At 40.7% G+C, this 115,343-nt stretch carries 109 protein-coding genes (1 of these 109 running past the window's edge); 36 read left to right on the top strand and 73 right to left on the bottom strand.

All coding sequences use genetic code 11. From position 1 onward, the window contains the following. Positions 1–247: 247 nt before the first annotated feature. The 10 genes from EGM47_RS10905 to EGM47_RS10950 form a co-directional block, all read right to left on the bottom strand. The gene (locus tag EGM47_RS10905; protein WP_124980859.1) at positions 248–1,594 is read right to left on the bottom strand and encodes an MATE family efflux transporter; all 1,347 of its coding nucleotides are present in this window, start codon (positions 1,592–1,594) and stop codon (positions 248–250) included. A gap of 48 nt (positions 1,595–1,642) precedes the next feature. Then, entirely contained in the window at positions 1,643–3,043 is a 1,401-nt protein-coding gene (locus EGM47_RS10910; RefSeq protein WP_124980860.1) for a M20/M25/M40 family metallo-hydrolase, read from the bottom strand. Then, positions 3,036–3,917 carry a PPK2 family polyphosphate kinase gene (locus tag EGM47_RS10915; RefSeq protein ID WP_124980861.1) on the bottom strand — a complete coding sequence of 294 codons (882 nt, stop codon included), beginning with the start codon at positions 3,915–3,917 and terminating at the stop codon, positions 3,036–3,038. Before EGM47_RS10915 ends, EGM47_RS10910 begins: the two co-directional genes overlap by 8 nt. Next, the gene (locus EGM47_RS10920) at positions 3,917–5,080 is read right to left on the bottom strand and encodes a sigma-54-dependent transcriptional regulator (protein ID WP_124980862.1); all 1,164 of its coding nucleotides are present in this window, start codon (positions 5,078–5,080) and stop codon (positions 3,917–3,919) included. Before EGM47_RS10920 ends, EGM47_RS10915 begins: the two co-directional genes overlap by 1 nt. Beyond that, a complete protein-coding gene (locus tag EGM47_RS10925) occupies positions 5,080–5,961 on the bottom strand; it encodes a DUF6268 family outer membrane beta-barrel protein (protein ID WP_124980863.1) in 882 nt (293 codons plus the stop codon). The genes EGM47_RS10920 and EGM47_RS10925 overlap by 1 nt, the downstream gene beginning before the upstream one ends. Positions 5,962–5,964: 3 nt before the next feature. Then, on the bottom strand, positions 5,965–6,897 hold the full coding sequence (locus EGM47_RS10930; protein WP_124980864.1) for a mechanosensitive ion channel family protein: 933 nt from the start codon (positions 6,895–6,897) through the stop codon (positions 5,965–5,967). After that, positions 6,897–8,192, bottom strand: coding sequence for an ABC transporter permease (locus tag EGM47_RS10935; RefSeq protein ID WP_164510860.1), 1,296 nt, complete (start codon positions 8,190–8,192; stop codon positions 6,897–6,899). Before EGM47_RS10935 ends, EGM47_RS10930 begins: the two co-directional genes overlap by 1 nt. Then, the gene (locus EGM47_RS10940; protein WP_124980865.1) at positions 8,185–9,114 is read right to left on the bottom strand and encodes an ABC transporter ATP-binding protein; all 930 of its coding nucleotides are present in this window, start codon (positions 9,112–9,114) and stop codon (positions 8,185–8,187) included. Before EGM47_RS10940 ends, EGM47_RS10935 begins: the two co-directional genes overlap by 8 nt. A 258-nt stretch (positions 9,115–9,372) precedes the next feature. Beyond that, entirely contained in the window at positions 9,373–10,491 is a 1,119-nt protein-coding gene (gene dnaJ, locus EGM47_RS10945) for a molecular chaperone DnaJ (RefSeq protein WP_124980866.1), read from the bottom strand. Position 10,492: 1 nt separating this feature from the next. Next, positions 10,493–11,077: a nucleotide exchange factor GrpE gene (locus EGM47_RS10950; RefSeq protein WP_124980867.1), complete on the bottom strand. Its 585-nt coding sequence runs from the start codon at positions 11,075–11,077 to the stop codon at positions 10,493–10,495. Between the two features lie 280 nt (positions 11,078–11,357). Between EGM47_RS10950 and EGM47_RS10955 the strand changes: the two genes are divergently transcribed. Next, positions 11,358–12,023 carry a YceI family protein gene (locus EGM47_RS10955; protein ID WP_124980868.1) on the top strand — a complete coding sequence of 222 codons (666 nt, stop codon included), beginning with the start codon at positions 11,358–11,360 and terminating at the stop codon, positions 12,021–12,023. Between the two features lie 99 nt (positions 12,024–12,122). Beyond that, positions 12,123–12,914, top strand: coding sequence for a hypothetical protein (locus EGM47_RS10960; protein ID WP_124980869.1), 792 nt, complete (start codon positions 12,123–12,125; stop codon positions 12,912–12,914). On the opposite strand, the gene EGM47_RS10965 is transcribed toward EGM47_RS10960, so the two are convergent. After that, positions 12,915–13,829: a TIGR01777 family oxidoreductase gene (locus tag EGM47_RS10965; protein WP_124980870.1), complete on the bottom strand. Its 915-nt coding sequence runs from the start codon at positions 13,827–13,829 to the stop codon at positions 12,915–12,917. It lies immediately after the preceding gene. Positions 13,830–14,001: 172 nt separating this feature from the next. Continuing rightward, complete coding sequence (locus EGM47_RS10970) at positions 14,002–14,409, bottom strand: DUF2141 domain-containing protein (protein WP_124980871.1); 408 nt, start codon at positions 14,407–14,409, stop codon at positions 14,002–14,004. Positions 14,410–14,626: 217 nt separating this feature from the next. Between EGM47_RS10970 and EGM47_RS10975 the strand changes: the two genes are divergently transcribed. Continuing rightward, positions 14,627–15,604: a Gfo/Idh/MocA family protein gene (locus EGM47_RS10975; RefSeq protein WP_124980872.1), complete on the top strand. Its 978-nt coding sequence runs from the start codon at positions 14,627–14,629 to the stop codon at positions 15,602–15,604. A gap of 201 nt (positions 15,605–15,805) precedes the next feature. Here EGM47_RS10975 and EGM47_RS10980 read toward each other — a convergent pair whose 3' ends face one another. After that, entirely contained in the window at positions 15,806–16,747 is a 942-nt protein-coding gene (locus tag EGM47_RS10980) for a glycoside hydrolase family 16 protein (protein ID WP_124980873.1), read from the bottom strand. Positions 16,748–16,995: 248 nt separating this feature from the next. Here EGM47_RS10980 and EGM47_RS10985 point away from each other — a divergent pair, with 248 nt between their 5' ends. Then, entirely contained in the window at positions 16,996–18,564 is a 1,569-nt protein-coding gene (locus tag EGM47_RS10985) for an ABC transporter substrate-binding protein (RefSeq protein ID WP_124980874.1), read from the top strand. Positions 18,565–18,650: 86 nt separating this feature from the next. After that, on the top strand, positions 18,651–19,130 hold the full coding sequence (locus tag EGM47_RS10990) for a CIA30 family protein (protein WP_124980875.1): 480 nt from the start codon (positions 18,651–18,653) through the stop codon (positions 19,128–19,130). 46 nt (positions 19,131–19,176) lie between these two features. Here the strand turns inward: EGM47_RS10990 and EGM47_RS10995 are convergent, their stop codons facing one another. Continuing rightward, positions 19,177–19,764 carry a porin family protein gene (locus EGM47_RS10995; RefSeq protein ID WP_124980876.1) on the bottom strand — a complete coding sequence of 196 codons (588 nt, stop codon included), beginning with the start codon at positions 19,762–19,764 and terminating at the stop codon, positions 19,177–19,179. A 209-nt stretch (positions 19,765–19,973) separates the two neighbouring features. On the opposite strand from EGM47_RS10995, the gene EGM47_RS11000 reads away from it, so the two are divergent. From EGM47_RS11000 to meaB, 8 genes are all read left to right on the top strand, one after another. Beyond that, entirely contained in the window at positions 19,974–20,405 is a 432-nt protein-coding gene (locus tag EGM47_RS11000) for a MarR family winged helix-turn-helix transcriptional regulator (RefSeq protein WP_124980877.1), read from the top strand. Positions 20,406–20,533: 128 nt separating this feature from the next. Next, positions 20,534–21,028 (top strand): YceI family protein, encoded by a 495-nt coding sequence (locus EGM47_RS11005; protein ID WP_124980878.1) that lies wholly within the window; start codon positions 20,534–20,536, stop codon positions 21,026–21,028. 279 nt (positions 21,029–21,307) lie between these two features. Then, positions 21,308–21,880: a cob(I)yrinic acid a,c-diamide adenosyltransferase gene (locus EGM47_RS11010; protein ID WP_124980879.1), complete on the top strand. Its 573-nt coding sequence runs from the start codon at positions 21,308–21,310 to the stop codon at positions 21,878–21,880. Positions 21,881–22,085: 205 nt separating this feature from the next. Beyond that, the gene (locus EGM47_RS11015; protein ID WP_124980880.1) at positions 22,086–22,307 is read left to right on the top strand and encodes a DUF2795 domain-containing protein; all 222 of its coding nucleotides are present in this window, start codon (positions 22,086–22,088) and stop codon (positions 22,305–22,307) included. Between the two features lie 116 nt (positions 22,308–22,423). Then, entirely contained in the window at positions 22,424–25,828 is a 3,405-nt protein-coding gene (gene secA, locus EGM47_RS11020; RefSeq protein WP_124980881.1) for a preprotein translocase subunit SecA, read from the top strand. 355 nt (positions 25,829–26,183) lie between these two features. Further along, positions 26,184–26,528 carry a DUF3140 domain-containing protein gene (locus EGM47_RS11025; RefSeq protein WP_124981199.1) on the top strand — a complete coding sequence of 115 codons (345 nt, stop codon included), beginning with the start codon at positions 26,184–26,186 and terminating at the stop codon, positions 26,526–26,528. A gap of 110 nt (positions 26,529–26,638) precedes the next feature. Next, the gene (locus tag EGM47_RS11030) at positions 26,639–27,058 is read left to right on the top strand and encodes a hypothetical protein (RefSeq protein WP_124980882.1); all 420 of its coding nucleotides are present in this window, start codon (positions 26,639–26,641) and stop codon (positions 27,056–27,058) included. A 1-nt stretch (position 27,059) separates the two neighbouring features. Then, entirely contained in the window at positions 27,060–28,094 is a 1,035-nt protein-coding gene (meaB, locus tag EGM47_RS11035; protein WP_164510862.1) for a methylmalonyl Co-A mutase-associated GTPase MeaB, read from the top strand. On the opposite strand, the gene EGM47_RS11040 is transcribed toward meaB, so the two are convergent. Continuing rightward, positions 28,087–28,665, bottom strand: coding sequence for a phosphatase PAP2 family protein (locus tag EGM47_RS11040; RefSeq protein ID WP_124980883.1), 579 nt, complete (start codon positions 28,663–28,665; stop codon positions 28,087–28,089). The two genes, meaB and EGM47_RS11040, sit on opposite strands and share 8 nt — an antisense overlap. Then, the gene (locus tag EGM47_RS11045) at positions 28,665–28,892 is read right to left on the bottom strand and encodes a hypothetical protein (RefSeq protein WP_124980884.1); all 228 of its coding nucleotides are present in this window, start codon (positions 28,890–28,892) and stop codon (positions 28,665–28,667) included. Before EGM47_RS11045 ends, EGM47_RS11040 begins: the two co-directional genes overlap by 1 nt. A gap of 153 nt (positions 28,893–29,045) precedes the next feature. On the opposite strand from EGM47_RS11045, the gene lptB reads away from it, so the two are divergent. From lptB to EGM47_RS11060, 3 genes are all read left to right on the top strand, one after another. Beyond that, positions 29,046–29,792, top strand: a complete 747-nt coding sequence (gene lptB, locus EGM47_RS11050) for an LPS export ABC transporter ATP-binding protein (RefSeq protein ID WP_124980885.1) — start codon at positions 29,046–29,048, stop codon at positions 29,790–29,792. 293 nt (positions 29,793–30,085) lie between these two features. Further along, on the top strand, positions 30,086–30,592 hold the full coding sequence (locus EGM47_RS11055; protein WP_124980886.1) for an RNA polymerase sigma factor: 507 nt from the start codon (positions 30,086–30,088) through the stop codon (positions 30,590–30,592). A 5-nt stretch (positions 30,593–30,597) separates the two neighbouring features. Continuing rightward, positions 30,598–30,996, top strand: a complete 399-nt coding sequence (locus EGM47_RS11060) for a DUF6768 family protein (protein WP_124980887.1) — start codon at positions 30,598–30,600, stop codon at positions 30,994–30,996. Here the strand turns inward: EGM47_RS11060 and EGM47_RS11065 are convergent. Beyond that, a complete protein-coding gene (locus EGM47_RS11065; RefSeq protein ID WP_124980888.1) occupies positions 30,993–31,745 on the bottom strand; it encodes a CDP-alcohol phosphatidyltransferase family protein in 753 nt (250 codons plus the stop codon). The genes EGM47_RS11060 and EGM47_RS11065 overlap by 4 nt on opposite strands. Positions 31,746–31,861: 116 nt before the next feature. Between EGM47_RS11065 and EGM47_RS11070 the strand changes: the two genes are divergently transcribed. Together EGM47_RS11070 and lnt are read left to right on the top strand one after the other, a co-directional pair. Then, positions 31,862–32,932, top strand: a complete 1,071-nt coding sequence (locus tag EGM47_RS11070; RefSeq protein WP_124980889.1) for a putative type IX sorting system protein PorV2 — start codon at positions 31,862–31,864, stop codon at positions 32,930–32,932. Between the two features lie 73 nt (positions 32,933–33,005). Further along, positions 33,006–34,640, top strand: a complete 1,635-nt coding sequence (gene lnt, locus EGM47_RS11075; protein WP_317126891.1) for an apolipoprotein N-acyltransferase — start codon at positions 33,006–33,008, stop codon at positions 34,638–34,640. A gap of 128 nt (positions 34,641–34,768) precedes the next feature. Here lnt and EGM47_RS11080 read toward each other — a convergent pair whose 3' ends face one another. The 6 genes from EGM47_RS11080 to EGM47_RS11105 are packed head-to-tail and all read right to left on the bottom strand — an operon-like array spanning position 34,769 to position 41,021. Then, a complete protein-coding gene (locus EGM47_RS11080) occupies positions 34,769–36,154 on the bottom strand; it encodes an exopolysaccharide biosynthesis polyprenyl glycosylphosphotransferase (RefSeq protein WP_164510863.1) in 1,386 nt (461 codons plus the stop codon). Between the two features lie 34 nt (positions 36,155–36,188). Beyond that, entirely contained in the window at positions 36,189–37,202 is a 1,014-nt protein-coding gene (locus EGM47_RS11085) for a glycosyltransferase family 4 protein (RefSeq protein WP_124980891.1), read from the bottom strand. After that, on the bottom strand, positions 37,202–38,572 hold the full coding sequence (locus EGM47_RS11090; RefSeq protein WP_124980892.1) for an O-antigen ligase family protein: 1,371 nt from the start codon (positions 38,570–38,572) through the stop codon (positions 37,202–37,204). Before EGM47_RS11090 ends, EGM47_RS11085 begins: the two co-directional genes overlap by 1 nt. Next, on the bottom strand, positions 38,573–39,640 hold the full coding sequence (locus tag EGM47_RS11095) for a glycosyltransferase (protein ID WP_124980893.1): 1,068 nt from the start codon (positions 39,638–39,640) through the stop codon (positions 38,573–38,575). Between the two features lie 29 nt (positions 39,641–39,669). Beyond that, positions 39,670–39,996 carry a MerR family transcriptional regulator gene (locus EGM47_RS11100; RefSeq protein WP_124980894.1) on the bottom strand — a complete coding sequence of 109 codons (327 nt, stop codon included), beginning with the start codon at positions 39,994–39,996 and terminating at the stop codon, positions 39,670–39,672. 41 nt (positions 39,997–40,037) lie between these two features. Next, complete coding sequence (locus tag EGM47_RS11105) at positions 40,038–41,021, bottom strand: M23 family metallopeptidase (protein WP_124980895.1); 984 nt, start codon at positions 41,019–41,021, stop codon at positions 40,038–40,040. 153 nt (positions 41,022–41,174) lie between these two features. Here EGM47_RS11105 and alaS point away from each other — a divergent pair, with 153 nt between their 5' ends. From alaS to EGM47_RS11130, 5 genes are all read left to right on the top strand, one after another. Continuing rightward, positions 41,175–43,808 carry an alanine--tRNA ligase gene (alaS, locus tag EGM47_RS11110; RefSeq protein ID WP_124980896.1) on the top strand — a complete coding sequence of 878 codons (2,634 nt, stop codon included), beginning with the start codon at positions 41,175–41,177 and terminating at the stop codon, positions 43,806–43,808. 112 nt (positions 43,809–43,920) lie between these two features. After that, positions 43,921–44,208, top strand: coding sequence for a hypothetical protein (locus EGM47_RS11115; RefSeq protein WP_124980897.1), 288 nt, complete (start codon positions 43,921–43,923; stop codon positions 44,206–44,208). Continuing rightward, positions 44,205–44,498, top strand: coding sequence for a hypothetical protein (locus EGM47_RS11120; RefSeq protein WP_124980898.1), 294 nt, complete (start codon positions 44,205–44,207; stop codon positions 44,496–44,498). Before EGM47_RS11115 ends, EGM47_RS11120 begins: the two co-directional genes overlap by 4 nt. Positions 44,499–44,694: 196 nt before the next feature. Next, the gene (locus EGM47_RS11125) at positions 44,695–45,615 is read left to right on the top strand and encodes a GSCFA domain-containing protein (protein WP_206052163.1); all 921 of its coding nucleotides are present in this window, start codon (positions 44,695–44,697) and stop codon (positions 45,613–45,615) included. Then, on the top strand, positions 45,615–46,247 hold the full coding sequence (locus EGM47_RS11130; protein ID WP_240642430.1) for a DUF4230 domain-containing protein: 633 nt from the start codon (positions 45,615–45,617) through the stop codon (positions 46,245–46,247). Before EGM47_RS11125 ends, EGM47_RS11130 begins: the two co-directional genes overlap by 1 nt. Here EGM47_RS11130 and EGM47_RS11135 read toward each other — a convergent pair. The 4 genes from EGM47_RS11135 to EGM47_RS11150 all read right to left on the bottom strand — a co-directional run bounded on the left by EGM47_RS11135 (position 46,244) and on the right by EGM47_RS11150 (position 48,336). Next, on the bottom strand, positions 46,244–46,585 hold the full coding sequence (locus tag EGM47_RS11135; RefSeq protein ID WP_124980899.1) for a hypothetical protein: 342 nt from the start codon (positions 46,583–46,585) through the stop codon (positions 46,244–46,246). The two genes, EGM47_RS11130 and EGM47_RS11135, sit on opposite strands and share 4 nt — an antisense overlap. A 228-nt stretch (positions 46,586–46,813) precedes the next feature. Beyond that, complete coding sequence (locus EGM47_RS11140; protein ID WP_124980900.1) at positions 46,814–47,257, bottom strand: hypothetical protein; 444 nt, start codon at positions 47,255–47,257, stop codon at positions 46,814–46,816. Then, positions 47,254–47,757, bottom strand: coding sequence for a hypothetical protein (locus EGM47_RS11145; RefSeq protein ID WP_124980901.1), 504 nt, complete (start codon positions 47,755–47,757; stop codon positions 47,254–47,256). Before EGM47_RS11145 ends, EGM47_RS11140 begins: the two co-directional genes overlap by 4 nt. Before the next feature lie 15 nt (positions 47,758–47,772). Beyond that, positions 47,773–48,336, bottom strand: coding sequence for an RNA polymerase sigma factor (locus EGM47_RS11150; RefSeq protein ID WP_124980902.1), 564 nt, complete (start codon positions 48,334–48,336; stop codon positions 47,773–47,775). Positions 48,337–48,455: 119 nt separating this feature from the next. Between EGM47_RS11150 and EGM47_RS11155 the strand changes: the two genes are divergently transcribed. Together EGM47_RS11155 and EGM47_RS11160 are read left to right on the top strand one after the other, a co-directional pair. Then, on the top strand, positions 48,456–49,178 hold the full coding sequence (locus EGM47_RS11155; RefSeq protein WP_124980903.1) for a Bax inhibitor-1/YccA family protein: 723 nt from the start codon (positions 48,456–48,458) through the stop codon (positions 49,176–49,178). Between the two features lie 70 nt (positions 49,179–49,248). After that, positions 49,249–50,016 carry a zinc-dependent peptidase gene (locus EGM47_RS11160; protein WP_164510864.1) on the top strand — a complete coding sequence of 256 codons (768 nt, stop codon included), beginning with the start codon at positions 49,249–49,251 and terminating at the stop codon, positions 50,014–50,016. Between the two features lie 94 nt (positions 50,017–50,110). Here EGM47_RS11160 and EGM47_RS11165 read toward each other — a convergent pair whose 3' ends face one another. After that, a complete protein-coding gene (locus tag EGM47_RS11165) occupies positions 50,111–50,476 on the bottom strand; it encodes a hypothetical protein (protein ID WP_124980905.1) in 366 nt (121 codons plus the stop codon). 178 nt (positions 50,477–50,654) lie between these two features. Further along, positions 50,655–52,847 (bottom strand): DNA helicase RecQ, encoded by a 2,193-nt coding sequence (gene recQ, locus EGM47_RS11170; RefSeq protein WP_124980906.1) that lies wholly within the window; start codon positions 52,845–52,847, stop codon positions 50,655–50,657. A gap of 86 nt (positions 52,848–52,933) precedes the next feature. On the opposite strand from recQ, the gene EGM47_RS11175 reads away from it, so the two are divergent. The 3 genes from EGM47_RS11175 to EGM47_RS11185 are packed head-to-tail and all read left to right on the top strand — an operon-like array spanning position 52,934 to position 55,098. Beyond that, the gene (locus tag EGM47_RS11175) at positions 52,934–53,899 is read left to right on the top strand and encodes a KpsF/GutQ family sugar-phosphate isomerase (protein ID WP_124980907.1); all 966 of its coding nucleotides are present in this window, start codon (positions 52,934–52,936) and stop codon (positions 53,897–53,899) included. Position 53,900: 1 nt separating this feature from the next. Continuing rightward, entirely contained in the window at positions 53,901–54,740 is an 840-nt protein-coding gene (tatC, locus tag EGM47_RS11180) for a twin-arginine translocase subunit TatC (protein ID WP_124980908.1), read from the top strand. Positions 54,741–54,744: 4 nt separating this feature from the next. Further along, positions 54,745–55,098, top strand: coding sequence for a carboxymuconolactone decarboxylase family protein (locus EGM47_RS11185; protein ID WP_124980909.1), 354 nt, complete (start codon positions 54,745–54,747; stop codon positions 55,096–55,098). A 46-nt stretch (positions 55,099–55,144) separates the two neighbouring features. Here the strand turns inward: EGM47_RS11185 and EGM47_RS11190 are convergent, their stop codons facing one another. From EGM47_RS11190 to EGM47_RS11230, 9 genes are all read right to left on the bottom strand, one after another. Beyond that, entirely contained in the window at positions 55,145–56,293 is a 1,149-nt protein-coding gene (locus EGM47_RS11190; RefSeq protein ID WP_240642431.1) for a glycosyltransferase family 4 protein, read from the bottom strand. Beyond that, positions 56,294–57,139, bottom strand: a complete 846-nt coding sequence (locus tag EGM47_RS11195) for a class I SAM-dependent methyltransferase (protein WP_240642432.1) — start codon at positions 57,137–57,139, stop codon at positions 56,294–56,296. It abuts the gene before it with no gap. A 4-nt stretch (positions 57,140–57,143) separates the two neighbouring features. Then, positions 57,144–58,160: a glycosyltransferase family 2 protein gene (locus EGM47_RS11200; protein ID WP_124980911.1), complete on the bottom strand. Its 1,017-nt coding sequence runs from the start codon at positions 58,158–58,160 to the stop codon at positions 57,144–57,146. Then, entirely contained in the window at positions 58,157–59,194 is a 1,038-nt protein-coding gene (locus tag EGM47_RS11205) for an exostosin domain-containing protein (protein WP_124980912.1), read from the bottom strand. The genes EGM47_RS11200 and EGM47_RS11205 overlap by 4 nt, the downstream gene beginning before the upstream one ends. Beyond that, the gene (locus EGM47_RS11210; protein WP_124980913.1) at positions 59,191–60,681 is read right to left on the bottom strand and encodes a glycosyltransferase family 2 protein; all 1,491 of its coding nucleotides are present in this window, start codon (positions 60,679–60,681) and stop codon (positions 59,191–59,193) included. Before EGM47_RS11210 ends, EGM47_RS11205 begins: the two co-directional genes overlap by 4 nt. Next, on the bottom strand, positions 60,681–61,820 hold the full coding sequence (locus EGM47_RS11215) for a glycosyltransferase family 4 protein (protein ID WP_124980914.1): 1,140 nt from the start codon (positions 61,818–61,820) through the stop codon (positions 60,681–60,683). Before EGM47_RS11215 ends, EGM47_RS11210 begins: the two co-directional genes overlap by 1 nt. 22 nt (positions 61,821–61,842) lie before the next feature. After that, positions 61,843–62,541, bottom strand: coding sequence for a sulfotransferase family protein (locus EGM47_RS11220; RefSeq protein ID WP_124980915.1), 699 nt, complete (start codon positions 62,539–62,541; stop codon positions 61,843–61,845). 6 nt (positions 62,542–62,547) lie between these two features. Further along, the gene (locus tag EGM47_RS11225; RefSeq protein ID WP_124980916.1) at positions 62,548–63,981 is read right to left on the bottom strand and encodes a glycosyltransferase family protein; all 1,434 of its coding nucleotides are present in this window, start codon (positions 63,979–63,981) and stop codon (positions 62,548–62,550) included. Between the two features lie 721 nt (positions 63,982–64,702). After that, positions 64,703–65,029 (bottom strand): GIY-YIG nuclease family protein, encoded by a 327-nt coding sequence (locus EGM47_RS11230; protein ID WP_124980917.1) that lies wholly within the window; start codon positions 65,027–65,029, stop codon positions 64,703–64,705. Positions 65,030–65,137: 108 nt separating this feature from the next. On the opposite strand from EGM47_RS11230, the gene EGM47_RS11235 reads away from it, so the two are divergent. After that, positions 65,138–65,614 carry a hypothetical protein gene (locus tag EGM47_RS11235; protein WP_124980918.1) on the top strand — a complete coding sequence of 159 codons (477 nt, stop codon included), beginning with the start codon at positions 65,138–65,140 and terminating at the stop codon, positions 65,612–65,614. Positions 65,615–65,637: 23 nt separating this feature from the next. On the opposite strand, the gene EGM47_RS11240 is transcribed toward EGM47_RS11235, so the two are convergent. From EGM47_RS11240 to cysQ, 30 genes are all read right to left on the bottom strand, one after another. Next, entirely contained in the window at positions 65,638–66,513 is an 876-nt protein-coding gene (locus EGM47_RS11240) for an N-acetylneuraminate synthase family protein (RefSeq protein ID WP_124980919.1), read from the bottom strand. Between the two features lie 178 nt (positions 66,514–66,691). Further along, positions 66,692–67,852: an acylneuraminate cytidylyltransferase gene (locus tag EGM47_RS11245; protein ID WP_124980920.1), complete on the bottom strand. Its 1,161-nt coding sequence runs from the start codon at positions 67,850–67,852 to the stop codon at positions 66,692–66,694. A gap of 51 nt (positions 67,853–67,903) precedes the next feature. After that, positions 67,904–68,077, bottom strand: coding sequence for a hypothetical protein (locus tag EGM47_RS16335; RefSeq protein WP_164510865.1), 174 nt, complete (start codon positions 68,075–68,077; stop codon positions 67,904–67,906). A 1,025-nt stretch (positions 68,078–69,102) separates the two neighbouring features. After that, complete coding sequence (locus EGM47_RS11250) at positions 69,103–69,999, bottom strand: hypothetical protein (protein WP_124980921.1); 897 nt, start codon at positions 69,997–69,999, stop codon at positions 69,103–69,105. Further along, a complete protein-coding gene (locus EGM47_RS11255; protein ID WP_124980922.1) occupies positions 69,999–71,438 on the bottom strand; it encodes an MBOAT family O-acyltransferase in 1,440 nt (479 codons plus the stop codon). Before EGM47_RS11255 ends, EGM47_RS11250 begins: the two co-directional genes overlap by 1 nt. Before the next feature lies 1 nt (position 71,439). Beyond that, entirely contained in the window at positions 71,440–72,318 is an 879-nt protein-coding gene (locus EGM47_RS11260; RefSeq protein WP_124980923.1) for a glycosyltransferase family 2 protein, read from the bottom strand. Beyond that, positions 72,315–73,460, bottom strand: a complete 1,146-nt coding sequence (locus tag EGM47_RS11265; RefSeq protein WP_124980924.1) for a glycosyltransferase — start codon at positions 73,458–73,460, stop codon at positions 72,315–72,317. The genes EGM47_RS11260 and EGM47_RS11265 overlap by 4 nt, the downstream gene beginning before the upstream one ends. Before the next feature lies 1 nt (position 73,461). Further along, positions 73,462–74,607, bottom strand: a complete 1,146-nt coding sequence (locus tag EGM47_RS11270; protein WP_124980925.1) for a glycosyltransferase family 4 protein — start codon at positions 74,605–74,607, stop codon at positions 73,462–73,464. Positions 74,608–74,681: 74 nt separating this feature from the next. After that, positions 74,682–75,722 (bottom strand): glycosyltransferase, encoded by a 1,041-nt coding sequence (locus EGM47_RS11275; RefSeq protein WP_124980926.1) that lies wholly within the window; start codon positions 75,720–75,722, stop codon positions 74,682–74,684. Continuing rightward, on the bottom strand, positions 75,719–76,648 hold the full coding sequence (locus EGM47_RS11280) for an NAD-dependent epimerase/dehydratase family protein (RefSeq protein ID WP_124980927.1): 930 nt from the start codon (positions 76,646–76,648) through the stop codon (positions 75,719–75,721). Before EGM47_RS11280 ends, EGM47_RS11275 begins: the two co-directional genes overlap by 4 nt. 25 nt (positions 76,649–76,673) lie before the next feature. Beyond that, complete coding sequence (locus EGM47_RS11285) at positions 76,674–77,630, bottom strand: glycosyltransferase family 2 protein (RefSeq protein WP_124980928.1); 957 nt, start codon at positions 77,628–77,630, stop codon at positions 76,674–76,676. After that, on the bottom strand, positions 77,627–78,547 hold the full coding sequence (locus EGM47_RS11290) for a glycosyltransferase family 2 protein (RefSeq protein WP_124980929.1): 921 nt from the start codon (positions 78,545–78,547) through the stop codon (positions 77,627–77,629). Before EGM47_RS11290 ends, EGM47_RS11285 begins: the two co-directional genes overlap by 4 nt. Beyond that, on the bottom strand, positions 78,540–79,412 hold the full coding sequence (locus tag EGM47_RS11295; protein ID WP_124980930.1) for a glycosyltransferase family 2 protein: 873 nt from the start codon (positions 79,410–79,412) through the stop codon (positions 78,540–78,542). Before EGM47_RS11295 ends, EGM47_RS11290 begins: the two co-directional genes overlap by 8 nt. A gap of 224 nt (positions 79,413–79,636) precedes the next feature. Further along, positions 79,637–80,755 carry a glycosyltransferase family 4 protein gene (locus EGM47_RS11300; RefSeq protein ID WP_124980931.1) on the bottom strand — a complete coding sequence of 373 codons (1,119 nt, stop codon included), beginning with the start codon at positions 80,753–80,755 and terminating at the stop codon, positions 79,637–79,639. Positions 80,756–80,780: 25 nt separating this feature from the next. Next, on the bottom strand, positions 80,781–81,557 hold the full coding sequence (locus EGM47_RS11305) for a glycosyltransferase family 2 protein (protein WP_124980932.1): 777 nt from the start codon (positions 81,555–81,557) through the stop codon (positions 80,781–80,783). Positions 81,558–81,732: 175 nt separating this feature from the next. Beyond that, positions 81,733–82,710 (bottom strand): sulfotransferase family protein, encoded by a 978-nt coding sequence (locus tag EGM47_RS11310; protein ID WP_164510866.1) that lies wholly within the window; start codon positions 82,708–82,710, stop codon positions 81,733–81,735. Beyond that, the gene (locus EGM47_RS11315; RefSeq protein ID WP_124980934.1) at positions 82,697–83,533 is read right to left on the bottom strand and encodes a glycosyltransferase family 2 protein; all 837 of its coding nucleotides are present in this window, start codon (positions 83,531–83,533) and stop codon (positions 82,697–82,699) included. Before EGM47_RS11315 ends, EGM47_RS11310 begins: the two co-directional genes overlap by 14 nt. Next, on the bottom strand, positions 83,534–84,394 hold the full coding sequence (locus tag EGM47_RS11320) for a sulfotransferase (RefSeq protein ID WP_164510867.1): 861 nt from the start codon (positions 84,392–84,394) through the stop codon (positions 83,534–83,536). A 115-nt stretch (positions 84,395–84,509) separates the two neighbouring features. Next, positions 84,510–85,376, bottom strand: coding sequence for a hypothetical protein (locus tag EGM47_RS11325; RefSeq protein WP_124980936.1), 867 nt, complete (start codon positions 85,374–85,376; stop codon positions 84,510–84,512). Next, positions 85,373–86,893 (bottom strand): FkbM family methyltransferase, encoded by a 1,521-nt coding sequence (locus tag EGM47_RS11330; protein ID WP_124980937.1) that lies wholly within the window; start codon positions 86,891–86,893, stop codon positions 85,373–85,375. The genes EGM47_RS11325 and EGM47_RS11330 overlap by 4 nt, the downstream gene beginning before the upstream one ends. A 1-nt stretch (position 86,894) precedes the next feature. Continuing rightward, positions 86,895–88,190 carry an ABC transporter ATP-binding protein gene (locus EGM47_RS11335; protein ID WP_124980938.1) on the bottom strand — a complete coding sequence of 432 codons (1,296 nt, stop codon included), beginning with the start codon at positions 88,188–88,190 and terminating at the stop codon, positions 86,895–86,897. Further along, a complete protein-coding gene (locus EGM47_RS11340; protein ID WP_124980939.1) occupies positions 88,183–89,004 on the bottom strand; it encodes a polysaccharide pyruvyl transferase family protein in 822 nt (273 codons plus the stop codon). The genes EGM47_RS11335 and EGM47_RS11340 overlap by 8 nt, the downstream gene beginning before the upstream one ends. Continuing rightward, positions 89,004–89,864 carry an ABC transporter permease gene (locus tag EGM47_RS11345; protein WP_124980940.1) on the bottom strand — a complete coding sequence of 287 codons (861 nt, stop codon included), beginning with the start codon at positions 89,862–89,864 and terminating at the stop codon, positions 89,004–89,006. Before EGM47_RS11345 ends, EGM47_RS11340 begins: the two co-directional genes overlap by 1 nt. Positions 89,865–89,878: 14 nt before the next feature. Beyond that, positions 89,879–92,338, bottom strand: coding sequence for an exopolysaccharide transport family protein (locus EGM47_RS11350; protein ID WP_124980941.1), 2,460 nt, complete (start codon positions 92,336–92,338; stop codon positions 89,879–89,881). A gap of 1 nt (position 92,339) precedes the next feature. After that, positions 92,340–93,155, bottom strand: coding sequence for a polysaccharide biosynthesis/export family protein (locus EGM47_RS11355; RefSeq protein WP_124980942.1), 816 nt, complete (start codon positions 93,153–93,155; stop codon positions 92,340–92,342). Between the two features lie 88 nt (positions 93,156–93,243). Next, entirely contained in the window at positions 93,244–94,500 is a 1,257-nt protein-coding gene (locus EGM47_RS11360; protein ID WP_124980943.1) for a sulfate adenylyltransferase subunit 1, read from the bottom strand. 13 nt (positions 94,501–94,513) lie between these two features. Next, positions 94,514–95,419 carry a sulfate adenylyltransferase subunit CysD gene (cysD, locus tag EGM47_RS11365; protein ID WP_124980944.1) on the bottom strand — a complete coding sequence of 302 codons (906 nt, stop codon included), beginning with the start codon at positions 95,417–95,419 and terminating at the stop codon, positions 94,514–94,516. Next, positions 95,416–96,012: an adenylyl-sulfate kinase gene (gene cysC, locus EGM47_RS11370; protein ID WP_124980945.1), complete on the bottom strand. Its 597-nt coding sequence runs from the start codon at positions 96,010–96,012 to the stop codon at positions 95,416–95,418. Before cysC ends, cysD begins: the two co-directional genes overlap by 4 nt. After that, the gene (locus EGM47_RS11375) at positions 96,009–96,242 is read right to left on the bottom strand and encodes a DUF2061 domain-containing protein (RefSeq protein WP_124980946.1); all 234 of its coding nucleotides are present in this window, start codon (positions 96,240–96,242) and stop codon (positions 96,009–96,011) included. The genes cysC and EGM47_RS11375 overlap by 4 nt, the downstream gene beginning before the upstream one ends. A gap of 1 nt (position 96,243) precedes the next feature. After that, the gene (cysQ, locus tag EGM47_RS11380; RefSeq protein ID WP_124980947.1) at positions 96,244–97,050 is read right to left on the bottom strand and encodes a 3'(2'),5'-bisphosphate nucleotidase CysQ; all 807 of its coding nucleotides are present in this window, start codon (positions 97,048–97,050) and stop codon (positions 96,244–96,246) included. Positions 97,051–97,183: 133 nt separating this feature from the next. Here cysQ and EGM47_RS11385 point away from each other — a divergent pair, with 133 nt between their 5' ends. The 4 genes from EGM47_RS11385 to EGM47_RS16340 all read left to right on the top strand — a co-directional run bounded on the left by EGM47_RS11385 (position 97,184) and on the right by EGM47_RS16340 (position 100,890). After that, entirely contained in the window at positions 97,184–99,064 is a 1,881-nt protein-coding gene (locus tag EGM47_RS11385; RefSeq protein WP_124980948.1) for an ABC-F family ATP-binding cassette domain-containing protein, read from the top strand. A 199-nt stretch (positions 99,065–99,263) separates the two neighbouring features. Further along, positions 99,264–99,974, top strand: a complete 711-nt coding sequence (locus EGM47_RS11390) for an O-methyltransferase (protein WP_240642435.1) — start codon at positions 99,264–99,266, stop codon at positions 99,972–99,974. A 53-nt stretch (positions 99,975–100,027) separates the two neighbouring features. Further along, positions 100,028–100,729 carry an ABC transporter ATP-binding protein gene (locus EGM47_RS11395; protein ID WP_124980950.1) on the top strand — a complete coding sequence of 234 codons (702 nt, stop codon included), beginning with the start codon at positions 100,028–100,030 and terminating at the stop codon, positions 100,727–100,729. Then, positions 100,717–100,890, top strand: a complete 174-nt coding sequence (locus EGM47_RS16340) for a hypothetical protein (RefSeq protein ID WP_164510868.1) — start codon at positions 100,717–100,719, stop codon at positions 100,888–100,890. The genes EGM47_RS11395 and EGM47_RS16340 overlap by 13 nt, the downstream gene beginning before the upstream one ends. Before the next feature lie 83 nt (positions 100,891–100,973). On the opposite strand, the gene EGM47_RS11400 is transcribed toward EGM47_RS16340, so the two are convergent. Continuing rightward, complete coding sequence (locus EGM47_RS11400) at positions 100,974–102,980, bottom strand: DUF3352 domain-containing protein (protein ID WP_124980951.1); 2,007 nt, start codon at positions 102,978–102,980, stop codon at positions 100,974–100,976. Positions 102,981–103,233: 253 nt separating this feature from the next. Here EGM47_RS11400 and EGM47_RS11405 point away from each other — a divergent pair, with 253 nt between their 5' ends. Continuing rightward, entirely contained in the window at positions 103,234–105,849 is a 2,616-nt protein-coding gene (locus EGM47_RS11405; protein WP_124980952.1) for a carbohydrate-binding domain-containing protein, read from the top strand. 8 nt (positions 105,850–105,857) lie between these two features. After that, positions 105,858–107,678: a polysaccharide lyase gene (locus tag EGM47_RS11410; RefSeq protein WP_124980953.1), complete on the top strand. Its 1,821-nt coding sequence runs from the start codon at positions 105,858–105,860 to the stop codon at positions 107,676–107,678. Positions 107,679–107,731: 53 nt separating this feature from the next. Here the strand turns inward: EGM47_RS11410 and EGM47_RS11415 are convergent, their stop codons facing one another. The 3 genes from EGM47_RS11415 to EGM47_RS11425 form a co-directional block, all read right to left on the bottom strand. Then, the gene (locus tag EGM47_RS11415; protein ID WP_124980954.1) at positions 107,732–109,360 is read right to left on the bottom strand and encodes an acyl-CoA carboxylase subunit beta; all 1,629 of its coding nucleotides are present in this window, start codon (positions 109,358–109,360) and stop codon (positions 107,732–107,734) included. Between the two features lie 156 nt (positions 109,361–109,516). After that, positions 109,517–110,326 carry a M23 family metallopeptidase gene (locus tag EGM47_RS11420; RefSeq protein ID WP_124980955.1) on the bottom strand — a complete coding sequence of 270 codons (810 nt, stop codon included), beginning with the start codon at positions 110,324–110,326 and terminating at the stop codon, positions 109,517–109,519. A 347-nt stretch (positions 110,327–110,673) separates the two neighbouring features. Next, a complete protein-coding gene (locus tag EGM47_RS11425) occupies positions 110,674–112,323 on the bottom strand; it encodes a SulP family inorganic anion transporter (protein ID WP_124980956.1) in 1,650 nt (549 codons plus the stop codon). A 495-nt stretch (positions 112,324–112,818) separates the two neighbouring features. Between EGM47_RS11425 and EGM47_RS11430 the strand changes: the two genes are divergently transcribed. Further along, positions 112,819–113,448, top strand: coding sequence for a hypothetical protein (locus EGM47_RS11430; RefSeq protein ID WP_124980957.1), 630 nt, complete (start codon positions 112,819–112,821; stop codon positions 113,446–113,448). A gap of 610 nt (positions 113,449–114,058) precedes the next feature. Here EGM47_RS11430 and EGM47_RS11435 read toward each other — a convergent pair. Continuing rightward, positions 114,059–115,343 carry the 3' portion of a response regulator gene (locus tag EGM47_RS11435; protein ID WP_124980958.1) on the bottom strand. Its footprint extends 956 nt past the window's final position, so the window shows 1,285 of its 2,241 coding nt (coding positions 957–2,241); the start codon falls outside the window, past its right edge — the gene reads right to left on this strand; it ends in the stop codon at positions 114,059–114,061.

Genomic DNA, 115,343 nt, shown 5'->3' on the forward strand with positions numbered 1-115,343 from the left:
TTTCCAACCAAACTTTTCTGCAAAAAAATTAAAGTTTTTTTAAACCCAATTCTCAATTACCTCATTTCCAATACCAAACACAAAAAGTTTTTTTTAGCCACTACCCCTTCCCCCTCAAGAACCTGATCAGACTCCGCAATAGCCCACACAACAAACCCTAGAATAAATACACGCATCAATACTTTCGCGAAAGCGATCAATCTACATGTGGAAAGAAATGGATACACAGCAAGACTTACAGAAAGGATCAAATTCCTGGTGCTAAGATTAAACGGTGAGAAAGTACCCTATACCTCCAAAACATCAGTCCAGCCGACGTAGTCAAACCAGCCAACAAACCAATCCATATACCGGTCACACCCATATTCCCGTATATACCTAGACCATACATCACTGGAAAACCAACCATGGCGTAGGAAATCACACAGATCAGTAAAGGCATCCAAACATCCTGAAAGCCACGCAAGGCACCTAGCAGTACAACTTGAAGCCCATCGCTCAGTTGAAAAACAGCAGCCACTAGTAAAAGTTCTGCCGCCAAGGCAACCACCACCTCATCCTGTATATAAATGTAAGGAAGAAAATCATTGAAGCTGATGAAAAATAAAGCAAATACCGTTTCTACTATCACCGTCATAATAAATATAGATCTTGCAATACGGCGTAAATCCATGGGTCGATTGAGCCCTAACTGATTACCTACCCTAATTGTAGCCGTTACTCCCAGTCCTACTCCTACCATAAAGGTCAAAGCTGATAAATTAAGGGCTATTTGATTTGCCGCTTGGCTTTCTGTGCCTAATACACCTGACAGAAATATCGCAGCCGTGAATAGGGCAACTTCAAAAAACATTTGAAATGCTGTAGGAAAACCTAGGCCTGTCAATTTTTTGATGGTTTCAATAGAATGTATCCTAAAGTACTGGAAGTAGGTTTTGAAGAAGGGATGCCAGGCCAGCATCATCATGATTAGAACGACCATCAACACCCTGCTGACCAATGTACCTATGGCTGCTCCTTCTACTTCCAGGCGCGGGAATCCCCATGCTCCATAAATCAGAAGGTAATTCACCAATACATTAACCACATTAGCCAAGATAGAAGCCAACATGGGAAAAAAGGTTTTGGATAATCCGTCGGCGAATTGTTTAATGGCTTGGAAAAACATCAGTGGAATCAGCGATATGGCTACCCATTCCATGTAAGGAATAGCGAGGGCTACAACTTCTGGTGGCTGATCCAGATAATATAAAATCGGCTTAGAGGCAAATAGAAGTAGGGTGAGTAAACTGCCATTGATGACGCAAAGCAGAATGCCGTGATCAAAAATCGTCTTGATTCTGGTCTGATCTCCTTTACCATGGGCCTCTGCAATTAAGGGAGTAATGGAAAATGAAAATCCTATCCCGATTGACAAAGCAATAAATACCAAGGTATTTCCCAAGGAAACGGCAGCCAATTGTGCTGCTCCTAACTTCCCTACCATGATATTGTCGGCCAGTGCGACCAATAAATGCGCCATTTGTCCCAACATAATGGGAACGGCAATTTTTAGGTTTTTAGGAAATTCTTTAGCGTACTGCTGGAAAGACATACAAGTGTAAAAAACACAAAAATAACTGAGAGAAGATCTCTTGAATACTTAATCCAGTGTTTTTTTTAGGGTACCGTACTTATCAATCAGATAGATTAGACTAGTCATGGTGGCTGCGCCCAATTGGAGTTCGCGCTTGTTGACAGCTTCAAAAGTATCATTAGCAGCATGATGAAAATCAAAATAACGCTGAGAATCAGGTCTTAAACCAGCTACGACCGTTCCCTGCTCCTTTAAGGGTCCTACGTCTGCCCCGCTACCTCCTTGTTCAAAGTAATGAATCAGGTAAGGTTTAAAAAGATTCCGCCACGAATTGATCAAAGCCATTTGTTCATCGCTGGCATCAAAACTGAAACCTCTTGGCGTAAAACCACCAGCATCGCTTTCCAGGGCAAAAATGTGTTGCTCCTTTTTTAAAGCTGCTTGCCTGGCATATTCTTTGGCTCCTTTTAATCCATTTTCCTCGTTCATAAACAGGACTACCCTTATCGTACGCTGGGGTCTGTATCCCAATTCTTTGAGCGTATGAAGCACCTGCATAGACTGAACAACTCCTGCACCATCATCATGGCTACCATCTCCCAGGTCCCATGAATCCAAATGCCCTCCCACGACGATAATCTCATCCGGATATTTAGAACCTTTGATTTCTCCAAATACATTATGACTGGGCACATCTCCCCACACAGTACAATCTTGTTTCAGATAGAACTGGATATCAGAATCCAGGGAAAGATAGGTGGAAAGCCTTTCTGCATCATTTGTGCTAATGGCCGCAGCTGGAATGTAGTTTTCAATGGGCAGATCACCATAACTCATCGAACCCGTATGAGGAAAGTCATCCAGTCGCAAATTCATAGATCGTACAATCACGCCAACAGCACCATATTTTCCAGCCTCTCTAGCACCGCTATATCGCTGATCCACACAACCGCCATAGGCCTCAAACGTCTGTATTTTTTTGGGATCCATTGGACGGTTATAAAAAACAAACTTGCCTTGGATCTGTTCTTTTCCAAGCACTTCTAGTTCGTCAAGCGACTTTACCTCTATTATCTCAGCCTTTATACCTTCCTCTCGGGTAGGGATAGAACCTCCCAGGGCACATACATTTACATTAATGGTATTTAGGTTTCCCAGTTGGATGTAGGCAAATTCAGGAGTTCCACGTGTCCATTTGGGAACCATCACGGATTGCTTTTCTGTGCGGTCAACAAATTTTGCTAATTCAGCGGTCGTGTAGTCTACAGCGCGTTCAGCTTGGATGGATCCAGAAAGTCTACCACCAATCTCGTTGGACAGGTGATCCAACCATTCATAACTCTTGGACTGGGTAAGATTGTGATCATATATACTGCGCAACATTAAAGAGTCAGTTTTAGGCGACGGTATTTGTTGCGCTTTCGCGAAAGCGGAAACAGCTAATGCAAAGAGAAATATCTTATTCATTTTCCAATTGGTCAATAAATTCATGAATGCGGCTAGAGGTATCTTGATCTAACCTAGGTGGTTGAATATAAGTCTTTTCTTGTAAGCTTTGATTGAGAATTTCTGCAACAATCAGTCTGGCCATGGGTTTATCATCAGCTGGAATGACGTACCAGGGAGCATGGTCCTTGCTGGTATGTTTGATGGCCTGCTCATAGCAGAATTGATACTTATCCCAGAGTTTCCGCTCGTCGAGGTCACCGGCAGAAAACTTCCAATTCTTTTCTGGAAGTCTGAGTCGGCGTAGCAGCCTGTTTTTTTGTTCTTCTTTTCCCAGGTGCAGGAAAAATTTAAAGATAAAGGTGCCATTTTGGACCAGTTCCTTCTCAAAGTTATTGATTTGTTCAAACCTCATCTGCCAAAACTCCTCCGTCGCGTCGGCAGGCTCATTGAAATCTGGAAGGTTTTCGGCAAGGAGATAAGATGGATGTACTCGAGTTACCAGTACATTTTCGTAATGCGTCCTATTAAAAATACCAAAATGACCTTTACTGGGAAGTGCGACGTAGTGACGCCAAAGATAGCCATGGGATCTTTCAAGCTCAGTGGGGACCTTAAAACTGTGTTGAGTCACTCCCCTAACATTGAAATCTTCAAATACTTCTCTGATCAAACTATCTTTTCCAGCGGTATCCATTCCCTGAAAGCAAACCAAAACAGCGTGTCGGTCATGTGCGTACATTCTGGCCTGAAAGTCCGCTAGATCTTTACGCACTTTTTTCAGTTGCTTTTTGGCGTCTTTTTTATCCAGGGGTTGATCAGGAAATGTTGCACAATCAGCCAAATTAAGATCCTTGCTGGCCTGAAAATCTTGCTTTTTTACATTGTATTTCATCACTTACTAGCAAAAGATTGGACATCCTTCTCACTTACTTCCTTGCCTCCCAATATGATCAAACGTTCTACCACATTACGCAATTCGCGAATGTTTCCAGTCCAATCATATTCCTGGAGTTGCTTGATCGCTTTGTCGGTAAAATTTTTAGTGTTGACACCTTGTTCTTTTGCGATTTTATGGGCAAAATGCTCTACTAATAAAGGTATATCCTCCCGTCTTTCATTCAAAGAAGGCACATTGATCAAGATTACAGCCAGTCGGTGATACAGATCTTCCCTAAACTTTTTATCCTCAATTTCCTGCTTTAAATTTTTATTGGTCGCAGCGAGTATACGCACATCGACTTTGATGTCTTTATCACTTCCTACACGTTGAATTTTATTTTCTTGTAATGCGCGGAGTACTTTGGCCTGTGCATTGGCACTCATGTCTCCAATCTCGTCCAGGAATATGGTTCCACCATTAGCCGCCTCAAATTTACCAGCTCTGTCCTTATTGGCTCCGGTAAAGCTTCCTTTCACGTGACCAAAGAGTTCGCTTTCAATTAATTCGCTGGGAATTGCGGCACAATTGACTTCGATAAACGGACCCTTGGAGCGATCACTTTTTTGGTGTAGCCAGTGCGCCACAAGCTCCTTTCCAGTTCCATTTTGTCCGGTAATAAGAACTCTAGCATCTGTAGGCGCGACCTTTTCAATGATGTTCTTAATGATGGTGATGAGTTCGCTCTCGCCAATCATCTCATAATTCTTACTCACCTTCTTTTTCAGTCGTTGGTTTTCAACTACCAGGGTTTTTCGATCTAATGCATTGCGCACGGTATTGAGCAAGCGATTCAAGTCGGGTGGCTTTGAAATATAGTCAAAGGCACCCAATCTCATCGTATTGACTGCAGTATCCAAATCCCCATGACCAGAAATCATGACCACAGGTATCTCTGGTTTTATTTTTTTCATGGCTTGCAATACCTCAACACCGTCCATTTTGGGCATTTTAATATCGCAGAGAACAAGATCAAAGTCATTGTCTCTCACCAGCTCGATGCCTTCCAATCCATCGACTGCCTCGGTTACCTTATAATCTTTGTTTTCTTCGGCCAGGATTTTAACTAGCACTCGCCGGATGGCGCTTTCATCTTCAATGATCAGTAAGTTTGCCATTATATTTTAAATTTTAGACCAGCCCTTGAGTAAAAGGTATTGGTATCATTAATAGTAAACACATCATCTCCTGCATCGTTCCTTAATCGGATGTCATTGATAAAGGTAAAGCCTGCATAGACGTATGCTGAAATGTGTTTGGTGAAGTTGTATTGATAGCCAGGTCCGTACATGGCGATAGTCATGGAAACATCTTCTGCAAGACCATTTGCCGTAGGGACATCATTTTGGATATTGGCATAGAACCCATCTAATCTGGCATAAAGTTGTGCCTCGTGTTTTTCATTAAAACTGTATTTGAGATTCATTTTTGGTGCCCCCAGGGTAAAACTGAGTTGATCATTGATCTCTCTGTAATAATTGAGGTACGGTAAGGGAAAAGGTCGCCCTGCTGTGGTGGAATATTGTACTCCCACAACTAAACGCCAAGGCTTACCTCCATCTTCTCTATCCTTTTTGTTTTTGATGAAATATACACTGGCGGTCAAAAAGTAATCATCACCTTTGGCCCTGCCTGCATCAAAATTGGAAGCCGCAATAACCCCTCCCCTGGAGCCAAATCGCCAATCGTTTTTCATGGGAAAAGTGTATCCTAATGAAACTTCTATACTTTCGTATCTATCCGTATTAAAGGAGGTGAGCGAACTATCATCTCTGAACAGTAAATGAACGTTCCTGTATTCAAAGAATGGTACGATATAACTGCCTTCGGCCACCTTAAGAGGAACATTGGCAAATGTGCGGAACCTTCTAAAGCTGTTATCTGATTTTCTTTGGGGAAAGTAAGTGTATTCTGCCCGGAATAGATCAGTGCCTTGGGCGTCCGCTTTCGCGAAAGCGAACAACATAACCATCACAAAAATTAATCTCGTTATTTTCATAAATTACTGTTCTGAGTTATCAGTTGATTTAGGCTTTGCCTCTTCTGCCTCCGTCTGTGCATTTTGGTTTTTTGCAGAGACTTCAAAAGCCTTGTTTTGATAAATATGTAAATCGCGTTGAGGGAATGGTATAGTCACATTATTCTCTCTAAAAGCCTTGTCAATGGCAAACCTGAGTCCACTTTTAATCCTGGGATCCGTAAAACTATCGCGTACGAAAAAATAGATCCCAAAGTTAAGCGAGCTATCACCAAAGTCGTTGAACATCACAAAAGGCTCCGGGCTTTTCATTATGCCACGTTGATTGCGTGCACACTGTTTAAGCAATTTTTCCACCAGGGCAGTATCGCTCCCATACGCCACTCCCACATGGACAACCTCACGTGTCTTAGGGTGGTTCTGCGTGTAATTGTAAACAGCCTCTGATAGAAAGAGATGGTTAGGAATGATAAGAATCTTATCGTCTCTGGTCATAATCCTGGTGCTGCGTAATTTGATTTCAAAAACCCTTCCTACCTTATCGTTCACCTCAATGACGTCATTGACCAATACAGACTTATCGATCAAAATGGTCACACCCGCAATGATATCCTTGAATAAGTCCTGAAGGGCAAAACCCAACCCTACGAACAGGGCCGCACTGGCGGTAAGTAAAGCAGTCAGGTTGACTCCTGAGGTATGTAAAATGATGATAATGACAATGATGTAAACGACATAGTTGAAAAATTTGAATATACTTTCAAACTTCAACTTGTCGGCTGATTCCATCTTGCGGGTAACAAACCTTTTAATGAATCTAAGCAATAGTGAAGTGACCAGAATACCGACAATTGCTAGAATAAGCATCCAGGTGTCAAAGTGAAAATCACCTTCTTTCTCTGCCGCAATAATTTGATGAGTGAAAAACTCCTTTATTTGTTCCCAATCCAGTTCCATCAGTATTTAAGCCATTTATAAAGTTCTTTCCAACTCGTTTTTTTACCGTACATCAGGATTCCTATGCGATATATCTTAGCGGCGAGGTATGCCACACCAATAATAGATAAATAAAGTAACAGCATACTAGTCGCAATTTCCCACCAAGCGATATCACCAAAAGGAATGCGCATAAGCATTACGATGGGTGAAGTCAATGGGATGTATGAGAAGATAACAGCAACAGTACCATGTGGATTATCCATTACCGAGAAGAAGCCCACATAAATAGCCAACATTAAAGGTAAAATTACCGGCAGCATAAATTGTTGGGTGTCGGTCTCATTGTCGACTGCAGCGCCAATGGCTGTATAGATGGAGGCATACAAAAAGTAACCTCCAATAAAGTAAATCAGGAAACAACCCACTAATTTCAATAATGGTAATTGGGCGATATCATTAGCGATCAATTGGATCTTTGAAGCATCCTGCGCCTGCATCATGGCCTCGGCATTGACTGGATTCTGGAAGGCGTCTACCCCAAAAAACACCGTCGATACACCCATCAAAATGATTCCAACCACAATCCAAATCAAGAATTGTGTGATCCCGGCCAGAGATGTACCCGTAATTTTACCTACCATAAGATAAATGGGTTGGACACTACTCACAATAATCTCAATAATCCGATTGGTCTTTTCTTCAATCACGGACCTCATTGTCATATTTCCATAAATGATGATAAACATCATCAATAGGTAACCTGCAGCACCACCAGCTGCGATTTTGACCCATCCTGACACCTTACTGGTTTTCTCTCCAGTGAATTTTTGTAGTTGTAATTCCTCATTGACCCTACTCTTGTTGAGCACATCAAGATCGATCCCTTCATAAATAAGCCTGTTATCCGTGGCTTTTTTGTTGATTCTATTTTCCACGGATTCTAAGAAGCCTGAAGAAGGAGAGTCGTCAGAATAAAAGGACATACGTTTCAATCCTAGAGGTCCGGCTTCTAGCACCAACAGACCATAATAATCGGCTTGCTTACTGGCTTCGATGGCTGCTTCTTCAGACACTTGTTCAAGTGGGATATATTCATTGCGTTCATTGGACTGAAATAATGCAGCATAGTCCTGCCCAGTCATGTCCAAGATGGCAATTTTTCTGGCCTCATCAGAATTCATACTCGTTAACCAACCAATCAATAGAGCCACCGCTACAAAAATCAACGGGCTGACAAAAGTCATGACGATAAATGTGCGGTTACGTACCTTGTTTAGGTATTCCCTTTTTATAATAAGCCAAAGTTTATCCATGTTGGTCGACCGTTTGAATGAAGATATCGTTTACACTAGGTATGACTTCGCTGAAATGCGTCAATTCTCCCAATTGAGTCAAAGTATGTAAGGCTTGTGGAACCTCCACAGATTCTGGAATACGGATCTGAAAATCCAGGGTATTGTCCAATCCTGAAAGTTGCAGTTTCATCGGTTGAAAATGATCAGGGATTCTAGAAAAGCTTTCTTCCTGATTGGAACAGATCAAGGAAACAGCATACTTTCTATCACGAAAATGCTGTTTCACATCGTTAAGCCTGCCTTCCAACACCAGGTTAGATTTATGAATCAAGGCAATGTGATCGCACATTTCTTCAACACTTTCCATTCTATGGGTGGAGAAGATAATTGTGGCACCGTCATCACGGAGTTTTAAAATTTCGTCTTTGATCAAATTGGCATTCACCGGGTCAAAACCTGAAAATGGTTCGTCAAAAATGAGCAAACTGGGTTGGTGAAGCACCGTGACGATGAACTGCACTTTTTGGGCCATTCCCTTAGAGAGTTCCTGTAGTTTTTTATTCCACCAACCCTCCATATCCAGTCTATTGAACCAGTAATGCAGTCTGGATTTGGCTTCACTTTTACTCAGCCCTTTGAGTTGTGCTAAATAGATACATTGTTCTCCCACCTTCATGGACTTGTACAAGCCTCTTTCCTCTGGCATATATCCGATATCGGCTATGTGATGAGGCGCTAATGGTTGACCATGGAGTTTAACCATACCTGTATCTGGGATTGTGATTTGATTAATGATTCTAATCAAAGATGTTTTACCGGCTCCATTAGGCCCCAGTAACCCAAAAACACTTCCTTTAGGTACAGAGATATTGACCTTATTAAGAGCAGTATAGTCTCCATATTTTTTAGTGATATCAACTGCATCCAGTGCGTATTCCATAAAACTTGCTAATTCCGCTAAATTAACAACATCGCTAAGGTATTGCTAGTGATTTAGAATAATTTAATAGGCGTTTACCTAAATACGGCTCATATTACCTTAGGGTCCCCATTCAAGGTTAAAATATGAAATAAAAAAACCCACCTCTTGAAAAACAAGAGGTGGGAAAAATTGCTATGAAAAAGAAAAATAAACAAGCAATAGAAATTGCTTGTTGAATCAAATATATATAAATTTTTCTAATTCATTAAGTTTTCTTTAAGAAAACATGTCTTTTACTTTTTCGAAGAAGGATTTATCCCCTCTTTCAGGAGCTGGTTCAAAGTTGACATCACTCTTCATGCTTTCGAAAAAATCTTTTTGTTCTTTCGTTAAGCTCCTTGGTGTCCAGACATTTACATGCACTAATAGATCTCCAGTACCATAACCATTTAAGCTAGGCATACCCTTACCTCGCAATCTCAAAATTTTACCACTTTGGATTCCCGCTTCAACGGGAATACGCACTTTACCGGTCACGGTTTGAATCTCTTTGGATGTTCCTAGCACGGCTTCAGGTAGGCTGATATACAAATCATAATGCAAGTTGTTACCTTCCCTTTGAAGATGGTCGTGCGGCTTTACTTCAATATCTACTAAAAGGTCACCGCTCACACCGTTTCCAGGCGCTTCATTTCCTTTTCCGCTTACTTTGAGTCGCATGTCGCTCTCCACTCCAGCAGGAATTTGAATAGTTACTGTCTCTTCACTAGCCACCATTCCTTGAGCATCTGCACCTGCTGGTCTGTGGTCCATGGTCTGACCTGCTCCACCACAGGTACTACAGGGTGCACTGGTTTGCATACGACCGAGTATGGTATTCTGAATTTTGGTGACCTGCCCAGAACCATTACAGGTGGGACAAGTTTTATAGGTCACACCAGCGGCTTGCTTTTTTCGTTTTACTTTTACCTTTTTATCGACACCATTGGCCGCTTCCTCGAGAGTGAGTGACACCCTGATTCTGAGGTCTTTTCCTTTGACCCTACGCTGACCACGCCCGCCGAAACCGCCAAATCCGGAAAAACCACCTCCTCCACCAAAGATATCGCCAAACTGGCTAAAGATATCTTCCATGTCAAAGCCACCAGCTCCACCGAAACCGCCAGCGCCACCAGAAGTATATGCCTGGTGACCCAATTGATCGTACCTGGCTTTTTTCTGTGGATCGCTTAGCGTTTCATAGGCTTCTGCTGCCTTTTTGAAATTTTCCTCTGCCTTGGCATCCCCAGGGTTTTTGTCAGGGTGAAATTCGATGGCTTTTTTACGATATGCCTTCTTTATCTCTCCTGCCGAAGCGCTTTTTGAAACGCCCAATATCTCATAAAAATCTGCCATCCTATTGTCCTATGACTACTTTGGGGTAACGAATAATCTTGTCACCCAGTTTATATCCTTTTTCAATTACATCCACAATCTTCCCTTTCATATCGTCAGTGGGTGCTGGTATTTGGGTAATAGCTTCATGAACATCTGCATCAAATGTATCTCCAGCCTTCACTTCCACTTGTTCAAGCCCCTTGCCTACCAGCGTATTACGCAATTTATTAGAAATCAGCTCTACTCCACTGGTCAGCGTGTCATCCTCAGACTTTTTGATCTCTACCATCGCACGATCAAAATCGTCCAATACGGGCAGCATGTCCTTTAAAACCCCTTCACCGGCGGTTTTGAATAACTCTATACGTTCTTTGGCAGTACGTCTTTTAAAATTTTCAAACTCAGCAAACAAACGGATGTACTTATCCTTTTCAGCTTGTATTTGTTCCTGTAGTTTCTCGGTTTCAGACTTGTTGTCCTCTTCCTGAACTTCTTCTTTATCCTGAGCGTTGTCATCCTGAGCGTTGTCTTGTTGTTGCTCTTGCTCTAATACTTCAGGAGCTTCCTGATCTTTTATCTCTTTTTCGTTTTTGTCTGTTGCCATTTTTTACGACTCACTTTTTACAAATTATTGTTTCGTGTCAAGGGATGATAGTATTCCTGTGCTGTAACATCAGCCTCAACATTTACTAGGGGCGGTAAGTTATTCGCTTTCGCGAAAGCGATTTACAAACCCTTTGCCCGTAACTTCCACGCGCGATGGGGCAAAAGTACTGCCATTTAAACGTCTGGTGTCAAAATGTCACCGCTTTTTAATTAATATAGATTTAACTATATTGTTTGTTGCTACATTTAATTTTGCACTTCAAATAAATCCTAATCAAATGAAACGCAATTTTTTAAAAATTACTGGAATGGCCGCGGTTATCGCATTTACCGTAGCTTGTAAAGACAATAAAAATGAAGTAGAAGCTACTGACGAGCAAGAAGTAGCAGAAGCGCCTATGGAAGCTGTCACTTATACGGTAGACACAGAGGCATCCAATATCGCGTGGGTAGGTTCTAAGCCAACTGAGGACCACACTGGTAACATTTCCCTGCAAAGCGGAATGGTAAAAGTAAATGGTGAGACACTAGAAAGTGGTGAGTTTGTCATTGATATGAGTAGTATTGAAGTGACTGATTTAGAAGGTGACTCCGCTGCTAACCTTAAAGGTCACTTGCAAGGAACCGTTGAAGGAAAGGAAACTGATTTCTTCAACACACCCAAATACCCTACGGCAAAATTTGTCGTAACTGGAGTAAATGAGGTGGATGGGAATACAGAGTTATCTGGAAACCTTACCTTGAAAGATGTAACTAAAAACGTAAGTTTCCCAGTTATGGTTTCTTATGAAGACAACAAAATGATGTTGAAAAGTGAAGAATTCACTATCGACAGAACGGATTGGGGTATCCAATACGGATCTAAAAACTTTACTGACATCGTAGCTGACAAAGCCATCTCTGACGATATTAAATTGACGATTGACCTGGTAGCTACCAAGTAATTAACAATTTTCCTTCATCTAAAATCCCGGTCAAATGACCGGGATTTTTTTTTCAAGGTTTTCTGTTAGTCTTATTTTAGCGGGGTGAATTCAACCAACATGAGATACTATTTATCGATCAGCTTATGGGTTCTGGGACTCTGCACAGCTCTTGGTCAAGAAGAAGATAAAGTAAATCCTGACGATTTAGCCTTTCCTGATGAATATGAACAGATAGAAATAGACTCGGTTTTATCCATTCGCCTGCCAGCTGATTTTATGGAAATGAGTGATGATGAAGAAGGTATTCACTCTGAGTATTGGTTTGGTTATGGAGAAAATGACATGTCCTACATCGTTCATCGTGCAGAAACTGATGAGTTGATATGCCTGCGTAATAGAGCAGAACTCAAGGAATACTACATTGAAACTGTAAGGGATTGGAAGGATTCAGAAATAGGTATGAAGGTCAAATATGATTCACGCTTTATACATCAAGGAGTTTATCAAGGTGTTTTTGAATTTGAGCAATACGATATTGACGATCAAGTTACGTATCACAATGACTATCGTCTGATACAGGTCAGGGACAAGTTATATCAAATTGGCATCGTACAACCCATAGCTACTCACAACAAAGAGAAAAATGATTTGTTCTTTAACAGTATCACGATTGCACCAAAATTTACAGGAGAAGGACAGTATATGACTTGCAACCCACTGGATGGGTTGTTTTCTAAAGATGAGCCTTCAACAGCCTATCAACAAGGCTATTTCATCGGCACCTTTATTGGTATGGCCATCTGTATCCTTATTCCTATTGGACTTATCGCACTGGTTGTTTTCCTCGTGGTACGCAGTCAAAAGAAAAATAAAAACGCTGACGCTGACGCCTGGAATCAGGAACATTAATTAGCTTTCTAGATAGTCATTGAGTGCCAGCGCTAATTCGGGATATTTAAATTGGTATCCCGCCTTTTCTATTTTCTCGCTACTTACGTACTGGCTCCCCAATACAATGATGGCCATTTCTCCTAGCATGAGCTTCAACATAAATTTGGGTACATTGGGGAGGAACACAGGCTTACCCAATACTTTTCCAATAGTTTCAATCATAGCTCTGTTCCGTACTGGCTGGGGTGCAACACCATTGTAAACACCCGCCAGCTGATTTTCTGACAGGTAAAGGAAAATCCCCGCCAAATCGTCCACTGCAATCCAGCTTTGCCACATTTTACCATTACCAAACCCTGCCCCCGCATATAATTTAACAGGCTTTGCCATCTGTTCCAGAGCACCGCCTTCCCCAGCCAGTACAATACCTATGCGCACAATCGAGTGTTGTAATCCCAATTCCTTAAATTGAAAACCTATACTTTCCCAGGCTAGACAAACCTCGGCCAAAAAAGAATCGTCGGCAGGTGGCACGTCCTGCTCCTTCATGGATTCACCGTTTTGCTGGCTTGGATAGATTCCGACGGCACTGGCGGTAATGACATGCTTGACTTGATGGTCATTGCGCTCCAAGAGATTGAGCAATAATTGGGTGCTATCCAACCTGCTCGACATGATTCTTTTTTTCACCTCATCCGTCCAACGCTGAAATACGCTTTCTCCAGCCAGGTGAATGATCGCATCTACCCCTTCAATACAGGAGTCGTCGATGATCATTTCCTTGACATCCCAAAGAAATCCCTTATAATCTGGCTGATTTTCCAGGGCTTCTGTTCTGGTACTTAAATAGTGTACCTGATGTCCGTGCTGCCTAAAAAGATCTGCTACCTTAGAGCCTACTAAACCAGTGGCCCCTGTTATCAATACTTTCATGCCTCTAAGTTAAGCTTGGGTCATGAGATGGAAGGACAGGTTGGTAACAAATTAACATGTAATTATTGAAGATCATTTTTTAAACAATTCCATTCCTTGGTCAATAAAACAGACAAAAACCGCCCAACAGATATTTAATCTTGGGGCGGCAAGTGCTTTTTGATATTCAAGTTTAAAGTCTGATAATCATTTCAGTATCTTTCTCAAAATCAAATTTAGCGTCCCCCCAGGTGGGTGGTCCATAGCTCATTGGATTATTGCTCATGCCGTAATCTTCTTCTGGCATTCCAGCATTAGAATAGTCCATCCTGCCATTGCCGTTCATGTCATGTAGCACTAATACAGCGTAAGTGCCTACAGGAACATCTTCAAATACAGCTGTCGCTTGGCCTTCCTTTATTTCGACTTTGGCAGTTTTAAAGGCTGCAGCTTTGAGAAACTGATCCTGCGTACTCAGGGAAATGACAATATGGCCATCATCAGTTTTTGCATTGTTAATTTTAACGGTAAGTTGGTGAGTGTCTTGAGCCATTGCAAAAGAAGCGATCAACAGAATAATGGAGGTAAATAAAAATTTCATGATATATAGTTTTTGTTGTTTGATGGTACAAATATGTGTTATCGCTTTCGCGAAAGCGGAATCCAACCTACCGAACCGTCAAATGTGTCTACTGAAATGTAATTTTCTCGCTTTACTGCATAAAAATTGTGCACAAATACAGAAATAACTACTTGAAGGATGATGGGGCACCTAATGTCTTTTTGTATTTTAAAGCGCCTAATTAATTGGAATAGCCATGGTAAAGTTTGGAATACTCGGATTGGGAAAAATTGCCCATAAGTTTGCATCAGATCTCGCGTTGGTTACAGGTTGCCAGTTATATGCCGTGGGATCGCGCAGTATGTCAAAGGCCAAGGAATTTGCCGAAAAACATGCCGCAACAATTTATTATGATAATTATACAGCCCTGATTCAGGATCCTGAGGTAGATGTCGTTTACGTGGCAACGCCTCATGTATTTCATTATGAATACAGTATGATGTGCTTGAAGGCTGGTAAAGGAGTGCTATGTGAAAAACCGCTGGGGATGAATTCGCAACAAGTGGAAGAAATGATTTGCTTAGCCCAGGAACAACAAGTTTTTCTCATGGAAGCCATGTGGACCAGATTTATTCCTGCCACCCATAAGTTATTGGAACTTTTGGATCAACAGGTCATCGGGAAAATCACAAACTTTCAGGCAGATTTTGGGTTCCGTGCTCCTCAAAATCCAAATGACAGGGTTATCCATCCTTCTCTAGGCGGTGGATCGTTGCTGGACATTGGTATTTATCCGATTTATTTAGGGCAACTGGTGTTAGGAAAACCAATTGATATCAAAGCTAGTGCTCAACTTTCGCAGACTGGTATTGACCTGCAATGTGCCATACTGACCACTTATCAAAAGGGTGCTATAGGCATATTGCATTCCTCCCTCATCTCCAATACCCCAACAGAAGCTATATTCTATGGCGAACTTGGCCAAATTAAGTTACACTCCAGATTTCATCACACCCAGAAAATTAGTCTTCAATTAAAGGATGGTACAGAGCAGGTCTTTGACCTACCCTATTCTGGACAAGGATATGTGCATGAGATTGTGGAAGTGCGTGATGCCATAAATAATGGAGCAACTGCTAGTCATCTTCATTCTCTGGAGAATAGTCGGCAATTGATGGAAACATTGGATGACATCCGAAACATTATAGGACTTACTTACCCAGCAGATAGTTAAAATCGTCTGCCACCCTGGCCAGCTGATACTTGAACGGAGTGCATGGAAAAAGACCTGTTTTAATGCATATGTATTGCTGTCTAGGACTAAGTTTTTAATCCAATGCCCCCCCGAGTCTATATTTACTATTGGGTGAGGTAAAAAACAAAAGATCAACCGTAAAATACGATTGACCTTTCATCTTCTGGCTGACTCAAATTTTTATTGTTGTGTATATACTCTTACCCAGTCGATTCCATAAAAAGCTTCATTGGGTATGTTATTTTCATCCAGATTTTGACCATTGAAAAAATCACCACCGATAGCCAGGTTCAGAATGATATTCTGTTGTTTGTCAAACATATCATCTATGTATTGACTATCAGCATCTGTATAGGTTTTAACTGTGCTGCCGTCAAATAACATTTCTAGTTCGTTTTGACTCCAGATCAATTCAAAGATGTGCCATTCTGTGGTAATATCTTCTCCTATCATATTGTTGGACGTCAAGGTTGCACTGTTGGTCAATGGTGTTCCCGCCGTGTCACCGTAAAAGATATTGGTGACATATTGATCTGTAGCATTTCCTCTAAATTCGAGGATATCAATTTCGCCCTGCGTAGGCCAAGGATCGCCAAAACTCCAGAAAGCAGGCCAAAGACCTTCACCCGCCGGCAACTTCACCCGAGCTGCAAACCTTACTACTCCGTTGGCAAATGCTTGCGGACCAAAAGTGCGATTGGTTGTCAATCGGCCGCTAGTAAAATTGAAACTACGCTGGGTATTATCAAATGGAGTGACATCCCCAGTAGCGGCTTCTCGTTTACTTCTTAAATAAAGAACACCTGCTCTTGTGGCGATGTTTTCCATTTGGTAAAGTTGTAACTCATTATTGAACGCGCCACCTTCCCAAGAACTCCAAAGATCCAGTCCTGTTTCAAACTCCTCGCTCCATTCCAATTGCCAACCCGCAGGTGCCTCGGTACGATTGATTCCTCCCACTGCTGTAAAATCAGGTAATCCGTTCTGATTCCCTACATTGACAAAATCTGCAGGATCTATAGTTTGGGAGCCGTCATCGGGTGTTTCTCTGGCAAAATCAGGTGATGTATCACACCCGATAAATAAAATAAGACTTAATAATCCTAACCACATCTTATGCATAACAATTCGTTTTATTTAAAATCATCCATTAAAAATTACGATCTTCAGAATTAGTACAAGTAAAACTGTGGATTCCTTGATAGTAAAGATCAGAAAACTTAGCGAATTAGTCGAGGCCCCATGTGGGAAATTACTACGCAAATCTGTCATTTCCTTCATTGATTTTACCAAGTACATCCACTATTGAATTTTCCAGAATTGTTATGGTTTCAAACCATTACCTGACCGCCAATTGATATATTTACCAGATGAATAAATTGTATTGGATCCTTATTCTGAGTATTTGTTGGTCCTGTGCTGATCAGACTAAGAAAATAGATGATAGCACAGTTTTTAGGTATAACGAACATGCCAACATCACCAGTTTGGACCCTGCCTTTTCCAAAGACCAGCGCAATATTTGGGCTTGTAATCTTATTTATAACGGATTGGTTCAATTGGACAACCAGATGAAAGTAGTACCAGATTTGGCTACAGAGTGGGAGGTTTCGCCAGATGGGCTTCAGTATAACTTCCAACTCAAAAAAGGAATTTATTTCAATCGAGCAGGCCAGCAAGCACCTGAACTTACATCTGCAGATGTCAAATACTCGTTGGAAAGGCTGCGTGATCCGCAATTAGCTTCACCAGGAGCTTGGGTCTTGGAACGAGTAAATGACATTGAGATAGTGGATGATTACCAAATACAAATAAGTTTAGACCAACCTTTCCCTGCTTTTTTGGGCATGCTGAGTATGAAGTATTGCAGTGTGGTTCCAGAGGGAAGCGGCACTGAATTACGCAATCAACCCATAGGCACAGGACCATTTTACCTGAAACGCTGGGAAGAAAATGTCAAAATGGTGTTGAGGCAAAATCAATCGTACTGGGAAACCGATGCAGGAGGGAATTCATTGCCCTACCTGGAAGCCGTAGCTATCAGTTTTAAGAATGACAAGCAGAGCGAATTTTTAGAGTTTGCTCAAGGTAATCTGGATTTTATCAATGCCATAGATCCTAGCTATAAAGACGAATTACTTACGACCACTGGAAATCTGAAGGAGAAATACATCCACAGCATCGATCTGGTAAAAGCACCTTATCTCAATACAGAATACCTGGGTATAAAAATTGACAATCCTGTCCAGGAACTTCAAAACCCTAATTTGCGAAAAGCCATGAACTTGGGCTTTGATCGAGATAAGATGATCAAATATCTGCGCAACAACATCGGCACTCCGGCGGTGCATGGTTTTATTCCGCAAGGATTGCCAGGCGGTGGTATTGTGCAAGGTTATACGTATGATCCAAAACTAGCCAGGGAACTGGTCACTCAATACAAAGAAGAAACTGGCGATCAGAACCCCAGCATTACCATCAGTACAGGAGCCAATTACCTGGATTTATGTGAGTACATCCAAAAAGAATGGCAAAAGATAGGAATCACAGTAGAAATTGAGGTCATGACACCGTCGACTTTACGTCAAGCAAGAAAGGTGGGGCAATTGGATGTCTTTAGAAGTAGCTGGATAGCCGATTATCCTGATGCCGAAAACTATCTGGCCTTATTCTATTCCGATAATTTTTCCCCTAAGGGTTCTAATTATACACACTTCAGTAAAAAACAATATGATCAATGGTATGAAACCTCACTCAGCACCACAAATGATTCCATCAGACAATCTTTGTATGTCGCCATGGATAGTTTGATTATAGCTGAAGCACCTATCATCCCTCTCTACTACGATCAGAGTGTCCGTTTTATCTCAAAGAATGTCAAAGGCTTGGAAAGTAATCCGGTCAATATGTTAGACTTAACAAGAGTTTACAAAAATTAATGTAAGCTGCTCCTTGGTAACTGGACTAGTCCTATATGTATAGACTAATTTTAATGATGGTAGGTATGGGGTTGCCGGCAATAACTATGATTTTTAACTTCGATTCAGCCAGTGATCTGGGTAAATGGTACACCGTCAACGATACCGTGATGGGAGGCATTTCGTCCAGCAGATTTGAGCTCAATGAGGAGGGACATGCCCTATTTACTGGAAATGTTTCTACAGCCAATAATGGCGGATTTGCCTCTGTGCGTTTTGATGCTGGCCATATAAAAACGGAAGGTTTCACCCACATCATTCTGAAAATAAAAGGGGACGGCTCCACTTATCAATTTCGCCTCAAGCATCAAAAAAGTGATCGCCATTCTTATGTCTATGATTTTGACACCTCAGGCAAGTGGGAAAGCATTACGATTCCGCTCAGCGAATTATCTCCGCAATTCAGGGGAAGAAAATTGAGTATGACGGATTTTGAGGAAGATGCTTTTGAAGAGCTAGGCATATTGATTGGCAACAAAAAAGATCAATCTTTTCAATTAATGATTGATCAAATCCGCATGGAATAAAAAAACCGCCCATATCGGACGGCTTTTATTAAAATTTATAGAACTATTATAGTTTCAGACTGATACCTAAAATAATTTGTTCAGGTCGTGTATCAATACTGAATCGGTCTGAGGAGAGCACATTTTCATCAATGAAGCTCACTTCATTCTCAGTAAAACCACGCTCGTATCGCAGGTCAATTCCCAAATTTCCAAAATTCACGCCCACACCGAATTGCGCTCCTACTGTAAAATCTTCCATTACATCATCCACTTCAACGTTTTCCAACTCAGTTTCAATAATATATTGAAGTGAAGGACCAGCAAAAACATGTAGAGGACCCACTACATCTATACCAACTAAAATAGGCGCATCCAATTTGTGAACGTCAAATGCCCTACCATCGTATTCACTATTCAAATTGGTATATAACAACTCAGGCCTGAAATACACCCTGCCTAAATCTGCTTTGACAAATAAACCTACATGATATCCCAATTTATCATCAGGATCATCAAGTATGGTGCGGCCATCCTGTTTTAAGTCCCCAGTAGAACCATAATTAGGACCCGCTGTTATACCGAATCCACTTTCCGTTTGTGCCGTGGCCAGACCTCCAACTGCCAGAAGGGCAATGATCAATAACTTTTTCATAGACTTTTTTTATTATAACGCCTTTACCAGTAAATTTATTGACTAAAATGCCTCTAATTATAGGTTTTAACCCGCTTTTGGGAAAAGTACCTATGCATCACTTTCATTACACAACAGACTGTGAATAAAAACTTTAACATTTATTTTAAATCGATCAATCATTGGCACATATAAATTTGTATCAACAATTAATGAGATTGTAATTGAGTATGTTTACGACGACATCACAAGTACCGCTTTCGCGAAAACTGATCACCACCCTAATTAAAAAAGGTACCGAGGTGACTGAAGCCATAAACGCTACGGTTAAGGAACATGGGATCACGCTTCAACAGTTCAACGTGCTACGTATTTTAAGAGGTCGTAAAGGAGCAGTGGCAAGCCTACAAGATGTAAGCAAGGATATGATACATGCCAATTCCAACACCACCAGGGTCATTGACAAGCTTGTGGACAAGAAGTATGTCAAACGAGTGCAATGTCCTACCGATCGCAGACAAATTGAACTCACCATTACTGAGGGAGGTTTAAACCTTTTAAAAATCTTGGATGAAAAAGTTGACGCTACTGAAGAGCAGTTGACGCAAAACCTTGATGAAGTCACCATGAAATTTTTGCTGGAACAATTGAATAGATTATAAAAATTTTACCCTATACATGTACCTACAAATAACATATAAACAAATTAAATAATTTCTATCAATATCTAATAATTAAATCCGCTTTCCTAGTGGCCTGATAAGCCTGAGAAAGCACAAACCTAAAAAACATGAAAACAGTAAACACCACAGAAAGTACAGCACACTGGACCGGAAAAAAATTTGGCGGAAGCCACAATGGCTCTATTCATCTGAAATCCGGCTCCCTTGAATTTGATGGAGAACGATTAACTGGTGGCGAATTTGTCATCGATATGCAAAGCATCAGCGTGTCAGATCTGAGCGGTGAATCAAAAGAAAAACTGGAAGGACACCTCAAGAGTGATGATTTCTTTGCTACAGACGCACACCCAACAGCAAGCCTTGTTTTTACCGAGGTGACACAGAAAGAAGGACATGCATCAGTTACGGCAGACTTGACCGTCAAAGGCATTACTCATCCAATCAGTTTTGACTTGAAGCTGGACAACAACAGTGCTTCTACTTTACTCAACATTGATCGTAGTAAGTACGATGTGAAATATGGATCTAAAAGCTTTTTCAAAGGACTGGGAGACAACTTCATCTATGATAATTTTGAAGTAGAAGTGAACTTGGTTTACTAAATATCCTCTTATCTTTCAACAATATCCCAAAATCCAAAAGGTTTTGGGATTTGTGCTTTATAGCGGTCGGGTTCAACGCTCCTTTTCTATCTTTACCTTTTTAGAATCAACAAAACCTTTTTAGAATCAACAAATGCTGATCACAGTAACCATAGGTACTATCATCGTTTTAATCTTTATCCGGATCACCTCGGGTCAACTCAAACGAAGTGGAGATAAGAGGCGAAATTATACTGCAGGGTTGAGACAACGAATGAGAAAAGGAAATATCAATAGAAAATGAAGATTTATACCAAGACAGGAGATCAAGGAACCACGGCATTATTTGGAGGTACCAGGGTCCCCAAACACAATTTACGTATTGACAGCTACGGAACGGTTGACGAACTTAATTCCTGGATGGGTCTGATACGTGATCAACCTGTTAGCGAACAGGCCAAAAAAAATATCATTCAGATACAGCAGCATTTGTTTACTATTGGTGCTATACTAGCAACTCCGCCTGAAAAAGCGCTCCTGAAAAACGGGGAAGAACGCTTGAATATCTCAAAAATTAGTGACGACGACATCCTGATGTTAGAAAGAGAGATGGATGAAATGGATCGCGAGTTACCGCCCATGACTCATTTTATTTTACCTGGAGGTCATACCTCCGTGTCATACTGTCATATCACTCGTACTGTTTGTAGGCGGGCAGAGCGATTGGCGTCAGAGCTCCATGAACATGCACCCATCGATCCACAGGTCTTAAAGTATTTGAACCGACTTTCTGACTACCTCTTTGTACTGGCACGCAAATTGTCAAAGGATCTACAAGCCGAAGAGATAAAATGGATCCCAGAAAAAAATTGATTTGCGCGGTTAAAAAGTAAATACAATCATTGACTTTTTTATTATCGCAAGATCTCCAGTGGGGCAACTGATGCACATTTTCAGCCAAACATTTTGATTTTCAAAAGCTTATACGCTCTTGCAAATCTTGAAATCATAAAGTAAAAATTAACTTGCAAAATTCGACGATAAGTTTATTTTTGCAAAAAACTTAACGAGTAAAACTATGTATTGGACACTAGAACTTGCATCTTATTTAAGTGATGCACCTTGGCCGGCAGAAAAGGACGAATTGATTGATTATGCAATTCGTACTGGAGCGCCTCTTGAGGTAGTGGAAAATCTACAAGCGATTGAAGATGAGGGAGATCTCTACGAGAGCATCCAAGAGATTTGGCCTGATTATCCAACAGATGAAGATTACCTCTGGAATGAGGATGAATATTAACGATCAGTGATCGTGGGAAAAGTCTCGTCAAGAGACTTTTTTTTTGCTTTAATTTTAGAACTTAGCACGGGCAGTGAGAAATTATTAAACTGCTTTAAATCAAACATATAAATATTATGGGACTATTAGATTCCGTATTGAAGGTATTTGTGGGCGACAAGTCCAAGAAAGATATCAAGGATATACAACCCTTTGTGGATCAAATCCTCGCGATCGAACCACAAATGGAAAAATTGACAATTGATGAATTGAGGAATAAAACCTTGGAATTCAAGGAGAAAATCGCTTCCGCGAAAGCGGATACCTTACAATCCATCAACGAACTTAAAGAACAAGCCGAGAACGAGCAGGACATTGACAAACGCGAAGAGCTCTATAACGAAATTGACCGATTGGAAGATGTGGCCTATGAACAAGCCGAAGTCGTCCTCAATGACATATTAGCTGAGGCTTTTGCCGTCGTCAAAGAGACCGCTAAACGCTTCTTCCACAATGAGGAAATTCGCGTGGTAGCCACAGCAAGAGATCGCGAACTTTCTGGTGAAAAAGATTATGTGCGTCTAGATGGAGACCACGCGGTTTGGAGCAATTCTTGGGATGCGGCCGGAAAACCCATTACCTGGGACATGATCCATTATGATGTACAATTGATCGGTGGTACTGCCCTACACCAAGGTAAAATTGCCGAGATGCAAACTGGGGAAGGAAAGACACTCGTCGCTACACTACCTGTTTACCTCAACGCCCTTACCGGAAATGGGGTTCATGTCGTTACTGTGAACGATTACCTGGCCAAACGTGACGGTGCCTGGATCGGGCCGTTATTTGAGTTTCACGGTTTGACCATTGATTGTATCGATTATCACAAGCCTAATTCTGAGGAAAGAAGACAAGCTTACCTGGCCGACATCACCTACGGTACCAACAATGAGTTTGGTTTTGATTACCTCAGAGATAATATGGCCCATGCACCAAAAGACCTGGTGCAACGCAAACACAATTATGCTATCATCGATGAAACAGACTCCGTATTGATCGACGATGCCCGTACTCCATTGATTATTTCAGGACCTGTACCTCAAGGAGATCGTCAGGAATTTGATGTATTAAAAGCACCTGTTGAAAATATAGTGAGCGTTCAGCGAAAGGAATTGACGCAAACTTTGGCTTTGGCCAAAAAACTTATAGGTGAAGGCGATACCAAGGAAGGTGGAAAGGAATTGTTACGTGTTTACCGCGGATTACCTAAGAACAAGGCCCTGATCAAATACCTGAGTGAAGAAGGAATCAAGACCTTGTTGCAAAAAACTGAAAATTTCTATATGCAGGACAACAATCGCGAGATGCCTAAGGTGGATGAAGCCCTGTATTTTGTGATTGATGAAAAGAACAACCAGGTTGAATTAACGGATAAAGGTATTGAGTACCTATCCGGTAAGGATGATCCGGACTTTTTTGTCATGCCAGAAGTCGGCATGGAAATTAACCGTATTGAACAAGCAGGTCTTTCCAAAGAAGAAGAAGCCGAAAAGAAGGAAGAGTTATTCCGTGAATTTGCCGTCAAATCCGAGCGTATTCATACCCTGAACCAGTTACTAAAAGCCTACACACTTTTTGAAAAAGATACAGAATATGTAGTGATGGCTCATGATAAACGTACTCCAAACGGTATTGTATCTGAGGAACAGGTGATGATCGTTGACGAGCAAACCGGTCGTATCATGGAGGGAAGACGTTATAGTGACGGACTGCACCAGGCCATTGAAGCTAAAGAAAATGTCAAAATTCAGGATGCGACGCAAACTTTTGCGACCATCACCTTGCAGAACTACTTCAGAATGTATAAAAAACTGGCGGGTATGACAGGTACCGCAGTGACAGAAGCAGGTGAATTTTGGGAGATCTATAAACTCGATGTTGTGGAAATCCCCACCAACAAACCAATTGCCAGAGATGACAGACAGGATCTCGTGTATAAAACTAAGAGAGAAAAATATGGTGCCGTCATTGAAGAGGTGACCAAGCTACAGAAAGAAGGTAGACCCGTGTTGATTGGTACAACTTCTGTAGACATTTCTGAATTATTGAGCCGCACCTTACAACGTGCAGGCATCGACCATAACGTTCTAAATGCCAAGCAGCACAAAAAAGAAGCAGATATCGTGGCTCAGGCGGGTAATCCTGGACAAATCACCATCGCCACCAACATGGCTGGTCGTGGAACAGATATCAAATTGTCAGATGAAGTAAAAGCAGCCGGCGGACTCGCCATCATCGGAACCGAGCGTCATGATTCACGTCGCGTTGACCGCCAGCTAAGAGGTCGTGCGGGTCGTCAAGGTGATCCAGGAAGCTCGCAGTTCTATGTTTCTCTGGAAGACAATTTGATGCGTCTGTTTGGTTCTGAACGTATGGCCAAAACCATGGATAGATTAGGCATGAAGGAAGGTGAAGTGATCCAGCATTCCATGATTTCCAAATCTATTGAACGCGCCCAGAAAAAAGTAGAGGAAAATGCTTTTGGTGTACGTAAACGATTGCTGGAATACGATGATGTGATGAATGCACAGCGTGAGGTAATTTACAAGAGAAGACACAATGCACTATTCGGAGATAGGCTTGCTGTAGATATAGCCAATATGATCTATGATATCGCCGAGAACATTACGGAAACCAACAAATTAGCTCAGGATTTCAAGAATTTTGAGTTTGAAGTAATTCGTTATTTCTCAATGAGCAGTCCGATCTCTGAAGACGAGTTCAAGAATAAGTCGGATCAAGAAATTGCACAATCGCTGTATAAGTCCGCCTATGATCACTATAAGGAGAAAATGGAACGTACAGCTGAAGAAGTTTTCCCTGTGATCAAAAACGTCATGGAAAACGAGGAACGCACCTATGAACGAATTGCAGTTCCATTTACAGATGGCATCAAAACGCTGAACGTAGCTACTAATTTAAAGGATGCTTATGATTCAGAAGGACGCTCACTGGTCACTGATTTTGAAAAGAATATTACGCTGGCTATTATAGATGATGCCTGGAAAACGCATCTACGTAAGATGGACGAATTAAAACAAAGTGTTCAGTTGGCCGTACACGAGCAAAAAGACCCATTGTTGATCTATAAGTTTGAAGCCTTTGAACTCTTTAAAGAAATGATCGACAAAGTCAATAAAGACGTGATCGGCTTTATGTTTAAAGGGGACCTTCCTACACGTGACAGTCAGGCCATCAGTGAGGCCAAACAGCGCAAAGTAGAGAAAACGCGAACACAAAAAGAGGAAGTGCTCAATAGTGATGAACAAGCAGCTCAAGCCAGGGCTGTAGGTGCAGGTGCCAGTCGCCAGCAGCAAAGACCTCAAGTGACTGAGACAATTACCAGGGAACAACCTAAAATTGGTCGTAATGAAAAAGTGGTAATCAAAAACATCATGACTGGTGAAACCAAGGAAACCAAGTACAAATCGGCTTTACCCCTGATCAACAAAGGAGAATGGGTACTGGACCGCAAGGCTTGATCCATTATTAGCGCTACTGAATTTTATGGTAGTGCGATGCAAATAGTTGCTGAAATTTAAAAGTGGCTGTCCAAAAGCTTTGTAAACATTAATGTTGTTAGTCTGAGCTCGTAGAAGACGTTTTGAAAATCAAAAAGTAAAAAACTTCGACCGGTTCAGTTTGATATCATCAAGTTTCCTTTTGGACAGCCACTTTTGTTGTATATTTTTAAGGCAAGATCATCATTTGTAGAAAGCTCAAATGATGACCCCTTCCCTATCCATACTTTATATGTTGATCACGTTAAAAACTCGCCAGTTAACAGCTTGCTAACAGACCGGGTCGTCCATGGAATTTATCTTACAACAAAAAACCATGAGCGACAGATCCAAAGACGAGACCTACGACGAATTCTATAATGTAGTTAATATGACTCCGAGCGAATTGGAAGATTGGTTGGAAACCGACAAATCCAAAAGTGTAGGAAAAGACAGTGGTGATGGAGAATCCATCGGTCATAAATCTGGAAGAAAGATCATCAAAATCAAACGAAAGAAGAAAGATGAATTGACCGATGCCAATTATGACCACATGAATGAAGTTATCGGATACGTGCACCGACACACCGCACAAAAACCTAGCAGTGATATCAAGGAAAGCGACTGGCGTTACAGCCTCAAAAACTGGGGCCACGATCCCTGCAAAGAGATGGATTGCTAGAATTCTTTTCTAATTAAATCAATAAGCCGATTTTCATCTTGCCGTTGAAGGTCAGCTTTACGTTCTATCCTTGGCAAATTCATTATTTTTAAAGTCTATAAACCCCAACTATGAAACCCATTGTTAAAAATATAATTGGCGTTGTAACAGGTTTAATTGTAGGCAATGTTATTAATTTGACTTTGGTCCAGTTGGGCAGCAGTATACTTCCCATTCCCGGTGTAGATCCCAATGATTTAGAAGCATTGGCTGAAGCAGCACCCAACCTTGAAGCCAAATATTTTATTTTCCCTTTTTTGGCCCATGCCCTCGGAACGCTAAGTGGCGCTTTTATTACTGCTTTAATCGCTGCCAGTTATAAAAGAAATCTGGCCATGCTCATTGGCGTTTTCTTTTTGCTAGCGGGAATTGCCGTTAATTTTATGGTTCCGGGCCCTTTTTGGTTCAGTGCAGTAGATATATTATTGGCCTATCTTCCAATGGCTTGGTTAGGTTATAGATTGGCCCTGAGGCTTCAAAAAAAGAAGTGATTTGGCTGGAATTCCATCACATATCAATCCAAAGTCAAAAAGGTCAAAAAGGTCAAAAGCGACTCCTGATATCGGCCAATTATTTGACCAACTTAAAGCTGGTGAAATCAGTGCTTTGAGTCAGGCGATTACCTTGGTAGAAAGTACTGCTCCCAAAGATCACGCTTTCGCGAAAGCGATCTTACAGCGATGCTTGCCACTTTCGGGTAGCTCTTTTAGATTGGGTATCACGGGAGTTCCAGGCGTTGGCAAATCTACTTTTATAGAATCTTTGGGGAAGCTTTTGATTGGACAGGGAAAGAAGCTTGCAGTGCTGGCCATTGATCCGTCCAGTGGGATATCCCAAGGGAGTATTTTGGGTGACAAAACCCGGATGGAAGAATTGGTCAAAAGCGATCAGGCTTTTATACGACCCAGTCCGGCTGGCAAAACCTTGGGGGGTGTGGCACGTAAAACCAGGGAAGCGATTATCCTATGTGAAGCCGCAGGTTACGATTTTATTATCGTAGAAACGGTTGGCGTGGGACAAAGTGAAACGGCGGTCCATAGTATGACGGATTTTTTCCTGCTTCTTAAACTAGCAGGTGCTGGGGATGACTTACAGGGTATTAAACGCGGTATCATGGAAATGGCAGACGGCATCGTGATCAACAAGGCCGATGGAAACAACCAAACCGCAGCAAAACACGCCCAACGAGAATTCAGGAATGCCTTACATCTTGTACCTCCCAAAAATCAAGATTGGCAGACCAAGGTCTATACTTGTAGCGCCTTGGAGCAAAATGGAATTCAGGAAATACTTGATGAAATAAACAATTATGAGTCTAAGATGCGGGCACAGTACAGTTTTAGCGCTAAAAGACAGGACCAAGAACTGTACTGGTTGCATCAAACCATCGAGGACCAGCTGATGAACCATTTCTTTACAAAGACAGCAGTGAGCGAAGCATTGGCTTCCCTGGAAAAAGAAGTGTTGGATAAAAAGATCACGCCCTTTGAGGCGGCTGAGAAGTTGCTGGCGATCGGTACTAGCTAATGGTTGTGGATACGCCGTATCTCGCTTTCGCGAAAGCGTAAACCCATATAAATACAATTCCTAATAAAGTTCCCATCACACAGCCCATTAGGACATCTCCCAAATAATGCACGCCTAAATATACCCTGCTGTAAGCTACCAATCCAGCCCAGACCAACATCACGACAGCGATTGCTTTGTGCTTGCGACGCAATAAGAACCATAAAAAAGTAGCCAGTGCTACGGCATTACTAGCATGGCCGCTGTAAAAGCCGTAGGTACCGCCACTACGCCCAACTTTAGATATCTGATCTTTAAGTCCTGGTTCACGAAACGGTCTGAAGCGTTCTATTCCATCCTTAAATAAACCTGCCAACTGATCTGAAAATGTGATGAGCAAGGCGATACAGATAAGTGAAATGATCAGATTGCGTACACCTAATTTTTTATAGAGGATAAACAATACCAATACATACAAAGGAATGGCCGACAATTTATGGGTGATGACATTGAAAAAAAGATCCACCCAGTCGTTTCCCCAATCGTTTAGAAAAAGGGTTGCCTCCCAATCCAATTCTTTAACGGTTTCCATTATTCCTCGTAAAGTTGCATTTGTTCGTCATAAAAACGGCTGGCTTCTTCAATCAGGTTTTTGGTCTCCTCTTCCAGCAAATCTTTATCGGCATTTGATATTTCCTCCAGAAACTCGATGCTATCATCTTTTAAATTAATGACAAATCGCGGGTATTCCAGGTGGATGACAAAAATATCTTCGGGAAAATGGACGTTATCGCCCATGAGGAATCTGGGAAGTGACATGATCTTGCTTGTTTAAAAATTGGTAGGGTCATGCCCCACGGGCTTCAAGGCATGTTTTGACATCCTTATAAACTTGCTGCAATTTAATGATTAGTATAAAGTCTTAAGGGAAATCAGGGACAAAAATGAATTCGAATCCATTAACTTTGTTTTATGCAACGAAAACTAAGAGCTGACAATCTTCAAAAGTCCTATAAAGGCAGACCAGTGGTCAAAGGTGTATCGTACGAGGTCAATCAAGGCGAGATCGTCGGGCTGTTGGGTCCCAATGGAGCCGGAAAAACCACTTCTTTCTACATGACGGTAGGTTTGGTTAAGCCTACTGGAGGAGACGTCTGGCTGGACCAGCAAAAGATTACCAAGTATCCGATGTATAAACGGGCGCAAAGTGGGATTGGTTATTTGGCGCAGGAAGCTTCTATTTTCAGAAAGTTGACTGTTGAAGAAAATATTTTGGGTGTGTTGCAGCTTACCGATCTTTCCAAAAAAGAACAAAAAGAGCGTTGTGAACGATTGTTAGAGGAATTCAGTCTTCAGGATCGTCGCAATCGCAACGGAGACTTGTTGAGTGGTGGTGAGCGCAGACGTACGGAAATTGCACGAGCGCTGGCTACCGACCCTACTTTTATTTTATTGGATGAACCTTTTGCTGGAGTAGATCCGGTGGCAGTTGAGGACATACAACGTATTGTCGCCCAGCTTACCAAAAAGAACATTGGCATTCTTATTACCGACCACAATGTGCAGGAAACCCTCGCTATTACAGACAGAACCTATCTGATGTTTGAAGGACGTATTCTTAAACATGGAAGCCCTGAGGAGTTGGCAGAAGACGAGGTGGTACGTCGGGTGTATTTGGGACAAAATTTTGAACTGCGCAAAAAGAAGATTTTCCAATAGGATTATAGAAACCAATTGCACCAACAAGAAAGCTCTAACAATCTTAAACTGCTGTGGATGAATACATCTGTACACCTACTATATGGCCTTTAAGGCTTGGCTAATTATTTATTTTTCTACTGCTAGCATTTTATTCAAAAACGCTGTCTTTCCTACAGTTATCTCACAAAATGATGCCCTTTAGTTTGTTCGGATTTGTAAAAAAAGGAAAAAAAATGAACTTTTTGCTGATTTTTCCGTCATTAGAGTAAAGACTGCCTTTTAGACCATATTAGACCATAGATAACTAGAACTTGGACGACCGCGAAATCATATCAAATTATCAATCAGGCGACCGCAAGGTGATCAGCCATCTTATTGAAAGATACCATCAATCGTTCTGCTCTAAAGCCTATTGGATACTCAAAGACAAAGATCAATCAAAAGATGTGGTACAAGAGTCGTGGATGGTGATCATGGATAAATTACATGGTCTCAGAAACCCAGATGCCTTTTCATTTTGGGCCATGCGCATAGTAAGCAATAAATGCATGGACCTTTTGAATCAAAACAATGTGCAACGATTGAATGAGCATACCCTAAAAAATGAGGTGGAAGAACACTCAATAGACGATAAGCAAGAGGCACTCAAATTAGCGATTGAGCAGCTAACAGTAGAAAAACAACATGTGATCCAATTATTTTATGTGCAACAATATGCGGTCAGCGATATCGCCGAAATACTGAACATATCTCAAGGCACCGTAAAGTCCCGATTATTCAATGCCCGGAAAAAACTTAAAACAATACTTAAAAATTAGAAATTATGAAAACAGAACAAGTAGATCAACTCATCAAGGACACATTAACCAAGGAAGAAGCAAAATTCTACGACAGCCTGGAAGAACAAAATTTATGGGGCATGATCAAGGGCCTGTATAAAGGAAAAAACACCTGGTGGGTTCTGGCTATGAATATTTTTAACATCTTGGTTTTCGGCGCTTTGCTATACTTTATCATAGAAAGCTTTGACGAAGAAAACACCAATAACTTAATCAATTATTGGGGGGTCATTTTATTATGTTTTATCACGATGAGCATGATCAAAATACATATGTGGATGCATATGCATAGGAACGTGGTCACCAGAGAAGTCAAAAGGTTGGAGTTGCAAGTTTCCTCCCTCTCGCATCAGCTCAAATCAAAAACTGAGCATAAGATCTAAACTTTTTGGGATGGTTTTCTCAACCATTGATAAATTAAGCTCATCAATATATAGATCAGGATAACGCAAGGAATGGCATAGATCTTCAAGGTGGCGATCAAAACAATGGAGATACAGATAAAAGCATAGCGGATCTTATTGCCAGCCAAACCCCAATTTTTGAATTTTAAGGCAAATAAAGGCAACTCTGCGTTGAGTATATAAGTAGAAAATAATGTCAAGCCTAGCAATATATAAGGATTGGTTAAGGTTTCAAAAAGCCAAGTGATTTGAGTCTGTTGGGCCAAAATACCCAACGAAATGATGAATATGGCATTGGCTGGAGTGGGAACCCCAATGAATGAATCGGTTTGTCGATCATCGATATTAAACTTTGCCAAGCGGTAGCAACTTCCCAAGGTGATTAAAAAACCCAACAGTGCTAACCATGCAGTGGGCTCGTCGATAATAAAAATTCTATCATCCTGATCCCATACATTTAGGCCCACGGCATCCTTCAACATTTGAAACATGGCAATACCAGGAACAAGTCCACTTGTGACCATATCTGCCAGCGAATCTAGTTGGGTTCCCAAAGGACTGGAGACCCTCAGCGTACGAGCGACCAAGCCATCAAAAAAATCAAAAAATATTCCTGCTCCGACAAAAATTCCTGCCATCAAAAGATCATCTTGAAAGGCATACAAGGCCGCTATACAACCGCACAATAGATTGAGTAGCGTGATCAAGTTGGGTAAAAATGACTTCATTTTACAAATATGCAGTTTTTTAGCGATGTCTTACCCTTCTAACCGTGCAATATCCGCAGATTTTGGCAGTTATTAAGAGAGAAACCTAGATATTTGCACGAGCTTAAGAATTCCGATTGAGAGCATATTTCCTATTCACGATCCTTTTGGCAACCGCGTTCGCGAAAGCGCAGACCTCCCGAGCCTATTCCAATGAATTCCTCAATATAGGAGTGGATGCTGCGGCTTTGGGTATGAGCAATGCTGTTGTGGCTAGCACAGATGATGTCAATTCAGGTTACTGGAATCCCGCAGGATTGATGCGTATGGAAGAGCAGGAAGTATCCTTGATGCACGCGAGTTATTTTGCCAATATCGCCCAATATAACTACGGTGCATTTGCTATGCCAGTGGACGATCAAAGTGCGTTTGCTTTTTCGGTGATACGATTTTCTGTGGACGATATTTTAAATACCACCCAGTTGATTGATGACCAGGGCAATATCAATTATGATCGAATATCTACCTTCTCCACTGCTGATTGGGCTTTTAGCTTCTCTTATGCACGTGAAGCCAAATTGGATGGTTTTTCCTATGGCGCTAATGCCAAAGTAATCAGAAGGGTGATCGGTGATTTTGCGAGTTCGTGGGGTTTTGGACTGGATCTAGGAATGCAATTTAAGCGAGGTGACTGGCAGCTGGGGTTCATGGCCAGGGATATCACCACCACCTACAACACCTGGAATATAGATGAAGAGGAGTTTGCCAGCATCAGTGATGCGGTACAGGATCAAAATCAAGAATTACCTGAAAATACCGAGATTACCTTGCCCAAATTACAGTTGGGACTGGCCCGACAATTTACCTTTCACTACGATCACGTTCTAACTGCCGAACTAGATCTCAACATGCGATTTATACAGACAAACGATATCATCTCTAGTAGTTCGGTGAGCGCAACCCCAGCTATAGGTCTGGAGTATGGTTTTATAGACTTGGTTTTTGTAAGGGCAGGTGTGGGAAATTTTCAAAATGTCCAGCAATTGAATGGAGAGGATGACTTGAATTTTCAACCCAATATTGGTATTGGATTTAAGTATAAAGGTATCTCGGTAGATTATGCATTGACGGATATCGGTGATTCGAGTGAGGCCCTTTATTCCAATGTATTTTCGGTAAATATTGATTTGTCTGTATTTAGCCGTTAACTTTTTGCCTCTAAATTAAAGGCTTAACCTTGGTGTAATTTCCATGCACCCTTTACTTTTACAAAAAAAACATTTGAAAGCTACTAGCTTACTTCTTGCCTCTTGCTCTGGGATACTGTTTTGGTTGGGGTGGCCTACCTATGGTTTTGCTGGATTGCTTTTTATTGCGTGGATACCATTATTACTTGCAGAAAGACGTATCCGGCTATCTACTACCAAAAGAAAGACAATCCGCGTATTAGGACATGCGTATCTGACCTTTTTTATCTGGAATATAGCGACTACCTACTGGTTGTATTTTTCTACAGCTTTTGGGATGTGGTTTGCCGTTCTGGTGAATTCATTACTCATGAGTCTGGTGTTTCTTGGGTATCATTTAATGGCAAAAAAAGTTGGGCAAGCTGCGGGTCTAAGTTTTTTGGTCTGTTTGTGGATAAGTTTTGAACGTCTCCATTTGCACTGGGACTTTTCATGGCCATGGCTCAATTTAGGCAATGGATTCAGTGAGCAGGTAGGTTGGATTCAATGGTATGAGTACACGGGAACATTTGGTGGAACTATATGGGTATGGATAGTGAATATAGCCTTGTTTTTAAGCCTATTCCCCATACCAAAACACGATGAAAAATTTGTTCGACCGACTTTCAAGTTCATCTTAAAGCGCACTTTGCTACCCATCGGATTATTGGTTGTGCCCGTGCTCATTTCCCAAGCCTTAGTTTGGGACCCCATTTCATTTCAAAAAGGCAACGGAACTGAAGTAGTTATTATACAACCTAACATCGATCCGTACGAAGAAAAATACGAGATGGACAATGATAGCATCGTGAAATTGATCATGACGCTAGCTGAGAATAAACTTCAACCTTCTACCCAATTTTTAATCACTCCAGAAACTGTATTGGCCGACAACATTCAGGTCAGAAACCTTAAGGAAATTCCGTATGATCCAAATATCCAAAAATTGCGATCAAAGTTAGCGGCTTATCCGCAACTCAATTACCTGGGAGGAATCTCCATGGCCGAGATTTTCAGGGATGAATCAAGATACGGTCCACAAAGCAATACAGCCAATGATGGTCGAACCTTTTACAACGATTACAACAGCGCTATTTTTCTTAAGGCCGACCGTGATCCTCAATTGTACCATAAATCTAAGTTGGTAGTAGGTGTAGAAAACTTTCCGTATAAAAATATATTGGAACCTATCTTAGGCAACGCGATGCTAGACCTGGGAGGAACCGTAGCTACAAAAACCACACAGGAAGACCGATCAGTGTTTGAGTCGGCTGAAGGTATTAAGGTAGCCCCTATCATCTGTTATGAATCCGTATACGGGGAATTTGTTACGGACTATGTGAACAATGGCGCACAATTTCTTGCCATTATTACCAATGATGCCTGGTGGGGTAATACGCAAGGACATCAACAACATCTAAGCCTGGCTAGATTACGTGCTATCGAAAACAGACGCTGGATTGCTCGCAGTGCCAATACAGGTATCAGCGCCATCATTAATGACAAAGGTGATGTTGTACAATCCTTAGGTTATGAGCAACAAGGCAGTTTAGCAGGAAAAATCAGGCCCAGGTGTGAACTGACTTTCTACAGTAAACACGGTGATTATATCGCCAGAATTGCTGGTATGATGGCCGTGTTTATTCTATTATTTAGTGTATTGCGTAGAGGGAAGCTAAAAAGGAAATGACGCAAGGCCCGGTCAGGAGGATCAAGCCTAGCCTTTTCTTTTATCATCATTCTTTTCATCTTATGTTTAGGAACCACTTACTACCAAGGCTCAAATATCAAAAATGAGCTCATTCCAACATTTTAAAGCTATTGCCCTTTAAAAAAGATGACGGTACTCAAGGTCTTGATGATGATACGCAAGTCAAGATATACACTGCGTTTTTTGATATAGAATAGATCGTATTGTAGTTTTCTCAAATGATCTTCATCGGTTACTCCGTATTTGGTCTTGACCTGTGCCCAACCCGTCAATCCAGGCTTGATGACATGCCTGGTTTCATAAAAAGGTATTTTTTCTGAAAGTTGCTCAACAAAAACCAGACGTTCCGGACGTGGCCCTATCACGCTCATCTCTCCTTTCAGTATATTTAAAAATTGCGGAAACTCGTCCAATCTTGTCAGCCTCAAAAATTTCCCAAAGCTGGTAATGCGTACATCATTTTCAACGGCAAATTGTGCGCCAGCAGCCTCGGCTTCTTTCACCATGGAGCGGAATTTAATGATTTTGAACAGTTTTCTATTTTTACCAACGCGTTCTTGGGTATAAAATAGAGGACCACGATTACCAAAAAGATTACCCAACAATACAAAAGGCGTGATGATAAAACATACCATCAATCCGATGCTAGACACCACAATATCAAATAATCGATGGTACACCATATACAATCTGTTCTGGTTATTCCTAGCAAAGGGAAAGTATCTGTAGAAATCCTTGCCGACATATTGAACCGGAACCCGATCTGTCATTTCCTCATAGACCTGGGTATATTCCCTCACACCATAACCGGTCTCGACAATTTCGATGAGCCATTTGTAAAGGTTATTCGTGATCCCTTCTACTTGGTTACTAGCAACAACCACTTCGTTAACTGTATTATCAAACAACAACTGGTCAGCCTCACTAATACTTAGATTTTTCACCCCTACTCTGTGTCCAGGCTCCATGGCGGGACCAGTATTGATGAATCCATTTATCTTATAGTTAGGGTCTGCTGCCTGAAGGGTCTGCGCAACCACACTAGCATCAGAGGCATCTGCAACCAAAATGATCTGTTTATTGAATCTTGAGCTGGCAAACAGCTTGATGTATATAGCCCGCCATAGCAATAGTGACGAGGTGACGGCCAAGTAAAAATATAAGATCTGTATACGATTATCCGGCAGGGTGGGCGTATAAAATGGAGTCAGCAAGTAAACCAGGGAGGTGACCGAAGTAGCGGATATTACACTCCGCAATGTACCAGTGATACGACTCGCTCTTCGCAAATTGTACAACTCAAAGACAGCAGCAAAAAACAGGAGATAAAAGGCCAGGATAACCGACCAAAACCACTGATCTGCATTGATTTTAAAATAATCAAAATCAAAAATGGCACCAACTGCATATAGTGCCCCAAGGACTACAATCACGTCTATGAGTCTCAATAGAATTTTGCGCTCAGAGATTTCAAAATGAATGGGCTTGGACACGTAACTTGATTTAAGGGTGTGCAAAGATACTGTTTTATCCTGCTAATAAAAGTTGCCATTGCTCCCTCACTTGAGTCCAGGAATACTGTTTGATGGAGTTCAGTGCATTATTGCTCAGAGAAGAAACCCATTCTGGATTTTCCAGCAACCTGATGACCGCCTGGACCATTTCTGCAACATTATCTTTGCCTACGAGAAGGCCGTTGTACTCGTCTTTGATCAGGTAAGGTATACCTCCCACATCAGTGCTTATCACGGGTAATCCCAGTGCCATGGCTTCAATCAAACTGACCGGCAGGTTGTCAAACTTGGTGGTATTTAAAAAAATATCACAATTCGCTGCTAGACTGAGCCATTCCTTTCTGGTTAGCAGGCCAGTAAATTGAACAGGAATCCCCAATTCTTTGGCCAATTTTCCACATTCTTCCATTGAACCATCCTTATCAGGTCCAACCATAATCAGACTGGCATTTGGATATAACTTGCGCACTTCGGCGTATACCTCAATTGCCATTTGCGGATGATAAATTTGAGCAAAAGATCTCACCCAGATGAGTTTAGGATGTAATGTATCACGTGACTTAAAATTGTACTGGGACAGATCTATAGAATTAGGAATAACTTTGATTTCAGCATATCCCGCTTTCGCGAAAGCGTCCTTCAAATAAGCACTTGGACAAACCACCTTCCACGCACCCTTCAAAAATTTATGGGTTTGATGGGGGGTTGACTCAAGTCGTTGAGGAAGATTACCACCGTGTAAAATAGGAACATATCTCTTTCCCGTAAGTCGGCAGATCCATCCCACTAAAACGGCATACCAAAAATTACGTGTACTGTAAGTATCAATGAGTACAAGGTCTACCCATTGGAGCTGCGTGATCAATTTGAGCAACATGTGCAACAATCTTATTACTGGATTGCTTTTGCTAGAGGCATATTTTACTTTAAACCCCTCCCCTTCTAACAACGGTCCCAATGTATCAATCGTGGTGGCGGTACGACCTTTTTGAGCTAATTTGTTACCAATGTAAAGAATGTTTTTCATCAGGCAGCAAGTACAGCTTTAGATTGAGAAACAGCAGGCTTCTTCTTTTTCTTGGGCTGGTAGACATACAACAATGCCATGCCGTAGAAAAAGGCTGGAGCAGCAATACGCATAGCACTGTGATTGATCGTAGCAATCCAAAAAATCAGAAAGGCATAAAAGTATATGTTGCCTTTGTGCGTGAGTCGGAAAATCAACGGAGTAAATATGAGCACCACCAACGACAGTATACCTATACTTCCGTGCTCAGAAAGTAATCGGCTGGTCTCATTATGCGAGGCCGCCACGATGCCATCCTTTCTCGCACGATAGTATTTTACCTGTCCGGCACCGATTCCAGCGATAGGATTCTCTAAAAAGGCTTCTAGTTCAATGCTGATCAGTTTTGCCCGACCAGTCGAAAGGTCTTCCTTGGCCCTTCCCGCTGCATCCTCGTTGGCATATCTTTTATCGATCAAACCACTGGTCGCCAATGATGTGTATCCCCATGCCAATACCAATCCCAAGGCAATGACTCCCAGTTTAGGAAGAAAACTAAATCTAAATTCAGATCTTTTCAAAAAGAAGAGGGTAATGATCACTGCTATGATCATTAAAAAGGCTGTAAGAACACCTCCCCGGGAAAAAGTCAACCAGCCTCGATAAGTCATTCCCAGGAACAATACAACATCTAAAACGTTGATCCAAAGATTTTTACCCCTTAAAAACCGGATAAAACAAATAAACATGCCTATTCCCAGTACGGTAGCCACCTGATTAGGTCCATAACCACCAGAGGCAGCAAAATTTGAGGCAGTATCTGTTACCACTTCTCTGATATCAGGGGTTACCACAAACAAATAAAAAGTGAGCATAATTATTGGTCCTAGACATAGCTTGAGTATCTCGTCCAGGCGTTGGGAAGTGACACGTCTTTGGAAACAATAAATGGCTGTTACTCCCAGAGCCACAGGACCACTCAGATTAAAGGCAACCGCCTTACGCAAACTTTCAGATATAGGAATATTTTGCGAGGCCACCACGATACTAGGTACTAACAGTAATAGATAGAATACGTACGGAATAGACTTTAAGGAAAACCCCCTGATCAACAAACCCGCCAACATAAAGATGATGACCAAATATTTGATCATTTCATAAAAGAATAAGGCATCATTCATACGCAGGAATACCTCAGCGCAGGCCAGGTAGCAACAGGCCATTAAAACTTCCTGTTTGCGATCGGCACTGGTAAAAACTCGCAAAGCGAAATAAACTATTGCCGCATAAAAATAAATTTTAACCAAAAAAGGTAATGCGATCATAAAGATCGTCAGAATGATATGTCCAGCGACTATCAGCGGAAAGGAAAGCTTTTCAAATTTGATCATTTACAATGCCTTGTAGATCTCTTGCAGTTGCGCAAGATACTGTTCCTCGCCGTAATTTGCGAGGATCTTTTGATGGAATCGGGTGGCGAGTGCTTTGCCTAGCTCAGGATTTGAAATTAATTTTTGAAATGCTGTTTTCAATGCCCACGGATCTGACGGTGATACCAAGAGTCCATCTTCACCAATTACCTCAGCACAAGCACCCACATCCGTCGACACAACCGGTAATCCATACAGTCCGTATTCAAGTAGTGCCAAGGGTAATCCTTCAGAAATTGAGGACAATACACCTATATCACATGATGAAAGTACACCAGGAATATCAGTGCGTGAACCATGCAGAAAAACGCGTTCCTCCAAACGGCTCTCTTGAATAAAAGACTTGAGTTTACGCGAATAAGTATTGTTGAAATCTTTCCCACAAATATGTAATGTCCATTGTTGAAATTCGGGATCAAGCTTTGCAAACGCATCTATCAGCGTTATCTGATCTTTTTGAGGTCTGAGGTTGGCCAGGCAAACAATGCGTTTTCCAGATTGCCCGGGTAGTTCATTGTCTATATTGGTATCATCCGACGGCACTGTAAAATTAGCCAGGTAATGGGAAGAATGAATACCCAATTCTTTTGTTGCCCATTCTTGAAGTTTGGTATTTACAGCAATGACCGCATTAAAAAAACCTTTACAGACTTTGATCAATTTGGCATCGCGTTGATCCAGATTTTCTGATTTTCCGTAATGATCATGCCAAACAATAAGTAAATGTGGTAGTAATATTTTGGTCATACTAGCCGCAAAAAACGAAGTAGCATGCGCATGAATAATCTGTATGTCGTGCTCTTGCACAAAATTTTTGATACGCACGATTCCCCTGATCCCTAATTTGCCCTCACGTTCTGCAAAAAGGTAGTTGACCCGATCATCGATTTGCGATTTGAGCATTCCTTCTTTACGGCTAGCACAGAGAAAAGCTGGCTGCCCAGCCCTGGCCATGGCGTTGGCTATATTTACGGCCATGCGTTCTGCTCCTCCTGCGTCCAGACTATCTATAAGCTGTAGTACTTTCATGAAGCAGCATTTTTACTATGTTTATTGAATCAGAGCTGCTCTTTGATTTTTAGGAGCTCTGCTTTCACATGTTCTAGCTTGCGTATGATTTCAAAAGTTCCCAATTCTTTTTTATGGGTCTTCATGTAATCTCTGGCGCCTTCCAGGGTAAATCCTCGTTCCTTGGTCAGGTGGTAAATAGTTTGCAGATGTTGGATGTCCTCCTTGCTGAATTTACGATTTCCACGCGCATTCTTTTTGGGTTGAAGCACATCAAATTCCTTCTCCCAGAATCGAATCAATGAGGCGTTCACATCAAATGCTCTGGCCACCTCTCCCATGGAGTAATACAATTTATCGGGAAGATCTACGTGCATGGCTTTTACTTACAAACGGCTTTGATGAGCATTTCTTATAATCAATCTAAAGATATGTTTTCTTGCTGTGATTTCTTGAGTAGGGCATTGAATTCTTCAGGTGAAAGGTTACCGTAATAGAAATTAATCGGATTGATTCGATCTCCATCTTTAAAAACTTCATAGTGCAAGTGGGGAGCCTGAGATCTTCCTGTGCTTCCTACATATCCGATGATATCACCTCGTTTTACCTTTTGTCCTGGACGCACATTATACGGCTTTGTCCTTCTCAAATGAGCATAGAGTGATATATAACCAAACCCATGATCGATCCGAATATGATTACCATATCCTGAGCTATTGGCATCAGCGCGTTTGACCACACCATCGCCTGTAGCAAAGACTGGAGTTCCCCTGGGCGCAGTAAAGTCCATTCCATAATGAAACTTTCTTGTTTTGTTAAAAGGGTCTGTACGGTATCCATAACCACTGGCCATACGAGTGAGGTCCTGATTACGGACAGGCTGTATCGCTGGTATCGAGGACAGCAATTCCTCTTTATCCTTGGCAAGCTCTGCAATCTCATCCAGTGAAGTTGACTGGATAGCGACTCGTTTCTTTAATTTATCAATCGATTCACGCAATTGGACCACCCTTTCTGAAGCACGACCGTATCCTTCAAATTCCTTATATCGGTTGACACCACCAAAACCAGCCTGCCTCTGCTCGTCGGTGATAGGTGCTGCATCAAAATAGATACGGTAAATCGTGTTATCACGCTCTTCCACATCTGCGATCACAGCAGCCAGCCGGTCAACCTCATTCTGAGTTTGCTCCAATTGTAATTCTAAAAATTCCACCTTGTTACCGGTCTTTTTTACTTCCGGAAGTTCAAAAAACTGAGCGGCAAAAAAGAAAAGTACGGCCCCAAAACATACACTGAAAAGTAAAAACAACAATCCCCCAAAGAAATACCTGCGTTTTTTTGTCTCGACCTGACGGTAAGAAAGTGTTTCAGAATCGTAGTAGTACTTGACCTTTGACATACGTTTAATTATGCTATTTTTGCGGTGCTTTAAAAGCTTTTGGTAGCTTGAATAGATGGTATTAATCCCGCTTTCGCGAAAGCGTAAACACTATCTCTCAGTTTCCCAACCAAGCAAAAATAAGAAAATAGAAATAACCGCTAGGTCCACCCGATGAAGTCACAACAGATACGCCAAACTTTCCTTGAATATTTTAAAAAGAAACAGCATGAGATCGTTCCCAGCGCTCCCATGGTAATCAAGAACGACCCAACCTTGATGTTTACCAATGCTGGAATGAACCAATTCAAAGAGTACTTTCTAGGAAATTCGACACCCAAAAACTCACGTATAGCCGACTCCCAAAAATGTCTGCGTGTAAGTGGTAAACACAATGATCTTGAGGAAGTAGGCGTGGATACTTATCACCATACCATGTTTGAGATGTTGGGGAATTGGAGTTTTGGTGATTATTTTAAAAAAGAGGCGATCCAGTGGGCCTGGGAATTGCTTACCGATGTATTTGAGATTGACAAGAATAGTCTTTACGTCACCATTTTTGAAGGTGATTCATCAGAGGACCTTGAACGCGATCAGGAAGCTTATGATATCTGGAAGGAGTTGATAGCAGAAGAACGTATTCTCAACGGGAATAAAAAAGATAATTTTTGGGAAATGGGAGCACAAGGTCCGTGTGGTCCTTGTTCTGAGATCCACGTAGATATTAGAAGCGCAGAGGAAAAACAAAAAGTGGATGGAGCGAGTTTGGTCAACGCAGACCATCCTCAAGTGGTCGAAATTTGGAATCTGGTATTCATGCAATTCAACCGTATGGCCGATGGTACCCTTAAAAATCTGCCAGCGCAGCATGTGGATACGGGTATGGGATTTGAACGTCTAGCCATGGTACTTCAAGGCAAACAATCCAATTATGATACGGATGTATTTACTCCGATAATCAGGGAAATTGAAACCATTACTGGTCATTCCTATGGAAATACAAAGGAAGAAGACATCGCAATCCGAGTCATAGCCGATCACGTAAGGGCAGTTTCATTTTCCATTGCCGACGGACAATTGCCTTCCAATAATGGTGCAGGATATGTGATCCGTATGATTTTGCGACGTGCCATACGTTATGGCTTCACCTATTTAAATAAAAAAGAACCTTTCATCCATCAATTGGTCAATACGCTGGCTAAACAAATGGGTGATGCCTTCCCAGAACTGAAATCACAGAAAAACCTGATCCATAATGTGATCAAGGAAGAAGAAATCTCTTTCTTACGCACTCTGGAAAATGGGTTGGCTTTGCTAGATGCAATGGTGGAATCCATGAAAAAGGAAAACACCAAAACCCTGGACGGAAAAAAGGCTTTTGAACTCAATGACACCTATGGTTTCCCAAAAGAGCTCACCCGCTTAATTCTAAGCGAACAAGGCTTGGGTATGGATGAAGAAGGTTTTGCTGCTGCCTTAAAAAAGCAACAAGAAGACTCCAGAAAGGCCAGCGCTACAGAAACCAGTGACTGGACGGTGCTCAATGCCGATGATTCGCAAGAATTTATAGGTTACGATAGACTCAGTGCCGATGTAAGGATTGCCAAATACCGTAAAACCTCGAGCAAAAAAGAAGGTGAGCTGTATCAAATTGTCTTCAATATGACGCCATTCTATGGAGAAAGTGGAGGACAAACAGGAGATAAAGGCTATCTGGAAAGCCCGAGTGGTGATACCGTTTATATCATCGATACTAAAAAGGAAAATGGACAAACCGTTCACCTCACAAAAAACTTGCCTAAAGAATTGGGTGGCACACATCGGGTAAGCGTAGATAAGAGCCAACGCATGCGCACGGCGGCAAACCACACCGCTACCCACCTACTCCACCAAGCCCTGAGAAAGATTTTAGGCGAACACGTAGAGCAAAAAGGTTCCATGGTGCGCAGTGCTTCATTGAGGTTTGATTTTTCCCATTTCTCTAAAGTTACACCAGAAGAATTGGCAGAAGTGGAGAATTTTGTCAATGCCAGAATCAGGGAACAACTTCCCCTAGAAGAAAATCGGAGTCAAACTTATGAAGAGGCAATTCAAGATGGAGCTATTGGACTCTTCGGAGAAAAGTATGGCGATGTTGTACGCACTATAAAATTTGGAGAAAGCTACGAGCTTTGTGGAGGAACACACGTAAAGAATACCGCCGAGGTCTGGCACTTTAAAATTACGCATGAAACTTCAGTAGCCTCAGGTATCAGAAGAATTGAAGCCATTACCAGCGATGCAGTCAAAGACTTTTTTTCAGAACAATCTCAACATTTTGAAGAAATCAAGGCCGTATTGAAAAACCCGGCTAAAAACCCAGCAGAAAGCATTCAACACCTATTGGAGGAAAATGCAAGTCTTAAAAAAGAGATTGAAGAACTCAAACGTGAAAAAGCCAGTCAATTAAAAAATACACTTATTGACCAGGCTAAAAATATCAACGGGATTCATTTTATTGGTACTTCTACAGATCTGGACGCCAAATCGGTAAAGGAATTGGCTTTCCAATTAGAACAGGAGTTGGCTAATCTTTTTTTAATCATCGGTGCAGAAAATGATGGTAAGGCTACACTTACAGTGATGATCAGTAAAAACCTGGTAGAAGAAAAAGGCTTGAATGCAGGCCAATTGGTACGCTCGCTGGGCAAACACATCCAGGGAGGTGGAGGCGGTCAGGCGCATTTTGCTACAGCCGGAGGTAAGAATCCCGCTGGAATTCCAGCAGCATTAAAAGAAGCTGAGGATTTGATTATACAACAAGCTTAACTGATCTGTAATATGCTCTTTACTGAATGATAAATACTGGCTATTATTTATCTGATTATTAGGTTATAAGACTAATCTTGTAACAAAACTTGTTTTTGGACTACCGATAAGTATGGGGTTTGATAACACACATTTAATCAATAAAATAAAAAAAATTAGGGAGAGGAACGCTCAACGGCGATCTGATCGTGCCATGGATATTCGATTGGGCAAAAGACAAGGCTTAGAAGTGGTCAACGATACAATAATGCACTCTCCAGCCCAGGCGGCAGCATTTCAAGCTGAGTTTGCCCAAAAAGTCATACGTAGAAAATGGGTAGCTGGGTTGGCCTTGTCCCTATCAATACTCCTCACCATGATCATCGTAGCTATAGTAATCTATTTATTCCATTTCTTATGATTGGAGGAGGAGGAGCCATACAGGCCATGATTACGGCCATAAAAAATAATAGTCGCCAATCTAATCGTAAAAAGTTTGATGGTTTAGGCGGTACCGCAGAAGGTATTTACAAAAAATCTACCCATCAAAAGATACATACGGTCGAAGAAATTGAAGCAGCTAAAGCAGCATTTAGGGAAAAGCAACGCAAAAGACGTCATTTAACTTACTGGTCAGTGGGCCTTACTATTGCTTTATCGCTAGCCATTGTCTATGGATTGATGAAATTGTATATCCTACTTTTTAATTGACCCTTCAGGTCATCTGCATGTATTGATCAACAACATGAAATCATTTTGCTATTGCGCAAACTTGCTCGATTCTATTTAAGCATCGAGAATTCGGTAACAAACAATTAAAATTTGGGCTATTCTTAAGAAACAATTCAGTTTTCAACAGGTGTTACTGGTTTAGGAAACAATTACATTTGAAAGAGCATAAGTTTTCATGATTCAACTATTCACACCAGTTCCTATACCAAGCTTTTCAAAACCTCTGGATTATGATTCCAGCGCATTGATGCTGGGTAGTTGCTTTACCGAGCACATGGGTAAAAAACTGAAAAGAGCAGGATTCCATGTATCGATCAATCCGTATGGGATCATCTTTAATCCAGTGAGCCTTTCCACTTTGATAGAGCGTGCCATGCAGGAAAGATTTTTTGCCTTGGGAGAAGTGGAAAGTAGCTTTTGCTATGAAGCACAATCTGCGGTTAGTGGTTCTTGTGAGCAAGAGGTAATGGAAGCCATGAATCATGCGCTTGGAATGCTCCGTGAAGATATAAAAGGCAGCACACATATTTTCATCACGTTAGGAACAGCTTGGGTATACACGCTCAAAGAAACGGGTCAGGTGGTAGCCAACTGCCACCAGCAGCCACAGCGCTTATTTGATAAAAGACTCCTGACACCAGACGAAATTAATACCAGTCTACACCATATTACGACTCACCTTCATCAAATGAATCCGGATATTCAACTGATCTATACGCTATCTCCTGTACGTCACTTAAAAGATGGTGTGGTTTCAAACCAGCGTAGCAAAGCTAGGTTGCATGAAGCCATTCAAACATCTATTGATATTGGAAATGCCACCTATTTTCCCGCTTATGAAATTGTGATGGATGAATTGAGAGACTACAGGTATTATGACAGGGACATGTTACATTTGAATGAGTTGGGAATTGATTGTGTTTGGTCTCGCTTTCGCGAAAGCGCCATCTGCCCTAGCACGGATCAGGCACAGAAAGCCATTGAAAAGCACCGTAAACTCGAAGCGCACAGACCTAAAAATGTGGAATTGCACCGTCAGCAGGTTGACACCAGCCGGGAGGCCTTGAGGCAATTATTTCCAAAAATCAATATTTAATGAAATCGATCAAGCACTATATATTCGGAGCCCTGTTGATGCTATTGGCGGTGGTAATTTTTCGTTCCTGCTATGATGACCACAGCGAAAAGCAACGGCTAGAGGCAGAGACCGCCTTGATCACCCAACAAATCAGTAATGTGAGCAAATTGGTCGTAACCGAGATGACTTATGCCAAGGTCTATACTTATGAAAATACCAAAAGTTATGGATGGGAATATTTTGTACGCCAAGAAAGTACAAAAAGTGCATTGATCATTTCCAATGCCAAGGCTCAAATTGCTTATGATCTAAAAGAACTCAAATACGAGATTGATCCTGATCAAAAAACCATTTATCTGACCTATCTCCCTGAACCAGAACTAAAAATAGATCCCAACTTAACTTTTTATAAAATGGATAATGGCTTTCTGAATAGCTTTAATGCCAGTGACATTAATACAATAAAAAAACAGATCACGACAGATCTCAGAAAACAGATCAACGCAAGTCCAGTCATGGACAACGCACAAAATAGGCTCCTCAGTGAATTAAGCGGAATTTATCTTGTCACCAATTCGATGGGTTGGACTTTAATCTATAATGACACAGAGGTCAACAGCACCAAAGAAATGGGTAGTTTACTGCCTTAATTTTCTATAATTTTATACTCTTCTGCAGCCTTATCGTATTCTGCTTCCAGGAGTTGATAGTATTTATTGAAAATTTCTTTTTTGATATTGCAGCTGCGATTATTGCGTTCCAAGGCTGTTGCAAATTCAGCTTGCTCCATTTTACCGTCGATGTAATCTTGTGTTAGCTGGGGTCGTTCCATTTTACAAGACACATAATCCTTGTGTGCCTCTTCATATTTTTTATAGGTCACACTGCTGGTAATAACATTTTGCGGTTGTGCGCTAGAAGAATCTTCTGCAGGACTATTACAACTGGCGATAAGAGTGATCAAGATTAACAATGGAAACTTATTCATAAAACAGCTTTTAGAAGGGCTAAAAGTAATTAGCCTATTCTAAAAAATCAACTATCTGATCACTTAAAAATGATCAGCATGAACTGGCGTCTGAAAAAATATTGACCTTTCATTTCAATAAAAAACCCTTCTTAGCATCACACTAAAAAGGGGTTTTTCGTTACCAATAAGTGGCTATTATCAAACTGTCTTTTAAACTAATGGCGCTCTTGAAGTTTGAAAAAACCATCATTCTTTCTTGCGACGTCTTTCTTTGTATTCCCTGATCATCCTACGTTTAAAATCATGCTCTGCCTTGGTCAGCATCAAAAAGCGCTTATACCCAATAATTTCAATAATTTCCTCATTGTTATTCTCTAGACGGTTCTTGTGAATTCCGTTCTCTAAGTCGGTTAATTTTTTCACATATTGGGCAGCTTCCTTATCGCTAAGTTGTGTCAAATCTCCTTCTATGGAACGGATAAATTCGCGTTTTTCTCTTTCCATCTTATGGCAGGTTTCTTTGATCCGGTTATAAATAGGCCAGAATTCCTGAGCTTCTTCAGTGGTGAGATCAATTTGTTCCGTGATATAAGCCACTGACAAAGCTTTGATCTTATCCCTTCGACTGTCTTGTGCCTGTGTACCCATCCAACAAAGGATGAATATGGCTGTTATTGCTATTTTTTTCATTCTCTCATAATTTGCGTCAGACTTACCTCATCCTCGAGATAGGCCAACAATTCTTTATCTGAAATATCCTCGGCCATGCTGATATCGTTCAGAATGGTGTTATCGGTAAAGAGGAATTCTATATCTTCTTCTTCCTGCAGGATGGCTACTTCTTCTACATACGTAGCAATGGTTTCATCCTCCAGTGAATCAGCTTGCCAGTCACTGTTATTGTACTGAAAGTTTTTCCCAATTACCAACACTAACAATACCGCCGCAGCCAGTCCTCCAACATTCCATAAAACACGTAATTTGGATCGCTCCTGCGATTTCAGTGTACGTAGCTTTTGGTCCTCAATTCTTTCCATCACCTGTTGATCCAGTTGATCAAAATAATCCTGAGGAACCTTGAAGCCACCCTGGTTGTCTTGCCGATTAACTCGCATCAGCACCCTTTCTTCCAAACGTTCAAAATAAGCGTCTGGAACTTCAAAACCTGGTTGTTGTTGCTTGTCTTTCATACTTTTAAGACCTAATTAATTGGTAAAGGTTTCATCCTGTCTGATAAATTTTTCTACTTTCTTAGCAGCGATATGATAGGTACTTTTTACCGCTCCTTCGGTTAACCCCAACACATCGGCTACTTCCTTAAACATAAGGTCATCAAAGTACCTCATATTAAATACCTCCCGTTGCCTGTCTGGCAGTTGGGACAAGGCTTTTTGGAGTTCCAGATTGACCTGATCACTAGTGAAATAGACATCAGCTTCCAATTGATTCACCATGTGATCTTGTAATTCCTGCGAACTGATCTGCAAGTGCCGTGCCTTTTTAGTTAAGTGCGTCATGCTTTCATTATAAGCGATGCGGTACATCCAGGTACTCAGTTTACTGTCTCCTTTAAAATTTTTGATGCCTTTATAAATTTTCACAAAAACATTTTGCAGCACATCATCAGCATCGTCGTGTTGCAGTACAATTTTACGAATTTGCCAATACAGCTGCTCCTTATAATTGGTCAACAATAGGCGAAACCCTTGATCCCTGGTAGCAGGATCCAAGATCAAGTTTACGAGTTCGCTATCTGCTTGTTTATCCATAAAGCTATTATGACCATGAATGTACAAAAAGGTTTAATCGATCTGAGATAATCTATCGCAAAATGCTTCGTTTAACTAAGGAAGAATTAAGTATATTCACCTTTAAATAAGACATTCACATGCCAATAGAGTATTCTTCCTCCAGCATATCGCAACATCGACCTTTGATTGAGGTCAATGACGCCACCCGCGCCATATTTTACCGTAAAACCTATGCACATGTGGCTCTTGCGACCCTGCTTTTTATCATTGTAGAAGCCATTCTTCTGCGTATCGAACCCCTGGTAAACTTCATGATGGGACTGACTCAAGGATGGACCTGGCTGTTGGTATTAGGCGCTTTCATGTTTGCTACAAGTTATGCCGAAAAAATGGCCCATACCTCGCATAATCGAACTCAGCAGTACCTTGGTTTGTTTCTTTTTGTCCTGGCAGAAGCGATCATTTTTGTTCCCTTAATCTATATGGCCCTTCAAATTCAAGCTATTAATGATAGCCAATTGATCAATCAAGCCGCCGTGGTCACTCTCGCTCTTTTTGCTGCCTTGAGTGCGGTTGTATTTCTGACCAAAAAGGATTTTTCTTTTTTGCGCAGTTTCCTGACGATAGGCTTCATCGTTGCCATCGGAGTGATCGTAGCTGGAATGATATTTGGATTTGATTTGGGATTGTTTTTTAGTGCTGCCATGGTGATACTGGCGGCTGGATCTATACTTTACCAAACCTCTAATTTGGTACATAAATATGATACAGACCAGTATGTAGGAGCGGCACTGGGCTTATTCTCTGCCCTGATGTTATTATTTTGGTATATACTCAGAATTTTTATGTCCCGCGATTAACTTACTGGCCTTTACATATCAGCAGGAGCAATTACCATGGCTCAAACCCTATTTTTTTGCAGCCTTGATGGTGGGTGTATTTATATTGGTGGGCCATTTGGTGATTCGTGCCATGCAACGCAAGCGTGATATTATATTTTTTCGACAGGGACTGAGCTATAGAAAACTATCGCTTTCGCGAAAGCGAATCCTAGAGGAATATCCTTTCTACCAGCATCTTCAGCCGAAATACCAACGACAATTTGAACACAGGGTAGCCAATTTTATAGCAGATAAGCATTTTAGACACCGCTATGATGAACCTATTACCGATGAGCAATATGTATTATTGTCGGCGGTGGCATGCCGATTGACTTTTGGAAGACGCAGTTACCAGATGCCCATGTTGCATACCATACTACTGTTTCCAGAGGCCTTTACCAGTCCAGTCAATGAGGCCGAACATAAAGGAGAATACAACCCCAATGCCAAAGTTCTTGCGCTGTCCTGGGCCGATTTTAAGCTCGGAATGGACGTCATCAATGACAATTTGCACTTGGGGCTTCATGAATTCACTCATGTCATTCATTTTGAAAGTGAACATAGCGCAACCGTAGATGCTACCAGGTTTCATAAATACCACCAACTTATACTGCGCCAACTCATGCGATCAGAGGTAAGGGCCAAATTGGATGACACACAATTCTTTAGGGCATACGCCTTTACCAACCAATACGAATTTATGGCGGTACTGGCCGAGTATTTTTTTGAGTCCAATGCCGAATTCAGAAGCGAATTCCCTGTGATATACAATTATTTCAAGCGCATTCTTCTTTATAAAGAGGAATGGATCATATGATCGTTGAGGCCATGCTACTTCCCTCACTTTTGAGCGCTTCAACCCAAGCTCAAGGCTGTAATTTTCTTTCTGGTTCAGGTGAAGAGCTCAGTTTTCAGTATCTATTCATATCATTGCGACCGTACATCATCAATCCCAGACCGATTAGCAAGGGTGCAAACGTCCACAAATAAATACGACCTTCGCTCTTAAAAAAAGAGACAGTTAGCACGACCAAAGTAAAAATGATAACTAGAATTCCGCCAATAAAGAGTCCGCGACCACGAGACTTTAAGCCTTTAAGCTCGGTGATGCGCACTGTTCTTTTATCCACTCGTCTGACGATATGTTGGATATCGTCCTCTGACTGTCCCTGATCTTTGAGTGTTTTGCGCATCTGGGACATATCCATATTCCCATCAGCTATTTGTTGCGCGTAATATTCAATTTGTTCTTTGATGTCAGATTTTTGATCCACCATAACTGCGTTAAATGATTTGAAAATAGAGATGAAAAAAAGTTGGAAAAATAATTAAACTATTCTTTTTGGGTAAATGGTCTTGCTCTAGTGAAGACTATTGAACCGAATGAACGAAAGAACCAGTAAGGCCAAGTCATCAAATGACAGGTGAAACTGAAAGAGCAAAAGACCGATCTGATCAGTTGGCCATTTCGCTGATAAATTTGAGTCGATAAAGGCGTAGTTCCTCCTCTTCATAGTCCCCATCAAATTCATCAAAAGCCTCTTTGATCTTATCAGTTTCAGACTCCAGAAAATACTCGTGAAGCTCTTCTTGTTGATCATCATCTAGCATCTCATCCACCCAATAACCTATATTGAGTTTGGTTCCGCTATACACAATACTTTCTAATTCATCGATCAATTGATCCATGTCCATACCTTTGGCACTGGCCATGTCATCAAAACTCAGTTTACGATCTATGCTGGTAATAAAATATAGCTTGTTACCTGATTTGCTACCGGTGCTTTTGATCACGAGGTCATCTGGACGAGTGATATCATTTTCCTCCACGTATTTGGCGATCAGCTCGATAAATTTGGTTCCAAATTTTCTAGCTTTCCCTTCACCCACGCCGTGTATATTGGACATCTCGTCCATTGTGATTGGATATTTGGTAGCCATATCATCCAAAGAAGGATCTTGAAATACCACATAGGGAGGTACATTTTTTTGGCTCGCCACTTTCTTACGTAATTCCTTGAGCAATTTGACCAGTTGAGCATCAGTCGCTCCACCTTTACTGTTCCCTACGATCTTATCCGATTCTTCGCTGTAGGTGTGGTCATCACTCATCATAAAGCTCTTACCAGATTTTACGAATTCCTCACCGGCGGGTAAGACCTTTAATGTACCATAAGATTCAATGTCTTTTTTGATCAATCTGGCCACCAGGACTTGTCGGATCAGTGCCGTCCAGTACGCTTTGTCTCGATTTTTACCGCTCCCAAAAAAGTCATGCTGATCCAGTTTATGACTAGAGATCATGGCATTATTTTTCCCCATGAGAATATTGACAATATCCTTGGATTTATAGCGCTCGCCCGCAGCGTCAATCAACTGAATCAGTTTTTTAACATCATCGACCGCCTCCCGTTGTGGTTTGGGGTTGCGCATGTTATCATCCATATCGCCACCCTCGCCGGTTTGAGGGTCAAAGGATTCTCCAAAATAGTGCAGGATATATTGTCTACGACTCATACTGGTCTCTGCATATCCCACCATTTCTTGAAGCAAGGCATGACCGATTTCCTGCTCGGCGATAGGTTTACCCGACATAAATTTTTCCAGTTTCTCGATATCTTTATAAGAATAGTAGGCCAAACAATGCCCCTCGCCCCCATCTCTTCCGGCTCGACCAGTTTCCTGGTAATAGGATTCAATACTTTTAGGAATGTCATGATGGATGACAAAACGCACATCTGGTTTGTCTATTCCCATCCCAAATGCAATCGTCGCCACCACTACATCCGTATCCTCCATCAGGAACATATCTTGGTGTTTCACTCTTGTTTTTGCGTCTAAACCTGCGTGATAAGGAACGGCCTTGATTCCGTTGACTTGAAGGACCTGTGCCAGTTCTTCTACCCGCTTACGCGAAAGACAATACACAATCCCAGATTTACCTTCATTCTGTTTGATAAACCTGGTAATATCAGCATCTACCTGAGCAGTTTTGGGACGTACCTCATAAAACAAATTTGGTCGATTGAAAGAAGCTTTGAAAGTGGTAGCATCTGGAATCTGAAGGTTTTTCAGAATATCTTCCTGTACTTTTGGAGTTGCCGTAGCGGTAAGGCCAATGATCGGAATATCACCACCTATTCTATCGATGATGCGACGTAAATTACGGTATTCAGGCCTGAAATCATGTCCCCACTCGCTGATACAATGCGCTTCATCGACCGCCAGGAACGAAATGTTCTGTTCTTTAAGGAAATCTACGTATTCTTCCTTTGTCAGGGATTCTGGAGCGACATAGAGCAGTTTAGTAATACCATTGGTAATATCATCCTTGACACGCTGGACATCACTTTTTGATAAGGATGAATTCAACACGTGGGCTACACCATCATTATCAGAGACACCGCGAATGGCATCCACCTGATTTTTCATCAAAGCGATCAAAGGAGAAACCACAATGGCTGTACCTTCCTGCATCAAAGCCGGTAGCTGGTAGCAGAGTGATTTACCACCACCAGTAGGCATGATAACAAACACATCTTCCTTATTCAACAAAGAGGTAATCACCTGTTTCTGCAATCCCCTAAACTGTCCAAACCCAAAATATTTCTTAAGGCTTTCCTCTAATCCATTATGCGTATCTGCCATGCGGCTGCTGCGTTTTTGTTTATCTTTGTTAGCTAAATTTACGATATAATTCCATTTTCACAAATTCTAGTTAAACGATATCATCTTTGGAGCAGGAAAGCAAGGTTTTAGCGGTTGCCAAAAGAACCATACAAATTGAATCACAAGCAGTTACAAGACTGATAGATGGCTTGGATGAAGTTTTCGCGAAAGCGGTATTACATATTCACGATTCCCAGGGCAGGGTCATTGTGACTGGTATAGGCAAAAGTGCCATCATCGCCCAAAAGATCGTTGCCACCATGAACTCGACTGGAACACCAGCAATTTTCATGCATGCGGCTGATGCAATTCACGGAGATCTAGGCATCGTACAGCAAAATGATGTGGTCATTTGTCTATCAAAAAGTGGAAATACTCCTGAAATCAAAGTCCTGGTGCCATTGATCAAGAATTTTGAAAACAAATTGATCGCCATTACCAGCAATAAAGAGTCCTTCCTCGGGCAGGAAGCCGACTTTGTATTACTGGCTCCCATCGAGGAAGAAGCCTGCCCCAATGGGTTGGCACCTACCACGAGTACAACGGTACAGTTGGTATTAGGAGATGCCCTGGCGGTAAGTCTATTGGAATTAAAAGGCTTTACAGATAAAGATTTTGCCAAATACCACCCTGGCGGTTCACTGGGCAAAAAATTATATCTCAGGGTGAGTGATCTAATTGCCCAAAACAAAAAACCCGAAGTGAATGCGCAAACCTCATTGAGGGAAGTAATCGTCAATATTACCCAGAACATGTTGGGGATGACGGTAGTCACAGAAGCCAATCAGCCGAAAGGAATTATTACCGACGGAGATTTACGACGAATGCTGTCTAGCGGTAAAGATATTGACAGCCTGACCGCAGTAGATATTATGAGCCACCAACCCAAAACAATTGCCGCCGAGGCAATGGCCATCCAAGCCAGAGAAAAGATGGAAGAGATGAACATCACTCAGTTAATTGCAGTGGATGATCGAGGATATGCGGGCGTTGTTCATATCCACGACCTGGTCAGAGAAGGTATTGTGTAATATGGCAATGAGAAAAAAAGCTGATCCCAATAATATGTCCTTCCTAGATCATGTGGAAGAATTGAGGTGGTGCCTGATTAGATCCATTTTAGGGGTCTTGGCAGGAGCGATTATCGCCTTTCTGGCCAAGAGCTTTATTTTTGACACCCTTATTTTCGGTCCTAAAAGACCCGATTTTATCACCTATCGCTATTTCTGTCAGCTGGGTAGATGGGTAGGTATTGAAAGTGAATTTTGCGACCCTAACTTTAATTTTATCATCCAGTCCAGGGAGATGTCCGACTTATTTTCGGCACATATCTGGACATCAATTACGGTAGGTTTTGTCATTGCTTTTCCTTGGGTATTGTATCAATTCTGGAAGTTTATCTCCCCTGGGTTAAAGTCCAATGAGAAAAAATACAGCAGCGGATTTATTTTGATCTCCTCTGCCCTATTCTTTATCGGTGTAGTCTTTGGCTATTACGTGATTGCCCCTATGTCGGTTCATTTTATGGTCACCTATGACCTGAGTTCTGAGGTAGCCACTCAACCTAGCTTATCTAGCTATATCGCCTATATAAGAGCATCAGTATTGGCTTCTGGATTATTGTTTGAGTTGCCCATTATCATTTATTTCCTGACCAAAATTGGCTTGGCGACTCCAGAAGGACTACGCAAAAACAGAAAATTTGCCTTAGTTATCGTATTAATTGTAGCGGCCGTAATCACTCCGCCAGATGTGGCCAGTCAAATCATTGTGGCCATCCCTGTATTAATTTTATACGAAATCAGTATCCTGATCTCCAGGATTGTATTGAAAAAAGAAGAAAAACGAAAAAGGAAGATAGCTTCCCCCTAATGCTATGAGTAATTTAGTAGAAGATTTTAATGCCTACCGGGCAAAAATGAATGATGCCATTCTTGAGGACAACAACAAAATCCTGAAGCGCATCTTTAATCTGGACACCAATGCTTTTACCGAAGGAGCTTTGGATAAAAAAACCAAAGAACTATTAGGGCTTGTCGCCAGTACAGTATTGCGCTGTGACGACTGTGTCAAATACCACTTGGAAGCCAGCCACAAAGCTGGACTAACAAAAAGCGAAGTAGTGGAAGCACTATCTATCGCCACATTGGTGGGTGGAACGATAGTCATACCCCATTTGCGACGTGCGTATGAGTACTGGGACGCAGTAGAAGCGCAGACAGAGGAATGATCCTGGGAATTGCATAATGCAGAATTAAGAATGCTGCATCCTTAATTCACAATGCTGAATCCTTGGGTTGTTGGAGTACTTTGACAATTGCTTCTTCAAAGTCTTCCATAGTGTATTGTTGGCTCCACTCGGCGGCATTTTGGGACATTTTTTCCAATACTTCCGGCTGGTCCAGCATGGACTTTATGATTGGAGCGGCTTGATCAAGATTAGAAATCAGCATACCTCTGGAAGCTTTTTTTGACTCTTTGTCAAAGTCCAGCATCCACGGCACGCAACTAACTGGGGTAGCTACAGGTATACAGCCCCAAAACATGGCTTCGGCCACCGCTTTGGGCCAACCTTCACTTTTTGAAAGTAGAAAAGAGAAATGTGCTTTTTGATAAGCCTTGATCAGTTCATCCTGACCTACATTTCCATGGAGTCGTACGCGATTTTCCAAGCCTAGTGCGGTTACTCTCTGTTCGAGGGCGGTATAGAGTTTCCCATTTCCATAAAAATGCAGATGAAAATCTATTCCCTTTTTTATGAGTTCTGCAGCTATTTCTAGCAGCTCCAGAGGTCGTTTATTAGGACTTAGCGTACCGACAAATACAGCATAAATAGGTCCGTCCCATAGTCGTTCATAGGGCGATTGAATTTGAGTACGATGGTACGAAGCTGTAAAAAATGGCAATACATTTTTGGATTGATCTGGCCAAGCGCCGTAGACGAGAATTTGTATGTTTTTAGAAAGTCGTGGATTTGAAAGAATAGCTTTTTGCCATTTGTAGGCAAAGGGTTGAGTCGATTGTGGATCCCAATTGCCTGCATATTTTACCGTTTTTTGCTTTCGCGGAAAAAAGATTTGAATCATGCTTGCCAATAGCGCTAAGTTACCCGGACATCTTAGGTGGATATGATCTGCTTTACGCATCGCATTGCATAATTGAAAAGTTTGAAAAGGAAGACTAAGCAAAGAGAGTACAACCGATGAAAAACGATGAAACTCCAAACGCCTTAAACCAATTTGCTTGAAGTCCTGTCTCTTAAATGCTTGAGCAAGAAGTGGGGTACTGATTTTATCTGGACACAGAAAAGTAATATGGCTGACGTGGTTCATCCATAAATCCATCTCCTTGACATACGGCGCATAGGCGACCTTTTGACCGTTTTGGATCACCAAATGGGCATCAGTAATTACGAGTAATTTCAATCAAGACTTATTTTGAAACATCATTGTAAGATGCATACATTTATACACGTCTTTATCTTTTTTAGGGTTCCAGTCTTTCTCTATAAGCTTCTGAATTTTTGACGTTTTAAATGCCCCACTAAGTGGCAAAAAGTTATAAGCAAGACCATATTTGCTACTACCCAGAATTCCTTTTTGGTCTAAAATGACAAAATTATTTTTAAGCTTGCGCAATACCGTTTTGGTAAATGGCCATTCCCAATCTTTATCACTTTGAAAAGGCCGATATGCAGATCTCAATAATTTAATAGGCACACTGGTTTCTAGAGGGTCGTAGGAAATAACAATACCCTCAGGTTTTAATTTTTCTTTGAGCCTCGATATCAACAGATCAAAATCTTCAAAATGATGTAATACTCCATAGGCGTATATGATATCAAAATCTGTTTCTGCAAAGTCGTCAGAAAGGAAGTCTACCGCAATGGCCTGCGCATCATTGGTTTTTACACCGTCAATTTTGGTCTGTAATTCTCCTATAGCTTTATCACTTAGGTCAATTCCGATATATTTTTTTGAATTTGAGGCCAGGTATAAAGAAAGTGCATTACCTCTAAGACACCCCAAATCAAGTACTTTTTTATCAGACAAATCACCTAACCACAACTTGTGTTGATCGTACACGCGATTAGTGATATCGAATTGCTTTCTATAGTCATTCAATACCCCATTACGAATTTTCGACCATATCCTAGAAGGAAGGTTTTTTTTAGCAACGGCATCCGAATTATAGAATTCCTTTTGACGCTCGTTAGTCTTTAAAATTTTCTCTTTATTATCTGCCACGGTCATTAGGTCTGAATTGTTCACTATTTTATATCGATGGTCCGTCCGATTCGATTTTTGGTCTATTAAAAAGAAGGCTAAGTATTCCTACCACTCTCCCCATGACCTCCGTAAACGATTCTTTTTTCTTTGAGGTAGTAAAGATATTGATAAATCTTACAGCACATAAAATTATGGTAATGAGATACCATTTTATTTGATCTTTCAGGTCTGGATCAGGAAATTTGACCCGCCATACGTACCATCCATTGCGGACCACCATTTTGCCGTATGCAAATTGGTTGGGTCGACCAGCATCTTCGTGGTGGTGTTCTAATTGAGCAGCTGTGTTCACGTATAAATCACCTATTTTCGACAGCCGTAAGGTAAAGTCGGCATCCTCATATAATCCATACCCCTCAAAATACTCTGAGAATTTATGCTCACGTAGCACCGCTATAGGGAAAGAAGAAACACCTCCCATAAGTTGATCTACTTTATAAATTTTACCTGATGGCGGTAAAAAACTAACTGACCTGCCATGCCCAAAAGTCGGATACACGGCTGGCGGCGTATTTTGGGTCAAGCCCAGTCGCCTTCTCAGTTTATATCTACTGCTTTCTTTACGCCTGTAACCATCAAAATAAAAATGATCGAAGTCGTCCTGTTTTTCCTGATTTACCCGTTCCCAAGCTACCTCATTAGTAATATAACCACCCACACCAAACGCCTTTGGATATTTGGTGTAGGTATCTAACAATTGTTCAAAATAATGGGTAGACAAAATGGTATCGTCATCTAAAAATGCTACAATATCGATATCATCAGTTACTTTTTCAATACCATAGTTGCGTTGCTTGGTCAAGCCTCTATATTCTGGCGGCACTTGGTGATACTGAAGTTGAGGGATATCGCTTTCGCGAAAGCGCAAGGCAGTCGATTGATTTACAGAACCGTCAATAATCAGTATTTGATTGGGCACCTGAGTTTGAGTCATCACAGAGTCCAAGAGTCTCGATAGGGCTTCAGGCCGCATATAAGTGCAGATGATAAGAGATAGTCTCACGATTCAGCTATGGATTTAAGGATTTGTTTTACATATCTCCAATACTTGTGGCGCACCAAGTAATGCAGGTACAAATGGCGGTTGGACTCTTGAAGTTTTTCAAAAGACGCCGAAGTATGAGATTGATGATATTTGATCAGTTGATCTGCCACATTATCTTCGGGTTGCACGCGACAAATGTGTCGATCCCAGTCAATCTCTTCATCAAGAGGTAAATGTACATCGGTATCAATCAATACAGGAATACGCCCACACGCCAAAGACTCATAAAACCGCACCGAAAAATTTCCGGTTCCTCGAAGGCAAAAAGTGTAAGGCGCAGCATTAAGATTATTAAAAAAGTCCTCTGTAGATTGTTCTCTTTCTTCTAAAGTCGATACACCAGCTCTGTATTTATCGCGATAAATAAATTCGGTTTGAATGCGGTCATCCTGCTCTAAGTCTTTAAGGAAATAAAATCTCTTTTTGGCAGCATTGTATAATGGACTCACATCTTTTAACCGGTGTCCCCATTTGCTGAACAACCATCTTTTTATAAAACTACTGGTAAAAAGAAGTTGCTCGCTCCAACCCGCATTGGCATAGCCTGTAAATGCAATATGTGGTTCAGGTTGATATTTGTGTATTTTAAATACGAAGCCTTCTCGATCAATTGGGTCGTCGATAAATGAAGGCAGTATGATGGTTTGGGTATCATTAGAACTTTTAAAACCAGCATTGCGCCATGTAATGATATGGTCATCATTAAAAGTGAAACCATAATCTCCACCGGTGTAGACCATTATTTTTTTACCTAGACCAATCGATTCTTGGTAAATTGTATCAAAGGCCTCTCTTATTTCTACTTCTTTAGTGGCAGAATAATCAATTGGAAAAATGAAAAAGTCGGCTTTTTGAGCATCATCTTCTATTTCAAAATGTTCTTGGACTGAAGGATGGGGATTTTCATTATAGTGCAAATCAAAAAGTAAAGGATGCACACGCCTCCTGTTGCCTGGCGTAAGTAAATCTCGATAGGTGAAAATCTTGATCATAAACTAGCAGCATAAGATGCACTCAAGTTCCAACGTTTTTTAAAAATGACGAAATGCTTATAAGGGTTGTAAGTCCCTAATTTGCCATATGTTTTAAACAGTTGCATCAATTTATAACCTTTGAGTTGCTTCGCAGCATAATTCTTTTTTCTAAAATACATGATTTGGGGAGATGGTTTGGGCTGAACCAAATCGTCACTCCAAGCAAATGTATGAGGCTTTCTAAATCCGCCAATTGGTGCTTTTAGGTGTTTGAGTTGTATCTGCGGGGCATAGATAATATCGTGACCCGAATTTCTAATTTGCATACCAAAATCAACATCTTCTCCATAACCGTGCTCTAAAGCCATATCAAAATGCTGTTCTTTAATAATTTCGGCACGGAGCATGGAGCAACCTGAGCCGAAGTAAGGCCACTGCTTAAAGGTAAGCTGATGTTCCTGATCGTGTTCTTGCAAGCAAGCCATATTGATCACACTGGCACCAGTGCGCTCTAGCGCATCAAACACCTCCGACATCAAAGTTGATTTGAATCTTATATCGTCGTCAAAAAGTAAAACCCACGGAGCGCTAACATAATTAAAAGCTAGATTTCTAGCATTACAAGCACCGGTTTGATGAATAAAGTGGTGTTCTATCTCAAACCCCCAGTCCTCTTTAAGGTACCCCAGCTCAGATTTGGCGTGACGATCAGCGTTTTGTTCAATGATAATGATTTTTTTTGGCAGGATGTGCTGTGCCTTTAAATCAGATAATACGTCTTTTAAATATGAGGCACGTCCCATGGTAGGGATAACGACCTCATAATCGGTATTGATCTGCCTTCCTGCCTTTTTTACAGACTGTACTGTCAATAAGTTGGCAGTAATAGGCTGGATATTAAAGACTAAAGCTTTCGCGAAAGATAACAGCGGGAAACGCTTTTCGTAAACCAAATGACTCAACAACAAAAAGCCCAACCATTTCTTTTTTAATATGGTTGCCGCAAAGCGGTAAGTCAGCTTGTTATTCACTTGCAATTTTTGAATGGGTCTCAATTTGGAATAACAAAACAAACCTTGCTTATAAAGGGATCTGGACAATAAATTTAGATCGTACTCAAAATTTTTGCCAGTCGGGAAATTCTCGATGGCGTTTAAAACTGATGCATGAATCATTCCCGTATCAGCACTCATAACCCATGTGGAATACCATTGTTCTGGCTGGTAATTGAGGTAAGGAGAATCTTCAAGGTAATCATAACCATCGTAAATAAAATCAGGTGCTTTACCTGTACTTAGCATGGTGTAACAAGTACTTGCCTGAGACAGCAAATCGTCCCAGTTCACATCATCACCTTCTGAATACCACCCCAACCAACGATCTGGATGGCGTCGTGCTAATTCAAAAAGTTGTTGTATTGGCAAGACAGCCTTCAAGCTAATGGTCTTGCCTTCAGCATCCAAAGCTAAAGCCGTATGTGGATTACAAAACTTAAGACAAATCATTATTTGATGAGTGATTTATAAAAATCTATATTCTGGTGTACGATTTTTTGAATGTCAAAATCCTCGTGCGTACGTTTTACCGCTGCGGCTCCTATACGTTGCACTTCCTGTGGATTCTCAAATAGGTCGGTAATTTTATGCACCCATTCATTGATATGGTTAGGATGTCTTAGAAATCCATCTTCACCATCATTGATCAAGTCTTGTGCCCATCCAATGCTGGTATTGACAACGGCTTTGTGCAATGCCATACTTTCTATTGTTACCATACCCAAGGTTTCTGCCAAGGACGGAAACAAACATACATGTGCTTTCTTAATTTTTTCTTGAACTTGGTTATAAGGCACTTTACCGTGATAAGTTGTGTTTTTTAAAGCCTGTTCTGAAAGTTCATGCTGGATCAATGTCCAGGTAGAAGATGCACCTGTTTGAACATCGCCGCTATCGCCACCAATTAAATGCAATTGCGCATTTTCATAAGTTAACACCAGCTTGTTGAACATAGCTACCAGTTGAAACACCCCTTTTTTCCTGATCAAGGTCCCTATGTTGAGTAAACTTAAAGGTTCATATTGCTCTGGATTCAGGTTTACAAATTGTTCTAGCTCCAGTCCATAAGGAATGACCTGAAGTTGATCCTGTGGGAGGTTAAAGAGATCCATTGTAGTGGTTCCTGCAAAATGGGTTGGTGCTATAAACGCGTCTGCAGCTTTCATGGCACGACGCTCAAAATATTGATTTTTCCATTTCTGTGCGCGTTGTTCGATATGGCAAAAATAAGTATCACTACCGTGACAACGAATCACAAGCGGTACATCAAAACGCATAAATGCAGTAATACCCGTCCAGTCTGGCGCCTCAATAAGATCAAAGTCGGCTGCAAAACGGTTGATATATTTTTCAATATATTTTCTGTATCGATAAAAGCCACCGAGTTTAAAATTTTTATGTGCAATCAAATGAAAAGTAATACCATGGTCTTGGAAAACCACACTTTCTTTCTGACTGTACACAAAAACGGTTACTTGTACATTTTGGCTTGTCAAGGCCTTGGCCAAATTGCTAATACTGGTACCCATCCCGCCAGAGTGACCAATACGTTCATGTGGATATTCTGGAGTAAGAAAAGCTATATGCATGATGCCATCTATTGGTACAAATTTACTGATACCAAATTTGTTTGAGCCTCTTTTTCAGTTTAGTGATCCATTGATTGCGACTGGATTTCTTATTGGCATGCGGAAAGGGTTCGTTTATTGATGATGTCTCCAAAAAATCAGTAAGAGCCTCGTAGCCGTCATGCCCGACTCTGAACGACAAGAGTTGACCTTTATCCTTAAAAAAATCAAGCACATTCTCATTATGAGTATCAAATACCTCTCTATATATAGCTGGATGCTCAACAGGATTATGATTGGCGTATAATATATCGTGGAAAGGAAAAGGATGTTTCTTAAAATGCGACTGCGCGCTACGCAACCAGCTTTCCCTATCGCGCAGAGTCAGAATAAATTTGGCATTAGGAAATCTTTCGTATAAATTTTTATAAAGTAAAAACCACGGCGTATCTTGAAAAGCATTGAATTCTTTAAAATGATCTTCGGCGCGATCCATCAGATAGTCCCTTACATCCTGCTCTACATTGACATAGTCATAAGCAGTTTTATGACTCCCACAAACTCTATAACCGAGTCTTTGTAAAGCTTTTCCGAGAGACGTGGTACCTGTTTTGTGTAATCCAATCACAAAAACTTTTTGCTTGGGCGCATCAAAAAACCTTCTCTTAAGACCTTTTAAGAAATAGGAGGAAGGCTTTAAAGCATCTACTTGTGCTCTTTGAATTTCTGGAAAGTATGACATGGGAAATTAATTGATTTTGAGCGAATTCATTCTCAATATTTCACCTATCCCATCCCAGATCCTTTCACTGGCGTGATCTGGCCTTTCAGGATGATTGATAACACCGTACCATTGATGGCAAACAGGCACTGGATTCTCCTTATGCTTTATTAGATCTTTTATTCCCTGATAGATATCTTCTTTTTCATAAGCCCAAACCACAGCATCTTTAGGCATGGTTCTAAAATGCACATATTTATAATTCTGCCCAATATCCCGTATACCTTTCTTTAATTGTGGTTGCTCATAGTTGGGGTATATCGTCGGCTTATTGTGTATCACAAAATCAAACACCATGCTGCTACAGATATTGACCACTAATGCAGAATGATGACAGGTATTGACCAATAAAGCAAAGTCCTCTTTGGTGGGCATGATCTGGTTCCACTGCTCACCCATGGGTTTCCATAAAGGTTTAATGGGTGTGATCAGATCGGCATATGCTTCCAACACCTGATCGTACCTACCGCTATGATCTACCGGCACCTGACGGAATATAATTCCCAGATTCATCCCCTCTTGATTAAGTCGGCGCACTGCTGCTGCTGTATCCTCCAGATAATACTGGTCGAGAGGCGATGTGGTCATGTCATCGCCTGAAAAGCAGACGTAGGTTCTCTTAGGGTCTAGTCCATATTGGGAGCAAAAATCGGCACGCGATACGATCAGACTTTCGTCATAATGGGGTTCAAATTGTGGCGTCCCTGTGACAAAAATTTGATCTTCTTTTACTTTAGGATAGTATTGCAGCAGTTGCTCTTTCATCAAATCGGACCAAACAAAATAGTAGTCGGTCTCGATGGTGGTCATACCTTTAGGTAAATTATCCCAACTATAAATCCAACAAGCTGTAGGGATCCCCAAGTCTCGTGCCGCCAGAATGGGTGCGATTCCTTGTGTAGCGCGCTGAGTAGTACAAAAAACTAGATCCGGACGATGTTTCTCCAACTGTGCTTTTAGTAACTTATATCGATCAGTACTGCGTTCTGCCGCATTCATTTGATCCATCAGTTGTTGCCAACCTTTAGGATGACTGCTGAACCTTTCATGAAATTTCACAAAAGCAGATTTAGCTATGTTTTTAAGGTTATTCCAGCGCAAAGGGAATCGGTAGGTAGGATATACATCGTCTTGGAACCGCTTTCGCGAAAGCGCTAACTCCACCCGTTTCCTTGCGTGATTGATGACTGGAGTTTTGGGATGGATTTTGGTGGTGGGAATCATGAGTTGCGAATACCCAAACTCCTTTTCCAAATCAAAAACACTGTTGTTCCAATAAGTGATATCAAAACCCTGCGACTCCCCTACCTTTTTAAAATCGGTAAATGCAAAGTTGCGTAAACCAACACCATCTGGAAAAAGTATAAATATTTTGGGCGTTTTGTTCTGATGTTTAGGCATTACCAAATTTTACGGGTTGCGAAGATATTTTATTCAGATCATTTGAAGAAGATAATGAATGATTTCTATTTTTCTAGACTACCTACTTATGTTATGCTGAGTACTTCGGCAAACTCTGTACAGGCGCTGTCGAAGCTGGCTACAAATCTCACAAGCCTGTTCCGCTGTTACTCGCCTTCGACGGGCTCAGGCTGACAATGGAGTTCAGACTGACAATGGAGCTCTGGATGACAAAAGCTGTCATGTTGAGCTCGTCGAAGCAGGGTTTGAAACCTCACAAGCCTGTTCCTCAGATACTCGCCTTCGACGGGCTCAGGCTGACAATGGAGTTCAGGCTGACAAAAGCTGTCATGCTGAGCTCGTCGAAGCAGGGTTTGAAACCTCACAAGCCTGTTCCTCTGTTACTCGCCTTCGACGGGCTCTGGCTGACAAAGGGAGCTCAGGCTGACAAGAGTTGTCATGCTGAGCCTGTCGAAGCAGGGTTTGAAATCTCACAAGCCTGTTCCTCTGTTACTCGCCTTCGACGGGCTCAGGCTGAAAATGGAGCTTAGGCTGACCAAAGGGTGTCATGCTGAGCTCGTCGAAGCAGGGTTCAGATCCCACAAGCCTGTTCCTCTGTTACTCGCCTTCGACGGGCTCAGGCTGACAATGGAGCTCTGGATGACAAAAGCTGTCATGCTGAGCTCGTCGAAGTTGGGTTGGTATCCTCTAGTTACCAGCTTTAAGTATCTTGATCCTTTTTATTTATTCTGTTCCCGTACTTTGTATAATTCCTTGAATACAAGGACAGCTTTTCCCAATCTCCGTCAATTAAAGCTTGCTTTTTACGTCTAGACCAGCCTTTTATTCTTTTTTCCCAGATAATAGCTTGATCAGGATCATCCAGAAATTCTTTGTACCATACGAGTTCCACGGGTAGTCGTGAGGATGTAAAACCTTTATTCTTACCTGTATTATGTATGGCTACCCTAGCATCCAAGTTTGAAGTGATTCCAGTGTAAAAACTACCATCGCTGCATTTTAGAATGTATACACAATAAGCCTTCATTTTACAAAAGAATTTTGATGAAAGTTAGTGAAGTTTGAGTACAACAGATTTGTCTAGTAGCATTTCACCTTTTATTGATCTCTTTAAACGGAACTTGTCGAAGTTGGGTTGAAATCATACAAGCCTGTTCCTCTGATACTCGCCTTCGACGGGCTCAGGCTGACAATGGATTTCAGGCTGACAAGAGTTGTCATGCTGAGCCTGTCGAAGCAGGGTTTGAAATCTCACAAGCCTGTTCCTCTGTTACTCGCCTTCGACGGGCTCAGGCTGACAAAGGGAGCTCTGGCTGACAAAGGGTGTCATGCTGAGCTCGTCGAAGCAGGGTTGAAACCTCACAAGCCTGTTCCTTCGTTACTCGCCTTCGACGGGCTCAGGCTGACAATGGAGCTCAGGCTGACAATAGGTGTCATGCTGAGCTCGTCGAAGCAGGGTTTGAAATCTTACAAGCTGGTTCCGCTGATACTCGCCTTCGACGGGCTCAGGCTGACAATGGAGCTTAGGCTGACCAAAGGAGCTCTGGCTGACAAAGGGTGTCATGCTGACAAAGGAGTTCAGGCTGACAATGGGTGTAATTCTACATTTTGAATTGTACTACCGGTCGGTTGAATTTAAGCCTTTCTGTATTTCAACTTATCGCGTTGTACTTGCTCGATTGGAAGAATATCTTGGGATTTAAAAGTCAGGGCTTTATGCACTGCACGCAAGTCTCGGGAGAGTTTACGCAAACCATTGGGTTCTAGTGAAGCACTATGATCCGTCCCTTTCCAAGTGCGATCAAGGGTATAATGACGCTCGATGATAGGAGCTCCCAAGGTGTATGCGGCTACATCAGCCGCGATCCCCAGGTGATGTCCAGAAAAGCCGATGTGTTTCACCCTGTCCTTGTATTTTTCATTCAAGGTGGTGATGTCCAACAGGCATATATCTTCAAACGGCACTGGATAGCCGCTGGTACAGTTATATACTACTAAATCCTTACCGCGCCCATGCTTCTCAAAAAATTGCACCAATTCCTCGATCTCTTCTTTGGTGGTCATACCCGTGGAACAGTGAATTTCGCCCTGATAATGCTCACAAAGCCAACCCAGCATCTCATAGTGGTTGTTACAGGCACTAGGGATCTTGATAAACTCTGGTTCCAAAGAAGCAATTTCCTGGGCGCTAGTCGTATCCCAAACACTGGTAGAATAAGTGATATCCATCTCCTCGCAGTATTCTTTTAACTCTCGATGTTGTTCAACATCAAACTCCAGGAATTCGCGATGGGCACCATAAGTATCCCCGTAGCTATTGACCGGATTAGGGTGTGGTGCATTGTACTGCTCCTCAGTCAATAATTCTTTATTATTTCTTTTCTGAAATTTAACCGCATCAGCCTTGCAAAAAATGGCAGCTACTTTGATTAATTCCTTGGCGATTTCCATATCGCCCTTGTGGTTACATCCTATTTCGGCGATCACATAGGGGGCGTGATAAGTCTTCATAAACATCTTCTAAAGCTGTGCAAGTTACGTAAAACTGATTAATACTATTACTCCTTGCCGATCAGAAAAGCTTTTTATCTGACCCTAGGTGTATAGCCTTATTTTCTATCTGATAGAAACGTTGATGACACTAATATTGCTAAATTCAATACTTTACCGCGCCCCACAACCTCAAATTCTACTCACGGAATCGTTGGTTATACCTTTCTATGAATCCGCAGGCCTCGCGTATGGCACCTGCAGCACTTTCATGTTGTAGAATTACATCAGCGTGATTCTTGACTGCGGCTGTGGCGTTGGCTGGTGTAAAAGACCAACCGACGGCACAGATATTGGCCAAATCATTCACATCGTCTCCGATATACGCCATGGAAGAGAAACTCAACTGGCGATCATGAGCGATACGAGACAATAAGCTGAACTTATCTTTGACCCCCATAAACACATCGTCGATCTTTAATTTTTTCATGCGACTGGCAACGATGGGTGAATCCTCTGAGGTCATGACCATCACCTTAATGTTTTGCTGACGCAGGATTTCCAACCCCATTCCATCCCGCATATCAAATTTCTTCATGAGTTCGCCATCCGCACCAAAATAAACACAGCCATCCGTGAATACACCATCCACGTCCAAGATCAGATGAGAAATAGGAGCATTGCCTTTTTTCCACTTTAAGCGCTCGGCCAGTAGTTGTTCTACAATACTCCAATCGGTCAGGCTATCGATTTCGGTGAGGCTGTCTTCAGGCATATGTACCAAACCAATATCTCCAGACACGCGATTTTTAGACTCAAACCATTTCTCTTTCAAAGTCAAGTAAACCGCTCCGTTTTCTAAAAGTAATCCTTCAAAGTCTTGGCGTCTTGGGCGTTTATACAAGTCGTAATTTTGTGGGGTACCATCGGCATTCCAAGTAAATCTATGGGTTTTTACCACTGTCATGGCACTGTCCTTACCTTCCTGCAGTTGTTGTAGACATAGATTGATGTCCTTGGAAGTAGTAAAAGGAGAAGTAGCTTGTAACAAACAAAAGACTTCAAAATCTGGATCCTCATCTCTAATGAAGTCGGCCATTGCCGATTCTGTACTGGCCGTATCGGTAGCGTTAGATGCCAATCTTTTTACGGCGTGTACTTTTGTGGTCCAGTGGTATTCTTTTTTCACGAAGGCCAAAATGTCTTCATCGTCAGTGTATATATAGACATCTTCCAATGTTGAGGCAATAGCAGCGCTTAGCGCCCAGCAAAACAAGGGTCTACCCAGTAATTTCTTTTTATTCTTTCCCGGTATTCCTTTGGAGCCAGCTCTTAATGGTATAAAGCCTATGGATTTCATCTGAAGATGTTTAAAATATATATCTCAAAAATAACTTTAATGTATCAAAAGTTATCGATTCAACAAATATATATCCTGAGCTAACTTTAAGCTGAACTTATTTGCCCCTTCAGCATTAAGGTGCATATTGTTATAGAATAAGGACTGGTCCGAACTTACACCTGACCTGCTGTAATCGAGTAGCGCTAGTTCATATTGAGAGGCAAAACTCTCAATAATATCCATGTGCTCTAGTTTATTCACTACCATTTTTTATCCCTCTATAAAATACGGGGCCACCACTAAAATAACCTCGATATTTTCTGACTGCATTTCATAAAGAAACTCATTTAGCATTGACTTGACTTGGTCGTTGACCTGAATTCTAAAGGGTTCAATTTTTCTTTAGGTCCAATCTTTTTCCATCTCTTTAAATCCACGGTTTCTATTAAGTGGCCTGATAGTATCTTCTTTCTGCAATAGCATTCGATACGGATTTCCTTGACCTGTGTAGCGGTAAAATGGCACCCAAAGGTCCATGGGATCAACAGACTCAACTTTAGACAAGTGTTTGATGGCCTTGGGATTTCATAACATATTTGGTAAAAACTGGTTAGGATTGTACAAATCTTCTCTTAGAGCTAAACTATGCCAGTCTACCATTAGTATGATTGATCTTGGTTTTGAATTGTGTTCAAAATATTCCTTATGCCTAAAATATTGCCTATTGAAAGGGTAACCCTCGATACCAAGATTGTAGCAATGCGTTCTGAGTACAGCGTCTATAATTGTTGGTTTCACATGGACCCAAGCTCTAGAGGAACCATATATCGCCAAGTCGGCCTTGATTTTGGGTGTATAGATACCATCCCAAACCCCCATTTAGCCATTCTTATCTAATTTTTTAAATATGGGTATGGTTGAATAACAAATATCTAGTGACAATGAGACGAAAATTCCCACCAAAATTAAATTTGAGATAAGATACCCAAATTTTTTCATTGGTTTGTTCAATGATTAATGCAAGTAACAAACCTAAAAACTTTTTAGGCGCTAAACATAGAGAAGATAAATTGTTTGAGAATTAAATGGGTTAACTAAAAATAAGGTTGTGTGTTGAAAACAATATATTCCGAAATAGAATAATTAAAATACTACAGCATTTTATTCTTAAGGCTCGGGCATCACTGTTTATGGTTGAGGATATGCTATCTGAACTTCCAACCAAGATATACCTATTGGTATATGATCTAAACTATAGACACACATTATTAACGGTCTATCTGCTCCGCAATTTCTGAAGTAAAAATCTGAGCTCCTTTCGAAAACATATGCGCCTCATCTCTAAACAAGTCACTGCTGCGGTATTCAGTATTTAAAGTATCATAAAAAATGATGGAGGCTCTTTTAGACTTTAAATTTTTAAACCTGTTTACAAAATCAGTATTGTAGGCCTTATATATAGGCGTAAACACGTAATATAATTGGATATTGTTTTCTTTACATATACGCTCTATAGAATGTAATGATGCTAATTTTTCTTCATCTTCCTTATTGATATCATAAGCAGAGGTGGATGCAATGTATTTTAAATCGTCATTCGGCTTGGGCGGCAATAATTTTGAACCATGAGAAGTCATCAAATTAATAGGATAAACCCGATTTGGCTTTAGATTGAAATCTGCTCTATCTATTTTTAAAGCAAACAAATATGGTGATAACACATTTTTTTTATCTGATGCTATCAATTTTTGATTGATGTAAGAATAATTTTTTAAGGGAAAAAGCCGGTCGTACCGGAAATGTAGAGAATGGTTGCTTAAAAATTGATTCTCATAATCAATTACCAGCAAGAGCTTTTCAGGCTTCTTGTTATATTTTAATAAGGTTTTTAAAATGAACTCATGAAAAATCACATTAGACCCGCGGTAGGAAAGATTATAAGTGCTTAAACCGGTTTGTTTTTCCAACTGTTCGGCAGCAATATTGTTTGCACCTCTTGACGAACCCAATATGATGATGTCTTTGTTCATCTCTCCATTTAAGATAAGCTCTAACCTTTTATCATATTCTTTTTTTGGAGCATGTTCGATAAAAAAATACAAGCCCTTATCCACAACAAACAGCAGTAGACCAAAAACCAAACAAGCTTGTAAAAATTTCTTCATCAAAACTGAAAGTAAATAAATTCTTGAGGCGCCTCATTACTGTAAATAAGTATGAGTAATGCTAATGATAAATAAAAGGCCCACCTTACGGCTTTTGGCTTTTTAATCAAAAATGACTCTAACGCAAATCTTTGCCTTCTTCCCGCCCATTCAACTATTAAAAATAATGCGACCATCAACAATAGGTCCGAAGGCCTAACCCCAGGCATTTTAATCAAATCCATAGTAAATATACCCTGAATGTAAGAGAATGCGTGTTTGAGATTCTCGGCTCTAAAAAATATCCAAGCAAAAACCGTCAAGGAAAAGGTAACCAACATATTTATTGCTTCCCTAAAATTGGGTAAAATTTTCTGATCTGCAACCACATCAATATGACGTCTGTTCCGGCCAGCCAACAATAGCGGAAGGAAGTAAATAGCATTTAAAAAGCCCCAGAAAATAAAGGTCCAATTAGCACCATGCCAAAAACCACTAACCACAAAAATGATAAAAGTATTACGGACCTGCATCCAGCGGCCTCCTCTACTTCCTCCTAAAGGAATATACAAATAGTCTCTGAACCATGTAGATAGGGAAATATGCCACCTGCGCCAAAACTCTGCAATATCTCTAGAAAAATAAGGAGTGGCAAAGTTTTGTTGCAAATCAAAACCAAATAATCTTGAAGTACCTATAGCGATATCAGAATATCCAGAAAAATCTCCATAGATCTGAAAGGTAAAAAAAAGCGCACCCATGACTAAAGTACTTCCAGAATAATCTGAAGAATTATTAAAAATTGAATTGGCATAAATTGCACATTGATCTGCAATCACAACTTTCTTAACCAGTCCCCACAAAATTTGCCGACACCCATTAACCGCCAAATGATATTCAAACCTGCGTTCCGCAAAAAATTGAGGCACCAAGTGCGAAGCGCGTTCTATGGGTCCAGCCACCAATTGAGGAAAAAAGCTCACAAAGGCGAAGAACGAAATAAGGTTCTTGGTTGGCTCTAACTTTCCTCTATAAACATCGATGGTGTAGCTTAAGGTTTGGAAGGTATAAAAACTGATTCCTACAGGTAAAATGATATCCAGCGAATTGGAGGCTATCGGATTTCCAAAAAAAGAAAAAGCACTGGCAAAATTGTCAATAAAAAAATTGAAGTACTTAAAGAAACCTAAGAGGCCTAGATTGAGTATAAGGCTTATGGCCAACAGTAACTTTCTTTGAGATTGAGCTCTCTTCTGCCCCAACAGAAAGCCTATAGAATAGTCACAGGCTGAACTGAATATAATCAACCCCAAGAATCGCCAGTCCCACCAGCCATAAAAAATATAACTTGCAACAACTATTAATAGATTTTGACCTCTTAGATTTTTAGCAAATACAAACCAGTACAGTAGAAAAACTACAGGCAAAAAAATGGCAAAGTCAAGCGAGTTAAACAGCATGCTAGTAGGTCAGATTTTGAAGTGCGTTACGCTTTTGAATTGTGCTAGGATCTACTGGATCTCTTCGTTGCAAATAATTCGGTAATTGGATCAATAATGTTAAAATAGCCTTGCAGTACTTTGAAAAGTAGGTCGGATTTTTAAAGGCGTATTTCTTTCCGTTATGCCATATGGTTTTTAATATCTTACGCGTTGGCTTTGGGTAATAAATGAGATAGAATCCCAAGGTATTGACCAGTTGCTTCTCAAACCTAAAATAATTGGCTCCAGAAGCTCTCCTACCTTGACTATCTTTTCTGTGATTGACCTTTATATCATATGAGTAAACAATATCATAGTTTTTGTCTAAAACTTGTATAGCCACTGCACTTTCTTCTCCATAAATGTCCATCCATGTAGGGAAACCAACAATTTGCTCATAAACCGATCTCCGCATGGCAAAACCACAGCCGACGAATTCATTGGTCTTAAACTCTACACCCTTTTTAGCTTGAGATAAGGCTTTGGAATCATTTTCGAATATGCCGGTAATTTCTTGAAAGGCAATGATCCCGATGTGCTCGCTTTCGCGAAAGCGTGTATTTACTTGATCTAAAAAATTAGTTTCTAAGGGGTGAGCATCATCATCCAAACCGATTAAAATATCTTTTGTAGCCAAAGGATAGAGTTGATGACGTGCGGGTGATGCCCCCAATTGTTTGTCTGATGAATGCCACTGGACCCAAGTGTACTTAGAAATTAAAGCCTTGGTCGCATTACAGCCGTCTATAAAAACCATAACCTCATCAGTATCGAGATTCATTATATCATGCAAACGTTTAAGAGTGACCTCCAAATCATTGGGCCGATTTCTAGTGACGATGAGAAAAGAAAAGGTCATGATGAGTTTGACAGGGTTTGATATAAGGATTGAATGACAGGGCGCAAAGTAGTACGTTCGTATTGAAGCGCCATAAAAGCAACATTTTTTTCCATAGCACGCTGCAATACATCGTGATTTTCAATGACGCTTTCCATGGCGCGGCGGATTTCGTTAACATCCATGGGGTTTTCTATGATCAACCCATTCACCCCATTTTCAATCACCTCTTGTGTAGCGCCACCAGGGTTGCTCTGTATGGGAAACGCGCCCATCCCCATGGCCTCGAGAAGTGAATTAGGCATACCGTCGCTGGTACTGACTGCAACATGGAGTAATGAGGTACCCATGATCTTCAATAAGGCTTTATTTTCTAAAAAATCACCGCGCCTGATGATTTGAATAGGCATGGATTGAAGTGTCTTGGAATGATTGCAATAATCAATAACATTTTGATCTGCACTGTATATAACATATTCAAACTTGCCATTTTGCAGCATATCACTTGCCTCAATTGCCTTAACGACATGGAGTGCTTGGCCTACACCATCATCATATCCTTTAACGATGATATGTTTGCGTTTGGACAGAGGTTGAATAAATTCACTGGGGTAATCTATACCTCCATTACCAGGCAATACGCCCAAAAATTTACCTGGGTATCCCAATTGCCTCGCAATTTGATAATCTCGTTGGCAATCTGTAATCAAATAAGCGACGCTATAAAGAAACGCCTTAACTTGAGCTCGACTTAATCCTAAATTTTGATAATCAAATAAATCACTTCCCCAAGAAGAATAAATAATAGGTATTTGAGTGTTATCCCATAATTTCTGAAAAGGAACACCTGTCAGCTTCATTTCAAAGCAATGAATACAATCTGGCTGAATCTGTTCGATGATCTTCTGAAGTTGCCCTATCACAGGGCGCTCATTAAACTTTTGAATTATATTATAGACCGCTGGCAAAGCACTCTTTAGTCTGGTCCTACCTGGAAAATCTGATTTCAGCCGCCATCCAGATATTTGATGTACCCAAGGGATTTTAGGACTCACTCCAGCATCTGTTATATCCATCCAAAAGACCTCATGGCCACTTGTCTCCAATTGATTGATCCATTGAAAGAAATGATGATTGGGTATGGAAAGAGCTAAGATTTTCAAATTAAGAGTTATTTTTAATGGTCTCCAGAAACGCTCTCCTGACTGATGCGATAGACGAATTTTCCAAATATGTGTTTCGCAATTCTTGCTTTAGTGCTGTATGTTCTTTTGAACTCAGTTCATTGATTTTTTGGACGTTATTTTTCAAGCTCTCTTTAAGTGCCTGATGCTCTAAAAAAAACTGGTTTTTAGTATTTGACAGCCTTTTTTCCATAGCACCTACCTTAGTGCTAATAATTAGATTACCAGCTGCCATCATCTCTACTCCAACGATTGGTCCACCCTCATGAAATGAACTTATAATATTGACATCTGTTTCCTGGTAAAATTGCACCAGCCCGTCGTCATCTAAATTTCCCTTGTACTCAAATTGATCATATTTGGATACAAATGCTTTCACTTGGTCTATTAAAGGCCCATCTCCAGCGATTTTCAGTGGTAGTTTTAATTGGTAAGCCGCTTCAAGAAGTTCTAAGATTCCCTTCTCAGAACTCAATCTACCAACATAACCATATACAGGAGGATCTTTGTGCTGTAAAGGAAGATTTAATAATTGTTGCTCTAATCTGGTGGATTGCTCAATGTAGGTTACTTTTTCAAAGCCTTGCGTGCGTAGGGCATCAAAATTCTCAGGTGAATGTACAATAAAATGAATGTCTTTTGAGAGCGTTTTTGAGATCTGCTTAACCTTTACCATCCCAGTGACTCTAATAAACAATTGCTTTTTAGAAGAAGTTTGGGCGCTTAGTAATGAAATCCATTTATCACATATTTCGCCACTATAAAACAGCAGGTCGAAGTCTTTGGTAATATCGATAATGATCTTACGATAAATCTTATCAAAATCTACTAAAGAACGGGTCAAACCGTTTTTTAGAAAAAAATAATGAGGGGGTTTTCTAGAGTGGTATTTTTTAACAAGATAGCCCGTCAAGGATATCAAAGGATAGCGCTTGGTTATCTCTTTACCGATTGACGTAAAATTTTGCGCAGGAACCTTCTCAAATGCGATAGACTGATCAGAAACCACTGTTGTAGAGAAAATAGAAACCTTGTACAGATCATCAAATATCTGATACAAGAATCTTGTCATACTTTCTCTACCTCCAAATTCTGAAATGGGCCCCAATATTAAAATCTTGCTCATGAGAAAAAGATCAGCTCTTAGATATAAGTAAAGTTACCTTTTTATAATCGCTTAACGAATGGATAAAATGTCGCTTAATATACCCTGTCTAAGTAATTATAAATTTGTTGATCGTTCAGCCCTTTCTTTTTCAACACCCATCTGAGAAATTTTTTAGTTTTAAATAACTTCTTGAACAAAGTGAAGTCCAACCAATATTTAAAAGCGTTTTTTTCTAATCGATCAAGTGAACTATAATCGTTGAATTGAGACGAAACAGCATCTAGTTGTTCAAATGCATCACTCATCCATTCTTCGTGAACATTACCCAAGTGGTAAGCATTATTGGAATAGGTTGATAATCGATAGCCGTTTGATAAAATAACAGGCTTATCTAAATACAGGTATTCACTATCGCCATCAATCAAGTAAGGAGAATTTCTTTCGGGAAGGGCTTCAAAAACCTCTCTTTTATAAGTAGCTACAAAATGGGAACAGCCCACTACAGCTTTGAGGCCATTCTTAGATTCTAATGTAGCAATACTATCTCCAAATTCTTCTGGAAGGTATTTCCAGCCAATACTTTTAGCAAAGTTTTCTAGCGCATCTTTATCTTTTACTTCAGAAAACTTCAACTTGTTTGAAAACAAGTAATCTTTCCAAATATTGTGAGTCAAGTCAAACTGCTTTCTGTAAACGGGAACTGGACAAACGGCACCAGCTCTAGGAAATGCCTTAAAAACGCGAACCACTTCCTGCTCCCAGTTATTTAAGAAAAGTACATCGGCATCCGTTATGGTAATCAAACGTTCTTCTGCCGTGCGTATGGCTTTTAAAACACTATTGATTTTCCCAATACCTTCACGTTCAATGATCAATTCATCAATCTCTTTCTGCTCGTAGAGTTTAATGAGTCTTTCATTGATCACCGGACTACAATTGTTACTAATGATGGATATCTTAAGAGCAGAAGTCGAGGTTTTGAGAAGCGAGCCTAAACAGAGCTCAAAAATCTTATATGCATCCTTAAAATAATCATTCTCATGTGGAATGAACAAAGGAATTACCACCCTATGGTCGCAAGGCGCCTTTATTACAGGCTTTCCTCCTTTTACTGGATTGACGCCACTCCTCATTGCTGATGCTTATAATGTGCTAATAATTTCTCGATACCCTCATTTAGCGGGACAAGACTACGATCAAGCACTGCCTTCATTTTTGAAATATCAGGTTGCCTTCTAGTCATATCACCTTCTTTAAGCGCTGGTAGGTGCACAATTTTGGAATTGCTATTGGTGATTGACAATATAGTTTCTGCAAGCTCTTTGACCGTGTAAATGGTATCACTACCTATATTATAGACATCGTTTGCATATTGATCATCAAAGAAAATACGACATGATGCCTCAATATTATCATCTATATAACAGAACGTACGGGTTTGTTGACCATCTCCGTAAATCGTGATATCCTGATGATTGACCGCTTGTGCCAACAATTTAGGGATGACAAAATCTTCACTTTGGTGCGGACCATAGGTATTGAAGAATCTAAAAATAACATAAGACAATCCATACTCTTGAAAATAGGACCTGAAATAGGCCTCTCCCACATTTTTTACCACTGCGTACGGAAGTTTAGAATTCAAGGGAGTTACATCTTCAATTTGGGGAAGACTTACAGGTTCACCGTAAACTTCGCTGCTGGAGCTGAAGGCTACTTTTTTGACCCCTGTATTTTTAGAAAGCTCAAGAATATTCTTGATACCTTGAATATCATTGAGTACATTGATAGGGTTATCTAATGTACGTTGCACGCCCACTACCGCTGCATAGTGAAATACAAAATCATAGGATTTTGACAACATGACCTGAGATAAGGCCTGCAGGTCGTTGACGTCTAACTTTACAAAGGAAAAATCACTGTGTTTTGGTAATTTATTGACATCACCTGTGCTAAGATTATCCAGTCCTGTAACCTTGTAACCTTGCTGTAAAAGATAATTGGCTAGTGCACTTCCTACATTGCCCGCTACACCAGTGATTAGAATATTTTTTTTCATGAGGGATTAAAAAAGCAAATATAGTTTATATGGATTTGAGCAGAAGACCTTTAAAAACTTCTCCTTTCCCTGTGAATTGGAAAGAAAAATAAATGAGTTTCAACAACCACAATTGCTTTTTTTCAGGCATTAAATGGCGCAATTGCGCATACATTTCTCTGTTCATCTGTGATTTACGCCAGGCTGGTTGTTTCAAGGCGGTGACAAACAGTCCGATCAATTCTTTTATCAATATCCGGCGAGCTGCAGGTGTGGTCAAGGTTGGGTATCCAGTGACAAATTGATAACGTACGCGAAAACTTGATGCTAATTTTGTTGCAGATGCTGGACCATGGGAAATGCTTTGGTCGTGTTTTCTAAAGAAAACCAATGCCTGATCAACGACACCATAATTGGTGGTCTGGGCTAACAATCTACCAAACATATCCAATTCTTGGGATTGATGAAGGTGCTCATCAAAGAGAATCTTGTGATTGATGAGAACCTCCTTTTTGATCAATGGAGCCTGAGTCAGCCACTTTATACGATGTGAAACGTAGTCATTAAAAGGATCATCAGAATGTAAGTTGATTGACCTGGGTGTACCATTACCATCAAATTTGCCTTCAAAAACTAGGGTCTGACAAACATTAAAATCGTATGCATGATGATTGAGATGTTGGACTTGTAGCAGCAACTTATCCGGATGCATTAAATCATCACTGTCAAAAAAGTTGATATAAATCCCAGTGGACTTTTCAAATCCTATATTTCGGCAAGCATTTGCACCCTTGGGTCTTTCTTGATCACGCTTGTACAAATGAATACGGTCGTCTTTTTTTACATAAGATTCAACCACATCCACGGTGTTGTCTGAGCTATGGTCATCTACTATAATACATTCCCAATGGGTATAACTTTGCTTTAAGATGGATGCTAAAGTCTCGCCAATTAAGTGACCTCGGTTGTAAACAGGTATAATGATTGAAACCAATTTATTCATAAATAATGAGGTCCTGTGGTCTTATTTAACTCAACGTGCTGAACGATCTGATCCAATTCATTAGACAAATTCTTGGTAAGCGATCTATAGTATGTATAAGCATCAAAATTTCCTTTTAAAATGTTTTTAACGCTCTTGCGCTTGAATTCTTTAATTTTTTTTCTAAGAATGACTTCATTGTTGGGGACGTTTGGATTGGCCACATAATGTTTGATTTTCAACATCCTTTTGTCCACATCCTTAATGGAATACCGCTTAATATCCTCCATTTTTCTTTTTGCTCTATCGTGAATCATTGCTGCTGAAGGAACGACACCAATTTTGAGCCCATGATACTTTAGGCGATGACAATAATTTTCATCCTCACCATAGTGGAAAAAAACAGGATCAAATCCGCCGATGGTTTGCAATGTTTTCTTTGGCAAAAACCATCCAGCTGCATTGACAAAAGCTATTTCATAAACCTGTTTTAATTCTTGATTAATCGCATCTGAATAGAAATCAGGATTGTGATCATACTGCAGATAATAACTGAATAATCGATCCAGCTTGCGATCAGTGCCATCAAAATGGATCGGGCTCAAGAGCGAAAATTCTGGATGATTTTCATAACAGATTTGTAGTTTTTCAATGGTATCCGTTCTCAAGTAGGCATCTTGGTTTAAAAGAAAACAAGATTCGGCTCCTTCTTGCAGTGCATGGGTCAAACCAAGATTATTGGCCTTTCCAAAACCCAGGTTTTGGGATTGAGCAAACAGCCTGTGTTGGGGGTAATGGTCAGTAATAAACTGAACCGTATCATCTGTTGACGCATTGTCCACAATAATCACTGGATATTGAGCGGGTATGGATGCTAGACACTTCTCCAGCCAGCGCATGCCATTATAGGTTACGATAATGATAAATGTTTTAGTCATGCCTACCCAAATAGCGTTTAAGCTTTCTCATTATTCTGGCGCTTAAACCGAATTTATTTTTCAACTTCAATTGGATATCTGCATGCAGGTAAGGAAAAAACTCTTTATACAAAATCCTATTATAGTGCTGATAGTCCATGATCTGAGTTTTACTATTTACACTGGTCGCTTGTTCTAGATGCAGTCTAAATTTTACCAAGGAACGATTGATGATCGCTATTTTGGCAAATTTAAGGATCCGATAGTAAAACACATAGTCTAAAATCTGTTTTAGATGTTCATCAAACAAACCTGTTTGCCGAATGATTTCAGTTCGGAACATTGTACAACTAGGTTCGCCAATTTTATTTTTCAATGGGCTTAGGAACCATGGTTGCGACATCATGGTATGATCAATCAGGTCCACATCCTTATCGGATTGAAATTCTGCTTGAAGGTTTTTAAATTTTTTGATCCATTCATTTATTGAAGTAGTTGGACCAGATTCTACGATGAATTCGCGTTTTGAACTCACCAAAGCCACTTCAGGCGAAGCTTCAAGAATAGCTAACATTGCAGATACACAGTTTGGCATGAGCACATCGTCTTGAAATAAGAATTTGATATAGTCACCTTTCGCGAAAGCGATACAATTGTTCCAGTTGGCCCCAATACCAGCAGGTTGATGATGTAAAATACGGGTGGGAATCGGATTGTTTTTTCTGAATGCTTCAACGATTTCCAAGGTACGATCTGTGCTGGCATCATCACTGATTACAAGTTCAATATTTTTATAGGTTTGCTCACGCACTGAGTCCAGGGCTTCCTGTAGGTATTTTTCACCGTTATAGGTAGGAATACAAATAGATACTAGGGGTGAGTTCATTTTTATTTGATAGTTTCTTTTAAAGAGAAGCTTTTACATGTGCGGAAAGGTAAGGATTTGACATTTATACCATTTTAATGATTGATATAACGTATATGGGAATTGATCGCTATAATTATTATCCAATCTAGATCTATACTGTTCAATTAGTGGTTGATTATTAAGCGAATATCCTAATATCAATCCAAGTCATTGCATTGTGAATAACAACTTAGATGAAGATATTATAGGATGGGATCGGATAAAGTAGATTCAATAATATTAAGTAATTTAGGAAAAACCACATCAGATTTTGAAGTTTGAAATTGGATCCTCGCTTGTTCTCCCATGGTTTTTATTAGAGATCGATTGTTGTAACAGTTGGCAACCGCCTCTGCCATCCGCTGCGTATCTAGATAAGGAACAATCACCCCACCTCCATCAACGATAGATTCATTGATCCCTGTGGCTTTGTCGAAAGTAATGATGGGAACTTTAAGAAGCGCATTCTCGACACATACGAGTGGGTATGGATCTTCTCTTGAGGTGAGCAGAAATACAGAGAAATTGCGATAAGATTCTATTGGATCAGACACTGCACCCATGAATTCTACTTTCCCTGCGAGACCAGCCTTGGAAATATCTGCTTCGTAAATGGTTCTAAACTTTTTATCAATGTGACCTAGCCACTGAAATTTGGCCACTGACATGGGATTTTCTCGAAAAAAATTGATGGCTACCTGAACAAACAGCTCTGGTCCTTTACGCCAATGAACCGTACCCGAGCCTCCGATGATAAACTCCTGGCTTTCATACTTCTCAACCTTTATATCCTTAGCAGGAGTTTCCCTGACCAAGCTAACATTGATTTTGGAGGTATCTAAATAAGCTTTCAAATCATCTATGACTAAGCTGGAGGGTGCGACAAAGTGATCTACTAAATCAGATTGCGCCCGCCATCTTTGATCCAGAAGCTTGAGCATAATATTTGCTTCATGAATATGACAGATCAAGGGCACTTTTTTAATTTGCTTGATTTGAGTCGCCAATAAAAAAGTAGGCACTGAATTGGCATATATTAAATCCACATGAATATCCTCTAGGGACTTTAATACAACTTCCGAAAAGCTTTTGTGGAAGAATAGTTTCTCAACTTTGCTTAGAATCCTTCCTTTTTTACCCTGAGATTTGGGAATCAAAAGTAAATCAGCCACGCTTTGAAACTCTTTCTCTAGCTCCCCTGACTTCATACCTACAACCATCAGCGTATGGTTTGTATTTTCTTTTAACCAGTACATAAAATTCAACATCACCAAAGGCGATCCTGTACGAGTCAATTCGTGAAGTGCAAAAACTAAGGTCATTTTGATTCGAGGATTTTAAACATAGCTAAAGTCGTGGAATAATACCCAATCTAGTGAGAAGTTTGATTTTTCTGGATCTATTCATTTTTTGAAATAGCGTTTGGTATTCCTCTAGTTCCAAAGCATCTTCTACAAATAAAGGAAAATGTTCTTGAAGAACGGAGGTCCTTTCTCGGTCAATCAGTTCTTTGTTAGCTGGGTCAGCGCTGATCCCGTCATGATAATGATCACTAAGAACTTTTGGTACATGCCCGTAAGTGGCATTATGCTTAGCGACAGCCAAAATAAAAAACTTCCAATCAGAGACAATCGCTAATGACTCGTCGTAAAAACCAAATGTATAGAACAGTTCTCTTTTAATGAAGGTGACTTGATGAAAAGGCATTTGCTTTCTTAAGAAGGAAAATGTCAATTTATCTGGTGCTTGTCTAAGAATGGCCTGATCGGATTTAATAAGCCTTACATCAAAATATATAAAATCCGTGCTGAGTTCGCTTTCATAAAAATATTGAACAGCCTGAGGTGAATAAAATGCATCCCCACTATTAAGAAAAAGTACATACTCACCCTTTGCTGCTCGAATTCCTTTGTTCATAGCGTTGTAAATACCATCATCACTTTCTGATATCCAGTGATCAACATATTCAGAGAATTCTTGAATCACCTCCACACTACCGTCATCTGAACCTCCATCAATGACCAACAATTCGTAGTCGGTGTTAGACTGGGTTTTAACACTTTCTAGAGTACGCTCTAAACCTATTGCGTCGTTGTAGTTTACCGTTATGATTGAGAGTTTCATCAAAAAATATTGAGCTATTTATTCACAAAGAGAATTAGGATCCGGCCGAATTTAAGTACTTATTTCTTATGGCTTTTATATATATGTACTTTTTATCATAATTGAGACTTAATGCTTTTGCTTGATTTTTAGTAAATATGATCGACAGTCTTAATCAAAGAAAAAGAGTAAGGTCTCATTTTACTTTTAATTTTTTAAAAAAATATGCGCACTTTGAAGCTATTTTGAAAGTCTTTGATGATTTGATTCTCTGCAACTCTTTTTTATAATCCTCCTTGGTTTTATGAAGATGATCAGTTCTGAAAAAAGGAGATAGATTTGATATTTCAAAATCGCCTTTGGTTGAGGGGTAATTACCATATTCTTGTAAAAATTGATCTCCTAAAAAGCGTTGATATTGTAGTAAAAGACCTTTCAATTCATCATTGTTTTTTGTCAAATCCTTGCTTTCGGATTTGGTTTGCTTGTAAGATTTACCAGAGTTTTGATATGGATCTCCATACTTACCTTTGATCTTAACGTTCCGTTTTGTATCTAAAAAATCAATTTGAAACGAAATTCCCAACCATTCATAAATGCGTTCAATTTCATTTAATTGGTCGTCAACAATGTTTTCGTAGTATACTGTTTTGACTAGTGGATCATTTTTATGTTTCAAACTAAATTCATGTAGCCTTTTAGGGGCTAATAACAAATCACGCTTGTACGGCTCCAGTAGTTCAATCGATCCCTTATTCCAAGTATTGATAATTGATTTAAATACGTCAACTGGATTTCTTTTTAGAATAATCATCCTAGAATTGGGAAATATCTTTTTAATCTCATCAATGATTTCCCAATATCTGGGAGTTTTATCTATTACGTAAGGATAATCGTTAACCAAGGGCTCATATAATGAAAGTAGAAAGTTCTTAAACTTGGACTGAAAATTATCAGTACCTGTATGTCTTAAATAGGTTTGAAAAGCGTCATTTCCCAAAACATTGTCAAATTTACTAGATACAAGATCGCTATTGATCTGATTAGCGAAATTTAATAGCAACCAATGTTCGCTTATCGTATTAACATCATTATTGTTAGACAATAAGTTTTGCAACAGGGTTGAACCAGCTCGTGGTTGAGAAATGATGAATATGATATTATTTTCTTCCAAGATATTTTCTGATTCTGCTTAATAAGGCTCTTTTTCTACTTTTTTTCAACTGCGCCGTTTTCAACTCATTTAGCCTACTAAAAATTTCTTTTCTTTCATTTCTTCCCAATTGCTTAATATCTTGGCGATATTTCTTAAAAATATAATTATATGCTGATATGTGTTGTTGTATAGGTCGTTTAGACAAACCACTTTTACTTTGTCTAATATGGGTGGTGACCACATTTGATCCAACAATCTTGAATTCTTTTGAAAGTCTAATCCGGAAATCATAATCTTCGTATAATTCAAGTTTATGATCGTAACCTCCTATTTCCTCTACAGCATTCTTTCTTATCAATTCCATTCTAAAAAGACTGTTTCTAGGATAATTCCTGCACAACGTCCTTTTAAAACTCGAAGTTATTAAATCATCTGTTTGTTCCGCCCATGTGAAAAGGAATTTATCTAATTCTTCTGTGTAATAAGAATTATTGGAAAAAGCAACATCACAATTGTAGTTTTTAATAATTTCTACTTCTGTTTCAAGTTTATTTGGAAGGTATAAGTCATCACCATCGCAATAGGTAAAAAAGTCGCTGGTAACCATGGAAATGGCCTTCGATCGAACTTTCGAAACACCTTGATTTCGTTCAAAAATGAAATACTTTATAATCTTATGTTGATCTGCATAATACCGTATCAATTCATCTGAGCCATCAGAAGAACAATCATCGACAATTATGATTTCGTCAGGCATTAAAGTTTGCGCCAAAACTCCTTCGATAGCTTCTCTGAGAAATTCCTTTTGGTTGAAGGATGTGATATAAACTGAAATGGTCATTTAAAGCTCATAATTATATTTGCCAGATAAATTCTCTACCAAGTTTATCATCTCTTGTTTCTCATTTTCTTTCCAAGCTTGATATTCAGGGTAGTTACTCAATTTAAACATATTTCTAGGTTCATTACCAGTAATAGTTACTTTGTTTACCCGCTTATTAGATAACGCAATTAACTCTTTATCAGTTAAATGATTATTAATCCCAATAAACTGAAATAATGACTTCAGTACGGTTAGGTCTTTAGTGAGGTCTTCCAACTTTAATGTAAGGAAACAAGGTAGATGATCCTTTTTGAACTCTTCAATAAAATCATGAGTGGCGTTCCAAACCCAGGCTAATTTTTCAATTTGCGAATACGATTCCCAAACCGAACGATCTGGGTTTTTAATTCTTCCCATCTCCCAAACCGTGTCGTTCCTGTGCCATCCCTTCATTATCGCACTTCGAATAAAATCCCCTGGGTGCCTAGTCAGATGAACAAACTTAGCTTTAGGAAAAAGTGATTTTATTTGATGAATATAAAAAACCAAACACTGATTAGATTCTAAATAGATCTTGTTCTGGATGGAACTCTGTAACATAAGTTCAATTCTAGCAGACTCAAATATCATTTGAAGCGTTTCATGCTTGTCCTGATTAAATAAAGCATAATCAGACAATAAAAATAGATTAGGAAATGCCTCGTGATGAGCGTCTATTTCAGAATAGTTTTTGAAAATTCTTTGAATGAATGCCGACCCTGAACGCCCCGTATTGAGAACAAAAACAGGTTCGTAATTTGCATAAAATTGATTTAGGAATTCACTACTTACGTGATGTATTTGCTGAAAATTTGAAGGTAATGAGTTTTTACTTGTCACAGTATCTAATTTATTATTGTGAATATTTCATTCTTTTTGATTTCCAAACTCCAACTTCAATAAAGATATGACGATCTTAAATGTACTGGTCTAGATAAAACTCTACATATTAATTTCACTTTAGATTAAATCGACTCCGTATTCGATCTATCAAACCAAGATTACTAGTAATAATTTGTTCTTGCTTCTTTTCAGAATTTTCTTTAGACCAGAATCTCAAAGCGTAGTCGATTACAGATTGCAAGTTTTCTGTATACATAGATAATTTTTCCTCTACTTTTTCATACTCTTTCTTGTTGTGTGCTTCGTATTCATCAAATTCACTTTTCTTCCAATTTTGGTCATTCCCAATGTGAAAGGTAAGATGTTCTTCGTCAAATTCTTTAAAATTGGAAGAAAAGACAGATAGATTTAAATATAACGATAGCCCAACATATCTAGCTCCTATAATAATGTCTTCCAACTGAAGTTTATAAAATAAATCACGTTTAAAAACGAAGCAATCAAAACCTGGATGCTTTTCCCCAATCTCACTATATGCAGAATACAGAGTATCTAAAGAATGTAATCCTGAGATCGTGCGCCGATTAATCACAAAGGCATCCAATCCTTCTTCAATCTTTTGTTTGACAAAAAGGTAGAAATAAGGCTGTAAAGCAATATCGCTGTTTGTATAAATGATAAAGTCAGAATTAAGAGCTGCTGCGCGGCCCAGAATATCGTTTAATACTGGCAACTTACGCCTCTTTTTGAAAACACCTAGATCAAGAACCGATCTCTGTAAGTTTTTGGTTTTTATGAAACCATCAGGTATGATTTTTCGATCCTCCTCATATTGTGTGGTGGCTAGATTTACATCAACAACTCCTTCACTCAACTTCTGTGCTATCAACATCGTTTCAAATGTAACGGGCTGCGCTATGAAGAGATCAGATTCTGAACCAACCAGAACTGGGTTTATAATGTGAGCAATTCTAATCATTTAAAAAAATTAAAAAAACGTTGACGCTTTAAAAATTCCTTAGACTTTTCAAAGTTTGCCGGAGTAGAATCGAGATCCATGTTTTTGTTAAATGGATGGTATTGCGTAGCTCTTTGATATGTTAAGTTAGAAATTGACCTTAAATTGGATCTGTCAATTTTATCTTTATCTATAAAAAATAGATTCTGGTAATTCCTACCAATGAACACAAATTCTGTTCTTGACTTAAAAAAATTAAATATTTTTTGATCAAACTCCGATGAATTGCTTTCAATAATTAATAGTGAAATGTTCACTTCGTTAAAATCTATACCTTTCAAAACCTCCAATTCAAAGCCTTCCACATCAATAGAAACTACGTCTATATTTTTTGGAAAGCCTGGATTTTCCTTCAGTATTTTTCCAAAGGATTTTGCATCTACCTCCAATCGTTTAGGCTCTTCGTACGGCAACCCACGATTTGCATATCTTCTTTTTATGTCTTCCTCATCGAAAGAGCAACCTGACAACACGCCTATTTCCTCAGCAAAAAAAGTAATTGTATTATTTTGATCACTTTCAACTACGGCACAGTTTACATTAATAGCATCAGGCCTGTTCAACTCAAGTTCTTGAAACATGATTGGGTTGGGCTCTATATTCAATGTCTCCCAGCCAATTTTTTCTAAGCTATACGTGTTGCTTAAGTGCATGCCATCAAATGCTCCAATCTCCACCGCATAACCATTTTTTTTCTTTCCTAGCAATTGCCAAGCTATGTAATCATCACCATGCTGGCTCAAGGAGATAAACGCATTTAGGTCTGGCCATTTTAATTCGTACCCATTTCGATCTAAATATTTATAAGCTATTCGTTCAATAGATACTATTTCCTTTTCATTTAATTCAGTTAGAAATTGATTGGATTCACCACTATTTATATGGTTGTGATGAATTAGGGTTTCTTTGTTGAACACCTGACCGTATGCTTCTTGTTTATTTTCGTTATTTAATTCTGTCTGTGTTTTTTTAATCTGATTGATACCAAGAGAATCAGCGATTTCAATCCTCTGCGGGTCAGAAATGTTGATATTGAGAATGGATTCAAAATATTTTAGTTCCAAGATATAATCCTGAGTAAAATCTTCGTACTTTCTTGAATGAATTGGAACAGGAAGATTTACCCATTTATAAAATTCATTTAAATAGGTATGGGTAGCATTCTCAATTTCGTCATCATTCTGTTTTATCCATCCTTTTTTTATCGAGGATACGATCACATCTCTAACGTCACGATAACAATGAAAAACTATTGCATTCTCGTCAACTATTGTTCTAAGTATTTCATCATTAAAGGAGTGAACTTTAATGACCTTTAAACCTGAATAGCTAGAATATTTATTTTTTATCTTGCTGAAATCTTCTATTTTAAAATAAGGTATCCTTATTCCTAAATTGTCCGTTTCAACAAGTTTGGATACTAGATTGTATTGCAATGTAGAACCTGACCTTTTAGCGCCTGCACAAATTACCCACATATTAATTTTTTATTTTTTCAAGATTCCATTCAAAATCTGGTCTTAATGGCCCTTTTGATTTTCCAAACCAGCGTCCTAACTCAATATTCTTTGGTATAACATTAAATTCAATCACCTGCTGCTCTCTAAACAATACCTCTTTTTCTTCGTTATACACTTGAAAATCCAACGTAAATATGGTTGAATTAAAGAAGTTGGGAGGTATTTTCATCATAAATCTAATTCGCCCTGTGGTGTTATCAGCAGACACATTCTCTTCAAATTGACTCGTGCAAGCAAAGATAACTTCCTTATTTTTTTCAAAAAATTGAGCATTGATGTAGTAATATTTGGAAACGTCGACAACTTGAATTTCTACGGTGAATTCGATTGAATCATCCATGGCGATTGGAAGACCACCAGGTTTATTGACGGCAATAACTTTAGCCTCAATTAACTTTGTGCCATCAATCGTTGAAACTTTATCTTCTCCGTATTTCCTTGCATTAGAAACCACTCCTTCATCATTTTCATTGAGATAAAATGAAACACAATCATCGGTTGTTCCTCTAAAAGCTATTTTACCATTCTGCAGGGCAATCCCTCTCGTACACAAACTTTTAACTGCAGCCATGTTATGACTCACAAAAAGAACTGTTCGACCTGAGGTATCAGAAATATCCTGCATCTTACCGATGGCTTTTTTCTGGAACTCGGCATCTCCTACGGCCAATACCTCATCAACCACCAAAATATCAGGTTCTAAGAATGCCGCCACCGCAAAGCCCAGACGTACACGCATACCGCTGCTGTATCTTTTAACCGGTGTATCTATATACATCTCGCAACCTGAAAAGTCGACGATTTCATCAATTTTTGACGCTATTTCTGCCTTGGTCATCCCTAAAATAGCCCCATTTAAAAAGATGTTCTCCCGTCCTGTCAACTCAGGATGCATCCCAGTACCCACTTCAAGTAAACTAGCGATCCTACCTTTGGTTTTAATACTTCCCGTAGTAGGCGCGGTGACTCTTGATAAAATCTTTAACAATGTAGACTTTCCCGCTCCATTTTTGCCGATAATTCCGATAATTTCGCCACGTTTTACCTCAAAATTAATATCCTGAAGTGCCCATACATAATCACTGGTTGCCTTGGCACTGCGATCATTCTCTGCTCCTATCTTTAGATATGGATCTTCTTTACCTCTTATTCTATGCCAGAATCTGTTGAGATCATGTCCCAATGATCCGGTCCCCACAAGTCCTAATCGATATTGCTTGCTTAAATTTTCGACTTTTAAAATCACATCACTCATGGTCGTCAATTTTAAATGAACAAGCGCTTAAAAGCCCCTTTCCCAACTCAAGGATCATCTCCCTATCTGGCAAATTTTGTCCATGTTTCTGAACTTCTTCAAAATTTATCTGGTGATCGTTTTGAATAGAAATAGGTTCATAAGGATTCAATCCCACACTGAGAAAATAATCATGGTATTTGACTCCATCCCCTGTAAATTTATCAGAAAACTTGACTTGTACAGCTGGGATTCCGTAGGCGTGGGCTACGATCAATCCATGCAAAGAAGATGATAAGATTTGTCGACATGATAAAATGTCACGTGTAGTGTACTCTACGTCATTGGAATTGAAATCGATAAGCTTCACATCTTTGCGATCTTGTAGCAAATCCCTTACCAGGTCAAGGTCATTGATATGTGGTATAACGCCCAATTCATGGGTCTTGTTGATCTCTGGCGCGAAGAAATCAGGTAGCAGCAAGGCAAGATCTCCGTAAATTTCTGGACAATCTATGTTCAAATCCAGGATTCGCTTTCGCGAAAGCGGACCTCTTACAGCGGGATAAATAGCTTTAGGCATCTCACTATCTACATTCATGACGCTACTACCCCAAACGGTAGCATAAGCAGCCAGGTGATCAATAATACTTCCTACGGTCGCATGATAGGTTTTGGGTTTTTGCCAGCATTTTTTGTCCTTATTTCTAAAAAACCTTGGAGCCCTGCCTGTAATTTTCTCGTACCAGAAGGGACCGATCAAGTCCCCATAATTTTCAAAAGGGTTCTTCTGAATATATCGCTCACTCCAACAGTATAATCGATCGTGTTCCATTATACAGTATCAATAAAATTACGTTCTGTTCTATTGAAGATGACAAGCCCTATGAACATCATGATAACCCCCAGTCCCAGTGCGGCTAACAGAGGTATTATGTTGGGTTGATCACCGCCTAGTAGCATATACCGCCATGCCTCAATTACTTGGGCCAGCGGGTTATATTCAATCAGCCAATAATATTCATTCAGCTTTTTCTTGGCCTCCTGTAATGGGTACATCACAGCACTGAGATACATCAATAAATTAAGTCCAAAACCAATCAGTATACTGAGGTCTCTATATTTTGTGGTGAGCGCAGTTAATATAAAACCAGTCCCTAAAGCAATACTAGCAATAGCTAGAATAGGAACAAAAAAGAGAAACCAGTCAAACCCTGGAGCAATATCACTACCCTGGTATAAATAGTAGAAATAAAAGATGATTAAAATGAATAGTTGAATCGAAAACTTAAACAATCCAGAAACTGCCTTACTCAACGGAACGATGACCCGAGGGAAATAAACCTTACCAAAAAGGCCTTGGTTGGCTTTAAAAGTACTGCTGGCAGAATTGAGACATTCTTTAAAATAAGTCCACAATACCAGACCCGATAAATTGAATAAAAATGGGGGTACACTACCTGTGTCAATTCCTGCGACGTTGTTGAAGATCAAAGTAAAAATAACACTGGTAAATAAGGGTTGTATTAAAAACCATAGCGGCCCCAAAATAGTTTGCTTGTAAACGGTAACAATATCCCTTTTTACAAACAGCCATAATAAATCACGATACCTCCAAATTTCTTTAAAGTTCAGATCAATAAACTTTGCCTTGGGTTTAATCTCATACAACCATTCTTGTGATCCTGCTGCCATCTTCACTGTTCCTTTTATTTTTTCCTAGAAGTCCATTTAGTAAGAAGACTTTTAAGACCCGATGACTTCTTTTCATTCTCATGATAACCGTTCCCATAAGCACCGTAACCATAACCATAACCGTAGCCATAACCATAGCCATAACCGTATTTTCCTCGTTCGTTGAAATAGTTAAAGACAAAACTTACATTACTGATCTCTTCACGTTGGTATTTCTCGTTGATGACGTCCAACATTCCTTTTTTGGTATAGCCCTGTCTTACCATATAAATACTGGCATCTGCATGACGTGCGATTTCTAAAGAATCCGCGACAAGACCTAAAGGAGGTGTATCCAATATGATATAATCGTATGCTGTCTTAAAACCTTCAATCATTTCAGATGCCCGCTGCGACATGATCAATTCGCTGGGATTCGGTGGAACTGGTCCAGATAAGACAATGTCCAAATGATCGATTTTAGTAGATCTTATCATTTCCTCCATGGTACAGTCGCCCACCAAGTAATTAGATACGCCCAGGTCATTGTCAATCTCAAAATCATCAAAGATCTTCGGTTTTCTTAAATCCAGTCCCACCAGCAAGGTGCGTTTTCCGCTTAAAGCGAACACCGTGGCCAGGTTGATACTCGTAAACGTCTTCCCTTCCCCACTCACACTACTGGTCACCATGATGGTCCGCGAATTAAACGTAGTATCTGGGTTATATAAGAAATGTAAGCTCGAACGCAATCCTCTAAAAGATTCGGCAATGGTTGATTTTGGTTTATCGTGAACAATCAAATTGGTTGGGTGGTCCATTTTACCTACTACACCCAGCAACGGAATTTTAGATAATTTTTCAATATCCTTAGGCGCATGAATATAATTATCAAGAACGGTTAGAATAAAGGCGACACCAATAGGCATCGCAATAGCAAGAAGCAACGCGATGAGATAATTGATATTACTATCCTGTGACCTTCCCCCTTGACCTACATCTTTGGCCTCATCAATTACAAAAATATCTGAAACATTAGCCGCCTTGACAAGCTCAGCTTCCGCTTTTTTGGCCAGGAAAATGTTGTAGGCATTTTGTTTAACGTTGAACTCTCTTTGAATTTTTAAATACTCTTGCTGCTCTTTGGGCAACTTCCTGATTTGCGCTTCTACTTCATTGATGTCTTGGTTGAGCTCTCTCAACTCATCGGCCAATTGTATTTTTGAACTGGCAATGTTTTCATAAATCACATCTTTAATCGCATCAATATCCCGGTCGATGCGCTGAAATACAGGAGCATCTTCTCTAACTGCAAATTCGCGTCGTTTGCGTTCTTCAGACAAGGCAATGATTCTGGCAACACTTCCAGTGATATTAGGCTCGGTAATCCCAACGACCGTAGGTGCCTGAATAGCAGTATAGTCTGTTTTATTTTGCAGGTAAGATTTCAAATTATCGTAATAATTCACTTTGTTAGTAAGCGTATTACGACGCAGTTCATAGTTGGTCAATTTTTCATTATAATCCGAACTCTGCGCACTGGCATCAATCAGCTGGCTGTTGCTTTTGAAATCATTTAAAGCTTGTTCAGACTCCTTTAAGGCATCTGCCTCGGCAATCAATGTGCTGTCGATGTACTCAATCGTACTGGTGGCAAATTTATTCTTGCGAAGCAGTTCTCCCTTTTCCAGTACTACCGAACTCGTATTAATATAATCGACCAAACGCTGTTTATTGGTCCCTTCAAGGCTCAATCTGAGTATTGAGCTTCCATCGGGCATCTGTTGTATACTGATCTCTTTGTATCTATTGACCGTACCCCAGTAATTACCAAAGCTGATCAACCATTCTCCAGCTTTAATATTTTCAGTGCGTTTCTCAATTTTCGCATGAAGAAAAGGCAGATCAATGGACTCACCAAAGCTATAGCGCTTTGACCATTCTCCCTGAGTTACCGGTATATTGTCTGCTTTGAGTGTGGTATAGTTATAGACCCTAGCTGAAGCAGAAGGAAAGTTGGTGCTTAATTCAAATGTATTTTGATCCAGAACTTTTACCCGTATGGATTTCCCATACAATTGCCATTGATTGGTATCAGCATAAACGAAGAAAGGGGTTTGTTTATAGGCATCTTTGTTGTAATAGTCACCTTCTTTGATGTAGTTGATGTAATATTGTAGTTCATCTACCACTTTTTCAGCATGGCTCCTGGATTTGAACTGGGTTATTACCGTAGTTACCTTATCGGTAGTTCCTCCCCAGTTAAAAGTCAAACTGGTGTTATTGGTGAATAATGGATTGGTATTATCTTTAATACTAATTAAAGAGTCAATAGAATAAAATGTTTGTATAAATTGATTTTTGTAATACGCGTAACCTACCCCGATCACAAGACACAATATAAATAGCCACCAAAGTTTAAGCAGCTTAGTCAGAAATTGCCTAATATCAAAGATATTGGACAGCGAATTAACTTCTTTTTCTTCTTCTTCCATGCTAATTGGATATTCTGTCAATCAATAAAACCGTTCCCACTACTGCGGTAAATACAGATAAAATAGTTGTAAATGATGAAAGGCCAGTGGTTCCTGTCCCCAATGCTTTTTGAGGCAATGGGTTCACTACAATCATATCATTGTTTTGAACATAATAATAAGGCGAATAAACCACATCCATACTGGTCAGATCCAATTCGTGGGTGCGGACTCCATCTGGATATTGCCGTACAATTTTTACTGCAGTCAGATCTCCGGTGATGGGTACACCACCACCGTCGGCAATGGCCTCGACGATACTTACTTGATCTCTATAAATATTCTTTTGACCTGGCCCATTTACTTCACCTACCATGGTATATCGCAAACCATCGAGTTTTACGGTAACAAAAATATCTGCGTTCTTTTTAAAAAATTCAGCCAGTAAGCGTTTTTCAATAAGCATTCTCAGCTCTTCCGTGGTCATGCCCAATGCCTTGATCTTACCCAACTGCGGTACACGTATATCACCGTGTTGATCCAGGCTATAACCAGTAAAGTACAATCCTCCACTACGCGTACTTTGTTGGGTAGTTCCAGGTCCAGAGTTCGAAACATCAAAACCTGTAACCAAATCTGGGTCTGTAGGCGCCTTGATCTGAATGGATAATATATCGTTTACTTGCAGTCTATAGGGTGCCTGCACTTTTCTAATAGAAATCAGAGAATCGTTGAGGGCAGACTTTGATTCTTGAAGGTAAGTGATCTTGGAAGTCGGTACGCAGGAAGATACCAGCAACACCACGCCCAAAATAAATAAAGCCAAAAGCTTGCGCATAGTCAGAATTGTGTAAGCTGCAAATATAAAGTTATTGTAATGAAAACACCATTTAACCAAGCATATTGCATTTTCATCGGAAAATCAATCAAACCACCATACCCGCAGCTACCGTCTCATGGGTTTGCTCATCTACGAGAATAATGCTTCCTGTAATTCGATTTTCCCGATAAGTATCCACCAACATGGGTTTACTAGTCTTTAAAGTCACCCTACCTATTTCATTTACCTCAAAGGGATCTGTAGTTTTCTCCCTGGATAAATTTTCCATATTGATTTGATATACCTTTTCTTTGATCATGCAGGTTTGCTCATTGTTGCAGTGCATGATTTTATATTTTTTACGTAGAACGGAAGGATTGGTATGTAGCCAACACAGCATTACATCAAATTCCTGAACAGCTTCAGGTTGGTTATTCGGTCGGACCAACATATCACCTCTGGCAATATCAATATCATCCTCCAGGGTCACAACGACTGACATCGGAGCAAAAGCTTCTTCCAATTCCTTTTCTCCAAGTTGTATACTTGCGACTTTGGAAGAGAAACCGGATGGTAAAGCCACCACAGCATCCCCAATTCTGATCACGCCACTCGCCAACCGCCCAGCATAACCGCGGTAGTCAGTAAAGCCTTCTCGCTGTGGCCGTATAACTGTCTGTACTGGTAGGCGGAGATCCAATTTATTTAAATCACTACCAATATGCATATGTTCCAACGTATATAACAATGGCGCACCCAGATACCAAGGCATATTTTCTGATCGGTGTACGACATTATCGCCATTGAGTGCACTCATGGGAATAAAAGAAATATCTTGAATCAACATTTTGGAAGCAAAGTGCTCAAAGTCGCTGACGACTTGTTGAAATACCTCTTCTTTGTATTCTACCAAATCCATTTTATTGATACAAACTACAATATGTGGTATATTGAGTAAACTGGCGATAAAAGCATGTCTTCTGGTCTGCTCTACCACACCGTGTCTCGCATCAATAAGGATCAAAGCTACATTGGCCGTAGATGCACCGGTTACCATGTTACGGGTATACTGGATATGCCCGGGAGTATCCGCTATAATAAATTTTCTTTTTGGGGTAGTAAAATAGCGGTAGGCCACATCAATGGTGATACCTTGCTCCCGCTCGTCCCTGAGTCCATCGGTAAACATGGCCAGATCAATATTTTCCAAGCCTTTTTGTGTACTGGAGGCTTGAACTGCATTAATTTGATCTTCAAATATAGATTTAGAATCGTAAAGTAAGCGTCCGATCAAAGTACTTTTACCATCATCTACACTACCTGCCGTCGTAAATCTCAATAATTGGTTTGATGCAATATCCATGGTTGCTGCCTTATTAAAAATATCCTTGTTTCTTTCTGTCTTCCATCGCGGTTTCTGATCTTTTATCATCGCTCCTGTTACCGCGTTCAGTCTGCTTAAGTGCCGCCACTTCTACTATGATTTTCTCCAGGGTATCAGCCTCTGACTCCATTCCACCCGTAATGGTGATATCTCCTAAGGTCCTGAATCTTACCTTCTTGGTTTGAATTTCAGAAGGGTCAACTTGTGGTAGGAATTCTGAGTAAGGTAGCCAGGCATCATTGCGCCAAATCACTTGCCTCTCGTGCGCCAAATAAAGGCTAGGTATTTCTATTTTTTCCCTCAAAATATAGTTCCAAACATCCATCTCCGTCCAATTGCTGATAGGAAACGCACGGAAATGCTCCCCTTGGTAATGATTTCCGTTTAAGATGTTCCACAACTCAGGCCTTTGGTTTTTTGGATCCCATTGACCAAAGTCATCGCGATGTGAGAAAAAACGCTCTTTGGCCCTGGCTTTTTCTTCATCACGTCTTGCTCCACCAATTGCACAATCAATACCATGGGATTCAATCGCGTCCAGCAAGGTTACTGTTTGCAAGGCATTGCGTGTCGCATGTTTTCCTTTTTCTTCCCTAACTCTTCCTTGATCTATAGATGCTTGTACGCTTCCCACAATCAACTCGACGCCCTTCTGCTCAACAATGCGATCTCTAAAGGCTATGGTCTCTGGAAAATTATGCCCCGTATCCACATGAAGCAATTTAAATGGAATCTTGGCAGGGTAAAAAGCTTTCTGTGCCAGATGGGTAACAACAATACTGTCTTTCCCGCCGCTAAAAAGTATGACCGGGCGATCAAACTGCGCCCATACCTCACGGATGACATACATCGCTTCGGCCTCCAACTCCTCTAGGTAATCTAAAAAGAATTTACTCATGGCTGTATTTTTTTCATAATGGCTGTGGCAATTTCTTCAATGGCCTCAGGTATATCCATTTTTTCGGTATCAATTATTAAATCTGGATCACTTGGTTTTTCATAAGGCGCACTGATCCCAGTAAAGTTCTTCACTTCTCCTGATCTTGCCTTTTTGTATAAGCCATTGACATCTCGATTTTCGCAAATTTCTAAGGATGTGCTTACAAATATTTCAAACACATTTTCAGCCCCTACTATGGTCTTTATCATCGACCGTTGCTCTTGTAATGGAGATACAAAAGCAGAAATCGCAACTGTCCCTGCATCCAGAAAAAGTTTGGCTACCTCAGCGACACGTCTAAGATTCTCTGTTCGGTCTGCAGCACTAAAACTTAAACCTGCATTGAGGCCTGTTCTGAGATTATCTCCATCCAGCACAAAGGTATGAACTCCCTGATCATTCAAAAATAATTCGAGATGACGAGCCAGCGTGCTTTTTCCTGAGCCTGAAAGACCAGTAAACCATATCAATAAGGGTTGGTGACCTTTGAGGGCTTTTCTTTTTGCGATAATATCGCTAAAATCATGTTTGTAAATATGCTCAGCACTCATGACTTGTCCGCTCTGTTTTTAATCCCAAAATTGCTTTTATACCAGGCTCTCTCGTGAAAGTAATATAACACCATTTTGATCACAGTTTCGGCCAGCGCGACACCAGTAGCCTTGGTGGCAGCGTCCGGATCTTCTTTGAAAAACAGATAGGCCAAGATAAATGTAGTAACACTGGCAATGATCCTCCAGGTGATTGTTTTGGCGATATGCCTCTTTTTTGAAACTTCCATCTTATTTGACTATAAAATAGGGATTGTATAAATCTTCTTTGTTATACTGTAGGGGCACCCCCGTATCAGCTTGAATTACATCTAACCCGGCTGCCTCACAAATGGCTTGACCAGCTGCTGTATCCCATTCCATCGTAGGTCCAAACCTAGGGTAAATTTCTGCTTTTCCCGCAGCGACCTCGCAAAACTTAAGCGAACTACCCACCGCCACAATGTCCAGCGGTCGATCATCTTGCATGGCCAACCCATCTACATAATCTCTCGTAAGCTCATTCATATGGGATTTGCTACCTATGACTTTCAGTATTTTACTATCTTTTCTTGGAACAAGCGGCTCTGCCTGTTCCATTAAATTTGATAAGGTACATTCTTGGTCTTCCCAAACCAATCCATATGCCTTCTTCATGTCAGGTTGTGTGAAATAGAGTTGCCGATGCACAGGTACATATATAACACCTATGCTTAATTTACCCTTGTCCAATAAAGCGATATTGACGGTAAACTCTCCATTTCTTTTGATGAACTCTTTGGTTCCATCCAACGGATCTACAATCCAGCAACTTTCCCAGTCTTTGCGCTCTGCATATGGTAGGTTGGCAATTTCTTCAGAGATGATAGGTACTTCGGTTGGGCTCAACGCAGCTATAATTTTTGCATTGGATGCTATATCTGCTTGGGTCAATGGGGAATCATCAGATTTATGATCCACCTCAAAGGAGTTGGAATCATAAATTTCCATTATAGCTTCTCCAGCGACCAGGCTTGCCTTAATGGCTTCAATCAAAAAACTGTCAATCTTGTTACCCATGGAGCCAACAAAAGTAAACTATATCGAATGAATAGGCCCTAGACAGACGATCAGATATAACCAGTTGATCTTTATATATAGACAATCGGTCAATTACCCTTAATTTAGCAGCCCAATTCCAATTTGCTGCTGCATGAATTATATCACCGTTGAAAATGTTTCCCGTTCCTTTGCAGATCGGATGCTTTTTGAGAATATCTCTCTGGGCATCAATCAAGGGCAGAAAATCGGCTTTGTTGCCAAAAACGGTTATGGTAAAACCTCATTGCTTAATATTATCACCGGAAAAGAAGCCCCTGATAATGGCCAGGTTTCCTACCGCAACGGTTTAAAACTGGCTTTTCTGTCCCAAGAACCTGACCTGAACCCCGATCGAAGTATTGAAGAGGTGATTCTAGACAGTGATATTCCTATTATGAAAGTCATCGCCAGGTATGAGCGGGCCATGAAAAACACCGATGATCCCGAAGGAATGCAGCAGGCAATTGATGCTATGGATGCGGTCAATGCCTGGGATTTTGAAACTAAATACCGCCAGATATTGTCCAAACTACAACTCAACGACCTGACCCAACAAGTAGGCCAATTGAGTGGCGGACAAAAAAAGCGCATTGCTATGGCCATCGCTTTGCTCTCTGATCCGCAGTTATTAATCATGGACGAACCGACCAACCATCTTGATCTGGAAATGATTGAGTGGCTGGAACAGTACTTTAAACAAGAAGATTACACCATTCTTATGGTTACCCATGATCGCTATTTCTTGGATCGGGTATGCAATGAAATTATCGAACTGGATCAGGGCCAACTCTATTCCTATAAAGGAAATTATTCCTATTACGTGCAGAAAAAACAGGAACGGCTGGAAATTGAGCAAACCACTCAGGAAAAAGCCCAACAACTGTACAAAAAGGAGTTGAATTGGATGCGTCGCCAACCTAAAGCCAGGCGTACCAAATCAAAGTCCCGCATCGATGATTTCTATGAGATCAAAGCTGCCGCCCACAACAGGCGTAAGGATCATCAAGTCGAACTCGAAATCAATATGGAACGCCTGGGTACCAAGGTGGTCGAATTGCACAAGATCAGTAAAAGCTTTGGAGATAACACCTTGATCAAAGAGTTTTCTTATAACTTCCTGCGTGGTGAACGACTGGGTATTATCGGTAAAAATGGTACGGGAAAATCTACATTCCTCAATATGATTACTGGTGCCTTACCACCCGACACAGGGAAAGTGGTGGTCGGTGAAACGGTAAAATTAGGCTATTATACCCAAGGCGGTATCTCCATCAAACCTGGTCAAAAAGTCATCGATGTGGTGAAGGAATACGGAGAGTATATCCCACTGAACAAAGGAAAAATCATCAGTGCGAGCCAGTTGTTGGAAAGATTTCTGTTTGACAATAAGAAAAAACATGACTTCGTAGAGAAGCTCAGCGGTGGGGAACGCAAGCGTTTATACCTCTGTACTGTGCTTATTCAAAATCCAAATTTCCTGATCCTGGATGAACCTACCAATGATCTAGATATTCCCACATTGAATATCCTGGAAAATTTCCTGATGGACTTCCCTGGTTGTATCATCGTGGTGAGCCACGATCGTTATTTTATGGACAAGATAGTGGACCACCTCTTTGTTTTTAACCAATCTGGACATATCACAGATTTCCCTGGGAATTATAGCGATTTCAGGGCTTATGTTGGCAACACAGATATTGCACTGGACGATGACAGTACCGCTCAAGGCGAAAAGGAAACGGTTGCGCAAGAAGAAAAACCTAAAAAGATGGCTACCGGCCCCACCAGAGAACAACAAAAAATGCTTTCTCGCCTAGAGAACAAAATCAAAAAGCTGGAAGAACGCCGGGATATCTTGCAGGAATCTTTTTTAAATCCTGACCTGAACCCAGAAGACCTGACCAAAAATTCGATCGAACTCGAAGCCGTTAAATCCGAACTAGAGGAAGTGGAAATGGAATGGCTGGAATGTTCTGAAAAGTTTGGAGATTAACTGATGTCCTCTGTCATCAGATGTTTATTACAACTTGATCTTCTTCTTTGGCGTCTTATTTTTATACCTGTTGATCTGCCATCAATATTAACTGTACACCAAGCATAAAAAAAGAACATTGTCCCTACTTCATTCGATACGACATTATTTGAGACACAGTTTGAAGTCTTTCCACCTGCATGGTATACATTCTCCATTTGTGTTTAGCTTGGAAAAAAACTGTTTAAAGGACAAATCTGCTTACCCGGAATATCAAGCCTTATCGCGCTTTCGCGAAAGCGTAAAAAATAATCCATCCCACTTAAAAATTAAAGATTTCGGAGCTGGCAGCAAACGACTGGCAACGGACGAAAGAAAAATCGCTGACATTCTAAAGTATAACTGCACCAGTGCAAAGCGCACCAAAATGATGTTTAGGATCGCCAAGTATTTTAAAGCCGATCGCATATTGGAATTGGGAACCTCCCTTGGAGTGGGAACTCATGCACTGGCCACTGCGAGACCAGAAGCCAGCATTACAAGCCTGGAGGGATCACCTGCTGTGGCCGAATTTGCTCAATCCCAACTAGAACAACATCACCTAACAAATGTGCAGGTAATTACCGGAAGTTTTGCCGATTTTCTAGACGGTAAATTACCGCATCATCCTGATGGCACCTATGACCTTATTTTTATCGATGGGCATCACGATGGACCAGCCACCTTGGATTATTTTGAGAAACTGCTGCCTTTTTCTCATCCGAATACGGTGTTTATACTCGATGATATTTACTGGTCGGCTGATATGACCAGTGCTTGGAGAAAATTGACCAAACATCCCAAAGTAACGGCTAGTGTGGACAGCTTTCAGTGGGGGTTGCTTTTCTTGCGTAAAGAACAATTGCAGGAAAGCTTTTATATCAAGGTGTAACGTTTGGGCGGCTGTATCGTCATACCGTCGAAGATAATTCATAACTTCGTTTCATGAGTGAAAATGTGATCGAGACACGCGGCATCATCCGTGATTTTAGATTGGGACAAGAAACCGTTCACGTCCTAAAAGGCATCGACCTGGATATCAAAAAAGGAGACTATGTAGCCTTTATGGGACCTTCTGGATCTGGAAAATCAACTTTTATGAACCTCTTGGGTTGCCTGGACACCCCTACTTCCGGGTCTTATCGACTCAATGGTGTGGATGTATCGATGCTCTCTGACGACCAACTGGCCGATATACGCAACACAGAAATCGGATTTGTCTTTCAAACCTTTAATCTATTGCCTCGTACTACAGCACTGGACAATGTGGCGCTACCTATGATCTATGCGGGAAAGTCCAAAAAAGAAAGAAATCAACGAGCAGAAGAGGTACTTACCAGTGTAGGATTGGCTGATCGGATGGACCACAAACCCAATCAGCTTTCTGGTGGACAACGCCAGCGGGTAGCCGTGGGAAGGGCTTTGGTCAACAGACCTTCCATTATTCTAGCCGATGAACCCACCGGTAACCTGGACTCCAAAACCGGAGTAGAGATCATGGCCTTATTTGACCAGATTCACGCTGATGGAAATACCGTGATTCTCGTAACGCATGAAGAAGACATCGCCGAACATGCCCATAGAATTATACGTTTGCGTGACGGCGTGATCGAAAGTGATACCAGAAACAAAGCATGGAATTCATAAACACCTATCAAGATTGGATATATATTGGTGGAGTCATTCTCGCATTCTTTGTTTTCCTGGTTTGGAATAAAAGCCGACAAGGAAGTGTCAAGGATAGACGCAGACGCAATTTTAAGCAGTCCTTCCGGGAAAAGAAAAAGCAAAAGAGAGAAAAGGAGTAGCTTGAATCACACCTTGACCAGAATGGAGTTATAACTAAACTTCTTTCAACTTGATCAACCTCATTATTTCCATCTGATCGGATTTAAAATCTTTTTTTGTGAAATAGCGTACCATTTCTCAAATAAGCTTTCCATCGACCGGCTTGTTCGCCTTCATCAAATCGTCCAGAAATACGCAGCTGCCCGTCAAAATAATAGGATCTGTAACGTCCGTCAGGGATGCCATCCTTAAGCCTGACCTTCATTTTGGTTTTTCCGTTCAGGTGTTTTTCCTCATAATAGGAAGCCGTAAAATCAGAGGGAAATATAGGCGGAATATCAAATACTGTTGCCTTATCAATTTCCTCTTTTTTTACATTTACCAGATCCAGCGGTATTTTGCGGGTACGTTCTTCCAGTTCTATGGCCTCAATATCATAATCGGGATCATAAGCGATGACCATACGGGTCTCAAAGCTCTTTTTCTCGGCCTTAAGCTCCAATCCCAGATGAGTGAATTGAGAGTAAAAGGATCGGTTTTCTCGCAATTGTTGTCGGGAAGATGGTGTCAAATAGCGCTCTGAAGCGTTGGCCAATTTATTGGTATTGACGTAGAGAAAAATGTTGCTTTGCGAACTAAAATGATCCACAAATTCGCGATAGGTTTCATCGCCAATCAAACTGGTCCGATCTTCATAGCCATCTATGAAAAGCTTGATGGTTCTGGGCGAATTACTAAAAACCACAAATTCATCAATAATACTATAATATGGTTTTTCAATATCTTCAAATAGTGATCCCAGAATAAGTTGAAAAAAACCTTTGATCTGCAGGTAGTTGATTTTGTGATCCCGATAAGGTACTTCTTGAAATTTGACCGGTGTCTTTTTCCTGATTTTTTCCTGAATTTTCTCCAGGCTCGCTTTCGCGAAAGCGATATCATTGGCCTTAATGACCACAGCCAAACCTTCCTTATCACCAAAAGCTGGCTGACCTGAACCTTGCCCAGGGTTCCCACACTGGACCAACGCCAATTCATCACCCATCCAATTGTAAAAATCGGCTTGCAGGTCGATGTCTAGAAAATTTTCGACCTTTTTTCTATTGGTGCGGTATTCCTTTACCATCTCAGGTTGTCGTTCTTCCAATAACCCGTAAAAATTGTCATGTAAATCCAAAAAACTATTAAAACCAAAACTGGCGTAAAGCGCAGTTTCTTGAGGTAAAACGGTCGTAGCATCAATTGACCCTGTCCCAGCCTCGTCCAGGGCAGTAATTAAATTCTGTAATGTACCATTACCATTGGAAGCGCCTTGTGCCACCAGCAATCGATCATCTTCTACATCTACCTTGAATCCAGAAAAGTCAAAATATTCTTCCAGGGTTTGAATAATAGCGCTCTCCTCTTTAGAAAAAACCTGCCAATAATCACTCAACAGCTGGTGATTGAGATAAAATCTAAAAAGATCATCCTTGCGCACCTGTCTTTGGACTTCCAGAAATTGGAGGTTCCTACCTATTTGCGGATTGATGGAAGCGTCTACGCTTTTTTCTACCAATTGCGGCGTATAGCTGGCGATCAATTGGTTTTTGATAAAAGCCAGAGAAAGGGTTTCAAAAGTCTCTTGGTCGGTTACTTCAGTGATTTCTACCTCTTTATAAGTTCGGCTGGTGACCTCATATCCTTCTCTAAAAAATTGATTGATATTGCTTTTAAGCAGTGACAATCTGGACCATTTTCGCAGATCGGCAATGTAGAGAAAGGCATAGTCATCTTGAGCAATCATGTGGGCCGAGATGATCAGGTCCCGGTCTCCAATTCGTTTAAATAAGTCTGTGTCGTCTTGAAAAAGCGAATCTACTGAATTGAGTTTGGCGCTCATTTCACGGATTTGAGGTTGGGTCTGGAAGTGATCCCAAATCTGGCTCTCAGCCAACACTTCAAGGTTTTTGATGGGTTTATCCATTTCCATAAAGAAAATAGCATCCTCTGGGATCAGGTAAAAACCTTGGATACGCTCTTCTTCCCACAAAAAAAACGATGCCACTAAATACAACAGGTATATCAACAAACCCACGCCAACAATCCACAAAAGCTTTTTTATCCTCATAATCAAAGATCTTATTGGGTCTAAAAGTACAAGCAAAACCTGCATTGGAAAAGTTAGGATGGAAATTATTCTTAACTCTGCTTCAACTCATTAACATTGATTCAGATGCAAGGTCACTGGTCGATTTTAACATTTTATTAGACAATTGTGCCCCTCTACTGTACAAATGGTCTCATGTCAGATCGGTCGATGCAGTACTTTAGTTTAGTCAAACTATTATGCTTTGAACACCCTAACCCTTAACAACTTATATATGAAAACTTTTACCCTACAATCGTTTTCCGGATTTTCTGTTATAGAAAAGTCCTTAATGATGATTTGTTGGATAGGCATGACCTCTCTATGGAGCACTGCAAATCCTGGTCCTATCGATAAAAACGAGTCAGCCACATTGGTACAAACCATCAATTGCAGTACGGTCCAGTGTATTCTTGATGCGATGAGAAATGCGGCTCCCGGCGATGAGATTGTGATTGCCAGTGGTATCTATACCGCTACTTCCAAAACGGATTTACCCGACAATGACGGTAAAGCCTCGCGCTTTTATTCCAATCAGAATGGAACTGCCAGTCAACCCATAATACTCAGAGGAGCAAGCAGCACCAACAGACCTGTGCTCAAAGGCCCTAATAATATTTATGACGGCTATATCATGCGTATCCTGGGTAATCACTGGATTATCAAAGATCTTGAACTGGAAGAAGGTTCTAAAGGTCTAGTGCTGGATCGTGCTAATAATTGTCATATTGAGAATGTATCTGTACACGATATAGGTGAAGAAGGTATCCACCTGCGAGATGGGTCCAGCAATAACCTGGTTACCGGATGTCAGGTATATAACACGGGAATAAAAAAACCTGGGATAGGTGAAGGTTTATACGTAGGTTCTGATAAAGGACAACACGATATGTATGACCGTGATTGCGATAATAACACCCTTGAATTTTGTGTAGTTGGACCAAATGTAACCGCCGAAGGTGTAGATGTCAAAGAAGGCACCAATAACACCATTATACGCAATTGTACTTTTTCTGCGGATGGAATTTCTGGAGCCAACAGCGCCGATGCCTTTATCGACCTAAAGGGAGCAAATGCTTTTGTATATAACAATGTCTTTAATCTGGACGGTTCCACCATCATTAATGCGGGAATAGACTTTTTGGACCGAGGAACTGGCTATCAAACGGGCTTCCGACTGGCTATTTTCAACAATACTTTTAATTTGGGGAGTCGCGCTTCAGACATCAACACAGTAAGAAAGAAACAAGGTGACCCTTCCGACGTACATGTGTGGAACAACACTAGAGTACCTAGTGGTCCGGACTTCCCTGTAAGTGATGGCACTGCCAATTACGTCACTTTGAGCTGTCCTTCCTGGAATATAGTTCCTTGCAGCGGAGGAAGCAATCAGACACCCCTTGTGAGCATTAATTCCCCCAACAATAACACCACCATCACGGCTGGTAGCAACCTCACCATTAGCGCCGACGCGAGCGACGCAGATGGTAATGTAACCAAGGTTGAATTTTACGCCAATGGATCCAAAATAGGTGAAGACACCACGCCCAGTTATAACTACACCATTTCTAATATCAGCGCAGGAACTTATAATTTCACCGCCAAAGCAACTGATAACGATGGTGCCACCACGACTTCCAGTAGTGTGAATGTGACCGTCGATGCGAATCAGCCAACTCCCCAAACTCCTTATACCAGTCTGAGCATTCCTGGTGTAGTTGAGGCAGAGGATTTTGACAACGGTGGTCAGGGAATTGCCTACAACGATGCGGATACTTCCAATAATGGAAGCCAATACCGTTCTGAGGGAGTGGACATCCAAAACACAACAGACATAGGCGGAGGCTTTAACGTAGGTTGGACCCAAAATGGAGAATGGTTGGAATATAGCATTGCTTCAGTCCAAGCTGGTACCTATGATATTACACTACGTGTGGCCAGTAATTCTGACACAGCTAAATCAGTTTCTCTAAGCTTGGATGGAAATGCATTAGGTGATATTCCCGTTCCTAATACAACAGGATGGCAAACCTGGGCCGAGGTGAGTTTAAACAATATTGCTATCACTGGAGGAAACGATCAAGTATTGAGGCTTACCATTAATGGAGGAAGTTTTAATCTCAATAAGCTGAGTTTTAACCTGGCCAGTCCTGGTGGAGGCGGCACAGGTGACGGCGGGAGCTGCAGCTTTAATACCCCAGCCAGCAGTGGATTGCCAACCTATGACCGGGTAGTTTTCAAGGAGCTACACGTATTGGGTTCTGGTGGGCCTACTTTTTCTAATTTTAGGAAATTCACCATCAATTACGATGCGGCTGCCGATGGATTGTACACTTTTGCCTTTAATACTTCAAATGGTGTACCCTCCTACTATGTAGATCTAAGAAATGCCAGTACTGCATCCTTCAATACGAGTTCGCCGGATGTCAGTATCAGCGGATCAGGTATTCCAGGATTAGATGGCGATTACTGGGTCACGGATGATGGAGGTAATTTTGTAATGGTCTCCAAAAACAACGGCTATACTTTGTATTTCAGCAACAGCAGTACAGCACCGGTTTGCGGCGAAGCCAAAACTCAATTCATCATTGAGCAAGCCACAGCGTATAGTATTTCACCAAACCCAGCCAAAGGTTCGCAGGTAGAGCTAAGTAACCTCAATCCTCTTGAAAGCACCCAATTCCAATTGATCGACTTAAAAGGAGTTGTTGTACTTAAGAAAAATTTGGCCGTAAACCGAGCTACACATCGCTTAGATATATCTGGTGTCCCAGGTGGCATCTATCTTTTGAACATTCAACAAGAAACTAACCAACAAACCTTAAAACTTATCATCCCTAACCAACAATAAGAATAATTATGAAAAAATTTACTACCAACTACTTAGTATTAATTGTACTTGCCCTGTTTTGTCGACCGGCCATTGGTCAAACGGCAGATGTCTATGATATGGACTTTAACCATCTGGCTACAGGCGTGTACAATCTGGATCAAATAAAAACCGCCCTGGGTGTCGCGTTTTGTAAAGGAGCCGATGAAGGAAGAATCTCGATGGAGGCAAGACCCAACCAAGGGAACAGTCTGCGTGTTTTGTATCCGCAGGGCAAAGTCAAAACAGGAGAAAGCGGAATTCACACCAAGATCTATCTGGATGACCAGCAGGTGCATGACGAATTATACATCAGCTATCTGGTATTCTTCCCCAATGATTTTGAATTCAGAGCCGGTGGAAAACTACCCGGTCTGGCCTACCAGTCCAGTGATAAAAATATGTCCTTGCGTTTGATGTGGAGATACAACGGACTGGTGGAAACCTATGTGCATTATAACACCACCCCGACCAGGCCAGAATACAGGGCTTCTATCAATTGGAGCTTGATAGACCCTGTGAATGAACCTAACGGTGAACCTCAGCCAGACCAGGTCAAATTCACGAAAGGCCAATGGCACCATGTCGAGATGTATCACAAACTCAACACACCAGGCCAAGCCGATGGTATCATGCGCGGATGGTTGGATGGACAGCTGGCACTTAACATTACCGACGCACAAGATTATCGTCAGTCCGGAGAATCTGATATCAGCCTTAATGCCATTTATTTGTCCTCATTTTTTGGAGGATCTGATTCCAGTTTCCAGCCTACCAAAGATGTGCATGCCTACTTTGATGATTTTAAAGTATCCACCACGCGTATTGGACCTCCAACTGGTGGGAACGTGAATACTAATTTACCGCCTAGTGTTAGCCTTGTAGGCCCAACAGCAAATTCGGCGGTAGATGTTGGAGATACGGTCAGCATTCAAGCCAACGCCTCAGACGATAAGGGAATCGCACAGGTGAACTTTACAGTGGATGGACAAACCATCGCTACAGATACGACGGCTCCTTACTCCACCCAATGGACCCCAACCGCTGCGGGCACCTATACCATCAGTGTCGAAGCGGTGGAAACCGGAACCGACGGATTTACCGCTACTGCTCAAACCAGCATCACTGTAAACTCCATAGATAATGGTGGCGGTAGCAGCGGAGGCAGCTGCACTTTTGGAACACCTAGCAGCAGTCCGCTGCCTTTATATGACCGCGAGGTCTTTAACGAAGTGCATATTTTAGGATCTGGTGGCCCCAGCCTATCTAACTTTAGAAAGTTTACCATCAATTACGATGCACCTGTCAATGGATTATACACTTTTGCCATAAACACTTCAAACGGTGTACCTTCCTACTATGTGGATCTTAGAAATGCCAGCGTCGCATCCTTTAATACGAGTTCGCCAGACGTAAGTATCAACGGATCAGGAATACCTGGTCTGGATGGTGATTATTGGGTAACCGATGACGGAGGTAATTTTGTAATGGTTTCCAAGAACCAAGGCTTTAGCCTGTATTTCAGCAATTCGACCACAGCCCCAGATTGCGGAAGTGCCAAAAGTTCAGTTGTCCATCGAAATATTGATCAAATCCAACTCTACCCTAATCCGGTGGAAGGTTTACTCCACATTCAGGTGCCCGGGAAAATTGAAAGTATCAGGGTCATGAACCTGAGCGGACAGGAAGTCCAACTGGCCAAGATGGTCAACAATCAACTGGATACCTCAGCATTGGCACCTGGATTATACCTGATAGAGGTTTATAATCAAAACCAAGAGCGCTGGATTGAAAAAATTCAAAAAAGATAAGCTCAAAAAAAAGCCATTGATGTAAGATCAATGGCTTTTTTATTTGTTGTAGATCAGGTTTGGAGCACACCCATATTAAAAGGCTTTTCAATGGGAGCCTGATCAGCGGCTTCAATCCCCATGGAGATCCATTTGCGTGTATCTCTGGGATCTATGATAGCATCCGTCCAAATTCTGGAAGCTGCATAATAGGGAGAGACTTGCTGATCATATCGGTCTTTAGTTTTGGCAAAAAGTTCCTGTTCTTCTTCCTCACTCAGTTTTTTTCCATCCTTTTCAAGGGATGCTTTTTCTATTTGCATCAATACCTTGGCGGCGCTATTTCCACTCATCACGGCCAACTCGGCAGTAGGCCAAGCCACGATAAGTCTTGGATCATAAGCTTTTCCACACATGGCGTAATTACCAGCACCGTAACTGTTACCTATCACCACGGTGAATTTAGGAACCACACTGTTAGAAACGGCGTTCACCATTTTAGCGCCATCTTTAATGATACCGCCATGTTCAGATTTTGAACCAACCATGAATCCGGTCACGTCTTGTAAGAAAACCAGCGGAATTTTCTTTTGGTTGCAATTGGCAATAAAACGAGTGGCTTTATCGGCACTATCGCTATAAATCACACCGCCAAATTGCATTTCGCCTTTTTTGGTTTTAACGATCTTTCTTTGATTTGCAACTATACCTACCGCCCAACCATCAATCCGCGCGTAACCTGTAATGATGGTTTGACCAAATCCAGCTTTATATTCTTCAAAAGAATCAGCGTCAATCAGTCTGTTTATAATTTCCATCATATCATATTGGTCACTTCGCTTTCGCGGAAGCACGCCAAAAAGCTCTTCTGGATCCTCGGCCGGAGACTTACTTTCCTTTTTATGAAAGCCAGCTGATTCAACTGCGCCGATCTTATCCATGATATTCTTGATCTTGTCCAGCGCATCTTTATCATCCTTAGCTTTATAATCGGTAACACCGCTGATCTCACAATGGGTAGTAGCGCCTCCCAAGGTTTCATTGTCAATACTTTCTCCGATAGCTGCCTTGACCAGGTAACTACCTGCCAGGAATATGCTTCCCGTCTTATCTACAATCAGGGCCTCATCACTCATGATAGGCAAATAAGCCCCACCGGCCACACAACTTCCCATAACGGCAGCAATTTGAGTAATTCCCATACTGCTCATCACGGCATTATTTCTGAAAATTCTTCCAAAGTGTTCCTTGTCAGGAAATATTTCGTCCTGCATGGGAAGATATACCCCAGCACTGTCCACTAAATAAATAATGGGCAATTTATTTTCCATGGCGATTTCTTGCGCCCGCAGGTTCTTTTTTCCGGTAATTGGAAACCAGGCACCGGCTTTGACGGTAGCATCATTGGCTACAACGATGACTTGTCGTCCTTGCACATAACCTATTTTCACTACCACACCTCCACTCGGGCAACCGCCGTGTTCTTCATACATTCCTTCTCCAGCAAAAGCGGCAATTTCAATAGATTTTTCCGCATCGTCGAGTAGGTAGTCAATACGCTCACGTGCAGTCAACTTACCTTTGGCGTGATGTTTTTCAATGCGTTTTTTACCACCCCCTAGGTGGACTTTGCCCAATTTTCTATTCAGATCAGACAGCAGTAATTTATTGTGATCTTCGTTCTTGTTGAAGTTGATATCCATGTATTATTTAGTCTTTGACCAAAAATAAGGATTTTAAGCGTACAGATCTCGGCTGGGAAAAGGCTTAACTTTCGCTTTAAGCGAAATAAACATCTCAGTAATTGTAGAAGATGTGGTACTGATGTAGTATGGATGTAAAAAAAAGTATTTCTTCAATCAGGGCTTACGGTAGCTTCTGTTTTCTACCAACAAATCGGCCACTCGGTCACGCTCCAAACGAAAGCGAACTGGAATGGTGCGGCTTTTTTTGGCAAAACGAGGCTGATAGACGGTAAAGTGCAGGTGTGGTCCGGTCGTCCAGCCAGTATTTCCACTATAACCAATCATCTGATCGCGTTCCACCCGATCTCCTTTCCTAACCACAGCACCTCTGTACTTCAGATGCGTATATTCTGCAATGGTTCCATCCCGATGTAGAATCCTAATGAAATTGGCCTTTTTCATACATTCAGGAGCGGTACAACCTTTGGTTTCATTTTGTTTGACTTGAATAACCACTCCACCACGGGCTGCATGCACTGGTGTACCTATGGGCATGGTAAAATCTATCGCATAAGTGTCCTGATGCGTACTCTTACCATGGTACCCTTGCGAAACCCTCCAGGCTGATTTTTTGGCATAAGGTAAATGATAGAGAAAGGTTTTATCATAATCAGATTTACGCTGGTCTCCCCACAAATAAGAAGTTCGTAAGTTATAGCCATACTTGCCTTTTGTTTTGGGTCTCAATTGAACTATTTCAAAGTCCGCGGCGTGCGCAGGTACCACAAATACCTGATCCAATGTCGTTGAAGCTGTGAGATTGACCAAGGTACCGATCAGACGCACAGATACGGGTACAGGTTCAGCATTGGTGACCCGATAAGAAAAACCCCAGTCTGTTTTAAACGCTGCAGCTTTGATCGCTGGAGCCTGAGAATATAGGGAACAACTGGATAGAAAGACCAATAAAAGGAGAATTCGCATAGAAAGAAACCAATCGTATTAAGGATTTATTAACGTTTATCACTCTGCAGTTATTGTGCCAGGATCGCCTTAAACAACTCATCAAATCAACGAATCTGTACAAAAAGTCCAAGCTTTTCCACTAATTTTTCTGGAATTCAAAAAGATAAAACTTCCTAGGAATGATAGAAAGCTAGTCAAGTAGCTAGTCGATATAGGGTTGCTAACTCAACCATTTGATGCGCAAAAGAAGGCCGTAGACTAGATGGGACTGAACTGATTTAGCCGCGCTACTCAGGCTAACTACCAGGAGCACGTGATATGGCGAAGTTGCCTTTTAAAGGCCAGCATTAAGTAAAGATAAAGACTTAGACCTCAGCGTCCAGAAGATCTGTAGCGATATGGTATCTTGGATCCTCCACACTGGTTTCAATAATACTGGCAAACTCTGGGTTTCTTCTGAGCAGAAGCCCTTGACATTCTGGACTCAAGTGGGTAAGTTTTATCTTTTTGTTCTGATCCAAGTATTTATTGGCCAGATTACGCAATGCTTCTACTCCGCTGTGGTCTTGCACCCTGGACTCAATAAAGTCAATTTCGATCTGATCTGGATCGTTCTTGGGGTCAAACTTTGAGTTGAAGGCTGTCACCGATCCAAAGAATAGCGGACCCCAGATCTCATAGACCTTGGTCCCATCCTCCTTGAGACTCTTACGTGCCCTAATGCGTTTAGCAGAATTCCAAGCAAATACCAGAGCACTCATCACCACTCCGACAACTACAGCAATGGCAAGGTCGGCAATCACTGTAATGGCACTCACTGTAATTAGAACAATAATATCAGAAAGTGGCACCTTATTAATGATCCTAAAGCTACTCCAGGCAAATGTACCAATGACCACCATGAACATGACGCCTACAAGGGCAGCAATAGGTATGCGCTCGATCACTGGCGCTCCAAAAAGAATGAACATCAACAAAGCCACTGCTGCAACGACACCAGAGAGTCGGCCACGACCACCAGAGTTAACATTGATGATCGACTGACCGATCATGGCACAACCACCCATTCCTCCAAAGAGTCCGTTGACCATATTGGCAGCACCTTGAGCAAGACATTCCCTGTTCCCGCTCCCACGAGTATCAGTCAAATCATCGACAAGATTTAAAGTCATTAAAGATTCAATTAAACCTACCGCCGCCAAGGTAACTGCACTACCCAAAATGAGCGACCAATTGCCTTTCATGGTATCGATCAGGCTAAAAATTTGATATTGAAAAGAAGGCAGACTACCTTGCAGTGTTGCCTCCTCACCAGCACCTTTTCTTAGAAAGGAACCCACGGTTTCGGTATCAAGTCCAAGAAAAATTGTAATTCCTGCCACTACCACAATAGCTACCAGAGCTGAGGGTACAACTTTGGTGAGCTTCGGAAGGAAGAACATGATGGCCATGGTCAACAATACAAAAAACAACATGATCCAGAATTCACCATTACTGAATAGGTCTGACCAAAAAGTAGTGTTTTCTTCAAACATTCCCATCTCACTGATGCTAGGGAACAATCCCAATTGAGCAAGAAAAATCACAATGGCTAAACCGTTTACAAATCCCATCATAACCGGGTGAGGTATAAGTCGCACAAACTTCCCCAATTTAAAGAGTCCTGCGGACATCTGAATCACTCCCACTAAAAGTAAGGTAATAAAAAGCCACTGTAGACCTAGATTTTCAATAGGTTGTGTAAGACCATCACCTACTTCATTACCTACAGCTATCAAATGCACCATTACTACTGCCATGGCTCCTGTAGCTCCAGAGATCATACCAGGGCGTCCACCAAAGAGCGAGGTGATCAACCCCATCATAAATGCACCATATAGGCCTACCATGGGGTCTTTGATCCCAGCCACAAAAGCAAAAGCTATGGCTTCTGGAACTAAGGCCAAAGCAACGGTCAGTCCCGATAAGAGGTCATTCTTTAGATTTCCGATGAAATTATTGAAGATCTTGCCCATCATTTGTGATTTAAGCGGGCAAAAATACGCTTTTTTTTAGGCTTGACGGCAGGTCATTCTTCTGGGAGCTGTAAATTGGATAGAAGTTACACTACCATTGGTCAAAACGAATCAATAGCCCGCTTTTGAACAACCTCTAGAATGTGATCATGACTTTACCCTACTCAAGTTTAGTCGATTTGTGACGTAAATAAGTGAAACAAAAAAGTCGATGAACGTGAAGGGAGAGATAGTGTTGCTATTTTCTTGTTTTAAAGCATTCTTGGGATTGAAAATGGACTAGGCCGAGTAAAATTTTGCAATGAAAACATTCGTTCCAGTATCAGTTTTTCACCAGGTCATCACTTGCCTCTTCGTGGCGTAAAAGCTACATAAAGAGTCGATTGCGTTGAATATTATCGATAAACGACCAAAACTTTTTATAGAAATTATGGTTTTCTATAAATTTCTTAGAATCAATCAATAATGTTTGTATTTTCGTTTAAAATTTCTTTCATGCACAAATTTCCTGCATTCTTCTTGTTTTTGATCGGTACATTATCCATGGCTCAAGTGGGTATTAATACTTCTGATCCCCAAGCCGAGTTGGATGTAAATGGAAACATTAGGGTGCGCAATTTAATGGATGCTGCCAGCGGAACTCCAGGAAGTGGCGCCATCAGATTGATCGGCGTAGATGCTTTAGGGAATATGGTTCCAGTTGAATTTGGGGAGGATATTGAAGTTGAAGGAAATACGATTAGGGCCAAAAGAGAAGTCATGAAATTTGGAGATCTACCTCCATTAGTTATTCCGTCAGATGGTATCATCGACAATTTAGACATCGTTATTTTACCAGGAGACCGTAATGAAGGAAAATCAATTATCCGTATGGAGCATCCTAATACTTCTGGAACTGGATCAACCAACTTGACCATCTCAGGTATACAAGCGGCTCCTGATGGCACGCAAATATGGTTATATCCCGTTGATGGCCGTATGGACTTATTACCGCTAAGTGGAGATTCATTACCTCAAAACCAGATTCAAGTGAATAGTCATATGGGTTGTGCCCAATATGAAATGATGCGTTTGGTCTATGATGCAACCATCCAAAAGTGGGTGATTATGAAGCATCACGGATAAGGACTTAACACTTCTCCTTTATAATTTCTCTTTCGCTGTGAATTCTTTAGGATAGGCATACAGGCTGTATTCTGTTCAACTGCAAACTGATATGCGGAGTCTATTCAGTAATTCATAGCCGACTGTTTATAATGTCCTATGACTCTCTTGCTGAATGAATGATCAACTCGCTTTCAGTATGATTTTCATTTAAAGTCCCGTTTTGCTCAATTCAAATTTTTAAACCTTCACGGTTTATTAGGAACTAGTATGAATTAGTCTGGAGACCATTCTTATTCGCCAAGCTCTAAATGCTTAGAAAGACTTGTCAAAAAGAGAAAACAATAAACAGCACAAAACAATGCGTTGACCAACTGCTCATATTCAACATCTCATATGATTACCCCTGCCTCATCTCTTGAACAGATGACCTCAGAGCATTCCAACAATACTAACGCATCAAAACTTCTTACAAGCGATTATTATTTTCTACAAGATAAACCCTTATCGAACCTGCTTAATGAAAGCAATGAACTGTTTTTTGTAAAAATAATGAGTTGGCGGTACCGGAAAAGTCCAAAAACTTTATTCCTAAAAATAGTCTTTAGGATCAATTCAACACCTGATGGCCCTACTTATTCAGATGCTTTAGAATCTTCTGATAAAACTTTGATTTTTCAAATGGTTTGATGACGTAATCATTCATCGCAGAATCTTCCATCCGTTGTTTGATCTCCCGTTGCTCAACCGCAGTTAAAGCGATAATAGGAGTTTCTTTGTCAAACTCTCTGATTTGCCTAGATGCCTCAAATCCATCGATACCAGGAGGCATGTTGATGTCCATAAACACCATATCATAGGTATTGTCCCGCATCAATTCCACGGCACTTTTACCGTTATCTGTGAGTTCAACCCTTGCGCCTGCCGATTCTAATATTTTTCTGGTTACAATCTGATTAATTTTATTGTCATCTACCACCAGTAACCTAAGATTTTCAGGTAATGCTGAAGTTTCAATTGATTGGAGACCAGCTTTATCCTGTTCTACGCCAGAAACGCTTCCTACCTCTTTTACCGGTTCATAACAAATAGTGAATGCGATCGTTGTTCCTTCACCTACCGCACTGGTTAATTCGATTTCAGCACCGTGCAACTCGATGATCTTTTTAGAAATAGGTAATCCCAATCCAGTTCCTTCATTCTCATGAAGATGTTTGATCTGGGTTGATTCTTCAAATATCATCGATTGTCTTTCTGCAGGAATCCCGATGCCGTTATCCTTGATTTCAAATCTAATATAATGGCCTTCAGGATTGATTTGCGTACTGGTTAAGGTTAAGCGCACTTCTCCATGTTCGGTAAATTTGGCAGCGTTACCCAACAGATTAATAAGTACCTGAGACAACCTGGAACGATCTCCTATAACTTTTTTGGGGATTTGCGGGTCGATAACTAAGTTGAACTGGTTGCTGTCGTTTTGCGCCATATATCTTGCGGAGTCCATAGCATAGTGACAAGCCTTTCTTAAATTAAAAGCCTCTTTTTTTAAGAAATCATCCTGAACGCGATTCATCCGGTTCATTTCCAATACATTGTTGATCAAGGACAATAAATAGTCACCACTATATTTTAAGGATTTAATGTTTTCCACATTGTGGGCCTCTTCCTCATTATCGATCATCAAATTGGAGATACCTATGATACCATACATCGGCGTACGCAATTCATGACTTATCCTTGAAAATAACGCATCTTTCGCCTCACGCAGCAGGTCACTTTTTTCTTTGGCAAGGGCAAGTAATTTATTTTTTTCCTGTAGATCAACAAGCAACTTTTTACGTTTGACCTGAATGATATATAGTAATATAGAGATAAAGCTGAGGAAAACAGCTACCGCAATACCTAGGGCAAGAATA

Source organism: Nonlabens xiamenensis (assembly GCF_003865345.1).
Classification (GTDB): Bacteria; Bacteroidota; Bacteroidia; order Flavobacteriales; family Flavobacteriaceae; genus Nonlabens; species Nonlabens xiamenensis.

Coding starts and splice junctions, on each gene's coding strand:
- EGM47_RS11330 (WP_124980937.1), bottom strand. CDS start 86,893: ATGTGGGTAATTTGTGCAGGCGCTAAAAGGTCAGGTTCTACATTGCAA.
- EGM47_RS10935 (WP_164510860.1), bottom strand. CDS start 8,192: ATGGATAAACTTTGGCTTATTATAAAAAGGGAATACCTAAACAAGGTA.
- lptB (WP_124980885.1), top strand. CDS start 29,046: ATGCAACGAAAACTAAGAGCTGACAATCTTCAAAAGTCCTATAAAGGC.
- EGM47_RS10980 (WP_124980873.1), bottom strand. CDS start 16,747: ATGCATAAGATGTGGTTAGGATTATTAAGTCTTATTTTATTTATCGGG.
- EGM47_RS11030 (WP_124980882.1), top strand. CDS start 26,639: ATGAAACCCATTGTTAAAAATATAATTGGCGTTGTAACAGGTTTAATT.
- cysC (WP_124980945.1), bottom strand. CDS start 96,012: ATGAGTGCTGAGCATATTTACAAACATGATTTTAGCGATATTATCGCA.
- EGM47_RS11250 (WP_124980921.1), bottom strand. CDS start 69,999: ATGAAGAAATTTTTACAAGCTTGTTTGGTTTTTGGTCTACTGCTGTTT.
- EGM47_RS11410 (WP_124980953.1), top strand. CDS start 105,858: ATGAAAAAATTTACTACCAACTACTTAGTATTAATTGTACTTGCCCTG.
- EGM47_RS11340 (WP_124980939.1), bottom strand. CDS start 89,004: ATGGAACACGATCGATTATACTGTTGGAGTGAGCGATATATTCAGAAG.
- EGM47_RS11400 (WP_124980951.1), bottom strand. CDS start 102,980: ATGAGGATAAAAAAGCTTTTGTGGATTGTTGGCGTGGGTTTGTTGATA.
- EGM47_RS11025 (WP_124981199.1), top strand. CDS start 26,184: ATGAGCGACAGATCCAAAGACGAGACCTACGACGAATTCTATAATGTA.
- EGM47_RS11315 (WP_124980934.1), bottom strand. CDS start 83,533: ATGACCATTTCAGTTTATATCACATCCTTCAACCAAAAGGAATTTCTC.
- EGM47_RS11385 (WP_124980948.1), top strand. CDS start 97,184: ATGAATTATATCACCGTTGAAAATGTTTCCCGTTCCTTTGCAGATCGG.
- EGM47_RS10905 (WP_124980859.1), bottom strand. CDS start 1,594: ATGTCTTTCCAGCAGTACGCTAAAGAATTTCCTAAAAACCTAAAAATT.
- EGM47_RS11230 (WP_124980917.1), bottom strand. CDS start 65,029: ATGAAGGCTTATTGTGTATACATTCTAAAATGCAGCGATGGTAGTTTT.
- EGM47_RS11420 (WP_124980955.1), bottom strand. CDS start 110,326: ATGCGAATTCTCCTTTTATTGGTCTTTCTATCCAGTTGTTCCCTATAT.
- EGM47_RS11005 (WP_124980878.1), top strand. CDS start 20,534: ATGAAAACAGTAAACACCACAGAAAGTACAGCACACTGGACCGGAAAA.
- EGM47_RS11015 (WP_124980880.1), top strand. CDS start 22,086: ATGTATTGGACACTAGAACTTGCATCTTATTTAAGTGATGCACCTTGG.
- EGM47_RS11065 (WP_124980888.1), bottom strand. CDS start 31,745: ATGAAGTCATTTTTACCCAACTTGATCACGCTACTCAATCTATTGTGC.
- EGM47_RS11040 (WP_124980883.1), bottom strand. CDS start 28,665: ATGGAAACCGTTAAAGAATTGGATTGGGAGGCAACCCTTTTTCTAAAC.
- EGM47_RS11425 (WP_124980956.1), bottom strand. CDS start 112,323: ATGGGCAAGATCTTCAATAATTTCATCGGAAATCTAAAGAATGACCTC.
- EGM47_RS11150 (WP_124980902.1), bottom strand. CDS start 48,336: ATGGATAAACAAGCAGATAGCGAACTCGTAAACTTGATCTTGGATCCT.
- EGM47_RS11000 (WP_124980877.1), top strand. CDS start 19,974: ATGTTTACGACGACATCACAAGTACCGCTTTCGCGAAAACTGATCACC.
- EGM47_RS10925 (WP_124980863.1), bottom strand. CDS start 5,961: ATGAAAATAACGAGATTAATTTTTGTGATGGTTATGTTGTTCGCTTTC.
- EGM47_RS11225 (WP_124980916.1), bottom strand. CDS start 63,981: ATGCCTAAACATCAGAACAAAACGCCCAAAATATTTATACTTTTTCCA.
- EGM47_RS11140 (WP_124980900.1), bottom strand. CDS start 47,257: ATGAAAAAAATAGCAATAACAGCCATATTCATCCTTTGTTGGATGGGT.
- EGM47_RS11210 (WP_124980913.1), bottom strand. CDS start 60,681: ATGATTTGTCTTAAGTTTTGTAATCCACATACGGCTTTAGCTTTGGAT.
- recQ (WP_124980906.1), bottom strand. CDS start 52,847: ATGGCAGATACGCATAATGGATTAGAGGAAAGCCTTAAGAAATATTTT.
- EGM47_RS11430 (WP_124980957.1), top strand. CDS start 112,819: ATGCACAAATTTCCTGCATTCTTCTTGTTTTTGATCGGTACATTATCC.
- EGM47_RS11415 (WP_124980954.1), bottom strand. CDS start 109,360: ATGGATATCAACTTCAACAAGAACGAAGATCACAATAAATTACTGCTG.
- EGM47_RS11205 (WP_124980912.1), bottom strand. CDS start 59,194: ATGATCAAGATTTTCACCTATCGAGATTTACTTACGCCAGGCAACAGG.
- EGM47_RS11090 (WP_124980892.1), bottom strand. CDS start 38,572: ATGATCAAATTTGAAAAGCTTTCCTTTCCGCTGATAGTCGCTGGACAT.
- EGM47_RS11275 (WP_124980926.1), bottom strand. CDS start 75,722: ATGAGGAGTGGCGTCAATCCAGTAAAAGGAGGAAAGCCTGTAATAAAG.
- EGM47_RS10950 (WP_124980867.1), bottom strand. CDS start 11,077: ATGGCAACAGACAAAAACGAAAAAGAGATAAAAGATCAGGAAGCTCCT.
- EGM47_RS11360 (WP_124980943.1), bottom strand. CDS start 94,500: ATGGATATTGCATCAAACCAATTATTGAGATTTACGACGGCAGGTAGT.
- EGM47_RS11220 (WP_124980915.1), bottom strand. CDS start 62,541: ATGTCATACTTTCCAGAAATTCAAAGAGCACAAGTAGATGCTTTAAAG.
- EGM47_RS11375 (WP_124980946.1), bottom strand. CDS start 96,242: ATGGAAGTTTCAAAAAAGAGGCATATCGCCAAAACAATCACCTGGAGG.
- dnaJ (WP_124980866.1), bottom strand. CDS start 10,491: ATGGCAGATTTTTATGAGATATTGGGCGTTTCAAAAAGCGCTTCGGCA.
- alaS (WP_124980896.1), top strand. CDS start 41,175: ATGAAGTCACAACAGATACGCCAAACTTTCCTTGAATATTTTAAAAAG.
- EGM47_RS10930 (WP_124980864.1), bottom strand. CDS start 6,897: ATGGAACTGGATTGGGAACAAATAAAGGAGTTTTTCACTCATCAAATT.
- EGM47_RS11295 (WP_124980930.1), bottom strand. CDS start 79,412: ATGAACTCACCCCTAGTATCTATTTGTATTCCTACCTATAACGGTGAA.
- EGM47_RS11060 (WP_124980887.1), top strand. CDS start 30,598: ATGAAAACAGAACAAGTAGATCAACTCATCAAGGACACATTAACCAAG.
- EGM47_RS10970 (WP_124980871.1), bottom strand. CDS start 14,409: ATGAAATTTTTATTTACCTCCATTATTCTGTTGATCGCTTCTTTTGCA.
- EGM47_RS10990 (WP_124980875.1), top strand. CDS start 18,651: ATGATTTTTAACTTCGATTCAGCCAGTGATCTGGGTAAATGGTACACC.
- EGM47_RS11355 (WP_124980942.1), bottom strand. CDS start 93,155: ATGCGCAAGCTTTTGGCTTTATTTATTTTGGGCGTGGTGTTGCTGGTA.
- EGM47_RS11165 (WP_124980905.1), bottom strand. CDS start 50,476: ATGGTGGATCAAAAATCTGACATCAAAGAACAAATTGAATATTACGCG.
- EGM47_RS10955 (WP_124980868.1), top strand. CDS start 11,358: ATGAAACGCAATTTTTTAAAAATTACTGGAATGGCCGCGGTTATCGCA.
- cysQ (WP_124980947.1), bottom strand. CDS start 97,050: ATGGGTAACAAGATTGACAGTTTTTTGATTGAAGCCATTAAGGCAAGC.
- EGM47_RS11260 (WP_124980923.1), bottom strand. CDS start 72,318: ATGACCTTTTCTTTTCTCATCGTCACTAGAAATCGGCCCAATGATTTG.
- EGM47_RS11045 (WP_124980884.1), bottom strand. CDS start 28,892: ATGTCACTTCCCAGATTCCTCATGGGCGATAACGTCCATTTTCCCGAA.
- EGM47_RS11280 (WP_124980927.1), bottom strand. CDS start 76,648: ATGAAAAAAAATATTCTAATCACTGGTGTAGCGGGCAATGTAGGAAGT.
- EGM47_RS16335 (WP_164510865.1), bottom strand. CDS start 68,077: ATGGATATTATTGAGAGTTTTGCCTCTCAATATGAACTAGCGCTACTC.
- EGM47_RS11270 (WP_124980925.1), bottom strand. CDS start 74,607: ATGAGCAAGATTTTAATATTGGGGCCCATTTCAGAATTTGGAGGTAGA.
- secA (WP_124980881.1), top strand. CDS start 22,424: ATGGGACTATTAGATTCCGTATTGAAGGTATTTGTGGGCGACAAGTCC.
- EGM47_RS10940 (WP_124980865.1), bottom strand. CDS start 9,114: ATGGAATACGCACTGGATGCAGTTGATATCACTAAAAAATATGGAGAC.
- EGM47_RS10965 (WP_124980870.1), bottom strand. CDS start 13,829: ATGAAAGTATTGATAACAGGGGCCACTGGTTTAGTAGGCTCTAAGGTA.
- EGM47_RS11325 (WP_124980936.1), bottom strand. CDS start 85,376: ATGATTAGAATTGCTCACATTATAAACCCAGTTCTGGTTGGTTCAGAA.
- EGM47_RS10995 (WP_124980876.1), bottom strand. CDS start 19,764: ATGAAAAAGTTATTGATCATTGCCCTTCTGGCAGTTGGAGGTCTGGCC.
- EGM47_RS11345 (WP_124980940.1), bottom strand. CDS start 89,864: ATGGCAGCAGGATCACAAGAATGGTTGTATGAGATTAAACCCAAGGCA.
- EGM47_RS11350 (WP_124980941.1), bottom strand. CDS start 92,338: ATGGAAGAAGAAGAAAAAGAAGTTAATTCGCTGTCCAATATCTTTGAT.
- EGM47_RS10960 (WP_124980869.1), top strand. CDS start 12,123: ATGAGATACTATTTATCGATCAGCTTATGGGTTCTGGGACTCTGCACA.
- EGM47_RS11115 (WP_124980897.1), top strand. CDS start 43,921: ATGGGGTTTGATAACACACATTTAATCAATAAAATAAAAAAAATTAGG.
- EGM47_RS11215 (WP_124980914.1), bottom strand. CDS start 61,820: ATGCATATAGCTTTTCTTACTCCAGAATATCCACATGAACGTATTGGT.
- EGM47_RS11155 (WP_124980903.1), top strand. CDS start 48,456: ATGCCAATAGAGTATTCTTCCTCCAGCATATCGCAACATCGACCTTTG.
- EGM47_RS11335 (WP_124980938.1), bottom strand. CDS start 88,190: ATGAGTGATGTGATTTTAAAAGTCGAAAATTTAAGCAAGCAATATCGA.
- EGM47_RS11300 (WP_124980931.1), bottom strand. CDS start 80,755: ATGACCTTAGTTTTTGCACTTCACGAATTGACTCGTACAGGATCGCCT.
- tatC (WP_124980908.1), top strand. CDS start 53,901: ATGGCAATGAGAAAAAAAGCTGATCCCAATAATATGTCCTTCCTAGAT.
- EGM47_RS11305 (WP_124980932.1), bottom strand. CDS start 81,557: ATGAAACTCTCAATCATAACGGTAAACTACAACGACGCAATAGGTTTA.
- EGM47_RS11285 (WP_124980928.1), bottom strand. CDS start 77,630: ATGAATAAATTGGTTTCAATCATTATACCTGTTTACAACCGAGGTCAC.
- EGM47_RS11105 (WP_124980895.1), bottom strand. CDS start 41,021: ATGTCAAAGGTCAAGTACTACTACGATTCTGAAACACTTTCTTACCGT.
- EGM47_RS11240 (WP_124980919.1), bottom strand. CDS start 66,513: ATGAAGACTTATCACGCCCCCTATGTGATCGCCGAAATAGGATGTAAC.
- EGM47_RS11095 (WP_124980893.1), bottom strand. CDS start 39,640: ATGAAAGTACTACAGCTTATAGATAGTCTGGACGCAGGAGGAGCAGAA.
- EGM47_RS11145 (WP_124980901.1), bottom strand. CDS start 47,757: ATGAAAGACAAGCAACAACAACCAGGTTTTGAAGTTCCAGACGCTTAT.
- EGM47_RS11245 (WP_124980920.1), bottom strand. CDS start 67,852: ATGAAATCCATAGGCTTTATACCATTAAGAGCTGGCTCCAAAGGAATA.
- EGM47_RS11085 (WP_124980891.1), bottom strand. CDS start 37,202: ATGAAAAACATTCTTTACATTGGTAACAAATTAGCTCAAAAAGGTCGT.
- EGM47_RS11185 (WP_124980909.1), top strand. CDS start 54,745: ATGAGTAATTTAGTAGAAGATTTTAATGCCTACCGGGCAAAAATGAAT.
- EGM47_RS11255 (WP_124980922.1), bottom strand. CDS start 71,438: ATGCTGTTTAACTCGCTTGACTTTGCCATTTTTTTGCCTGTAGTTTTT.
- EGM47_RS16340 (WP_164510868.1), top strand. CDS start 100,717: ATGGAATTCATAAACACCTATCAAGATTGGATATATATTGGTGGAGTC.
- EGM47_RS11100 (WP_124980894.1), bottom strand. CDS start 39,996: ATGCACGTAGATCTTCCCGATAAATTGTATTACTCCATGGGAGAGGTG.
- EGM47_RS11405 (WP_124980952.1), top strand. CDS start 103,234: ATGAAAACTTTTACCCTACAATCGTTTTCCGGATTTTCTGTTATAGAA.
- EGM47_RS10910 (WP_124980860.1), bottom strand. CDS start 3,043: ATGAATAAGATATTTCTCTTTGCATTAGCTGTTTCCGCTTTCGCGAAA.
- EGM47_RS11135 (WP_124980899.1), bottom strand. CDS start 46,585: ATGAATAAGTTTCCATTGTTAATCTTGATCACTCTTATCGCCAGTTGT.
- EGM47_RS10920 (WP_124980862.1), bottom strand. CDS start 5,080: ATGGCAAACTTACTGATCATTGAAGATGAAAGCGCCATCCGGCGAGTG.
- EGM47_RS11010 (WP_124980879.1), top strand. CDS start 21,308: ATGAAGATTTATACCAAGACAGGAGATCAAGGAACCACGGCATTATTT.
- EGM47_RS10915 (WP_124980861.1), bottom strand. CDS start 3,917: ATGAAATACAATGTAAAAAAGCAAGATTTTCAGGCCAGCAAGGATCTT.
- EGM47_RS11125 (WP_206052163.1), top strand. CDS start 44,695: ATGATTCAACTATTCACACCAGTTCCTATACCAAGCTTTTCAAAACCT.
- EGM47_RS10975 (WP_124980872.1), top strand. CDS start 14,627: ATGGTAAAGTTTGGAATACTCGGATTGGGAAAAATTGCCCATAAGTTT.
- EGM47_RS11290 (WP_124980929.1), bottom strand. CDS start 78,547: ATGACTAAAACATTTATCATTATCGTAACCTATAATGGCATGCGCTGG.
- EGM47_RS11395 (WP_124980950.1), top strand. CDS start 100,028: ATGAGTGAAAATGTGATCGAGACACGCGGCATCATCCGTGATTTTAGA.
- EGM47_RS10985 (WP_124980874.1), top strand. CDS start 16,996: ATGAATAAATTGTATTGGATCCTTATTCTGAGTATTTGTTGGTCCTGT.
- EGM47_RS11120 (WP_124980898.1), top strand. CDS start 44,205: ATGATTGGAGGAGGAGGAGCCATACAGGCCATGATTACGGCCATAAAA.
- EGM47_RS11130 (WP_240642430.1), top strand. CDS start 45,615: ATGAAATCGATCAAGCACTATATATTCGGAGCCCTGTTGATGCTATTG.
- cysD (WP_124980944.1), bottom strand. CDS start 95,419: ATGAGTAAATTCTTTTTAGATTACCTAGAGGAGTTGGAGGCCGAAGCG.